This is a genomic window from Pseudomonas sp. AC252 (assembly GCF_979258105.1).
The window spans coordinates 2,800,538-2,915,880 of the sequence record NZ_OZ409837.1 but is presented as its reverse complement, the minus strand read 5'-3'; the positions used below and the strand labels follow the sequence as shown (position 1 = coordinate 2,915,880).

The 115,343-nt window shown below is 60.3% G+C and carries 95 protein-coding genes, 3 tRNA genes and 6 pseudogenes (2 of these 104 running past the window's edge); 42 read left to right on the top strand and 62 right to left on the bottom strand.

Features of this window, described 5'->3' with window-relative positions:
• Together ACZZZ4_RS13245 and ACZZZ4_RS13240 are read left to right on the top strand one after the other, a co-directional pair.
• Positions 1-648 carry the 3' portion of a DUF4198 domain-containing protein gene (locus ACZZZ4_RS13245; RefSeq protein WP_463547994.1) on the top strand. Its footprint begins 72 nt before the window's first position, so 648 of the gene's 720 nt are visible here — the last part of the coding sequence; its start codon lies off the left edge, out of view; it ends in the stop codon at positions 646-648.
• A 377-nt stretch (positions 649-1,025) separates the two neighbouring features.
• Entirely contained in the window at positions 1,026-1,454 is a 429-nt protein-coding gene (locus tag ACZZZ4_RS13240; protein WP_463547993.1) for a hypothetical protein, read from the top strand.
• Positions 1,455-1,526: 72 nt separating this feature from the next.
• Here the strand turns inward: ACZZZ4_RS13240 and hisC are convergent, their stop codons facing one another.
• The 10 genes from hisC to ACZZZ4_RS13190 all read right to left on the bottom strand — a co-directional run bounded on the left by hisC (position 1,527) and on the right by ACZZZ4_RS13190 (position 9,492).
• Positions 1,527-2,579, bottom strand: a complete 1,053-nt coding sequence (gene hisC, locus ACZZZ4_RS13235) for a histidinol-phosphate transaminase (RefSeq protein ID WP_463547992.1) — start codon at positions 2,577-2,579, stop codon at positions 1,527-1,529.
• A gap of 3 nt (positions 2,580-2,582) precedes the next feature.
• Positions 2,583-3,920 (bottom strand): histidinol dehydrogenase, encoded by a 1,338-nt coding sequence (gene hisD / locus ACZZZ4_RS13230; RefSeq protein WP_463547991.1) that lies wholly within the window; start codon positions 3,918-3,920, stop codon positions 2,583-2,585.
• A 125-nt stretch (positions 3,921-4,045) separates the two neighbouring features.
• On the bottom strand, positions 4,046-4,681 hold the full coding sequence (gene hisG, locus ACZZZ4_RS13225; protein WP_016771668.1) for an ATP phosphoribosyltransferase: 636 nt from the start codon (positions 4,679-4,681) through the stop codon (positions 4,046-4,048).
• Between the two features lie 128 nt (positions 4,682-4,809).
• Positions 4,810-6,075, bottom strand: a complete 1,266-nt coding sequence (gene murA / locus ACZZZ4_RS13220) for a UDP-N-acetylglucosamine 1-carboxyvinyltransferase (RefSeq protein WP_016771669.1) — start codon at positions 6,073-6,075, stop codon at positions 4,810-4,812.
• Between the two features lie 22 nt (positions 6,076-6,097).
• On the bottom strand, positions 6,098-6,337 hold the full coding sequence (locus ACZZZ4_RS13215; RefSeq protein ID WP_016771670.1) for a BolA family protein: 240 nt from the start codon (positions 6,335-6,337) through the stop codon (positions 6,098-6,100).
• 114 nt (positions 6,338-6,451) lie between these two features.
• Complete coding sequence (locus ACZZZ4_RS13210) at positions 6,452-6,757, bottom strand: STAS domain-containing protein (protein ID WP_039759362.1); 306 nt, start codon at positions 6,755-6,757, stop codon at positions 6,452-6,454.
• Entirely contained in the window at positions 6,754-7,407 is a 654-nt protein-coding gene (locus ACZZZ4_RS13205) for an MlaC/ttg2D family ABC transporter substrate-binding protein (RefSeq protein ID WP_129999927.1), read from the bottom strand. The genes ACZZZ4_RS13210 and ACZZZ4_RS13205 overlap by 4 nt, the downstream gene beginning before the upstream one ends.
• 11 nt (positions 7,408-7,418) lie before the next feature.
• Positions 7,419-7,886: an outer membrane lipid asymmetry maintenance protein MlaD gene (mlaD, locus tag ACZZZ4_RS13200; protein WP_016771673.1), complete on the bottom strand. Its 468-nt coding sequence runs from the start codon at positions 7,884-7,886 to the stop codon at positions 7,419-7,421.
• On the bottom strand, positions 7,886-8,683 hold the full coding sequence (gene mlaE / locus ACZZZ4_RS13195) for a lipid asymmetry maintenance ABC transporter permease subunit MlaE (protein ID WP_039759366.1): 798 nt from the start codon (positions 8,681-8,683) through the stop codon (positions 7,886-7,888). The genes mlaD and mlaE overlap by 1 nt, the downstream gene beginning before the upstream one ends.
• On the bottom strand, positions 8,683-9,492 hold the full coding sequence (locus ACZZZ4_RS13190) for an ATP-binding cassette domain-containing protein (RefSeq protein WP_039759369.1): 810 nt from the start codon (positions 9,490-9,492) through the stop codon (positions 8,683-8,685). Before ACZZZ4_RS13190 ends, mlaE begins: the two co-directional genes overlap by 1 nt.
• A gap of 272 nt (positions 9,493-9,764) precedes the next feature.
• Between ACZZZ4_RS13190 and ACZZZ4_RS13185 the strand changes: the two genes are divergently transcribed.
• The 10 genes and pseudogenes from ACZZZ4_RS13185 (at position 9,765) to ACZZZ4_RS13140 (ending at position 16,766) form a co-directional block, all read left to right on the top strand.
• A complete protein-coding gene (locus ACZZZ4_RS13185; protein ID WP_463547990.1) occupies positions 9,765-10,739 on the top strand; it encodes a KpsF/GutQ family sugar-phosphate isomerase in 975 nt (324 codons plus the stop codon).
• Positions 10,739-11,263 carry a KdsC family phosphatase gene (locus ACZZZ4_RS13180; RefSeq protein ID WP_016771677.1) on the top strand — a complete coding sequence of 175 codons (525 nt, stop codon included), beginning with the start codon at positions 10,739-10,741 and terminating at the stop codon, positions 11,261-11,263. The genes ACZZZ4_RS13185 and ACZZZ4_RS13180 overlap by 1 nt, the downstream gene beginning before the upstream one ends.
• An 8-nt stretch (positions 11,264-11,271) precedes the next feature.
• Positions 11,272-11,843: pseudogene (lptC, locus tag ACZZZ4_RS13175) on the top strand (LPS export ABC transporter periplasmic protein LptC).
• Entirely contained in the window at positions 11,830-12,375 is a 546-nt protein-coding gene (lptA, locus tag ACZZZ4_RS13170; protein ID WP_016771679.1) for a lipopolysaccharide transport periplasmic protein LptA, read from the top strand. The pseudogene lptC and the gene lptA overlap by 14 nt, the downstream one beginning before the upstream one ends.
• Complete coding sequence (lptB, locus tag ACZZZ4_RS13165; protein WP_024011621.1) at positions 12,375-13,100, top strand: LPS export ABC transporter ATP-binding protein; 726 nt, start codon at positions 12,375-12,377, stop codon at positions 13,098-13,100. The genes lptA and lptB overlap by 1 nt, the downstream gene beginning before the upstream one ends.
• A 166-nt stretch (positions 13,101-13,266) precedes the next feature.
• Entirely contained in the window at positions 13,267-14,757 is a 1,491-nt protein-coding gene (locus tag ACZZZ4_RS13160) for an RNA polymerase factor sigma-54 (protein WP_039759377.1), read from the top strand.
• 73 nt (positions 14,758-14,830) lie between these two features.
• A complete protein-coding gene (hpf, locus tag ACZZZ4_RS13155) occupies positions 14,831-15,139 on the top strand; it encodes a ribosome hibernation-promoting factor, HPF/YfiA family (RefSeq protein ID WP_007912419.1) in 309 nt (102 codons plus the stop codon).
• 12 nt (positions 15,140-15,151) lie between these two features.
• Positions 15,152-15,615 (top strand): annotated as a pseudogene (ptsN, locus tag ACZZZ4_RS13150) (PTS IIA-like nitrogen regulatory protein PtsN).
• Between the two features lie 2 nt (positions 15,616-15,617).
• Entirely contained in the window at positions 15,618-16,475 is an 858-nt protein-coding gene (gene rapZ / locus ACZZZ4_RS13145; protein ID WP_039759382.1) for an RNase adapter RapZ, read from the top strand.
• 15 nt (positions 16,476-16,490) lie between these two features.
• Entirely contained in the window at positions 16,491-16,766 is a 276-nt protein-coding gene (locus tag ACZZZ4_RS13140; protein WP_039759385.1) for an HPr family phosphocarrier protein, read from the top strand.
• A 93-nt stretch (positions 16,767-16,859) separates the two neighbouring features.
• On the opposite strand, the gene ACZZZ4_RS13135 is transcribed toward ACZZZ4_RS13140, so the two are convergent.
• The 6 genes and pseudogenes from ACZZZ4_RS13135 to pmbA form a co-directional block, all read right to left on the bottom strand.
• Positions 16,860-17,759 carry a ZIP family metal transporter gene (locus ACZZZ4_RS13135; RefSeq protein ID WP_463547989.1) on the bottom strand — a complete coding sequence of 300 codons (900 nt, stop codon included), beginning with the start codon at positions 17,757-17,759 and terminating at the stop codon, positions 16,860-16,862.
• 29 nt (positions 17,760-17,788) lie between these two features.
• Positions 17,789-18,399: pseudogene (locus tag ACZZZ4_RS13130) on the bottom strand (superoxide dismutase).
• Position 18,400: 1 nt separating this feature from the next.
• A complete protein-coding gene (locus ACZZZ4_RS13125; protein WP_463547988.1) occupies positions 18,401-18,841 on the bottom strand; it encodes a hypothetical protein in 441 nt (146 codons plus the stop codon).
• Positions 18,842-18,868: 27 nt separating this feature from the next.
• Positions 18,869-20,245: a class II fumarate hydratase gene (locus ACZZZ4_RS13120; protein ID WP_463547987.1), complete on the bottom strand. Its 1,377-nt coding sequence runs from the start codon at positions 20,243-20,245 to the stop codon at positions 18,869-18,871.
• Positions 20,226-20,633, bottom strand: coding sequence for a FagA protein (locus tag ACZZZ4_RS13115; protein ID WP_463547986.1), 408 nt, complete (start codon positions 20,631-20,633; stop codon positions 20,226-20,228). The genes ACZZZ4_RS13120 and ACZZZ4_RS13115 overlap by 20 nt, the downstream gene beginning before the upstream one ends.
• 240 nt (positions 20,634-20,873) lie before the next feature.
• The gene (pmbA, locus tag ACZZZ4_RS13110) at positions 20,874-22,220 is read right to left on the bottom strand and encodes a metalloprotease PmbA (protein WP_129999933.1); all 1,347 of its coding nucleotides are present in this window, start codon (positions 22,218-22,220) and stop codon (positions 20,874-20,876) included.
• Positions 22,221-22,328: 108 nt separating this feature from the next.
• Here pmbA and yjgA point away from each other — a divergent pair, with 108 nt between their 5' ends.
• Positions 22,329-22,853 carry a ribosome biogenesis factor YjgA gene (gene yjgA, locus ACZZZ4_RS13105; RefSeq protein ID WP_016771692.1) on the top strand — a complete coding sequence of 175 codons (525 nt, stop codon included), beginning with the start codon at positions 22,329-22,331 and terminating at the stop codon, positions 22,851-22,853.
• Positions 22,854-22,904: 51 nt separating this feature from the next.
• Here yjgA and tldD read toward each other — a convergent pair.
• From tldD to mreB, 8 genes and pseudogenes are all read right to left on the bottom strand, one after another.
• A pseudogene (gene tldD / locus ACZZZ4_RS13100) lies at positions 22,905-24,348 on the bottom strand (metalloprotease TldD).
• Positions 24,349-24,352: 4 nt separating this feature from the next.
• Positions 24,353-25,213: a carbon-nitrogen hydrolase family protein gene (locus tag ACZZZ4_RS13095; RefSeq protein WP_415763637.1), complete on the bottom strand. Its 861-nt coding sequence runs from the start codon at positions 25,211-25,213 to the stop codon at positions 24,353-24,355.
• A 30-nt stretch (positions 25,214-25,243) separates the two neighbouring features.
• Entirely contained in the window at positions 25,244-29,074 is a 3,831-nt protein-coding gene (locus ACZZZ4_RS13090) for a YhdP family protein (RefSeq protein ID WP_463547985.1), read from the bottom strand.
• 75 nt (positions 29,075-29,149) lie between these two features.
• A complete protein-coding gene (gene rng, locus ACZZZ4_RS13085) occupies positions 29,150-30,607 on the bottom strand; it encodes a ribonuclease G (RefSeq protein WP_016771696.1) in 1,458 nt (485 codons plus the stop codon).
• A 58-nt stretch (positions 30,608-30,665) separates the two neighbouring features.
• On the bottom strand, positions 30,666-31,262 hold the full coding sequence (locus ACZZZ4_RS13080; RefSeq protein ID WP_129999936.1) for a Maf family protein: 597 nt from the start codon (positions 31,260-31,262) through the stop codon (positions 30,666-30,668).
• A gap of 37 nt (positions 31,263-31,299) precedes the next feature.
• Complete coding sequence (gene mreD, locus ACZZZ4_RS13075; protein ID WP_024011608.1) at positions 31,300-31,791, bottom strand: rod shape-determining protein MreD; 492 nt, start codon at positions 31,789-31,791, stop codon at positions 31,300-31,302.
• On the bottom strand, positions 31,791-32,894 hold the full coding sequence (gene mreC / locus ACZZZ4_RS13070; RefSeq protein WP_463538779.1) for a rod shape-determining protein MreC: 1,104 nt from the start codon (positions 32,892-32,894) through the stop codon (positions 31,791-31,793). Before mreC ends, mreD begins: the two co-directional genes overlap by 1 nt.
• Positions 32,895-33,034: 140 nt before the next feature.
• Positions 33,035-34,072 carry a rod shape-determining protein MreB gene (gene mreB, locus ACZZZ4_RS13065; protein WP_002555108.1) on the bottom strand — a complete coding sequence of 346 codons (1,038 nt, stop codon included), beginning with the start codon at positions 34,070-34,072 and terminating at the stop codon, positions 33,035-33,037.
• Between the two features lie 211 nt (positions 34,073-34,283).
• On the opposite strand from mreB, the gene gatC reads away from it, so the two are divergent.
• From gatC to ACZZZ4_RS13035, 6 genes are all read left to right on the top strand, one after another.
• Positions 34,284-34,571: an Asp-tRNA(Asn)/Glu-tRNA(Gln) amidotransferase subunit GatC gene (gene gatC, locus ACZZZ4_RS13060; protein ID WP_463547984.1), complete on the top strand. Its 288-nt coding sequence runs from the start codon at positions 34,284-34,286 to the stop codon at positions 34,569-34,571.
• Between the two features lie 16 nt (positions 34,572-34,587).
• Positions 34,588-36,039: an Asp-tRNA(Asn)/Glu-tRNA(Gln) amidotransferase subunit GatA gene (gatA, locus tag ACZZZ4_RS13055; RefSeq protein WP_024011605.1), complete on the top strand. Its 1,452-nt coding sequence runs from the start codon at positions 34,588-34,590 to the stop codon at positions 36,037-36,039.
• A 10-nt stretch (positions 36,040-36,049) separates the two neighbouring features.
• The gene (gene gatB, locus ACZZZ4_RS13050; protein WP_122601837.1) at positions 36,050-37,495 is read left to right on the top strand and encodes an Asp-tRNA(Asn)/Glu-tRNA(Gln) amidotransferase subunit GatB; all 1,446 of its coding nucleotides are present in this window, start codon (positions 36,050-36,052) and stop codon (positions 37,493-37,495) included.
• Positions 37,496-37,713: 218 nt separating this feature from the next.
• Positions 37,714-38,085 (top strand): septal ring lytic transglycosylase RlpA family protein, encoded by a 372-nt coding sequence (locus ACZZZ4_RS13045; protein ID WP_016771703.1) that lies wholly within the window; start codon positions 37,714-37,716, stop codon positions 38,083-38,085.
• Between the two features lie 97 nt (positions 38,086-38,182).
• The gene (locus tag ACZZZ4_RS13040; protein ID WP_463549274.1) at positions 38,183-39,193 is read left to right on the top strand and encodes a calcium/sodium antiporter; all 1,011 of its coding nucleotides are present in this window, start codon (positions 38,183-38,185) and stop codon (positions 39,191-39,193) included.
• Positions 39,190-39,570, top strand: a complete 381-nt coding sequence (locus ACZZZ4_RS13035) for a carboxymuconolactone decarboxylase family protein (protein ID WP_039759431.1) — start codon at positions 39,190-39,192, stop codon at positions 39,568-39,570. The genes ACZZZ4_RS13040 and ACZZZ4_RS13035 overlap by 4 nt, the downstream gene beginning before the upstream one ends.
• 100 nt (positions 39,571-39,670) lie before the next feature.
• Here ACZZZ4_RS13035 and ACZZZ4_RS13030 read toward each other — a convergent pair whose 3' ends face one another.
• The 5 genes from ACZZZ4_RS13030 to kdgD all read right to left on the bottom strand — a co-directional run bounded on the left by ACZZZ4_RS13030 (position 39,671) and on the right by kdgD (position 46,331).
• Positions 39,671-40,612 carry an AEC family transporter gene (locus ACZZZ4_RS13030; protein WP_039759433.1) on the bottom strand — a complete coding sequence of 314 codons (942 nt, stop codon included), beginning with the start codon at positions 40,610-40,612 and terminating at the stop codon, positions 39,671-39,673.
• A gap of 207 nt (positions 40,613-40,819) precedes the next feature.
• Entirely contained in the window at positions 40,820-42,373 is a 1,554-nt protein-coding gene (gene garD / locus ACZZZ4_RS13025; RefSeq protein ID WP_129999940.1) for a galactarate dehydratase, read from the bottom strand.
• Positions 42,374-42,384: 11 nt separating this feature from the next.
• A complete protein-coding gene (locus ACZZZ4_RS13020; protein ID WP_039759710.1) occupies positions 42,385-43,749 on the bottom strand; it encodes an MFS transporter in 1,365 nt (454 codons plus the stop codon).
• Positions 43,750-43,902: 153 nt separating this feature from the next.
• Positions 43,903-45,348 carry an aldehyde dehydrogenase family protein gene (locus ACZZZ4_RS13015; protein WP_463547983.1) on the bottom strand — a complete coding sequence of 482 codons (1,446 nt, stop codon included), beginning with the start codon at positions 45,346-45,348 and terminating at the stop codon, positions 43,903-43,905.
• A gap of 71 nt (positions 45,349-45,419) precedes the next feature.
• A complete protein-coding gene (gene kdgD, locus ACZZZ4_RS13010; RefSeq protein WP_039759443.1) occupies positions 45,420-46,331 on the bottom strand; it encodes a 5-dehydro-4-deoxyglucarate dehydratase in 912 nt (303 codons plus the stop codon).
• Between the two features lie 298 nt (positions 46,332-46,629).
• Here kdgD and ACZZZ4_RS13005 point away from each other — a divergent pair, with 298 nt between their 5' ends.
• Both ACZZZ4_RS13005 and ACZZZ4_RS13000 read left to right on the top strand, forming a co-directional pair.
• Entirely contained in the window at positions 46,630-47,010 is a 381-nt protein-coding gene (locus ACZZZ4_RS13005; protein ID WP_463547982.1) for a hypothetical protein, read from the top strand.
• Positions 47,011-47,152: 142 nt separating this feature from the next.
• Complete coding sequence (locus ACZZZ4_RS13000; protein WP_129999943.1) at positions 47,153-47,506, top strand: hypothetical protein; 354 nt, start codon at positions 47,153-47,155, stop codon at positions 47,504-47,506.
• A gap of 3 nt (positions 47,507-47,509) precedes the next feature.
• On the opposite strand, the gene ACZZZ4_RS12995 is transcribed toward ACZZZ4_RS13000, so the two are convergent.
• The 4 genes from ACZZZ4_RS12995 to ACZZZ4_RS12980 form a co-directional block, all read right to left on the bottom strand.
• The gene (locus ACZZZ4_RS12995; RefSeq protein ID WP_024011597.1) at positions 47,510-48,256 is read right to left on the bottom strand and encodes a FadR/GntR family transcriptional regulator; all 747 of its coding nucleotides are present in this window, start codon (positions 48,254-48,256) and stop codon (positions 47,510-47,512) included.
• A 186-nt stretch (positions 48,257-48,442) separates the two neighbouring features.
• Positions 48,443-50,170: an ABC transporter ATP-binding protein/permease gene (locus ACZZZ4_RS12990; protein ID WP_463547981.1), complete on the bottom strand. Its 1,728-nt coding sequence runs from the start codon at positions 50,168-50,170 to the stop codon at positions 48,443-48,445.
• Positions 50,171-50,266: 96 nt separating this feature from the next.
• A complete protein-coding gene (locus ACZZZ4_RS12985) occupies positions 50,267-50,827 on the bottom strand; it encodes a response regulator transcription factor (RefSeq protein WP_003221630.1) in 561 nt (186 codons plus the stop codon).
• Positions 50,824-52,083 carry an ATP-binding protein gene (locus ACZZZ4_RS12980; RefSeq protein ID WP_463547980.1) on the bottom strand — a complete coding sequence of 420 codons (1,260 nt, stop codon included), beginning with the start codon at positions 52,081-52,083 and terminating at the stop codon, positions 50,824-50,826. Before ACZZZ4_RS12980 ends, ACZZZ4_RS12985 begins: the two co-directional genes overlap by 4 nt.
• Before the next feature lie 251 nt (positions 52,084-52,334).
• On the opposite strand from ACZZZ4_RS12980, the gene ACZZZ4_RS12975 reads away from it, so the two are divergent.
• On the top strand, positions 52,335-53,051 hold the full coding sequence (locus ACZZZ4_RS12975; protein ID WP_463547979.1) for an SIMPL domain-containing protein: 717 nt from the start codon (positions 52,335-52,337) through the stop codon (positions 53,049-53,051).
• Between the two features lie 197 nt (positions 53,052-53,248).
• On the opposite strand, the pseudogene ACZZZ4_RS12970 reads toward ACZZZ4_RS12975, so the two are convergent.
• A pseudogene (locus tag ACZZZ4_RS12970) lies at positions 53,249-53,610 on the bottom strand (DUF6124 family protein).
• Positions 53,611-54,465: 855 nt separating this feature from the next.
• Here ACZZZ4_RS12970 and ACZZZ4_RS12965 point away from each other — a divergent pair.
• The 9 genes and pseudogenes from ACZZZ4_RS12965 to ACZZZ4_RS12925 all read left to right on the top strand — a co-directional run bounded on the left by ACZZZ4_RS12965 (position 54,466) and on the right by ACZZZ4_RS12925 (position 67,097).
• The gene (locus ACZZZ4_RS12965; protein WP_463547978.1) at positions 54,466-56,067 is read left to right on the top strand and encodes an ABC transporter substrate-binding protein; all 1,602 of its coding nucleotides are present in this window, start codon (positions 54,466-54,468) and stop codon (positions 56,065-56,067) included.
• Positions 56,068-56,327: 260 nt separating this feature from the next.
• Entirely contained in the window at positions 56,328-57,953 is a 1,626-nt protein-coding gene (locus tag ACZZZ4_RS12960; protein ID WP_016771716.1) for an ABC transporter substrate-binding protein, read from the top strand.
• Positions 57,954-58,252: 299 nt separating this feature from the next.
• On the top strand, positions 58,253-59,851 hold the full coding sequence (locus tag ACZZZ4_RS12955) for an ABC transporter substrate-binding protein (RefSeq protein WP_415763646.1): 1,599 nt from the start codon (positions 58,253-58,255) through the stop codon (positions 59,849-59,851).
• A gap of 175 nt (positions 59,852-60,026) precedes the next feature.
• Positions 60,027-61,442, top strand: a complete 1,416-nt coding sequence (locus ACZZZ4_RS12950; RefSeq protein ID WP_130000134.1) for an OprD family porin — start codon at positions 60,027-60,029, stop codon at positions 61,440-61,442.
• A 77-nt stretch (positions 61,443-61,519) separates the two neighbouring features.
• On the top strand, positions 61,520-63,115 hold the full coding sequence (locus tag ACZZZ4_RS12945; RefSeq protein ID WP_463547977.1) for an ABC transporter substrate-binding protein: 1,596 nt from the start codon (positions 61,520-61,522) through the stop codon (positions 63,113-63,115).
• A gap of 73 nt (positions 63,116-63,188) precedes the next feature.
• Complete coding sequence (locus tag ACZZZ4_RS12940) at positions 63,189-64,199, top strand: ABC transporter permease subunit (protein ID WP_016771720.1); 1,011 nt, start codon at positions 63,189-63,191, stop codon at positions 64,197-64,199.
• Positions 64,200-64,210: 11 nt separating this feature from the next.
• A pseudogene (locus tag ACZZZ4_RS12935) lies at positions 64,211-65,138 on the top strand (ABC transporter permease subunit).
• A gap of 10 nt (positions 65,139-65,148) precedes the next feature.
• Positions 65,149-66,117 carry an ABC transporter ATP-binding protein gene (locus tag ACZZZ4_RS12930; RefSeq protein WP_016771722.1) on the top strand — a complete coding sequence of 323 codons (969 nt, stop codon included), beginning with the start codon at positions 65,149-65,151 and terminating at the stop codon, positions 66,115-66,117.
• A complete protein-coding gene (locus tag ACZZZ4_RS12925; RefSeq protein WP_039759476.1) occupies positions 66,117-67,097 on the top strand; it encodes a peptide ABC transporter ATP-binding protein in 981 nt (326 codons plus the stop codon). Before ACZZZ4_RS12930 ends, ACZZZ4_RS12925 begins: the two co-directional genes overlap by 1 nt.
• Before the next feature lie 219 nt (positions 67,098-67,316).
• Here the strand turns inward: ACZZZ4_RS12925 and ACZZZ4_RS12920 are convergent, their stop codons facing one another.
• Both ACZZZ4_RS12920 and ACZZZ4_RS12915 read right to left on the bottom strand, forming a co-directional pair.
• The gene (locus ACZZZ4_RS12920) at positions 67,317-67,580 is read right to left on the bottom strand and encodes a hypothetical protein (RefSeq protein ID WP_039759479.1); all 264 of its coding nucleotides are present in this window, start codon (positions 67,578-67,580) and stop codon (positions 67,317-67,319) included.
• 757 nt (positions 67,581-68,337) lie between these two features.
• On the bottom strand, positions 68,338-69,921 hold the full coding sequence (locus tag ACZZZ4_RS12915; protein ID WP_039759481.1) for a peptide chain release factor 3: 1,584 nt from the start codon (positions 69,919-69,921) through the stop codon (positions 68,338-68,340).
• Positions 69,922-70,277: 356 nt separating this feature from the next.
• Here ACZZZ4_RS12915 and ACZZZ4_RS12910 point away from each other — a divergent pair, with 356 nt between their 5' ends.
• The 5 genes from ACZZZ4_RS12910 (at position 70,278) to ACZZZ4_RS12890 (ending at position 75,640) form a co-directional block, all read left to right on the top strand.
• Positions 70,278-70,967 carry an ABC transporter permease gene (locus tag ACZZZ4_RS12910; RefSeq protein ID WP_166554532.1) on the top strand — a complete coding sequence of 230 codons (690 nt, stop codon included), beginning with the start codon at positions 70,278-70,280 and terminating at the stop codon, positions 70,965-70,967.
• 20 nt (positions 70,968-70,987) lie between these two features.
• Entirely contained in the window at positions 70,988-71,881 is an 894-nt protein-coding gene (locus ACZZZ4_RS12905) for a glycine betaine ABC transporter substrate-binding protein (RefSeq protein WP_463547976.1), read from the top strand.
• A 13-nt stretch (positions 71,882-71,894) separates the two neighbouring features.
• Positions 71,895-72,548, top strand: coding sequence for an ABC transporter permease (locus ACZZZ4_RS12900; RefSeq protein ID WP_123443381.1), 654 nt, complete (start codon positions 71,895-71,897; stop codon positions 72,546-72,548).
• Positions 72,545-73,702: an osmoprotectant ABC transporter ATP-binding protein OsmV gene (locus ACZZZ4_RS12895; protein WP_122843126.1), complete on the top strand. Its 1,158-nt coding sequence runs from the start codon at positions 72,545-72,547 to the stop codon at positions 73,700-73,702. The genes ACZZZ4_RS12900 and ACZZZ4_RS12895 overlap by 4 nt, the downstream gene beginning before the upstream one ends.
• 774 nt (positions 73,703-74,476) lie before the next feature.
• Positions 74,477-75,640, top strand: a complete 1,164-nt coding sequence (locus ACZZZ4_RS12890; protein ID WP_073473833.1) for a type III PLP-dependent enzyme — start codon at positions 74,477-74,479, stop codon at positions 75,638-75,640.
• A 186-nt stretch (positions 75,641-75,826) separates the two neighbouring features.
• On the opposite strand, the gene ACZZZ4_RS12885 is transcribed toward ACZZZ4_RS12890, so the two are convergent.
• On the bottom strand, positions 75,827-76,585 hold the full coding sequence (locus ACZZZ4_RS12885; protein ID WP_463547975.1) for a tetratricopeptide repeat protein: 759 nt from the start codon (positions 76,583-76,585) through the stop codon (positions 75,827-75,829).
• The gene (locus ACZZZ4_RS12880; RefSeq protein WP_434767689.1) at positions 76,582-77,262 is read right to left on the bottom strand and encodes a Fe2+-dependent dioxygenase; all 681 of its coding nucleotides are present in this window, start codon (positions 77,260-77,262) and stop codon (positions 76,582-76,584) included. Before ACZZZ4_RS12880 ends, ACZZZ4_RS12885 begins: the two co-directional genes overlap by 4 nt.
• Positions 77,263-77,469: 207 nt before the next feature.
• On the opposite strand from ACZZZ4_RS12880, the gene ACZZZ4_RS12875 reads away from it, so the two are divergent.
• The gene (locus ACZZZ4_RS12875) at positions 77,470-79,785 is read left to right on the top strand and encodes a TonB-dependent receptor (protein WP_463547974.1); all 2,316 of its coding nucleotides are present in this window, start codon (positions 77,470-77,472) and stop codon (positions 79,783-79,785) included.
• 236 nt (positions 79,786-80,021) lie between these two features.
• Positions 80,022-82,550 (top strand): PepSY domain-containing protein, encoded by a 2,529-nt coding sequence (locus tag ACZZZ4_RS12870; RefSeq protein WP_039759714.1) that lies wholly within the window; start codon positions 80,022-80,024, stop codon positions 82,548-82,550.
• 119 nt (positions 82,551-82,669) lie between these two features.
• Here ACZZZ4_RS12870 and ACZZZ4_RS12865 read toward each other — a convergent pair whose 3' ends face one another.
• The 4 genes from ACZZZ4_RS12865 to ptsP form a co-directional block, all read right to left on the bottom strand.
• Positions 82,670-84,211 carry an alkaline phosphatase D family protein gene (locus ACZZZ4_RS12865; protein WP_415763651.1) on the bottom strand — a complete coding sequence of 514 codons (1,542 nt, stop codon included), beginning with the start codon at positions 84,209-84,211 and terminating at the stop codon, positions 82,670-82,672.
• A 171-nt stretch (positions 84,212-84,382) separates the two neighbouring features.
• The gene (locus ACZZZ4_RS12860) at positions 84,383-86,116 is read right to left on the bottom strand and encodes a PTS fructose-like transporter subunit IIB (RefSeq protein WP_415763652.1); all 1,734 of its coding nucleotides are present in this window, start codon (positions 86,114-86,116) and stop codon (positions 84,383-84,385) included.
• Between the two features lie 11 nt (positions 86,117-86,127).
• Positions 86,128-87,069, bottom strand: a complete 942-nt coding sequence (gene pfkB, locus ACZZZ4_RS12855) for a 1-phosphofructokinase (protein ID WP_160767825.1) — start codon at positions 87,067-87,069, stop codon at positions 86,128-86,130.
• Positions 87,070-89,931, bottom strand: a complete 2,862-nt coding sequence (ptsP, locus tag ACZZZ4_RS12850; protein ID WP_463547973.1) for a phosphoenolpyruvate--protein phosphotransferase — start codon at positions 89,929-89,931, stop codon at positions 87,070-87,072.
• Positions 89,932-90,236: 305 nt separating this feature from the next.
• Between ptsP and cra the strand changes: the two genes are divergently transcribed.
• Both cra and ACZZZ4_RS12840 read left to right on the top strand, forming a co-directional pair.
• Positions 90,237-91,232 (top strand): catabolite repressor/activator, encoded by a 996-nt coding sequence (gene cra, locus ACZZZ4_RS12845; RefSeq protein WP_463547972.1) that lies wholly within the window; start codon positions 90,237-90,239, stop codon positions 91,230-91,232.
• Positions 91,233-91,235: 3 nt separating this feature from the next.
• Positions 91,236-92,012 (top strand): TatD family hydrolase, encoded by a 777-nt coding sequence (locus tag ACZZZ4_RS12840; protein WP_463547971.1) that lies wholly within the window; start codon positions 91,236-91,238, stop codon positions 92,010-92,012.
• Positions 92,013-92,137: 125 nt separating this feature from the next.
• On the opposite strand, the gene ACZZZ4_RS12835 is transcribed toward ACZZZ4_RS12840, so the two are convergent.
• The gene (locus ACZZZ4_RS12835; protein WP_463547970.1) at positions 92,138-94,168 is read right to left on the bottom strand and encodes a methyl-accepting chemotaxis protein; all 2,031 of its coding nucleotides are present in this window, start codon (positions 94,166-94,168) and stop codon (positions 92,138-92,140) included.
• 434 nt (positions 94,169-94,602) lie between these two features.
• On the opposite strand from ACZZZ4_RS12835, the gene ACZZZ4_RS12830 reads away from it, so the two are divergent.
• Positions 94,603-95,574 carry an IS110 family RNA-guided transposase gene (locus tag ACZZZ4_RS12830; RefSeq protein ID WP_056786210.1) on the top strand — a complete coding sequence of 324 codons (972 nt, stop codon included), beginning with the start codon at positions 94,603-94,605 and terminating at the stop codon, positions 95,572-95,574.
• 78 nt (positions 95,575-95,652) lie between these two features.
• Here ACZZZ4_RS12830 and ampE read toward each other — a convergent pair whose 3' ends face one another.
• From ampE to ACZZZ4_RS12815, 3 genes are all read right to left on the bottom strand, one after another.
• Positions 95,653-96,492: a regulatory signaling modulator protein AmpE gene (gene ampE / locus ACZZZ4_RS12825; RefSeq protein WP_463547969.1), complete on the bottom strand. Its 840-nt coding sequence runs from the start codon at positions 96,490-96,492 to the stop codon at positions 95,653-95,655.
• On the bottom strand, positions 96,489-97,049 hold the full coding sequence (ampD, locus tag ACZZZ4_RS12820) for a 1,6-anhydro-N-acetylmuramyl-L-alanine amidase AmpD (RefSeq protein ID WP_463547968.1): 561 nt from the start codon (positions 97,047-97,049) through the stop codon (positions 96,489-96,491). Before ampD ends, ampE begins: the two co-directional genes overlap by 4 nt.
• Before the next feature lie 64 nt (positions 97,050-97,113).
• Positions 97,114-99,291, bottom strand: coding sequence for a DUF1631 domain-containing protein (locus tag ACZZZ4_RS12815; RefSeq protein WP_463547967.1), 2,178 nt, complete (start codon positions 99,289-99,291; stop codon positions 97,114-97,116).
• Positions 99,292-99,557: 266 nt separating this feature from the next.
• On the opposite strand from ACZZZ4_RS12815, the gene nadC reads away from it, so the two are divergent.
• The gene (nadC, locus tag ACZZZ4_RS12810; protein WP_463547966.1) at positions 99,558-100,406 is read left to right on the top strand and encodes a carboxylating nicotinate-nucleotide diphosphorylase; all 849 of its coding nucleotides are present in this window, start codon (positions 99,558-99,560) and stop codon (positions 100,404-100,406) included.
• A 75-nt stretch (positions 100,407-100,481) separates the two neighbouring features.
• Here the strand turns inward: nadC and ACZZZ4_RS12805 are convergent, their stop codons facing one another.
• The 16 genes from ACZZZ4_RS12805 to ftsH form a co-directional block, all read right to left on the bottom strand.
• The gene (locus ACZZZ4_RS12805) at positions 100,482-100,781 is read right to left on the bottom strand and encodes a DUF6388 family protein (protein WP_024011573.1); all 300 of its coding nucleotides are present in this window, start codon (positions 100,779-100,781) and stop codon (positions 100,482-100,484) included.
• Between the two features lie 229 nt (positions 100,782-101,010).
• Positions 101,011-101,086: transfer RNA gene (locus ACZZZ4_RS12800), tRNA-Thr, on the bottom strand.
• A 157-nt stretch (positions 101,087-101,243) separates the two neighbouring features.
• Entirely contained in the window at positions 101,244-103,349 is a 2,106-nt protein-coding gene (gene pnp / locus ACZZZ4_RS12795) for a polyribonucleotide nucleotidyltransferase (protein ID WP_016771750.1), read from the bottom strand.
• A 204-nt stretch (positions 103,350-103,553) separates the two neighbouring features.
• Positions 103,554-103,823, bottom strand: a complete 270-nt coding sequence (gene rpsO / locus ACZZZ4_RS12790; RefSeq protein WP_016771751.1) for a 30S ribosomal protein S15 — start codon at positions 103,821-103,823, stop codon at positions 103,554-103,556.
• A 142-nt stretch (positions 103,824-103,965) separates the two neighbouring features.
• On the bottom strand, positions 103,966-104,883 hold the full coding sequence (gene truB / locus ACZZZ4_RS12785; RefSeq protein ID WP_024011571.1) for a tRNA pseudouridine(55) synthase TruB: 918 nt from the start codon (positions 104,881-104,883) through the stop codon (positions 103,966-103,968).
• A 4-nt stretch (positions 104,884-104,887) separates the two neighbouring features.
• Positions 104,888-105,289, bottom strand: coding sequence for a 30S ribosome-binding factor RbfA (gene rbfA / locus ACZZZ4_RS12780; RefSeq protein WP_016771753.1), 402 nt, complete (start codon positions 105,287-105,289; stop codon positions 104,888-104,890).
• Between the two features lie 159 nt (positions 105,290-105,448).
• Positions 105,449-107,977: a translation initiation factor IF-2 gene (gene infB / locus ACZZZ4_RS12775; RefSeq protein ID WP_415763661.1), complete on the bottom strand. Its 2,529-nt coding sequence runs from the start codon at positions 107,975-107,977 to the stop codon at positions 105,449-105,451.
• 27 nt (positions 107,978-108,004) lie between these two features.
• Entirely contained in the window at positions 108,005-109,486 is a 1,482-nt protein-coding gene (nusA, locus tag ACZZZ4_RS12770; RefSeq protein ID WP_024011569.1) for a transcription termination factor NusA, read from the bottom strand.
• Between the two features lie 47 nt (positions 109,487-109,533).
• Positions 109,534-109,992: a ribosome maturation factor RimP gene (rimP, locus tag ACZZZ4_RS12765; protein ID WP_007973115.1), complete on the bottom strand. Its 459-nt coding sequence runs from the start codon at positions 109,990-109,992 to the stop codon at positions 109,534-109,536.
• Between the two features lie 139 nt (positions 109,993-110,131).
• Positions 110,132-110,208 (bottom strand) — tRNA-Met (locus ACZZZ4_RS12760).
• A 97-nt stretch (positions 110,209-110,305) separates the two neighbouring features.
• Positions 110,306-110,391: transfer RNA gene (locus ACZZZ4_RS12755), tRNA-Leu, on the bottom strand.
• 22 nt (positions 110,392-110,413) lie between these two features.
• A complete protein-coding gene (gene secG, locus ACZZZ4_RS12750) occupies positions 110,414-110,797 on the bottom strand; it encodes a preprotein translocase subunit SecG (protein ID WP_016771756.1) in 384 nt (127 codons plus the stop codon).
• 4 nt (positions 110,798-110,801) lie between these two features.
• On the bottom strand, positions 110,802-111,557 hold the full coding sequence (tpiA, locus tag ACZZZ4_RS12745; protein WP_310408104.1) for a triose-phosphate isomerase: 756 nt from the start codon (positions 111,555-111,557) through the stop codon (positions 110,802-110,804).
• A gap of 65 nt (positions 111,558-111,622) precedes the next feature.
• A complete protein-coding gene (gene glmM, locus ACZZZ4_RS12740; RefSeq protein WP_130000120.1) occupies positions 111,623-112,960 on the bottom strand; it encodes a phosphoglucosamine mutase in 1,338 nt (445 codons plus the stop codon).
• A 16-nt stretch (positions 112,961-112,976) separates the two neighbouring features.
• Positions 112,977-113,828, bottom strand: coding sequence for a dihydropteroate synthase (gene folP / locus ACZZZ4_RS12735; protein ID WP_415763662.1), 852 nt, complete (start codon positions 113,826-113,828; stop codon positions 112,977-112,979).
• 8 nt (positions 113,829-113,836) lie between these two features.
• A protein-coding gene (gene ftsH / locus ACZZZ4_RS12730) for an ATP-dependent zinc metalloprotease FtsH (protein ID WP_016771759.1) crosses the window boundary here: on the bottom strand, positions 113,837-115,343 show its 3' portion. Its footprint extends 401 nt past the window's final position; 1,507 of the gene's 1,908 nt are visible here — the last part of the coding sequence; its start codon lies off the right edge, out of view; the stop codon is at positions 113,837-113,839.

Genomic DNA, 115,343 nt, shown 5'->3' with positions numbered 1-115,343 from the left:
ACAGAAGAACGACGCGGCAACATCGAAGTGGTCTACGGCCATGGCGCAGAAGACAACGCGTTCAAGGCGCGGAAGATCAGCGGCGCCTGGGCTTATGACGCCGGCGGCAAGATGATTCCGGTCAGCGTTGAGCGGCTCACCGATCACGCACGCTTGAAACCGCTGAAGTCGCCTGCGGTGATGGCCGTGGCGCTGAACAATGGCATGTGGTCGCAGACGGCGGACAAGAAGTGGGTCAACGAAGGACGCAGCAAAGTACCCGGCGCCACCGAGGCCACGCAGACGTTCAAGTACAGCCTGGCGATCTATCAGCCGGGGGCGAAGTTGCCGAAGCTCGATCAGATCAAGTTGCTGATTGTGCCCGAGATTGATCCGCTGACGGTCGGACCGGGGAATTCGCTGCCGGTGCGCGTATTGCTCGATGGCAAACCGGCGGCGGGGGTGAAGTTGTATGGCGATTACCGCAGCGCGCCGAACACGCTGAGCACCGAAACTGACAAGGATGGTCGGGCGCAGGTGTTGGTGAGGAATGAAGGGTTGAATGTGATTGCCGCGCAGGTAGAAGTGCCGGTGAAAGGTAGCGCAGATGTGGATAGTCGAGGTTTGTTTACCTCACTGACCTTCCTCGGTGAACCACACCACGAATAAAGCGCAGCCCTCTCCCGTAGGAAGAGGGGGCAGACCGAGTTGTCTTGCAGGATACAGCGACCTGAAAAAAGACTGAGTCGACTATGGATTCAATACAAATCGATCAAGTCGGTGAACCTCTGCAATATTCCCCATTCAGTCCCTCTCCCTCCGGGAGAGGGTTAGGCTGAGGGGCTTTTTGCTTTAGAGGTCTCCCAGGCCATCAATCTCAATCGTCTGGCCCGTAAGTTACTCACGAGCGGCTTTCATTATTACATCGCGCTATAAACCACAGAGCAAACTCGCATAAAAGACTGTCAACAATGACAGTTACCCCATCTCTTGAAAGCCGCTAGTGTAACTTTTATCACTGGGCGGGACTTTTCAAGGAGACAATTATGGGCGACATATCAAGAGCAAAGCTCGATAAACACACCGGAATATATGGGTACATTACCTATCAATTAAACGATGAACAGGAGCACACGCTCGCAAAATGGCCCACCTTCCATATTATCCCTAGTGGCGCGGGATTGTTATCAGCAACAAATGCTGAAACCGGGACAGATAGAATTACAATACATCTTACTTTTCCGAAGCACCTGAAACCAGGAAACGAATACACGCTGGATTTTGATGATTTCAGTCAAGTACCTTATCGATGGGCATTTCACACAAATGAAAAAGCTTACGAAGCCGGATCCGGCAAAACGACTATCCGGATAAAAAACGACGGAAAAATTGTGGAGGGCAATTACAGTTTCATTACGCAAACCAAGATATATAGTTTAAAAGGGACATTCTGGTTCGAAATAACTTTTCAATAAACTGTGTGGCGCACTCCTGTTTCGCCATAAATGGAAAAACAGGAATGCGCTATCGACAAGTAAGGCGAAGTCCTATAAACCACCAAGCCCATCAATCAACGCCTGATTCTGCTCCGGCGTACCCACCGATATCCGCAAGAACTGCGCTATCCGCTGCTGCTTGAAGTGCCGCACGATCACGCCCTGCTCGCGCAGCTTGGCCGCCAGGCCCGCCGCGTCATGCTGCGGGTGCCGCGCGAAGATGAAGTTGGCCGCCGACGGCAGCACTTCAAAGCCCTTGGCCTGCAACTGCGCGACCACCCACTCGCGACTCTCGATCACCTGACGACAGGTCTTGTCGAAATACTCGCGGTCTGCAAACGCCGCCGCCGCGCCGACAATCGCCAGACGATCCAGTGGATAGGAGTTGAAGCTGTTCTTGATCCGCTCCAGCGCCTCGATCAGATCCGGGTGCCCTACCGCCAGACCGACACGCAGGCCGGCCAGCGAGCGTGACTTGGACAGCGTCTGCGTCACCAGCAGGTTCGGGTAGCGATCCACCAGGCTGATCGCCGTCTCGCCACCGAAGTCGATGTAGGCCTCATCCACGACTACCACCGAATCCGGGCTGGCCTTGAGAATCTGCTCGACCGCGTCCAGCGCCAGCAGGCACCCGGTCGGGGCGTTCGGGTTGGGGAAAATGATCCCGCCGTTCGGTTTGGCGTAGTCGGCCGGGTTGATCTGGAATTGCGCATCCAGCGGCACCGCGTCGAATTCAATGCCGTACAGACCGCAGTAGACCGGATAAAAGCTGTAGCTGATGTCCGGAAACAGCAGCGGCTGATCGTGTTGCAGCAAGCCGTGAAAGATGTGCGCGAGCACTTCGTCCGAACCGTTGCCAAGGAACACCTGACTGGTTTGCACGCCGTAGTATTCGGCGACGGCGTTTTTCAGCAGGTCACTGTTCGGATCCGGGTACAGGCGCAGGTTGTCGTTGAGCTCGGCCTGCATCGCCGCCAGCGCTTTTGGCGACGGGCCATACGGATTTTCGTTGGTATTGAGCTTGACCAGTTTGGTCAGCTTCGGCTGTTCGCCTGGCACGTAGGGCACCAGATCCTTGACGAACGGGCTCCAGAATTTACTCATCGCTCAGTTCCCCTGCCCTTTCAGAAAGTCTTGGTCTTTGATGCGGTATTCAGCGCTGCGCGCGTGGGCGCTCAGTGATTCGCCACGGGCCAGTACCGATGCAGTTTTGCCCAGCTCGGAAGCGCCGGCCTCGGAGCAGAAGATGATCGATGAGCGTTTCTGGAAGTCGTAGACGCCCAGCGGCGAGGAGAAGCGCGCGGTGCCCGAAGTCGGCAATACGTGGTTCGGGCCGGCACAGTAATCGCCCAACGCTTCGGACGTGTGGCGACCCATGAAGATCGCGCCAGCGTGGCGAATTTGCGGCAGCCAGGCTTGTGGATCAGCGACCGACAATTCCAGGTGTTCCGGGGCGATGCGGTTGGCGACTTCGATCGCCTGCGCCATGTCGCTCACTTGAATCAACGCACCGCGGCCATTGATCGAAGTTTCGATGATGGTCGCGCGGTCCATGGTCGGCAGCAATTTATTGATGCTTGCGGCCACCTTGTCGAGAAACTCGGCGTCGGGGCTGACCAGAATCGCTTGCGCGTCTTCGTCGTGCTCGGCCTGGGAGAACAAGTCCATGGCGATCCAGTCCGGATCGGTCTGGCCGTCGCAGACCACAAGAATTTCCGAAGGACCGGCGATCATGTCGATACCGACCTGGCCGAACACATGGCGCTTCGCAGTGGCGACATAGATATTGCCCGGGCCGACAACCTTGTCGACACGCGGAACGCTTTCGGTGCCGTAAGCCAGTGCGGCAACCGCTTGCGCACCACCGATGGTGAACACGCGGTCGACCCCGGCGATGCAGGCAGCGGCCAGCACCAGCTCGTTGATTTCACCGCGCGGGGTTGGCACGACCATGACTACTTCGGTGACGCCGGCCACCTTAGCCGGAATCGCATTCATCAACACCGACGACGGATACGAAGCCTTGCCGCCCGGCACGTACAGACCTGCACGATCCAGTGGCGTGACTTTCTGGCCGAGCACCGTGCCGTCAGCTTCGGTGTAGCTCCAGGAGTCCTGCTTCTGTTTTTCGTGATAGCTGCGTACCCGCGCGGCGGCGTTTTCCAGGGCCTCGCGCTGCGGCACGGTGATGCGGGTCAGGGCCAATTCGAGGCGCTCGCGCGGCAGGATCAGGTCGGCCATCGAGGCGACTTCGAGGCCGTCGAACTTCTGGGTGAACTCGACCAGCGCCGCGTCACCGCGCTCGCGCACAGCCTTGATGATGTCCAGCACGCGCTGATTGACCGAGTCGTCAGACACACTTTCCCAGCTCAGCAGATGACCCAGATGATGCGCGAAATCCGGGTCAGCAGCGTTGAGTCGGCGAATTGCAGTGGTTGCGGTCATAGCGAGAGCCTCATAGGAATTGGCAAAAACTCAGGCGCCCGAAACTAGCATTCGATCCGCTTGGGCACCTGAGAATTCTGGCTATGAGGCGGATAGACGGCGCGGCCTCGGGCCGCGCTGGTAGATCAGCCGCGGTGTCGCGATTCCACTGCGTTGCGCAGGGTGTCGATCAACGCCTGGATTCGAGCGTGCTGCATTTTCATTGAAGCCTTGTTGACCACCAGGCGCGAGCTGATCGTGGCGATCAATTCTTGTGGCTCCAGGCCGTTGGCGCGCAGGGTATTGCCGGTGTCGACCACGTCGATGATCTTGTCGGCCAGCCCGATCAGCGGCGCCAGTTCCATCGAGCCGTACAGCTTGATGATGTCGACCTGACGGCCCTGCTCGGCGTAATAACGCTTGGCAACGTTGACGAACTTGGTCGCCACGCGCAGACGGCCCTTGGGCTCGGCGGCGCCGATCTTGCCGGCGGTCATCAACTTGCACTGGGCGATCTGCAGGTCCAGCGGCTCGTACAGGCCCTGGCCGCTGTATTCCATCAGCACGTCCTTACCGGCGACGCCGAGGTCGGCCGCGCCATGCTCGACATAGGTCGGCACGTCGGTGGCACGCACGATCAGCAGACGCACGTCGTCCTGGGTCGTGGGAATGATCAGCTTGCGGCTCTTGTCCGGATTCTCGGTCGGCACGATGCCCGCTTCAGCGAGAAGCGGCAGGGTGTCGTCAAGGATGCGGCCCTTGGACAGTGCGATGGTCAACATGGGAAACGTCAGTCCTTATCAAGGTACTCATGCCCGGTCGCAATCGGCGCCGGACACACATCGAGGGTGCGTACACCCTCGACTCGAAACGAATTCAACGGACACGTCCCTGTGTCCCGATGCAGCGATCAGCCCGGAACCCGACGGATCTTGGCACCCAGCATTTGCAGTTTTTCTTCGATGCACTCGTAACCACGGTCGATGTGGTAGATGCGGTCGATCAGCGTGTCGCCTTCCGCCACCAATGCCGAGATCACCAGACTGGCCGATGCGCGCAGGTCGGTGGCCATGACTGGCGCGCCCTTGAGCTTCTCGATACCGGTGACGATCGCGGTGTTGCCCTCAACCTGGATATGCGCGCCCATGCGGTGCAGTTCGTACACGTGCATGAAACGGTTTTCGAAGATCGTCTCGATCACTGCACCGGTGCCTTCGGCAATGGCGTTGAGCGAAATGAACTGGGCCTGCATGTCGGTCGGGAACGCCGGGTACGGCGCGGTGCGCACGTTGACCGCTTTCGGGCGCTTGCCGTGCATGTTCAGCTCGATCCAGTCTTCACCGCAGGTGATTTCCGCGCCGGCTTCACGCAGCTTTTCCAGCACTGCTTCGAGAATGGTCGGATCGGTGTCCTTGACCTTGACGCGGCCACCGGTCACGGCAGCAGCGACCAGGTAGGTGCCGGTTTCGATACGGTCAGGCATGACCTTGTAGAAAGCCGAACCCAGACGCTCGACGCCATCGATGGTGATGGTGTCGGTGCCGGCGCCGGAAACCTTGGCGCCCATGGCGTTGAGGAAGTTCGCCAGATCGACCACTTCAGGCTCACGCGCGGCGTTCTGCAACACGCTGCGGCCTTTGGCCAGTGCAGCGGCCATCATGATGTTTTCGGTACCGGTCACGCTGACGGTGTCGAAGAAGAAATGCGCGCCGCGCAGGCCGCCTTCAGGCGCCTTGGCCTTGATGTAGCCGCCTTCGACGTCGATGACCGCGCCCATGGCTTCCAGACCGCGGATGTGCAGGTCAACCGGACGCGAACCGATGGCGCAACCGCCAGGCAGTGCGACTTCGGCTTCACCGAAACGGGCAACCATAGGGCCTAGTACCAGAATCGACGCACGCATGGTTTTCACCAGTTCGTACGGGGCGATCAGGGTCTTGATGGTGCGCGGGTCGATTTCGACGCTGAGCTTCTCGTCGATCACCGGCTCGATGCCCATGCGCCCGAACAGCTCGATCATGGTGGTGATGTCGTGCAGGTGCGGCAGGTTGCCAACGGTGACCGGGCCATCGCACAGCAAGGTCGCGGCCAGAATCGGCAGGGCGGAGTTCTTCGCGCCGGAAATGCGGATCTCGCCATCAAGACGAGCGCCACCGGTAATAATCAATTTATCCATTAGTATCTCGACGCCCTAGGGCTCAGGTGCGCTCGGCCCAGGCCGCGCGGCTGAAAAATTTCATAGTGACCGCATGGATGCTGCCATCGGTGATCCATGGGTTCAAATGGGCATAGACCTGCTGCTGACGCTTCACCGGGCTCAACGCCGCCAGTTCATCGCTAATCACGTTCAGCTGGAAGTTGCAGCCTTCGCCTTCAACTTCTACCAGCGTTCCTGGCAGCTTTCCTTCAAGGAAGCTCTTCACTTCTACGGCCTGCATGCTCAACCTCAATCGGCGCCCTGTGCGCACGGGTCGGACATCATACAAAAAGCCCCGCGCCTGCGAACCCCGCAACGCAGGACTCTGACGGGGGGCTTCTTTATAGATGTCGGTTCAGGGATGCGCCAACAGCTCGGTCAGTTCACTGACCTGAGCGATTTCGCGCATGTCTTCGGGCATCGCGCGAATGCTGACAGCCTTGCCGGCCGCCTGCGCATCGCGCATGAAGCACAGCAGCAATGACAGGCCGACGCTGCTGGACTTCTGCACCGCCGAACAATCGATGACCAGCGCCGATGCCTTGCTCGATTTGATCAGCGCCTGCCCTTCCTTGCGCAGGTCGGGCCCGGTGCGGTAATCCAGCACGCCGCTGAGCACCAGCTCGTCGACATCACTCATGCGAACTGCCGCCTCACTCATTGCGCTGGCTTCGCGGCGGCTTTGTCGGTTTCCTGCTTGGCCTTGGCCACTTCACCGGCCCAGCCATCGATGGTCTTGTCCAGATCGTTGCCATTGCGCTGCATGGCGTCGGCGAACTGATCACGGAACAGCTTGCCGATGTTGATGCCGTTGATGATCACGTTGCGCAGTTTCCACTCGCCACCGATCTTCTCAAGGGTGTACTGCACCGGATAAATCGCGCCGTTGCTGCCCTTGACGGTCATGTTGACGCTGGTGCGGTCGCCAGATTCGTCCTTGGCCGGGTCAACCGTGATGCCCTGGTTGTTGTATTCCAGCAGCGCGTTGCCGTAGAACTGGAACAGGCCGCGCTTGAAGTTTTCCTGAAAGCGTTGCATCTGCTCAGGCGTGGCCTTGCGCGAATACTTCACGGTCATGATGCTTTTGGAGATGCCCTCGGCATCCACCACCGGACCGACAATGCTGTTGAGCGCCGCATAGAAATCCTGCGGATCCTGCTTGTACTTTTCTTTATTGGCCTGCAAATCGGCAAGCATCCGGTTCGTGGTGTCCTGAATCAGGTCATGAGCCGATTGCCCCGGTGCGGCGTTAGCCATCAACGGCAGGGCCGCGAGCAACACCAACAGGCCACGTCGCAAGATAGAGATCATTCAAAAGCTCCTCATTTGGCGTCTTTGCTAACGGTATTGAGCAGGAATTTACCGATCAGGTCTTCCAGTACCAGTGACGACTGCGTGTCATGGATGGTTCCACCGTCTTTCAACTGGGTGTCTTCACCGCCGACGCTGATACCGATGTATTTCTCTCCCAGCAGACCCGCGGTGAGGATAGACGCTGTCGAGTCGACCGGCAGGTTGTCGACCTTTTTATCCACCTGCAGCGTGACTCGACCGGTGAAGCTGTCGCGATCCAGATCGATAGCAGTGACCTTACCGATGGTCACACCGGCCATGGTCACTTTGGCTCTGACCGTCAGACCGGCGATATTGTCGAAGTAGGCATATAGCTTGTAGGTATCGGTGGACGAAGTCGGAGACAGGCCGCTGACGCGCAAGGCGAGCAGCAGCAAAGCCAGGATCCCTGCCAGCAGGAACAGGCCGACACCGATTTCCAGGGTGCGGTTTTGCATCAGAAATCTCCAAACATCAAAGCGGTCAGAATAAAGTCCAGGCCGAGCACTGCCAGCGAGGCAAACACCACGGTCTTGGTGGTGGCACGACTGATTCCCTCGGAAGTGGGTTCACAGTCATAGCCTTGAAATACGGCGATCCAGGTCACGACGAAGGCGAAAACGACACTTTTGATCACGCCATTGAGCACGTCACTGGTGAAGGTCACGCTGTTCTGCATGTTCGCCCAGTACGAGCCTTCGTAGACACCCAGCCAGTCGACCGCGACCCACGAACCACCCCAGATGCCGACGACGCTGAAGATCATCGCCAGCACCGGCAGGGAAATGAAGCCGGCCCACAGGCGCGGGGCGATGATGTACTTGAGCGGATCGACACCGATCATTTCCAGGCTGGACAGCTGCTCGGTCGATTTCATGTTGCCGATCTCGGCGGTCAATGCCGAACCGGCGCGCCCCGCGAACAACAGTGCGGTCACCACCGGCCCGAGTTCACGCAGCAGGGTCAGGGCGACCATCTGCCCCACCGCCTGCTCTGAACCATAGCTGGAAAGAATGCTGAAGCCCTGCAGCGCGAGGACCATGCCGATGAAAATGCCGGAGACCACAATGATCACCAGCGACATGACGCCGACCGAATGCAGCTGCTTGATCAACAGGCCGAAACCACCGCTGATACCGCCACGGCCCAGCAGGGCGTGAAACAGGAACAGGGTCGCTCGACCAAACACCGCGACCGCGTCGATCGCCGATTCGCCGAACCGACGCACGCGTTCCATCAATGAAATTCTGCGCATCAGCGCTTCCCCAGAAGATCTGCGCGGTAATCCGTCGCTGGAAAGTGATACGGCACCGGGCCATCGGGATCGCCGGTCATGAACTGGCGGATACGCGGCTCATCCGAATTCATCAGCTCATCCGGCGTGCCCTGCCCCAGCACCTGACCATCGCCCACTACATAGATGTAGTCGGCAATGCTCGCGGTTTCCGCCAGATCGTGAGACACCACGATGCTGGTAATGCCCAACGCATCGTTGAGCAGACGGATCAGGCGCACCAGCACGCCCATGGCGATCGGGTCCTGGCCCACGAAGGGCTCGTCGTACATGAGAATCTGCGGATCGAGGGCTATCGCCCGGGCCAGCGCCACGCGGCGCTTCATGCCGCCGGACAGTTCGTCCGGCATCAGCTCGATGGCGCCACGCAGCCCCACGGCCTGCAGTTTGAGCAGGACGATGTCGCGGATCATGTCTTCCGGCAGCTGGGTGTGCACCCGCAGCGGAAAGGCCACGTTCTCGAACACATCGAGGTCGGTGAACAGCGCACCGCTCTGAAACAGCACGCCCATGTGCTTGCGCGCATCGAACAGATCACTGCGCGACAGCGTCGGCAGGTTCTGCCCATTGACCCAGACTTCGCCGCTGGACGGCCGCAACTGCGCGCCCATCAGGCGCAACAGCGTGGTCTTGCCGCAGCCGGAAGGCCCCATGATGCCGGTGACCTTGCCGCGCGGGATGCGGATATCGACGTTATTGAAAATGCTCCGCGCACCGCGCTTGAAGGAGACTCCCTTCAGCTCGACCGCGTAGGCGTTATCGGCACTCATCTAAACTCCTTGCGATGCAGCCTCTCACTGGGATGCCAGACTTTCCTCGGAAACACCTGCATCCCGGGCAGGCCGAACTGGCGGCGAACTATATCACTGCAAAGGCTGAGCGCCCAAGCGAGAACCCGGCCAAGATCGCCGACTGAAGAGGGCCTGAGCGAGTTTCAGAGGGTTTTGGTAACCAGTAATGACAAAGCACGTCGAACTTGCGTGAGGCTTTGCCACATAACCGCTATAATCGCCGCCTTTTCATCGGCCCATACGATTCTGACATGAGCAAAACCCGCGACCTGATTCAATCGGCACAACGCACCATCCGCCTCGAAGTGGAAGCCGTCCAAGGCTTGATGGCCCATATCGACGCCGATTTCGTACGCGCTTGCGAGATGATTCTGGCCAGCAAGGGCCGTGTGGTCGTGGTCGGCATGGGCAAATCCGGGCACATCGGCAACAAGATCGCCGCCACCCTGGCCAGCACCGGCACTCCGGCGTTTTTCGTGCATCCGGCCGAAGCCAGCCATGGCGACATGGGCATGATTACCCGCGACGACGTGATTCTGGCCCTGTCGAACTCTGGTTCGACCAATGAAATCGTGACGCTGCTGCCACTGATCAAGCGCTTGGGCATTCAACTGATCAGCGTCACCGGCAATCCGCAGTCGCCCTTGGCGAAGGCTGCCGAGGTCAATCTCAATGTGCATGTCGAGCACGAAGCCTGCCCGTTGAATCTGGCACCGACTTCTTCTACTACTGCTGCGCTGGTCATGGGCGATGCCCTGGCTGTGGCGTTGCTGGAAGCGCGTGGCTTTACCGCTGAAGATTTTGCGTTCTCGCATCCGGGCGGCGCCCTTGGCCGTCGCCTGCTGCTGAAAGTGGAAAACGTCATGCACGCCGGGCAAGAGCTGCCGCAGGTACAACGCGGCACCCTGCTCAAGGACGCACTGATGGAAATGACCCGCAAAGGCCTGGGCATGACCGCTGTCCTTGAAGCCGACGGCAAGCTCGCCGGGATATTCACTGACGGTGATTTGCGCCGCACCCTGGATCGCGCCATCGACATCCGCAGCGCCACCATCGATCAGGTGATGACCGCCCACGGCAAGACCGCCCGGCCCGACATGCTCGCCGCCGAAGCCCTGAAAATCATGGAAGACCATCGAATCAACGCCCTGGTAGTCGTCGACGAGGAGGATCGCCCGATCGGCGCCTTCAACCTCTCCGATCTGCTGCGCGCAGGAGTCATGTAATGAGCAACGATCTGCTGCAACGCGGCAAAGCGATCAAACTGGCAGTCTTCGATGTCGACGGTGTGCTCACCGACGGCCGCCTGTACTTTCTTGAAGACGGCAGCGAGTTCAAGACCTTCAACACCCTCGACGGCCAGGGCATCAAGATGCTGATGAATGCCGGCGTACAAACCGCAATCATCAGCGGTCGCAAGACCCCGGTGGTCGAGCGCCGCGCGAAGAACCTCGGCATCCCGCATCTGTTTCAGGGGCGTGAAGACAAACTGGTGGTGCTCGACGGCCTGCTCGCGCAACTGGGCCTAAGCTATGAAGAAGTCGCCTATCTGGGTGACGATCTGCCAGACTTGCCGGTAATCCGCCGTGTAGGGCTGGGCATGGCGGTGGCCAACGCTGCCGATTTCGTCCGCGAACACGCCCACGGCGTTACCCGCGCCCGTGGCGGCGAAGGTGCCGCCCGCGAATTCTGCGAATTGATCCTGCGCGCCCAGGGCCGCCTCGAAGCGGCCAACGCCGCGTACCTGTGAGCCTGACCATGTTTAGCAAAAAGTTTCGCAACTTCCTGCTGTTCGGCTGCATCGCGGCGATTTTCGCTGCGGTCGGCTACTGGAACATCAGCCCGGAACGCTTCCTCGACAAGCCACCGGTTTCGGCTGCCGAGAATCCGATCGACTGGTACGCGACCAACACGCATACCATTCAGTACCTGCCCGACGGTAAGGTGCAGTACGAGATGACTTCCGACAAGGCCGAGCACGTCAAGGCTACCGATATCACCCTGGTGACCAAGCCTGACTTGAACATGTATCGCGGCACCGACTTCCCTGGCACGTGACCAGCGAACGCGGCGAAGTGAACTCGGGCGGTACCGAAGTGGAATTGATCGATTCGGTCCGTGTGCAGCGCACCGATGAGAAAAAGCGCGGCACGCTGATCACCAGCACGCGCATGACCGTGTTCCCGCAGCAGGAATATGCGCAGACTGCGCAACCCGTTAGAATCGAGGGCGCTGGTGGCGTATCGACTGGCGTCGGAATGAAAGCGTACCTGAAGGACAGCAGGATACACCTGCAATCGAACGTAAGAGGACAGTATGAGGCTCGTTAAAACCCTCCCTATTTTGCTCAGTCTGGGCGCAGCACTGGGAAGCGCGAGCGCCTGGTCCCTGCCGAACGATCAGCAGCAGCCTATCCGCATTCAGGCCGACGACGCCCAACTCGACGACAAGAATGGCATCGCCACCTATAAAGGTGACGTGATCATTACCCAGGGCTCGATGATCGTTAAAGGCAACACCGTGACCATGACTCGCGCGCCCAACGGCGACATCGATGTGGTGACCTCGGTGGGCAACCTGGCTTACTTCGAGCAGCTGCAGACCCAGGGCGACGCCAATCCGGTCAAGGGCTACGGCGTGACGATTCAATACCACGCCCAGCAGAACCGGGTGGTGCTGATCGACAAGGCCAAGGTTATCGACAAGGATAACAACGTCACCCAGGGCGAAAAAATCGTCTACGACACCGTGAAGAAACTGGCCAGCGCAGGTCGCGCCACGGGCAGCAAGGTCACCGAATCGCGTCCGCGCATCGACATGGTGATCCAGCCGAAGAAGAAAACCGAAGAGAAATCCCAGTAATGGCAACTCTGAAAGCTCAGCACCTGGCCAAGGCCTATAAAAGCCGCCAGGTCGTGCGTGACGTCAGCCTGTCGATCGACAGCGGGCAGATCGTCGGCTTGCTCGGCCCGAATGGCGCCGGCAAAACGACGTGCTTCTACATGATCGTCGGCCTGGTGCAGGCGGATCAGGGCCGTGTGCTGATCGATGATCTGGACGTCAGCCATCAGCCGATGCACGGCCGCGCCAAGGCCGGTATCGGCTATCTGCCGCAAGAAGCGTCGATCTTCCGCAAACTGTCGGTTGCTGACAACATCATGGCGATCCTCGAGACTCGCCCGGAGCTCGACAAGGCCGGTCGTCGCAAGGAGCTGGAAAGCCTGCTGCAGGAATTCCACATCAGCCACATCCGCGACAACCTCGGCATGAGCCTGTCCGGTGGTGAGCGTCGCCGGGTGGAAATCGCTCGTGCGTTGGCGACTGCGCCGAAATTCATCCTGCTCGACGAACCGTTCGCCGGTGTCGACCCGATCTCGGTGGGCGACATCAAGCAGATCATCCACCACCTCAAGGCCAAGGGCATCGGTGTGCTGATCACCGACCACAACGTCCGTGAGACCCTGGATATTTGCGAAACCGCTTACATCGTCAACGACGGTCAATTGATCGCCGAAGGTGATGCCGAGACCATCCTGGCCAACGATCTGGTCAAGGAAGTGTATCTGGGTCACGAGTTCCGCCTGTAAGCGCGACAGCGCTGTATCGATTCAAGGCGCATTTATCCGCTTTAATTGTTACAGCGCTCTAGGCAAACACTTCAGTTTCAGGCATATAATTTGCTTAAGTTTGGCGCTTCGGCGCCCTGTAGTGGATGGCGCAAAGCGCCGGCGAATAAGGTGTTAAGCCCCTGCCATGAAACCATCGCTAGTCTTGAGAATGGGCCAGCAGCTGACGATGACGCCGCAGCTGCAACAGGCCATCCGTCTGCTCCAATTGTCGACCCTGGACCTGCAACAGGAGATCCAGGAGGCTCTGGAATCCAACCCGATGCTCGAACGCCAGGAAGAAGGCGACGACTTCGACAACGCCGATCCTCTGGCCGACAACGCCGAACAGAAGCCCGCCGAGATTCAGGAACCCTCCTATCAGGAAACCGCCCCGACGGTGGATAACCTCGAGGATGGCGAATGGAACGAGCGCATCCCCAACGAATTGCCGGTGGATACCGCCTGGGAAGACGTCTACCAGACCAGCGCCAGCAGCCTGCCCAGCAGCGATGACGACGAATGGGATTTCACCACCCGCACGTCCGCCGGCGAGAGCCTGCAGAGCCATCTGCTCTGGCAACTGAACCTGGCACCGATGTCCGACACCGATCGCCTGATCGCCGTGACCCTGATCGACTGCATCAACAATCAGGGCTACCTGGACGAAACGCTCGAAGAGATTCTCGAAGCATTCGATCCGGAACTGGACATCGAGCTCGATGAAATCGAAGCCGTTCTGCATCGCATCCAGCAATTCGAACCCGCCGGGATCGGCGCACGCAACCTCAGCGAATGCCTGCTTCTGCAACTGCGCCAACTGCCAGCCAAGACGCCGTGGCTGAGCGAAGCCAAGCGTCTGGTTACCGATTACATCGACTTGCTCGGCAGCCGCGATTACAGCCAGTTGATGCGCCGCATGAAGCTCAAGGAAGACGAGTTGCGCCAGGTCATCGAGCTGGTGCAGAGCCTCAATCCGCGTCCGGGCTCACAGATCGAATCGACCGAAGCCGAATACGTTATTCCCGATGTGATCGTGCGCAAGGACAACGAGCGCTGGCTGGTCGAGCTGAACCAGGAATCGGTGCCACGTCTGCGCGTCAACGCCCAGTACGCCGGGTTTGTGAAGCGTGCCGACACCAGCGCCGACAACACTTTCATGCGCAATCAGTTGCAGGAAGCCCGCTGGTTCATCAAGAGCCTGCAAAGCCGTAACGAAACCCTGATGAAAGTCGCCACGCAGATCGTCGAACATCAGCGCGGCTTCCTCGAATACGGCGACGAAGCGATGAAGCCGCTGGTATTGCATGACATCGCCGAAGCGGTCGGCATGCACGAATCAACGATTTCCCGGGTAACCACGCAAAAATTCATGCATACCCCGCGCGGTATTTATGAGCTGAAATACTTTTTCTCCAGCCACGTCAGCACCTCCGAAGGCGGCGAATGCTCGTCCACAGCGATCCGCGCGATCATCAAGAAATTGGTCGCCGCGGAAAATCAGAAAAAGCCGTTGAGTGACAGCAAGATCGCTGGTTTACTGGAGGCACAAGGCATTCAGGTGGCTCGCCGCACCGTCGCCAAGTACCGCGAATCCCTCGGAATCGCGCCTTCGAGCGAACGCAAGCGGTTGATGTAAGCCACGTTACAGCGTTCCAGTGGCAGGCTTTTCGGCCTGCCGCTTTATGCACTGGCAACGAAGGAGAAGCTGTATGCAAGTCAACATCAGTGGACACCAACTGGAAGTGACCCAACCTCTGCGTTCCTACATCGAGGAAAAACTCCAACGACTGGAGCGACATTTCGACAAGATCACCAACGTGCAGGTCACGATGTGCGTCGAAAAGCTGAAGCAGAAGATCGAAGCCACCTTGCATATCCCCGGCAGCGAAGTGGTCGCCAACGCAGAAGATACTGACATGTACGCTGCGATCGACTCACTCACCGACAAGCTGGATCGCCAACTCAAAAAGCATAAGGAAAAGACCCAGAGCCTCCTCCAGGGCGCGACCGGTCGTTAACACCCCTATCCCATGATCCGACTTGAAACCATCCTGACCCCCGGCCGTTCCCAGGTGAACGCGCCGGGCGGCAGCAAGAAAAAGCCCTCGAACAAATTGCCAACCTGATCCACCGCGAAGTGCCGGATCTGGCGATGCAGGATGTTTTCGAGGCGTTGATCGCCCGTGAAAAACTCGGCTCCACCGGTTTTGGTAACGGCATCGCCATTCCCCACTGCCGCCTCAAGGGCTGCACGGCGCCAGTCAGTGCCCTGCTGCACCTTGAAGCTCCAATCGATTTCGACGCCATCGACGGCGCCCCGGTCGACCTGCTCTTCGTGCTGCTGGTCCCGGAGGCCGCGACTGATGCGCATCTGGAGTTGCTGCGCCAGATCGCCAGCATGCTCGACCGCAAGGAAGTGCGCGAAAAACTGCGCAGCGCCGCGAGCAACGAAGCCTTGTACCAGGTTGTGCTGGACGAGCAGAACGGGCACTAATCATGCGCTTGATCATCGTCAGTGGCCGTTCGGGCTCGGGCAAAAGTACCGCCCTGAATGTCCTTGAGGACAACGGCTACTACTGCATCGACAATCTGCCGGCCGGTTTGCTACCGGAACTGGCCGAGCGGGCGCTGATCCACACGGAGCTGGCGCAGCCGCTGGTCGCCGTGTCGATCGATGCACGCAACTTGCCCAGCCATCTGTCACGCTTTCCTGAATTGCTCGAAGACGTCCGTGCCAAACATATCAAGTGCGATGTGCTGTATCTGGACGCCGACGAAGAAACCCTGCTCAAGCGTTTTTCCGAGACCCGTCGTCGTCACCCGTTGAGTAACGCCAATCGCTCACTGGCTGAAGCGATTCACGATGAAAGCGCCCTGCTCGGCCCGATCGCCGATCTGGCCGACCTGAAAATCAACACCACCCATCTCAATCTGTACCAGCTGCGCGACACCCTGAAGTTGCGCCTGTTGAATCAGCCTGAGCCCGGCACGGCGTTCCTGGTTGAATCGTTCGGCTTCAAGCGCGGCATGCCGGTCGATGCCGATCTGGTCTTCGATGTGCGTTGCCTGCCCAATCCGTACTGGAAACCGGAGCTGCGCGCGCAGTCGGGCCTCGATGCACCGGTGGCAGAGTATTTGGCCCAGCAGCCCGATGTCGAAGAAATGTATCAGGACATCTACGCTTATCTGAACAAATGGCTGCCACGTTTCGCCGCGAGCAACCGCGCCTACGTCACCGTTGCCATTGGCTGCACCGGCGGGCATCACCGCTCCGTCTACCTGACCGAACGCCTGGGTCAGGCTCTGCAGAAAACCTTGAAGAACGTCCAGGTTCGCCACCGCGACCTCACCTAAAGGATCCACACCGCGATGCCTGCTCGTGAAATCGAAATCATCAATAAGCTGGGCCTGCATGCCCGGGCATCGGCCAAGTTCGTCGGCGTGGCCGGTCAGTATCCAGACTGCACGATCAGAGTGGGACGCACACCTGAAACGACTGTCGACGGCAAGAGCATCATGGCAATGATGATGCTCGCGGCGGGCAAGGGCACCAAAATTTATTTGAGTACTGAAGGGCATCAAGAGCAGGAAGCCATGGATGCGCTGGTAGCGTTGATCAACAACTACTTCGACGAAGGTGGCTGATAGCCAAAGTCAAAAGATCGCAGCCTGCGGAGCTCCTACAGGAAACGCATTCCAAGGTGGGAGCTGCCGCAGGCTGCGACCTTTGATCTTCTTTCAACCCAACGCCGTATCCATCACCATCATCAGACAAAACCCGATCAACAAGCCAAGACTCGCCAGTTTGTCATGTCCGTGACGGCGCGACTCCGGGATCACTTCGTGGGTCACTACCAGCAACATCGCCCCGGCCGCCAGTGCCAGTCCCAGTCCCAGCGGCAACAGTACCTGAGCCAGACTCACTAGCCACGCACACAACAGCGCAAACACCGGCTCAACCAACCCCGACGCCGCGCCGATCAGAAACGCCCTGACCCGTGACATTCCTGCCCCGGCCAGCACCAAAGCAATCACCAGTCCTTCCGGCACATCCTGCAGAGCGATGCCCATCGCCAGGCTGTCGGCGTCCGGCATGCCGCCGCCGGCAGATACGCCGACCGCCATACCTTCGGGAATGTTGTGCGCAATGATGGCGAACACGAACAGCCAGATTCGCGGTGGAATCACCGGATGCTCCAGCGTGCCGACGAGCATCTCCGGCGAGGCACCGGAAACCCTGCGATCAACCAGATACAGGCCAAACGCGCCGAGCAGGATGCCGAAACAGATCAGGCCACTGGCAGCCCACGGCGTCAGACCAAGACTTTCGGCCGCAGCAATCCCCGGCACGATCAACGAAAATGCGGTCGCCGCCAGCATCACCCCGGCACCAAATCCCAGCAAGGTGTCGCTGAGTGCCTGCGGCATGCGCCGGATCACCAGCACCGGCACCGCGCCAAGCGCCGTACCCAATGCGCAGATGGCACCGCCCTGCAAGGCGCGCAACAGCCTCGGTTCCAGATTCAGCCATTGCAAACCGTGGGCGACCAGTAAAGTCATCCCCGCCAACAGCAACAGTGAACCCACCGCGTAACGAAACATGCGCCCGCTGCCAATCGCCAGTGTTTGCGTGCCCATACTCAGCCCTGATTGTTTTTATGGAAGGCTTAAACCAGCGCGGCCTGATAGCGCGCAGCAACTTCCGGCCAGTTGATCACGTTGTAGAACGCGCTGATGTATTCCGGGCGACGGTTCTGGTAGCGCAAGTAGTAGGCGTGCTCCCAGACGTCGAGACCGAGGATTGGGGTATTGCCGTTCATCAACGGGCTGTCCTGATTGCCGCTGCTTTCCACGACCAGTTTTTTTCCGGTGTCACGCTGAGCCACGCCCAACCGCTGCCGAAACGGGTGAGCGCGGCTTTGGTGAAGGCTTCCTTGAAGCTGTCGAGTCCGCCCAGTTGCTCATCAATAGCCGTGGCCAGCGCGCCGTCGGGCTTGCCGCCACCGTTGGGCACCATGACTTCCCAGAACAGCGAATGGTTGGCGTGGCCGCCGCCCTGATTGATCACCGCCGCGCGAAGCTTTTCCGGCAGTTGCTGGACACTGGCGACGAGTTTTTCCACCGGCCATTCAGCAAACTCGGTCCCTTCTACGGCGGCGTTGAGGTTGTTGATATAGGTCTGGTGATGCTTGGTGTAATGGATCTCCATGGTCTGCGCATCGATGTGCGGCTCGAGGGCATCGTAGGCGTAAGGCAAGGCAGGCAAGGTAAAAGCCATTTCAATGGACTCCATACTGATGAGAATTTGAGGCGCGGCGAGCATTGCCGGTGTCCGGATGCAGCAGGCGCTGGGTGCGCGGGTATTCGCCGTGCTCGCTGATGAAATTCAGCAGTTCGACGTAAGTCTTGCTGCTCTGGCGCAATGCCGCTTCACGCAGGGCCGGACGCAGCCGTTCGTCCTGCATGGTCTGCAACAGGCGTTGGTGGATGGCGCAGAGGTATTCGGCGCTCTCCTCCGGTTGATTCAGGCGCAGATGCAGGTCGGCGAGGTTGTGGTGAGAGACGACGCAGGCCGCCACCGCTTCGTCGGCATCCGCCCAGCGATCGAACAACACTTGCGCCAAGGCCAGGGCTTGCAGGTAAGCCTCACGGGCGTCGATCAGCTCGCCCAGCATGAAGCAGCGATTGGCCCGTTCGATCGTGCGTTTCCAGTGCTCCATGGTGAGCCTCCAAAGCGGTTGCGGGGTTTACACGCCGCCGGCGGTGAGTTTCTCGGGGTTGAGCAACTCTGCCAGTTGGCTGCGCGACAGGTCGGTGTATTCCAGAGCGACGTCGATCACCGCGCGGCCTTCCTTGTAGGCCTGCTTGGCGATTTCAGCGGCTTTCTGATAACCGATGATGGGGTTGAGCGCGGTGACCAGAATCGGGTTGCGCGACAACGCTTCTTGCAGGCGCGATTCGTTGACCTTGAAAGTAGCGATTGCCTTGTCAGCGAGCAGGCGACTGGAGTTGGCCAGCAGTTCGATGCTGCTCAGCAGGTTCTGCGCGATGATCGGCAGCATCACGTTCAGTTCGAAATTGCCGGATTGACCGGCGACGGTGATCACCGAGTCGTTGCCAATCACTTGCGCAGCGACCATCGCGGTGGCTTCCGGGATCACCGGGTTGACTTTGCCGGGCATGATCGACGACCCCGGTTGCAGCGCTTCGAGTTCAATTTCGCCGAGACCGGCCAAGGGACCTGAGTTCATCCAGCGCAGGTCGTTGGCGATTTTCATCAGTGATACGGCGGTGGCCTTGAGCTGCCCGGAGACGGCGACGGCGGTGTCCTGCGAGCCAATCAACGCGAACAGATTTTTGCCCGGAGTGAATTGCACGTCGGTCAGTTGGCTCAGGTGCCGACTGAATCGAGCGGCGAATTCCGGATGCGCATTGATCCCGGTACCCACCGCCGTGCCGCCCTGCGCCAGTGCTTGCAGACTCGGCAGCAAATCCTGCAGATGCGCAATGTTGGCCTTGAGCTGCTGCGCCCAGCCGTTGAGCACTTGGCTCATGCGTACCGGCATCGCGTCCATCAGATGGGTGCGCCCGGTTTTGACGTGGTGATGCACCTGCTCGGCCTTGCGCTCGATGACCTGGACCAGATGCAACAGCGCCGGCAGCAGTTGTTCATGCAGCGCTAGCGCGGCGCTGACGTGGATGGTGGTCGGGATGATGTCGTTGCTGCTTTGCCCGCAATTGACGTGATCGTTGGCGTTGACCGGTTCATCGAGCATGCGGCTGGCCAGCGTGGCAATCACTTCGTTGGCGTTCATGTTCGAGCTGGTGCCAGACCCGGTCTGGAAGATGTCCACCGGGAAGTGCTGCATGAAATCACCTTCGAGCAGACCCTGCGCGGCATCACTGATGGCTTTGCCCTGGGCCGCGCTGATCTGGTTCAGCTCGACATTGGCGCGGGCGGCGGCGGCTTTGGCGAGGATCAATGCGCGAATGAACTGCGTCGGCATCGGTTTTCCGCTGATCGGGAAGTTGTCCACGGCGCGCTGGGTCTGCGCGCCATAGAGCGCATCGACCGGCACCTGCAGTTCGCCCATGCTGTCGCGTTCAATACGTGTCTTGGTCATGCGAATGTCCTTGCAGCAAATCAATGAGAGGAATCGACGGTTGCAACTCGCAAGTGGCGAGCTGCCAGGTGTAGCGTTGCCAGCGCCGCACGCGGCATTGGCATAGCGACAGGCGTTCCATTTCACGCAAGGGACGCCAGGCTTGATCGACGCAGAGGCTGCGCCAATGCCACGGCAACGCGACATCGGTGGCAGTGTCGAGCAGCAGACGAAAAGACGTTTCGGCGACAGTCCAGGGCGAAGTGGCTGTGCAACAGGACAGATAGCGCCCTTCGGCGAGGTAGTGTTCGATCAGGCGCGGTTCGTCGGGATCCAGCGCGCAACGGATCTGGCGGCTCATCCAGCGCCAGCTTTCGAGGTAGGGCTGCTCGTGCAAGGCAGAACTCATGATCCGGGACTCGTTCGGAGATGAGATTTATTATTAGATGATAATGAGAACCAACACAAGCAGACATGCACGCAATCCGTGGGAGCGGGCTTGCTCGCGAATGCGGTGTGTCCAGCCAGAGATGTTCTGACTGAAAGACCGCATTCGCGAGCAAGCCCGCTCCCACAGGGGATTTATGCAATCATAAAAAAGGCGCACCACCCGATGAGGTGGCGCGCCTTTTTTGTGTAACGGCCGGGGTTAGCTACCGGCGACAGTCATCCGCTCGATCAACACCGACCCGGTGCGAATGTTGCTGCGCAGCTCCAGATCATTACCGACGGCAACGATCTGCTTGAACATGTCGCGCATGTTGCCGGCGATGGTCACTTCCTGCACAGCGAACTGGATCTCGCCATTCTCGACCCAGAACCCCGCCGCGCCACGCGAATAGTCGCCGGTGACCATGTTCAGGCCATGGCCCATCAACTCGGTGACCAGCAGACCTCGGCCCATGCGCTTCAACAGCGCTGCCTGATCCTCGTCGCCATGGGTGACGAACAGGTTGTGCACCCCACCTGCGTTGGCGGTGCTCGGCATGCCCAGTTTGCGCCCGGAGTAGGTGCCGAGGATGTAGGAGACCAACTCGCCTTTTTCGACGAACGGTTTTGCGTAGGTCGCCAGGCCATCACCGTCGTAGGAAGCACTGCCCATGGCACGCATCAGATGCGGACGCTCATCGATGGTCAGCCATTCCGGGAACAACTTCTGCCCCAGCGTGCCTTCGAGAAACGACGATTTGCGATACAGGCTGCCGCCCGACACGGCCGAGAGGAAGCTGCCGAACAGGCCACCCGCAAGCTCAGCGGAAAACAGCACCGGCACCTCGCAAGTCGGTACCGGACGCGCGCCCAGACGGCTCGCTGCCCGTTGCGCGGCACGCTGGCCGATGCTCACCGGATCGGCGAGCAGACTGCCCTGGCGATTGACGTCATACCAGTAATCGCGCTGCATCTGGCCTTCGGCTTCAGCGATCATCACGCAACTCAGGCTGTGCCGGGTCGATGCGTAACCGCCGATGAAACCATGGCTGTTGCCATAAACCCGGCAGCCCTGATGGGTGCTGAGGGTGGTGCCGTCGGCGTTCTTGATCCGCGCATCGGCGTCAAACGCCGCTGCCTCACAGAGCAACGCCTTCTCGATAGCTTGCTCCGGGGTGATGTCCCACTCGTGAAACAGGTCGAAATCCTGCACATCCCTGGCCATCAATGCGGCGTCGGCGAGACCCGAGGCTTCATCTTCGGAAGTGTGCTTGGCGATGGCCAGTGCTGCTGCGACCGTTTCACGAATCGCCTCCGGCCCGGTGGCCGAGGTGCTGGCCGAGCCCTTGCGCTGGCCGACGTACAGGGTGATACCAAAACCCTGATCACGATTGAATTCAACGGTTTCGACCTCGCGCTGACGCACCGATGTCGACAGCCCCTGCTCCAGCGACACCGCGACTTCACAGGCGCTGGCGCCCTGGCGCTTGGCTTCGGCGATGATCTGCTCGACCTGTTCTTGCAGTGCCGGCAATGCCTGCGGGCCGACGCTTTGAACTGCACTCATGCTCATCTCCACTCAAATTCTGCTTTCGGCTGGGGTCATCGAGCGACCGGGCCGGACAAGCGGCCCCCGACTGGTTATCATGGCGGCGTTTCTTTGCGGACTGCCACCATGGTTGATTCTTACGACGACTCCCTCGATACGGGAGAAAAAAGCAAATCTCAGGTCAAACGCGAGCTGCATGCGCTGGTTGACCTCGGCGAGCGCCTGACCACACTCAAGCCTGATCTGGTCGCCAAACTGCCGTTGACCGACGCTTTGCGCCGGGCATTGGCCGATGCGCCCAAGCACACCGCGAACATCGCGCGTAAACGGCATTTGCAGTTCATCGGCAAACTGATGCGCGACCAGGACACGGACGCGATTCTGACTCTGCTCGATCAACTCGATGCCTCCACTCGCCAGTACAACGAGCGTTTCCATAATCTGGAACGCTGGCGTGACCGCCTGATCGCGGGCGATGACGCCGTGCTGGAGAAATTCGTCATCGAGTACCCGGACGCCGATCGCCAGCAATTGCGTTCCCTGATCCGTCAGGCCCAGCATGAGGTTGCGCAAAACAAACCACCTGCTTCGAGCCGCAAGATCTTCAAATACATTCGGGAGCTGGACGAGACTCAACGCGGCCTGCGTTGATAATCGCCACCGGGTGGCCGTCCTGCGCGCCACCCGAAAGCCCCTCCTCTCTTATGCGCCCGTGCCACCCACGGTAATCGCATCGATTTTCAGCGTTGGCTGGCCGACACCCACCGGCACCGACTGCCCATCCTTGCCACACGTACCCACACCGCTGTCCAGCGCCAGATCGTTACCGACCATCGACACCCGGCTCATCGCCTCGGGACCGTTGCCGATCAACGTCGCGCCTTTGACCGGTGCGGTGATCTTGCCGTCCTCGATCAAATAGGCCTCGCTGGTGGAGAATACGAACTTGCCGCTGGTGATATCGACCTGACCGCCGCCGAGGTTGGCGCAGTAGATGCCCTTCTTCACCGAAGCGATGATTTCCGCTGGATCACTTTCGCCACCGAGCATGTAGGTGTTGGTCATCCGTGGCATCGGCAGGTGCGCGTAGGATTCGCGGCGACCGTTACCGGTGCGCGCCACGCCCATCAGCCGCGCGTTGAGCTTGTCTTGCATGTAGCCCTTGAGTACGCCGTTTTCGATCAGCGTAGTGCACTCGGTGGGCGTGCCTTCGTCATCGACGCTCAGCGAACCGCGACGGCCGCTCAAGGTGCCGTCATCGACGATGGTGCAAAGTTTGGAGGCAACCATTTCACCCATGCGCCCGCTGTAGGCCGAGCTGCCCTTGCGGTTGAAATCGCCTTCCAGACCGTGACCGACCGCTTCGTGCAGCAGCACGCCGGACCAGCCGGAACCCAGCACCACCGGCAAGGTACCGGCCGGCGCCGGAATCGCTTCCAGATTCACCAGCGCCTGGCGCAGCGCTTCGCGGGCATAACCCATGGCGCGGTCTTCGGCGAGGAAGTAGCGGTAATCGGTACGCCCACCGCCGCCGTGCCCGCCGCGTTCGCGACGGCCATTCTGTTCGACGATAACGCTAACGTTGAAGCGCACCAGCGGTCGCACGTCGGCGGCCAGGCCACCGTCGGTGGACGCGACCAGAATCCGCTCCCAAACCCCGGCCATGCTCACGCTGACCTGCTGAATCCGTGGGTCGAGTGCGCGCGTAGCGACGTCGATGCGTTTGAGCAACTCGACTTTTTCCGCGCGGCTGAGCACTTCCAGCGGGTTATCGGGCGCGTACAGTTGCGCGACGTCCTGGCTGGTGAATGCCTGCACGGTGCCGTTCTGCCCGGCACGTGAGATCGAACGCGCGGCGCGGGCCGCTGCACCGAGGGCTTCAAGGGTGATCGCGTTGCTGTAGGCAAAACCGGTTTTCTCACCGGACTGCGCACGCACGCCGACACCTTGGTCGAGATTGAAGCTGCCTTCCTTGACGATGCCGTCTTCCAGCGCCCACGACTCGGAGATCTGGCCCTCGGAAATACAGGTCGGCGGCATCGATGCCCGGCCCGGCCAGATCGCCGAGTACGCCTTGCAGGCTCTCGATCGTGACACCGCCGGGTGCCAACAGGTGATCACTGACTGAGGACAACAACTCGCTCATAGGTTTACGCCTTAAATTCGTGTTCTGAAGCAGGCCGCTGGGCGCCCTGCGAGAAAAACCGCCGATGACGCGTCACCGGCATGCGCGCCCGGATGGACGCTTGTTCATCGCTGTCGCGGGCGGCCAGCAACACCGCCTCGCCTTGATCCTGCTGGGCCAGCACACGCCCCCACGGGTCCACAATCGCCGCATGCCCGAAAGTCTCGCGTGGCCCCGGATGGCTGCCGCCCTGTGCCGCCGCCAAGATATAACACTGTGTTTCGATGGCCCGCGCGCGGATCAGTACATCCCAATGCGCGGCGCCGGTCACGGCAGTAAAGGCCGACGGTGCGGTAATCAACTCGGCACCGGCGGCACGCAATTCGCTGTACAGCTCCGGGAAGCGCAAGTCGTAACACACGCTCAGACCAACGCGCCCCACCGGCGTGTCCGCCACCACTACATTACCGCCATAAGCATAGTCATCTGATTCACGGTACCGGCCGCGATTGTCGGCGACATCGACATCGAACAGATGCAGCTTGTCATAGCGCGCGACAATCTCGCCGTGATCGTTGATCAACAACGAGCAGGCATTGGCTTTGGCCGTGGGTTGACCCAATGGTGGCAACGGCAATGTGCCGGCGACTATCCATAAGGTGAGGTCGCGGGCGGCCTGTTTCAACCAGGGCAGGATCGGCCCTTCGCCCAAGGCCTCGGCGCGACCGATATCGGCGACATCACGACGGCCCATGGCGGCGAAGTTTTCCGGCAGCACCGCGAGTTTCGCTCCGCTGGCGGCAGCCTGTTCAAGCAGGCGTCGGGCCTGGGCCAGATTGGCCGGCACGTCGCTCTGGCTGACCATTTGAATCACCGCTAAAGACATGGCGAACTCCCAAAGAGGTATTTGGCCATGCTACTCCATCGCTTCAACGCCGGGCCGCTCAAAAGGCTTGTCGAAGGTGATTTTCGGCTCTTTCCATGGCCCTTTGACGGTGTACTTGACGCTGGCGAAGCGCGCGACGCGGTCACCGATCAGCTTGTCGATGAGGAACAGCGCGCCGCCTACGGCCGGTGCGCCGACGAGCAGCGCGGCGATCGGCAGGTTGTTGGTCACCGGCAGTGTCACCAGCAATTTCGCATCGACCTTGTCGTCGACCAGATCCAGCGTGCCGTCCAATTCCAGATTGCTTGAAGGCCCGGTCAGGCGAATCGGCTCTCGGGTGACGTAGACGCCATTGTTCGCCACCAGCAGGCCTTTGACCCGATCGTAGCTCAAGCCCTTGCCGAACAGGTCGGAGAAGTCCAGACGCAGGCGCCGGCCGATGGAGTTGAAGTTGAGCAGGCCGAACACCCGCAGCGCCTGCGCGCCGCCCTCCACTTCAACGAACTGGCCCTTGTTCAGCGAGGCGTCAAGGGTGCCGGAGAAGCGCTTGGTCGCCAGCCACGCCGGCGAGCCTGGCCAACGTCCATCGACATCCATATGGAATTCTTCACTGGTGACGCTCGGCGCAAAGCCCCAGCCCTTGAGCACGTCAGCCAGATTCTTGCCACCGATCCGCCCCTTGTACCAACTGCTGGTCGCACCCGGCGTGCCTTCCCAGCCGCCATTGCCTTGCAGCAGGATGCCCTTGAGGCCCATATCGAGATTGTTCAGGGCGATGCCTTTGGGGGTCGGTCGCACTTTCAGCGACCAGCCACCGACCAGATCGGGCCCCAGGAACAACTGGTTGAGGGTGATATCCAGCGCCGGGATTTTCGTCGGATCGACCGACGCCAATGGATCGGGCGCATTCTCGTCGGCCTGCACCGCCGGGTCCGGCGCCGGCAGTTTCACGTATTGCAGATTCACCGCGATCGGCACGCCCTTGGCGTCCGGCAGGCTGGCCGTGCCCTTGGCCTGCTGGCTGTCGAGGGCCAGATTCCATGCGCCGGGCTTGCGATTGATCTGCACCGAGGCCTGATCCAGTGTGGTGCCGAGCGCGGTCAATTTGCCGACCTTGATGTCAGCGCTGCTGAGCAATTGCTTGGCACTGCCGCCCGGATCCTGCCCGGCGTATTTATTCGCCAGTTCCTGCCACGGCGCCACGTCAAGCTCCGACAGCACACCACGAATGCGCAGGCCTTTGGCACCCGGCAGCACCGCTTCGCCCGTGCCGAGAAACAGTTCGCCACGGCCATCGGCGAAATTGCTCGGCGGCGCGGCAAAGGTGAAATTGGCCAGTTGATCGTAATTGACCCAGTACCGCCGCTCCTGCCCTTGCAAGGTCATGCGGAACACCGTGTCCCGCCCGACATCGGCGGCCATGCCGAAGGGCGCCGGCAGATCCACCGCCACGCCTTTGAGGCTGGAGCTGACCAGCAACTGGCTGTCTGCCCCGGAAAGATTCAGCTGCAACTGATACGGAATCGTCCCGGACACCGGCAACGGCTGGGTCACGCCCAGCCAGTCGGTGAGCTTTTTCACTTCGACCTGCCCCGACGCCGCCACCCGGGTCTTGATCTGGTTGGCGCTGCCATCGGCGAAGATCTGCGAAGTGACCGGTTTGTCGAAGGCCCGTGCAGAGATGTTCTGGCCGCTGAGGCCTTTGTTACTGTCGAAGCGGAAATCGCCCTTGAGCTGGCTCAGTTCCAGTTTCGGCTCAGCCAGTTTCAGCCGCGCATTGGCGGTCTTGAAATCAACGAGGATTTTCGGCTGTTCGCCCTTGGCCAACGGAATATCCAGTTTGAGCTTGCCGTTCAGATCACCAGCGCCTTCCCAACCGGCGAAGGTTTCGCCAGTGCCGATCGGCGCGTCCTGAAGAATCTTCAAGCCATCGCCCAGGCCACCGGCAAACGCGCCATCGAGCAACAGATGGCTGTTCTGCCCGGCCGGTACGTGAGGAATATTGACGAAGACATCGCTGACTTGGGTATCGAGCAACTGGCCTTTGCTGGCCCAGATGCGCACGCCGCTGTCTTCGATGAACACATCGCCGCTGACCTTGCTCACGTGCGGCCAGCCCGGCTGAAAGGCCAATTCGGCATCATGTACCTTGAAGAACAGGCTGATACTGCGATCAGCCTCGCCGGCATTCTTGCTCAGCGAGCCCTGATACTGGAAGAAACCCTGATCCACCGCGCCTTTGAGGATCGCTGTGCGCAGCCACTCATCAAGCGCCGGGCTCAACACCGCCGGCAGATATTTCGCGGTATAGCGGCCGTCGCCATCGACCAGACCAACGCGCAGGTCCATGTAGTCTTCCTGGCTATGGTCGAAGTGCAGGCGGATGAGGAAGTCACCGGCAATCTTGCCCTCCTCGCCCAGCACCTTCAGGTACGGCGCAATCAGGGTGAAGCCATCCTTGTCGAGCTTCCACGTCAGCCGCGCATTGGCCTGCAGGTATTGCCATGGCTTGGCGAAAATCGGATCGAGGTGCAGGACGAAATCCTTGCTGTCGAGGCGCAATTCGCCGCCGTCGAGATTGCCGCTAAGGCTGCCGCTGACATTTCGCGCCGCCGGAGCGCCGTGATAGGCATCGAAACCGACGTTGTCGAGGTTGGCGGCAAAGCCGAATTTGTTGCCGTCGGCGGCGGTCGGACGGAAGTCCAGCAGGACATTGCGCAGTCCGCCGGTGACCTTCAAACGCTCGACCACCGTGGCGAAACTCTGCGGCAGCGGCCCCAGCGCATTGATCAGCGGCGTGATCGGGGTCAGATCGAGGCGATCGGCCTGCAAGTGCCAGAGCTCTTCCGCCTTGGCGCTGGCCCGGGTCTGCTGTACCTGCACGCGGGATTCCCAGCGGGTTTCGCCAAAACTCATCGCCAGCGAATCAAGAGTGACCTTCACCCCCTCGGCGGTGTTGCGGTAATAGGCGTTGAGCGCCAGATTATTGATCTGGATCGGCTTGCGCTCGGCGTAGGCACCAGTCACTTGCGGTGCATTCAGGCGCAACGCAGCGCTCTGCAATGCGCCTTCGGCCCAATCGACCCAGAGTTCGCCGCCGGCCTTGATCTCGGAAAAATTCCATTGCTGGGTCAGGCGTTCGGGGAGCCATTTCGACCAGTCGCTTTGCGGCAGGCTGGCATAACCCTCGATGGCGCTGTTCTGCCATTGATCAGGACGCAATTGGGTCTTCAGGCTCAGCGCCACTGGCTGGCCATCGGGCAGCGTCAGACGCGCGTCGAGACGCTGGCGGCTCGCGCCGGTACGCAGATTGAGGCCGACATAGGTGAGCGTCATGGGCGGGTGGTCGAGCGGTTGCAGGGTCACCTGACTATCGAGCACCGACAGTTGCTTGATCATCTGCGAGCGCTGGAACAGTTGTGCCGCATCGAACGGCTGATCCTTCTGCACCGGCAGACCTTCCAGCGCCCAGGTGCCGTCTTCGGCTTCCTTGAGGCTGATCTTCAAACCATTGAGTTCGATATGTGCGAGGCGCACCTCGCGGGCGAGCACACTGGCCCAGAGGTCCGGTACCACCCGCACACGATCGAGGCGCAGCGCATTGGCGCCGTCGCCGACCATCACGTCGTGGGCCAGCAGAATCGGTGCGAAACCGCTCCAGTTGCCTTCCAGCTCACCGATCTGCAAGGGCATGCCGAGGGCGGCGCTGGCCTTGTCTTCGATGTCGGCGCGGTATTCCGCTACCAGCGGCGTCAGCTCGCGGCCGAGGCTGACGTACAGCGCCATCAACACCAGAACCAACGCGCACAGGCCCAGCCCCCAACGGGTGAGTGCGGCCAATATGCGTGTCAGACGTTCCATGTCAGTTGGCTCCCATGGCAAAAATACTGCGAAAAGCTGAGGCCAGCCGCGTTGAATGAAGGGTGATGCAGGGCTTCAGAGCAGCACCACGTCATATTGTTCCTGGGAATACATGGTTTCCACCTGGAAGCGTATGGTGCGGCCGATAAAGCCTTCAAGCTCGGCGACGTTACCGGATTCTTCGTCAAGCAGGCGATCCACCACTTTCTGGTTGGCCAGTACCCGATAACCCTCGGCCTGATAGGCCCGCGCCTCGCGCAGGATCTCGCGGAAGATCTCGTAACAGATGGTTTCGGCAGTCTTCAGTTTGCCGCGTCCCTGACAACTGCTGCACGGCTCGCACAGCACCTGTTCAAGACTTTCACGGGTGCGCTTGCGGGTCATCTGCACCAGGCCCAACTCGGTGATGCCGATGATGTTGGTCTTGGCGTGATCGCGCTCCAGCTGTTTCTCCAGAGTGCGCAGGACCTGCCGCTGATGCTCCTCATCTTCCATGTCGATGAAGTCGATGATGATGATCCCGCCGAGGTTGCGCAGGCGCATTTGCCGGGCAATCGCCGTGGCCGCTTCGAGATTGGTCTTGAAAATGGTTTCTTCGAGATTGCGATGGCCGACGAACGCCCCGGTGTTGACGTCGATGGTGGTCATGGCTTCCGCCGGATCGATCACCAGATAACCGCCGGACTTGAGCGGCACCTTGCGCTCCAGCGCACGCTGGATTTCGTCTTCGACACCGTAGAGGTCGAAGATCGGTCGCTCACCCGGATAGTGTTCCAGACGATCGGCGATTTCCGGCATCAGTTCGGCGACGAATTGCGTGGTTTTCTGGAAGGTTTCCCGCGAGTCAATGCGAATTTTCTCGATCTTCGGATTGACCAGGTCACGCAGAGTACGCAGGGCCAGGCCTAGGTCTTCATAGATCACGCTGGGCGCAGCGATGGTCTTGATCTGCTCGTTGATCTGGTCCCAGAGACGCCGCAGGTAGCGGATGTCCATGAGGATTTCATCAGCGCCCGCGCCTTCAGCGGCCGTGCGCAGAATGAAGCCGCCGGCCTCCTTGATACCTTCTTTGGCCACGCAATCGCTGACCACCTGCTTGAGGCGCTCGCGCTCGGCTTCGTCTTCGATCTTCAGGGAAATGCCGACGTGGGCGGTGCGCGGCATGTACACCAGATAACGCGAAGGGATCGACAGTTGCGTGGTCAGACGTGCGCCTTTGGAGCCGATCGGATCCTTGGTGACTTGTACCACCAGGCTCTGGCCCTCGTGCACCAGCGAACTGATGCTTTCCACGGCCGGGCCTTCACGCAGGGAAATTTCGGCGGCATGAATGAAAGCCGCGCGATCGAGGCCAATGTCGACAAATGCTGCCTGCATGCCCGGCAGGACGCGCACGATCTTGCCTTTATAGATGTTGCCGACGATCCCGCGTTTCTGCGTGCGCTCAACGTGGACTTCTTGCAGCACACCGTTTTCGACCACCGCCACGCGCGACTCCATCGGCGTGATGTTGATCAGAATCTCTTCACTCATGGCAGGATCTCGTTCAGGCATGTTCACGATAGTGGCCGCATCTGGATTCGTACGACGCTCAGGGCGTGTTCAGGTTTTGCCAACAGGGTATGCCGAAATGGCCCAACGCCTCGCAGGTTTCGCACAGCGGCAGGCCGACCACCGCCGAATAGCTGCCTTCGAGCCCGGCGACAAACACCGCGCCCAGGCCCTGAATGCCATAGCCGCCGGCCTTGTCGCGCGGTTCGCCACTGGCCCAGTAGGCGCCGGCCTCTTCGCGACTGATGGTGCGGAAACGCACGCGGCTGCGCACCACCCGCGACTCGCAGCGCTCACCTTCAAGCACGGCGATGGCGGTCAGCACCTCGTGTTCGTTGCCGGACAACATCATCAGCATGGCGCATGCGTCGGCTTCGTCCACCGGTTTGCCAAGTATTTTGCCGTCGAGCACCACAGCGGTGTCGGCGCCAAGCACGCAGAACGGCTGGCCAGAGACGACCGAGCGGCGCCCGGCCTCAGCCTTGCCACGCGCGAGGCGCTCGACATAGGCCGAAGGGGATTCTTCAGGAAGCGGGGTTTCGTCGATGTCTGCACTGATTGCGGAAAAGCGCACGCCGATCTGCGTGAGCAATTCACGGCGACGCGGTGAGCCGGAGGCGAGGTAAAGCAGTTTCATCAAAACATCTCCCTGTTCAGTGCCCTGCTTCACCGGCTCAATAGATTCTGTAGCGTCGGCACATCCCGCGCAGGGCGAAGCTGACCCACGGCCAGAGCAAGGCACTGACCAGCGCCGGCAAGACCAGCGCCAGGGTTGGCTGACGGTTGCCGGTCAGAGCGCTCAGCCACAGTTGCGCCAATTGTGCGAGGCCGAAGATCACCAGGATCACCAGGCACTGCTGCCACATCGGGAACATGCGCAGGCGCTGCTGCAACGACAACACGAGGAAAGTAATCAGGGTCAGGATCAGCGCGTTCTGCCCGAGCAGGTCGCCCTGCAGGACATCTTCGGCCAGCCCCAGACAGAACGCCGTCACCATGCCGACCGTGTGCGGCATGTACAGCGCCCAAAACGTCACGAGCAAGGCCAGCCACAGCGGGCGAAGGATTTCCATGAAGATCGGCAACGGTGAAACGCTGAGCAGGATGCCGACGAAGAACGTCAGCCAGATCATCCAGCCGTTTCCGGATTTTTTCGCGCCGACCATTATTCTCGTCCCCCGGTAGTCGCTGGCGGTTTCGCCGGTGGTTTGCTGGTGGCCGGTGGTTTGGCAGCGGCCGGAGCGGCAGCGGGCGGCTTGCTCGCGGCGGGCTTGGCTGGCGTGGCGGCAGGCGATGCGGCTTCAGTGGCCGGCGCTGCGGTAGCGGTCGATGGCGTGGCAGGCATGATCAACGGTTTCGGCACGCTGGCCGGCAACATCGGGCCACCGCCGTGGGCATCGAGCTGTTCTTGGGCTTGGGCCGCGTCATTGGCGCGTTCCTCGGCAGTGCGGCTGTCGCTGAACACCAGCAGCAGGTAGCGACTGCGGTTCAGGGCGGCTGTGGGCACGGCGCGAACGATAGCGAACGGTTGGCCGGAATCGTGGATGACCTCTTTTACCGTCGCCACCGGATAACCGGCCGGGAATCGCTGGCCGAGGCCGGAGCTGACCAGCAGATCGCCTTCCTTGATGTCCGCCGTGTCGGCGACATGACGCAATTCCAGGCGCTCCGGGTTGCCGGTGCCACTGGCAATCGCGCGCAGACCGTTACGGTTCACCTGTACGGGAATGCTGTGGGTGGTGTCGGTCAGCAGTAGGACACGCGAGGTGTACGGCATCAATTCAACCACCTGGCCCATCAACCCGCGGGCATCGAGCACCGGTTGGCCGAGCACCACGCCGTCGCGCTCACCTTTGTTGATGATGATGCGATGGGTGAAGGGGTTGGGGTCCATGCCGATCAGCTCGGCCACTTCGACCTTTTCATTGACCAGTGCGGAGGAATTGAGCAACTCGCGCAGCCGAACGTTCTGCTCGGTCAGGGCCGCGAGCTTTTGCATGCGTCCCTGCAACAGCAGGTTTTCGGTCTTGAGTTTTTCGTTTTCGGCGACGAGCTCGGTGCGGCTGCCGAACTGACTGGCGACCCCTTCCCACAAGCGGCCGGGCAGGTCCGTAATCCAGTAGGCATCCATGAGCACCAGCGACGCTTGCTTGCGCGCGGGTTTGAGCAGGTCGAAACGTGCATCGACCACCATCAGTGCGACCGCGAGCACGGCCAGCACCAACAGGCGCACGCCCAACGAAGGGCCTTTGGTGAAAAGCGGTTTAATAAGCCGCTCCTCCCAGGCAAATGTTCTGTTTATTCATACGGCATCAAACCGGCCTGGATGAAGACTGACAGAAGATAAACGCCAACAGGCAGCACTGCAAAGTGCTGCCTGTGCGTTCACCCACGTATTGCATTCGAAGCTTATTCGCTCGAAAGCAGATCCATGGTGTGCTTATCCATCATTTCCAGCGCACGGCCACCGCCGCGAGCAACGCAAGTCAGCGGGTCTTCGGCAACGATCACCGGCAGACCGGTTTCCTGGGCCAGCAACTTGTCGAGGTCACGCAGCAGCGCGCCACCACCGGTCAGCACCAGGCCACGCTCGGCGATGTCGGAGGCCAGTTCCGGCGGCGATTGCTCCAGCGCGCTTTTCACCGCCTGAACGATGGTTGCCAGCGACTCTTGCAGAGCCTCGAGCACTTCGTTGGAGTTCAGGGTGAATGCGCGTGGAACGCCTTCGGCCAGGTTGCGACCGCGAACATCGACTTCGCGTACTTCGCCGCCCGGGTAGGCGGTACCGATTTCCTGCTTGATGCGCTCAGCGGTGGATTCACCGATCAGGCTGCCGTAGTTGCGGCGCACATAAGTGATGATCGCTTCGTCGAAACGGTCGCCGCCGACACGTACGGATTCGGCGTAAACCACACCGTTCAGGGAGATCAGGGCGATTTCGGTGGTACCACCACCGATGTCCACGACCATCGAACCGCGCGCTTCTTCAACCGGCAGACCGGCACCGATCGCAGCAGCCATCGGCTCTTCGATCAGGAACACTTCACGGGCACCGGCGCCAAGGGCCGATTCACGGATGGCACGACGCTCAACCTGGGTGGACTTGCATGGAACGCAGATCAGCACACGAGGGCTGGGCTGCAGGAAACTGTTTTCGTGAACCTTGTTGATAAAGTACTGCAGCATCTTTTCGCAGACGCTGAAGTCGGCGATCACGCCGTCCTTCATCGGACGAATGGCAGCAATGTTGCCCGGCGTACGGCCAAGCATGCGCTTGGCCTCGGTGCCGACAGCGACGACACTTTTCTGGTTACCGTGTGTCCGAATGGCCACAACCGATGGCTCATTCAGGACGATACCGCGCTCGCGCACGTAAATAAGGGTGTTGGCAGTGCCCAGGTCAATGGAAAGATCGCTGGAAAACATGCCACGCAGTTTCTTGAACATGGGAAAGGGACCCTAGGCAACGCGTGGGTAAAAAAGTGCGGCAAACTCTAACAACGACAGGGATTTTGGGCAAGGCGCCAATATGTTAAATTGGCCGCTTTTCTGTGCACCAAGCCCCACAATCGCGGCCTTATGACCGTAGAAGTGCGGTAGTGTTCCGACAATCTAACACACGGACGCCGTCCGTTCTGTTTTCCACTGGAGAATCCCGATGGCGCTAGAACGCTCCGACGTGGAAAAAATCGCGCATCTGGCCTGCCTTGGCCTCAACGATGCCGATGTTCCGCACATTACTTCCGCCCTCAACAGCATTCTCGGGCTGGTCGACGAAATGCAGGCCGTTGATACCGACGGTATCGAGCCGCTGGCCCACCCTTTGGAAGCCAGTCAGCGCCTGCGCGCCGACGTGGTAACCGAGACGAATAATCGCGAGGCCTACCAGTCCATCGCACCAGCGGTCGAAAACGGCCTGTACCTGGTTCCGAAAGTCATCGACTAAAGGGAAAGAGCCTGCAATGCATCAAATGACTCTGGCCGAGATCGCCCGCGGTCTCGCCGATAAAAAGTTTTCCTCCGAAGAGCTGACCAAAGTCCTGCTGGCGCGTATTACCCAGCTCGATCCGCAGCTCAACAGTTTCATCAGCCTCACCGAGGATCTGGCCATCGAGCAGGCGAAAGCCGCCGATGCGCGCCGGGCCAATGGTGAGAGCGGCGCCCTGCTCGGCGCGCCGATCGCCCACAAGGATCTGTTCTGCACCCAGGGCATCCGCACCAGCTGCGGCTCGAAGATGCTCGACAATTTCAAGGCTCCCTACGACGCCACCGTAGTCGCGAAACTGGCCGCTGCCGGCGCGGTGACTCTGGGCAAGACCAACATGGACGAATTCGCCATGGGTTCGGCCAACGAGTCGAGCTGGTACGGCGCCGTGAAAAACCCGTGGAACCTGGAACACGTGCCGGGCGGTTCGTCCGGTGGCTCGGCCGCCGCCGTGGCCGCTCGCCTGCTGCCTGCCGCCACCGCAACCGACACCGGCGGTTCGATCCGCCAGCCGGCAGCATTCACCAACCTCACCGGTTTGAAGCCGACCTACGGTCGCGTTTCGCGCTGGGGCATGATTGCCTACGCGTCCAGCCTTGATCAGGGCGGCCCGTTGGCGCGCACGGCCGAAGATTGCGCGATTCTGCTGCAAGGCATGGCCGGCTTCGACCCGAACGACTCCACCAGCATCGATGAGCCAGTCCCGGATTACTCCGCCAGCCTCGGCGAGTCGCTGCAAGGCCTGCGCATCGGCGTGCCGAAGGAATACTTCAGCGCCGGTCTCGACCCGCGCATTGCCGAGCTGATCCAGAACAGCATCCAGCAGTTGCAGAAGCTCGGTGCGGTGATCAAGGAAATCAGCCTGCCGAACATGCAGCACGCCATTCCGGCCTACTACGTGATCGCCCCGGCAGAAGCGTCTTCCAACCTGTCGCGTTTCGACGGCGTGCGTTTCGGCCATCGCTGCGAGAACCCGGAAAACCTCATCGACCTGTACAAGCGCTCCCGTGGCGAAGGCTTCGGCGCCGAAGTACAGCGCCGGATCATGGTCGGTGCCTACGCGCTGTCCGCCGGTTACTACGATGCCTACTACCTGAAAGCGCAGAAGATCCGTCGCCTGGTGAAGAACGATTTCATGGCTGCGTTCAATGAAGTCGACATCATCCTCGGCCCGACCACGCCGAACCCGGCCTGGAAGCTTGGCGCGAAGAACAGCGACCCAGTCGCTGCATACCTGGAAGACGTCTACACCATCACCGCCAACCTCGCCGGCCTGCCGGGCCTGTCGATGCCGGCCGGTTTTGTCGACGGTCTGCCGGTGGGCGTGCAGTTGCTCGCGCCGTATTTCCAGGAAGGCCGCCTGTTGAACGTTGCCCACCAGTATCAGCTCAACACTGACTGGCACACCCGCACCCCAACCGGCTTCTGAGGAGACACACATGCAATGGGAAGTCGTGATCGGGCTGGAGATTCACACTCAGCTCACCACCCGGTCGAAAATCTTTTCCGGTAGTTCCACCACGTTCGGTTCCGAGCCGAACACCCAGGCCAGCCTGATCGATCTGGGCATGCCCGGTGTGCTGCCGGTGCTCAACCAGGAAGCGGTGCGCATGGCGGTGATGTTCGGTCTGGCGATTGACGCCGAGATCGGCCAGCACAACGTGTTCGCCCGCAAGAACTACTTCTACCCGGACCTGCCGAAGGGCTATCAGATCAGCCAGATGGAATTGCCGATCGTTGGCAAAGGCCACCTGGACATCGCCCTGGAAGACGGCACGGTCAAACGCGTCGGCATTACCCGCGCGCACCTGGAAGAAGATGCCGGCAAGAGCCTGCACGAAGAATTCAACGGTGCCACCGGCATCGACCTGAACCGTGCCGGCACGCCGCTGCTGGAAATCGTTTCCGAGCCGGACATGCGCAGCGCCAAGGAAGCCGTGGCTTACGTCAAGGCGATCCACGCGCTGGTGCGCTACTTGGGCATTTGCGACGGCAACATGGCCGAAGGCTCGCTGCGTTGCGACTGCAACGTCTCGGTACGGCCGAAAGGCCAGGTCGAGTTCGGTACCCGCTGCGAGATCAAGAACGTCAACTCGTTCCGCTTCATCGAGAAGGCGATCAACTCGGAAATCCAGCGTCAGATCGAGCTGATCGAAGACGGCGGCAAGGTCATCCAGCAGACCCGCCTGTACGACCCGAACAAGGACGAAACCCGTCCGATGCGTTCGAAAGAGGAAGCCAACGACTACCGTTACTTCCCCGATCCGGACCTGCTACCGGTGGTCATCGAAGAGTCGTTCCTGGGTGAAGTGCGTGCCACCCTGCCGGAACTGCCACCGCAAAAGCGCGAGCGCTTCCAGAGCCAGTTCGGTCTGTCGGCCTACGACGCTAACGTGCTGGCCACCAGCCGTGAACAGGCGGATTACTTCGAGAAGGTCGCAGCCATCGGTGGCGACGCGAAACTGGCGGCGAACTGGGTGATGGTCGAGTTGGGCAGCCTGCTCAACAAGCAGGGCATGGACATCGAAGACTCGCCAGTCTCCGCCGAGCAATTGGGCGGCATGCTGCAGCGCATCAAGGACAACACCATCTCCGGCAAGATCGCCAAGGTGGTGTTCGAAGCGATGGCCAACGGCGAAGGCAGTGCTGACGAGATCATCGAGAAGCGCGGCCTCAAGCAAGTCACCGACACCGGCGCGATCTCGGCTGTGCTCGACGAAATGCTCGCGGCCAACGCCGAACAGGTCGAACAGTACCGCGCGGCAGACGAAGCCAAACGCGGCAAGATGTTCGGCTTCTTCGTCGGCCAGGCCATGAAAGCCTCGAAAGGCAAGGCCAACCCGCAGCAGGTGAACGAACTGCTGAAAAGCAAGCTCGAAGGCTGACCACCAATGGAGCCAGATCCAAAGCCTGGCTCCATTCCCTGTGGAAGGGACCTGTGGCGAGGGGATTTATCCCCGTTGGGCCGAGAAGCGGCCCCAATTGCTGAGCTTGATTTGCACCAGATAAATCGAGTTCTCAGTTTTGGGACTGCTGCGCAGTCCAACGGGGATAAATCCCCTCGCCACAGGTCACTCCTACATTTGATCCGGGATACCTTTGAATGAAGCGTCTGTTTTTGAGCAGCGCCCTGCTCTCTCTGCTGGCCGGTTGCGCCAGTACCGACACCATCGACCCGCACGGTTACGACCAGACCGGCGTCGCCTCCTACTATGGAGCCAAACATCACGGTAAACGCACCGCCAGCGGCGAAGCGTTCAACCAGCATTCCCTGACCGCCGCCCACCGCCAGTTGCCGTTCGGCACGCGAGTGAAGGTCACCAACCTGAAAAACGATGAATCAGTCGTGGTCCGCATCAATGACCGTGGCCCGCACACCCGTGGCCGGCTGATCGATCTGTCACGCGAGGCCGCCGACGAAATCGGCATGCTGCGCAGCGGCACCGCCCGGGTACGCGTGCAGGCCCTCGACTGATGGAGCGCCGACCATTTTCGGACTAGCTGATCTGCCGCTGATCAACGTCATCGAATTGCTCAGTGGCCTGTGTCTTTTGCTCATCGGCGCCGAGCTGATGGTGCGCGCCGCCGTGCGTCTGGCCGAGCGTCTGCATGTGCGCCCGCTGATCATTGGCCTGACCATCGTCGCTCTCGGGAGCAGCGCCCCGCAAATGGCGGTGAGCCTGCAAGCGGCGCTGTCCGACAACCCCGACATCGCCGTCGGCAGCGTGGTCGGCAGCGGCATCTTCAACATCCTTGTAACCCTTGGCCTGTCGGCACTGATCATCCCGCTGCGCGTGTCGCGGCAACTGGTGCGCCTGGACATCCCGCTGATGATCGGCGCCAGCCTGCTGGTATTCATCCTCGCCTGGAATAAAGACCTCGGGCGTTTCGACGGCGTTCTGCTGCTCGGCGCTTTGGCGTTGTACCTCGGCTTGCTGTTTCGCCAGTCGCGCCACTCGACGCGACCGCATACAGAACCACCCACCGAGACGCAGCACTCCTGGCTGATCAGTGGGCTGATGATTCTCGCTGGCCTGACCATGCTGGTGTTCGCCGGGCGTCTGCTGCTTGGCGCCGCCGTGGTCGTGGCCACCGACTTGGGCCTGTCGGAACGGGTCATCGGTCTGACCGTGGTCGCGGTCGGCACTTCGCTACCCGAACTGGCGACTTCGCTGATCGCTGCGTTGCGCGGACAGCGCGACATTGCCGTGGGCAACGTGATCGGCGCCAACCTGTTCAACCTGCTCGGGGTGCTCGGGCTGACCGCCCTCCTCGCACCGACGCCGCTTTCCGTTTCCCCGAATGCGCTGGATTTCGACTTGCCGGTGATGCTCGGCGTCGCGGCGCTGTGCCTGCCGGTGTTCTATTCCGGCTACCGCGTGACCCGGGCCGAAGGCTTGCTGCTGCTTGGTTTGTATCTGGTCTACGGGCTGCATGTGGTGTCGTTCACCACCGGCATGCCGCTGGCCGGCAGACTCGAGCGCTTGATGCTGTTTTATGTCCTGCCGGCGCTGCTGACGTTTCTGTTGTTCACGTCGATCCGCGCCTGGCGTCGCCAACACCACAAAAGAGATGTGCCATGAACGAGTCGAAGCAGTCCGGGGTTGAAATCCGTCGTCAGGTCATGGGCGATGCCTTCGTTGATCGCGCCTTGGGCAACGCCACCGAGTTCACCCAGCCGTTGCAGGATTTCGTCAATGAACACGCCTGGGGCGGGGTGTGGAACCGCGAAGGTCTGTCGCTGAAAACCCGCAGCCTGATTACCCTCGCCGCGCTGACCGCGTTGAAGTGTCCGCAGGAGTTGAAGGGCCACGTACGCGGCGCGTTGAACAATGGCTGCACGGTGGAGGAGATTCGCGAAGCCCTGCTGCATTGCGCGGTGTATGCCGGCGTACCTGCGGCGATCGATGCGTTTCGCGCGGCGCAGGAAGTGATCGACAGCTACCAGAAACCGCAGTGACCGCCTTCGCGAGCAGGCTCGCTCCCACATTTGCAATGCGTTTCCCTGTGGGAGCGAGCCTGCTCGCGAAGAGGCCCTGCCAGACACCGCAAATCCTTGATCAGATCCACCCACCCCACTGCAACACAAAGATCCCGACGTTGGTGGTAATCGCCGCCATCAACGTGGTCAGCACAATGATCGCCGCCGCCAGCTCATGATTGCCCTGTGCCGCCCGGGCCATGACGAAACTTGCCGCCGCCGTCGGGCTGCCAAAGTAGAGAAAGAGAATCCCCAACTCCGCCCCGCGAAAGCCCCACAACCACGCGCCCACGGTTGCCAGTAACGGCAGACCGACCATTTTCACCAGGCTGGAACTGAGCGCCATCTTGCCGCTCTTGCGCAACGCCGCCAGTGACAGCGTGCCACCGATACAAATCAGTGCCAACGGCAAAGTGGTCTGCGCCAGATACTGGCCGGAGGTTTCCAGCCAACCCGGCAAACCGATCTTGAAATAGGCGAACGGGGCCGCCGCAATCACGCTGATGATCAGCGGGTTGCTGAACACGCTTTTGCAGATGCTCCACGGATCGGACTTGATCACCGGGCTGTATACGGCCAGCACAATGGTCGACAGCGTGTTGTAGAACAGGATCACCAGCGCCGCCAGAATCGCCCCGAGCGAAATGCCGTAATCGCCGTACATGCTTGCAGCGAGCGCCAGGCCGATCACGCCGTTGTTGCCGCGAAACGCGCCCTGGGTGTAGATGCCGCGATCTTCACGCGGACACTTGAAAATTGCCCAGCCCCAGGCCACGGCGAAACTCACCAGGGTGGCGAGGGAAAAGTAGATCAGTAGCGAAGGTTGCAGCGCGGCGTGCAGGTCAGCGTGGAGGATGCCGAGAAACAGCAATGCCGGCATCGTGACGTTGAACACCAGCGATGAGGCGGTGTGGATGAAGTTGTCGTTGATCCAGTCGATGCGCTTGAGCAGCACACCGAGAAACAGCATGGCAAACACCGGCGCGGTGATGTTCAGGGTTTCGAGAAAGATTGCCAGCATGCCGGGGAGCCTTGGGTGAGCGTCGATAGGGGGCTAATGATAAGCCACTTTCACCCTGATCGTTCCCATGCTCTGCGTGGGAACGATCACAGGCACCGCAAGTCCTTCGGCGTCTGGCAGATCGCTTTCGCGAGCAGGCTAGCTCCCACATTTGCAATGCATTTCCCTGTGGGAGCGAGCCTGCTCGCGAAGAACGATGACGCGGTCTCAGGTAATCGGCGCCGGGTTGAACAAGGTGATGTCGTTATGCAGCTTGTGTTTCTCCGCCCAGGTCTGTTGCTTGCCACTGGCAACATCCAGGTAATAGTGAAACAACTCCCAGCCCAGCTCCTCGATGGTCGCGCGCCCGGTTGCAATGCGCCCGGCATCGATGTCAATCAGGTCCGGCCAGCGCTGTGCCAGTTCAGTCCGCGTCGATACCTTGACCACCGGCGCCATGGCCAGCCCATAAGGCGTACCGCGCCCCGTGGTGAACACGTGCAGGTTCATCCCCGCCGCCAGTTGCAACGTACCGCAGACAAAATCGCTGGCTGGCGTCGCGCAGAAAATCAGCCCCTTCTGCTTGAAACGCTCGCCTGGTCCGAGCACGCCGTTGATCGCGCTGCTGCCGGACTTGACGATCGAGCCCAGCGACTTCTCGACAATGTTCGACAACCCGCCTTTCTTGTTGCCCGGCGTGGTGTTGGCGCTGCGATCGGCTTCGCCCTTGGCCAAGTAACGGTCGTACCAGTCCATCTCGCGGACTAGCTCTTCGGCGACGGTTTGCGTCTGCGCCCGCGAGGTCAGCAGGTAGATCGCATCGCGCACTTCGGTGACTTCGGAAAACATCACCGTCGCCCCCGCGCGCAACAGCAAGTCCGAGGCATAACCCAGCGCCGGGTTGGCGGTGATGCCGGAGAACGCGTCGCTGCCGCCGCACTGCATACCGAGAATCAGCTCGGACGCCGGCACCGTTTCGCGGCGGCGCTGGTCGAGTTTCTTCAAACGCACTTCGGCCAGTTCCATGATCTGCTCGATCATTTCGGTAAAGCCGTGGCTGGAATCCTGCAAGCGGTACAGCCAAGGATCGCTGAGATCCACCGAGGCATCGTCTTCGTGCATCACCTGCGCGGCCTGCAATTTCTCGCAGCCCAGACTGATTACCAGCGCCTCGCCCCCCAGGTTCGGGTTGCGGGCCAGATTGCGCACGGTACGAATCGGGATGTAGGCATCGGTGGCGGTAATCGCCACACCGCAGCCATAACTGTGGGTCAGCGCCACCACGTCATCGACATGCGGGTACTTCGGCAGCAGCTCTTCCTTGATGCGCTTGACCGCGTGATCGAGCACGCCGGTGACGCACTGCACGGTGGTGGTGATGCCGAGAATGTTGCGCGTGCCGACGGTGCCGTCGGCGTTGCGATAACCCTCGAATGTGAAGCCTTCCAGCGGTGCCTGCGCATCCGGCACATCGGTGGACAGCGGCAAGCTGTCCAGCGGCGGCGCGGTCGGCATGCGCAGTTGATCTTCCTTGACCCAACTGCCGCGACGGATCGGCTGCAACGCGTAACCAATGATCTGCCCGTAACGAATCACCGGGCCGCCCTCGGGAATATCCTCCAGGGTGACCTTGTGGCTCTGCGGTACGAAATCCAAGGTAACCAGGCCGTCGGCGAACTCGGTACCGGCCGGTACGCCCTGATCGTTGACCACCACTACAACGTTGTCCCGCTCGTGCAGGCGGATGTAGCGCGGCGAGTCGGAATGTTCAATCAACTGCATGACGCCGCTCCTCAGGAATGCGCTTGAGACAAATTGCCGGTGGCTTCATTACCGCCCTTGGCTGGCGGCTCTTTCAAGACCACACGCTTGATCGGGCCGACGATCACCAGGTAGCTGAACACCGCGACCAGTGCGTTGGCACCGACAAACACCAGCGCCCATTTGAACGAACCGGTAGAGCTGATGATGTAGCCAATCACGATCGGCGTGGTGATCGAAGCGATGTTGCCGAAGGTGTTGAACAGGCCACCGCTCAGACCGGCGATCTGTTTCGGCGAAGTGTCGGAAACCACCGCCCAGCCCAGTGCACCCACGCCTTTGCCAAAGAATGCCAGCGCCATGAAGCCCACGACCATCCATTCCACGTCAACATAGTTGCACGCAACGATGCTGCTCGACACCAGCAGACCAGCGATGATCGGCGCCTTGCGGGCGAAAGTCAGCGAGTGGCCCTTGCGCAGCAGGTAATCGGAAATCACCCCGCCGAGCACACCGCCGATAAAGCCGCAGATCGCCGGCAACGAAGCGATGAAACCGGCCTTGAGAATGGTCATGCCACGCTCTTGCACCAGGTACACCGGGAACCAGGTCAGGAAGAAGTAGGTGATGCCGTTGATGCAGTACTGGCCCAGATACACGCCAAGCATCATGCGGTTGGTCAGCAACTGACGGATGTAGTCCCACTTCGGCCCATCGGCTTTTTTGCCTTTGTTCTGGTCCATGTCGACCATGCCGCCGTTGTCAGCGATGAAGTTGACTTCAGCTTCGTTGGCCATCGGGTGTTGGCGCGGGCTGTGGATAACCTTCAGCCACACCAGCGAGAAGATGATGCCCAGAATCCCCATGACGATGAACACGTGCTCCCAGCCGAAGCTGTAGACGATCCAGCCCATCAGCGGCGCGAACAACACGGTGGCAAAGTATTGCGCCGAGTTGAATATCGCCGAAGCGGTGCCGCGTTCAGCGGTCGGGAACCACGCCGCCACGATGCGCGCATTGCCGGGGAACGATGGCGCTTCGGCCAGGCCCACAAGGAAACGCAGCATGAACAGCGCAACCACTGCCGTGGACATGCCGAATTCACCGACGAAGCCTTGCAGCACGGTGAACAGCGACCAGGTGAAAATGCTCAGGGCATAGACTTTTTTCGAGCCGAAGCGATCGAGCAGCCAGCCACCGGGAATTTGCCCGGCGACGTAGGCCCAACCGAATGCGGAGAAGATGTAGCCGAGGGTAACGGCGTCAATGCCAAGGTCCTTTTGCAGGCTGGAGCCGGCAATGGCGATCGTGGCACGGTCGGCGTAATTGATCGTGGTCACCAGAAACAGCATGAGCAGGATCAAATAGCGGACATGAGTCGGCTTGGAGGATTGCATGCAGATGTACTCCCACTGATTATTTTTATGCGGGTAAAACATTCTTTGGTCTTTGTGGGAGCTGGCTTGCCAGCGATGGCATCAGCGCGGCGTGCCTGAAGCACCGCGTTGCCCGAATCGCTGGCAAGCCAGCTCCCACAGGTATTGCGTGTATCAGGAACCGATGTAGGCAGTCTTCACGACCGTGTAGAACTCTTGTGCATAGCGGCCCTGCTCACGCGAGCCGTAGGACGAGCCTTTACGGCCACCGAACGGGACGTGGTAATCCACACCGGCGGTCGGCAGGTTGACCATCACCATCCCGGCCTGGGAGTGGCGCTTGAAGTGGTTGGCGTACTTCAGCGAAGTGGTCGCGATGCCGGCCGACAAGCCGAATTCGGTGTCGTTGGCCATCGCCAGCGCGGTTTCGTAATCGGCCACGCGAACGATGTTGGCCACTGGGCCGAAGATCTCTTCGCGGCTGATACGCATTGACGCTTCACTGTCGGCGAACAGGGTCGGCGCGAGGAAGTAGCCCTCGGTGTCGCATGTCACCACACCACCGCCGCTGACCAGACGCGCACCTTCGGACTGGCCGATGTCGATGTACTTCATGTCCTGCTCAAGCTGCGCCCGGGAGACCACCGGACCGATGTCGGTGCCGGCCTTCAGCGCGTGGCCGACCTTGATCGACTTCATGCGCTCGGCCATGGCTTCGACGAATTTGTCGTGGATCCCGGCAGTCACGATCAAGCGGCTCGACGCTGTGCAACGCTGGCCGGTGGAGTAGAACGCGCTCTGCACCGACAGCTCGACCGCTTGCTTGAGGTCGGCGTCGTCGAGAATGATTTGCGGGTTCTTGCCGCCCATTTCCAGTTGCACTTTGGCCTGGCGCGAAACGCAGTTCACGGCGATCTGACGACCAACGCCCACCGAACCGGTGAAGCTGATGCCGTCGACTTTCGGGCTGTTGACCAACGCCTCGCCAACCACGCGACCGCTGCCCATCACCAGGTTGAACACACCGGCCGGGAAACCTGCGCGGGAGATGATTTCCGCCAGGGCCCAGGCGCAGCCCGGCACCAGATCGGCAGGCTTGAGCACTACGCAGTTGCCGTAGGCCAGGGCCGGAGCAATTTTCCATGCCGGGATGGCGATCGGGAAGTTCCACGGGGTGATCAGACCGACCACGCCCAGTGCTTCGCGAGTGACTTCAACGTTGACGCCCGGGCGTACCGACGGCACGTAGTCACCGGACAGACGCAGGCACTCACCGGCGAAGAACTTGAAAATGTTGCCGGCGCGGGTCACTTCACCGATCGCTTCCGGCAGGGTCTTGCCCTCCTCACGGGCCAACAGCGTGCCGAGCTCTTCGCGACGGGCGAGGATCTCGCTGCCGACCTTATCCAGCGAATCGTGACGGGCCTGAATGCCCGAAGTGGAGTACGCCGGGAACGCAGCGCGCGCAGCGTCGATGGCGGCGTTGACCTGGCTCAGGTCGGCCTTGGCGTAGTCGCCGATGGTGTCGCTGAGTTCGGACGGGTTGATGTTGGCCGAGTAATCGGCACCGGCGACCCATTCGCCATTGATGTAGTTGTCGTAGCGTTTTGCAGTTGTCACAGGGCAGCCCTCAACTCTAAAAGCCTTCACGCAAAAAGCCGCTGATTGCTCAGCGGCCTCGCTTTTCTCGTTTATTGCGCGCCTTGCTTGTCGATCAGCGCGGCGAGCATTTCGTACTCTTCGCCGGTCAGGTCGGTCAGCGGCGCACGCACCGGACCTGCGTCATAGCCGGCGATTTTTGCACCTGCCTTGACGATGCTCACGGCGTAACCGGCCTTGCGGTTGCGGATGTCCAGGTACGGCAGGAAGAAGTCGTCGATGATCTTGCCGACGGTGGCGTGATCTTCGCGAGCGATCGCGTGGTAGAAGTCCATCGCGGTTTTCGGGATGAAGTTGAACACCGCCGAGGAGTACACCGGCACGCCCAACGCCTTGTAGGCAGCGGCGTAGACTTCGGCAGTCGGCAGACCACCCAGGTAGCTGAAGCGATCACCGAGGCGGCGACGGATCGACACCATCAACTCGATATCGCCCAGGCCATCCTTGTAGCCGATCAGGTTCGGGCAGCGCTCGGCCAGACGCTCCAGCAGCGGCGCGGTGAGGCGGCAGACGTTGCGGTTGTAGACGACCACGCCAATCTTCACCGACTTGCACACGGCTTCTACGTGCGCGGCAACACCGTCCTGGCTTGCTTCGGTCAGGTAGTGCGGCAGCAGCAGCAGGCCTTTGGCGCCCAGACGCTCGGCTTCCTGAGCGTACTCGATGGCCTGGCGGGTCGAACCACCGACGCCGGCGAGGATTGGAACGCTGGTCGCGCAGGTGTCGACGGCGGTCTTGATGATTTCCGAATATTCGCTGGCGGCCAGGGAGAAGAACTCACCGGTGCCGCCGGCAGCGAACAGAGCCGAAGCGCCATACGGAGCCAGCCATTCCAGGCGTTTGATGTAGCCCGCGCGGTTGAAATCGCCTTGCGCGTTGAAATCGGTCACCGGGAAAGACAGCAGGCCGGCAGAGAGGATGGACTTCAGTTCTTGTGGATTCATTATTCGAACACCCTGGTAGCAACGTTTTATTGTGAGTGGACCGTTCAGCCTTCGCCGAAGTTGTAGGTCATCGTACAACTTAAAAGATAACCGTCAACTGCATTTCATCGTTGCCAGCGATTTTTTGTCGGACAAAATCGCTTTTTGCGCTTGCTGAAATCGCTGGAAGGCCCGTCCTTGAAGCCTTCGCTGGCGGAAATATCTGGTCTGGATTCGTTTAATTGCGAGGGGACGAGCCGCTCCTAAAATACGTCGACTGCCACGAAGGATCGTGGCGGACCACTCAAAGGAAGCTGTTATGTCGATGCATTTTGCCGCCCCTACCCTCTCCCACACCGCCCCTGCTAAAGACGATTGCGTGACGCTTCAGCTCTCGCAGATGCCGGATATCCTCACCGTGCAGGTGCCGGATTCCAGCGATTTCGCAGCAAACTGGAGCGTCTACGCGATTCTCGGCAGTGATGCTGACGAGCCTGAATGGGAAGGTGATGAAGTGGACACCGGCGCTTGGGACGATGCCGAGGATGAAATGGAAAAGCTGCTCGACATCGAGGTGCAGTTGCCGAAAGAGGCGCTGCAACCGTACCTGAACCGCGAGGTGGAGCTGCGCTACAAGTTTCGTGATGAGTCGAGTATGGAGCCGTATTCGCTGCCGCTGAGGCTGCGGGTCGAGGCGTAATGGGTTGCGGATTTGACGCTCTGACCGTTGGTCGGGACTGGTATTTCTTACAGGTGCGAGCGCAGGTTCAGCGGTCCTTTAATGAATGCGCGCGACTAATACGCGCATTTAGCCGACTGATACTGACAAAAGGACCTTGAACATGACTAATGCAACGCTTCCCCCTCTGCCTGCACCAATACTCACAGAAGCGTCAAAAGGCACCCTTTACGTGAGCACAATCAAAGACCCGACCGAAGCAGTGGTACCTCCATATGCTGAAGCCTCGGCAGGAGACCGAGTAAAACTGATGCTCGTCGTCGGCGATAAGCAATGGGAATACCTGAAAGCGCTGACTTCCGCCGATCTGGGCAAGGACATTCCTTTCGCAATTGAAAAGGCTCATTTTGAGAAAGGTCTCAGTCCGGCAGCAGATGCCCGATTGCGTTACAGCGTCTCGAAGCAAGGTCAAGTTCCCGCAATGTCTGAAGAACTCAAAGTCGCCATAGTGCGTTGAGCGCTACCCCTGCGCCTGCGCCTCTTCATGGGCCTGGCGCAGTCTTTCGCGGCTGTTGGTCAGGTGCAATCTCATCGCCGCACGCGCTGCATCGGAATCCTGTCGGGCAATTGCGTCGTAGATTTCTTCGTGCTCACGGCTCAGACGGCCCATGTAGTGCTGTTGATCGTCGTGGGCCAGGCGCGCCGAGTTCAGCCGCGTACGCGGAATGATGCTGGTGCCCAGGTGGGTCATGATGTCGGTAAAATAGCGGTTGCCGGTGGACAGGGCGATTTCCAGGTGGAAAGCGAAGTCCGACGACACCGCATCGCTGGCATGGGAGGCGCTTTCGTTCAGAGCGTCGAGGGCGGCGCGCATGGTTGCCAGTTGTTCGGGGCTGCGGCGTTGCGCGGCGAGGCCGGCGGATTCGACTTCGAGGCTGATGCGCAATTCGAGAATTGCCAGCACGTCACGCAGAGTGACGACGGTGGCCGGGTCGATGCGGAAACCGCTCGGGCTCGGCGTGTCGAGGACAAAGGTGCCGATGCCGTGGCGGGTTTCCACCTGGCCGGCGGCCTGCAGACGGGAAATCGCCTCACGGACCACGGTGCGGCTGACGCCATGGGCTTCCATGATCGCCGACTCGGTGGGCAATTTGTCGCCACGTTTGAGCAGGCCATCACGGATCTGCTCGCTCAACACCGTCACCAATTCCTGGGCGAGGCTACGGCGCTTGCGGGGGAGGCGCGGGGTGTCGATCAGCTTTTCCATGATTTGTATCTTGTCTCGAAAGTTCGGCTTGGCGCCATCATAGCTCAAGCGGGTTGTACGATCACCGGGCAGATCACATTACCCCGCTGTGGGAGCGAGCCTGCTCGCGAAAGCAGTGGTTCAGACGAAAGATTCGTCGACCGATATGGCCCCTTCGCGAGCAGGCTCGCTCCCACAGGTGAGTGTTCAGACAGTTATGGCCTGTTCGACCAGACGCCCGCTGTCGATCCGCACATGCCGTGGATGGAATCGTTTCAAACTGCTTCGATGACCGACGCTGACAATGCTCAACCCTGGAATCTCATCGATCAGCGCTTGGTACAAGGTCGCTTCGTCTTCTTCATCCATCGCCGAAGTCGCTTCGTCCATGTACAGCCATTGCGGTGCATAGAGAAGTGCACGGGCGAAAGCCAAGCGTTGCTGCTCACCCGGCGAGAGCATGCGCTGCCAGTGATTGGCCTCATCGAGCCGCCCGAGCAGATGTGGCAAACGGCAGGTTTCCAGCACCAGTGCATAACGCTCCGGCGCATAGGTGTCACCGGGTTGTGGATAACTCAGCGCCTCACGCAATGTACCGATGGGCAGATAAGGCTTCTGCGGCAGGAACAGATAACGCGCTGCCGGCAAACGAATATTGCCGTGGCCCGCCGGCCACAAATGCCCCATCGCCCGCAGCAGTGTCGACTTGCCGCTGCCGGAACGGCCGCTGAGCATCACGCGCTCACCCGGCTCCACAGTCATGTCGGCGTCGGTCAGCAAATGACGTCCATCGGCCAGATCCAGGCCGAGGCTGTGCACCTGCAATTCGCTGCCCTGGTTCTGCACATCGATGGCGGGCACGCGCTCCTCGTTGTTGCTCATGGCATTGCGGAAACTCAGCAGACGATCGCAAGTGGCGCGCCACTCGGCCAGATCCTGGTAAGCGCTGATGAACCAACTGAAGTTCTCCTGCACATTGCCGAACGCCGAGTTGATTTGCATCAGCTCACCCAGCTCGATCTTGCCGCTGAAATAACGTGGCGCGGCAACAATGAACGGGAAAATGATCGCGATCTGCCCATAGCCCGAAGTAAAGAACGTCAGGCGCTTGGACACGCGCATGATGTCCCAGAAGTTATGCCAGACCAGCCCGAAACGATTGCTCAAGCGCCGATTTTCATTCGGCTCGCCGTTGTACAACGCGATGCTTTCAGCATTTTCGCGCACCCGCACCATTGAGAAACGCAGGTCGGCTTCGAAACGCTGCTGGTTGTTGTTCAAGTCGATCAGACGTCGGCCGATCAAATGCGTCAGCCAACTGCCGACCGCCGCATAGACCAGTGCACACCAGAACATGTAGCCGGGAACAGTGAAACCGAACACCTCGATGCTGCCGGAGACGCCCCACAGAATGATCGAGAACGACACCAGACTGACGACCGTACGGATCAAGCCCAAGCCAAGCGCCAGTGTGTTCGCAGTGAATTTATTAAGGTCTTCGGAGATTCGCTGGTCCGGGTTATCGGTGTAACCGCCCTGCTCCAGCTGGTAGTAATTCTTGTGTTCAAGCCACCGGGTGAAGTGCTTTTCGGTCAGCCACGCCCGCCAGCGAATGGTCAGCATCTGCGTCAGATACTGGCGATACACCGCAGCAAGAATCGCCACAGCGGCAATACCGCAGAAATACAGGATCAACTGCCAGAACGCCGCCTCATCCTTTTTCTGCAGGGCGTTATAGAAATCCTTGTACCAACTGTTCAACCACACCGCGATCCATACGCTGAACAGCGTCAGCGCGATCACGGCAATCAGCAACGTCCAGGCCTTGCCCTTCTCTTCGCTGCGCCAGTAAGGCGTGGTCATCGCCCAGACTTTGCGAAAAAACTGCCCGCGCACAGCATCGTTGACCGCGGAATATTCAGCGTTCTGATTCATGGATAAGGCTCGATATAGTAAACAACAGACACGCGCCGATCATAGAGGATCGGCGCGATTTATCGCGAGGGCTGGCGATAGTCGTTCAGCGCAGGTTCAGCGACGGACCGGACGCTTCTGCAGTTTGCGCTGCAGGGTGCGGCGGTGCATGCCTAGGGCGCGCGCCGTGGCGGAGATGTTGCCTTCGTGCTCGGTGAGCACGCGCTGGATGTGTTCCCACTGCAAACGATCGACCGACATCGGGTTTTCCGGCACCAGACTGTCGAGGTCGGCGTGCTCGGACAGCAGCGCGGCCAGCACGTCGTCGGCATCGGCGGGTTTGCACAGGTAGTTGCAGGCGCCACGCTTGATCGCCTCGACTGCCGTGGCAATGCTCGAATAACCGGTGAGGATCACCACGCGCATTTCCGGATCGAGTTCCAGCAGCTTGGGCAGCAACACCAGTCCGGAGTCGCCGTCCATTTTCAGGTCGAGCGCGGCGTAATCCGGCAGATCGGCCTGAGCGATGGTCAAGCCTTCTTCGGCGGAACCGGCGGTGCTGACGCGAAAGCCACGGCGGGCCATGGCACGCGCCATCACGCGCGTGAAGGTCGCGTCGTCATCGACCAGCAGCAAATGCGGCAGTTCTTCGCCTTCGACTTGGATTTCGTCACTCATGTTAGGTCTCCTCGGGCGCCGTGGGGCAGGCGCAGCTCGGTGAGCGTGCCGCCTTCCTCATGACTATAGAGTTTCACTGAGCCGCCGGCGCGTGTCACGCTGGCCTTGCTCAAAAACAGGCCCAGGCCGAAACCTTTGCCCTTGGTGGTAAAAAACGGTTTGCCGATCTGCTCGGCGATGGCCAGCGGCACACCGGCGCCATGGTCGCGAATGCTGATGGTCAGCGTTTCCGCATCCCAATCCAGGGTGACCTGGAGATTTTCCGGGCAAGCGTCGGCGGCGTTGTTGAGCAGATTCAGCAGGGCCTGCGTCAGGTCCGGCGGCGGCGCCATGCGTGGCACTGCGCCTTGGCCGAGACGCTGGAAGCGATAACTGGCTTCCGGGCGCATCAGGTGCCAGCGGTTCAGCGCCTCGTCGAGCCAGTCGGTGACGTCCTGCATCTCGACCGCCAGACGCCGATTGGCCTCGGCGGCGCGGACCAGTTGCTGCAAGGTTTCCTTGCACAGTTTGACTTGATCCTGCAGCACCTTCAGATCGTCCTGCAACATCGGGTCGGGATGGTCCTGCTGCATTTCCTTGAGCAACACGCTCATGGTCGCCAGCGGCGTACCCAGCTCATGCGCCGCACCCGCGGCCTGGGTCGCCACGGCAAGCAATTGCTGATCACGCAGCCCCTCTTCACGGCGGATTGCGCGCAATTCTTCCTGCCGCCGCAACTCTTCAGCCATGCGCGCGGCGAAGAAGGTAATCACCGCTGCAGCCAGCGCAAAGCTCAGCCACATGCCGTAGATCTGCAGATTCTCACGGGCGACCGGCAGCGTTTCCAGCGGATAGAAACGCGTCAGCATCACCGTGTACAGCGCCAGCGCAATGCCGGACAGAATCACCGAATAACGCCACGGCAGCGTCACCGCCGCAATGGTCAGCGGCACCAGATAATAGGAAACGAACGGGTTGGTCGAACCGCCGGAGAAATACAGCAGCGCACTGTGGATGACCAGATCGCAGGCCAGTTGCAGCGCGTATTCAAGCTCGGTCACCGGCCACGATGTGCGCAGGCGCACGGCAGTGAACATGCAGAGCAGAATCGAACAGCCCAGGGTCATCGCCAATTGCACCCACGGCAACGGCAACAATTGCAGCCAGTAGGCCAGGCCCACGGACCCGGCCTGCGCGGCGAGCACCAGGGTGCGGATGAAAGTCAGCCGCCAGAGGTTCTGGCGAGTGGCGGAAGTCAGTTGTACGGGGGCGAGCATGAGCTCTCCTGATGAGCGCTCCAGGCGGATCGCACGGAGTATAACCAAGGCGCGGGGCTCAGAGGCGAAAGTGCGGCAAACGACCACAGGAGAGCAGCTGCAAGTTGCAAGCTTCAAGCGGCAAGCAAGATCAAAAGCGCCGCAGTTCTTGCTCTTGCATTTACTTGCAGCTTGAAGCTTGCAACTTGCAGCTGCTTTATAGAGTCTGATGGCTCACGCAGCGCCCTCTGCGCCTCATTCAAGGAGCCTTCATGCACAAATTTCGCCGCAGCGCCGCCCTCCTCGCCCTGACCGTCGGCAGCGTCGTCAGCCTCCCGGCGCTGGCCGCCGATGAGCTGCATTACAACCAGATTTCCCTGCGCGCCGAAGTCAGCCAGGAAGTGGCTCGCGACCAGATGATCGTGACGCTCTACACCGAAGAGCAGAACACCGACCCGGCCAAACTCGCCGCGGCCATCAGCACCACCATGAACAAGGCCACCGCCCAGGCCAAGGAAGTCAAAGACATCACCCTGCGCACGAGCAGCCGCAACAGTTATCCGATCTACGACACCAAAGGCCAGAAGATCACCGGCTGGCGCGAGCGCGCCGAACTGCGCCTGGAAAGCACCGACTTCGCCGCCCTGTCGAAACTCACCGGCGAGTTGCTGACCGAGCTGAAAATGGGCGGCATGGACTTCGCCATCGCCGACCCGACCCGCAAGGCCAGTGAAGACCAATTGCTCAAAGAAGCCGTCACCGCCTTCAAGACCCGCGCCCAACTGGCCACCGATGCGCTGGGCGGCAAGGGTTACAAAATCGTCAACCTGAACCTCAACAGCAACGGTTACCCACAACCGTACCTGCGCGCTCCGATGATGATGAAAGCAGCGGCCATGGATTCCGCCCCGGTGACACCGGAAGTTGAAGCCGGCACCAGCCAGGTCAGCATGACCGCGGATGGCTCGATTGAAGTGTTGATGCAGTGATTTGAGCCTGGCTGAATGAAGGACCGGCAATCAGTAAATGGTTGCCGGTTTTTTTGTGTCCGGGTTTTGTAGTGAATGATCCACCGCTATCGCTGGCAAGCCAGCTCCCACAGGTTTTGTAGTGTTTTGAAAATCGCATATAACACTGTGGGAGCGGGCTTGCCCGCGAAAAACGATAAAGCGGTGGCCCTCCCTGATTACGTACGCGGATCAACTCGATCCAGCGCCCGATTCACCGCCAGCTCCGCCAGCATGATGATCTGCTGGATCGCCAGCGCGGTATTGCGCTGCGGCCGACCGAGCTGATCGGCGAAATCGCTGGCCAGCGTATTGGCTGAAGCGAGAGATTCACAGGCGTGAGCCAGCAGGCTTTCGGTGTCGATGTCGGGCCGGATCGAAAACATCGTGCTCGGTGGGTGCGGTTTGCCGGGTGGCGGGCAGAGATAGAAATCGAGGGCACGCTTGATGGCTTCGCGGTTCTTCGCGAGATCGTCGGCACGCAGCGCGGCTTCGAGGGGGTTGGGGTTTCTTCGGGTGGGTCGGGGACTGGTTTGCTCATGCGCTTCACCTATGAGGTTGAGCCATCTCGATGCCGTTTCTCACACGGCGAAGAGGTGGCAGCTTTGTGCGGGGTGAGAAAACCGGTCATAGGCACCCGGCCGGACATAAGCCCGCCCGCACAGAGCCGCCATAACGCACTTTGCAGGCAGCAGACTTGCTGGCGGCAATTATGCGGATCTGGGCACTGAATGACTATGAATGTCGGGTTCTCACACCCGATCGCTGAACAACCAGCGACGACCCAAGCCTAGAGAGCGGACGTCCGACGGACAACCTGAAAACCTTGTGGGAAGGTTCGGGTTATTGGGCATCGGAATTAAACAAACTCAAGCCCTCGGGTGCCTGGACGTGCCTCATCGCGAGCAGGCTCACTCCCACAGAAAAGCAAAATCAAGATCAAAAGATCGCAGCCTTCGGCAGCTCCTACACGATGAGCGTTAGCTCGAGTATCGCTTTTGATCTTGATCCACCGGCGACGTCGGAAGGCTGAGTGGAGGGATTGATCCGGGCGTGGGAGCGCAGCGACCGTCTGGCGCAGCCAGACACAGCGGAAGGAGGTGCAGCGCAGCAAACCGGAGCCGCTGCGCCCGGATCAGTCCCGCAGCGAAGGAACCCGAGCCTGCGAGGGCCGAACGCAGGAGCTAGCGTTTTTTGCTTACTTTTTTGGCGCTTGTAAAAAAGTAAGTCGCCGTCAGGCGAAACCGTCAGCCGCAGCACCCGAAGCAACGGATATACCCCCAAACCAAGCCGCTATATACCGAGACAGACACCCCAACACAAAAAACGATATTTCCGAAGCCCCCCAAATCCCCGCTACCCTGAAAGCATAACCAGCAAATCCCCCGGGGACTCCATGCCAAGATTCACCCTCAAACCACTGTTGATCACCCTCGCACTAACAGCAATAGCCCCGATCGCCAACGCCGCCACGACTCTGGTCTACTGCTCCGAAGCCAGCCCCGCCGGCTTCGACCCCAGCCAATACACCAGCGGCACCGACTTCGACGCCTCCGCCGAAACCGTCTTCAACCGGCTCACCCAATTCCAGCGCGGCGGCACCGACATCGAACCCGGCCTGGCGACAAAATGGGACATCTCCAGCGACGGCCTGCACTACACTTTCCACCTGCGCGAAGGCGTGAAGTTCCACACCACCGACTATTTCACCCCGAGCCGCGACTTCAACGCCGACGACGTCCTGTTTACATTCCAGCGTCTGCTCGACCCGGAGAGCGCCTTCCGCAAGGCCTACCCCGCCGAATCCCCGTACTTCACCGACATGGGCCTGAACACCACGATCAAGTCGGTGGAAAAACTCGACGACCACACCGTGCGCTTCAACCTCAACAACGTCGACGCCGCCTTCGTGCAAAATCTCGCCATGAGCTTCGCCTCGGTGCAGTCAGCCGAATACGCCGCACAACTGTTGAAGGACGGCAAAGCCGCCGACCTCAATCAGAAGCCGGTCGGCACCGGCCCGTTTGTGTTCAAGCGCTATCAGAAGGATTCGCAGATCCGCTACGCGGCCAACAAGGCCTACTGGAAACCCGAAGACGTGAAAATCGATAACCTGATTTTCTCGATCACACCCGACGCCGCCGTGCGCCTGCAGAAGCTCAAGGCCGGCGAATGCCAGGTCAGCGGTTATCCACGCCCCGCCGATATCGAGGTCATGGAAAAAGACCCGAACCTGCGCGTGCTGAAACAGGCCGGATTCAACCTTGGCTTCCTCGCCTACAACACCACCCACCCGCCTCTTGATCAGCTCAAGGTCCGTCAGGCGCTGGACATGGCCATCGACAAACCGGCAATTATCAAGGCGGTTTACCAAGGCGCCGGTCAGTTGGCACAGAACGCTTTGCCACCCGCGCAATGGTCGTTCGACCCGAACATCAAAGACGCGCCTTACGACCCGGTGAAAGCCAAAGCGCTACTCAAGGAAGCCGGGGTTGCACCCGGTACAACCATCAACCTTTGGGCGATGACAGTGCAGCGCGCGTCGAATCCGAATGCACGTATGTCGGCGCAAATGATCCAGCAGGATTGGGACAAAATCGGCATCAAGGCCAACATCGTCAGCTATGAATGGGGCGAGTACATCAAGCGCGCCAAGAATGGCGAACATGACGCGATGATCTATGGCTGGACCGGCGACAACGGCGACCCGGACAACTGGCTGGGCGTGCTGTACAGCTGCGCGGCAGTCAAAGGCAGCAACTATGCGAAATGGTGCGACCCGGCTTACGACAAACTGGTGCAGCAGGCCAAAGTGGCCACGGATAAAGCGCAACGGGTAAAACTGTATCAACAGGCGCAACTGATCCTTAAACAGCAGGTGCCGATCACCCCGATCGCCAACTCCACAGTGTTCCAGCCGTTGCGCAAGGAAGTCAGCGACTTCCGCATCAGCCCTTTCGGTCTGACCCCCTTCTATGGGGTGGGTATAAATAAGTAACACCCGGCCCCAAGGCGGCGCGCAGCAGGTGACTGCCGCACCGTTTTGGGGCTGCATTTGCACCTTAAAAACCACTCGCAAACGGTCAAATGCGTCAAAAGTTATACGGATGCGACATTAAGGTACGTTCGTGCCACGGTTTAACGCCGCCGACCGCTCTGGATCTTGCATTGGGTATGGGCCCTGCATAAGTATCCGCAGGCACGACTCACGAGGTCGTACCTCACAACTAAAAAATGACAACAAATCATGAGGCCAACATGCTTAAACACGCGGTCATTCCGTTTCTAGTCGGCGCAGGCTTGTTAGCCTCCGCACCTTTCGCCACCGCTGCGACTAACCTGGTGTTCTGCTCCGAAGGGAGCCCGGCCGGTTTTGATCCAGGCCAGTACACCACCGGAACCGACTTCGACGCCTCAGCCGAAACCATGTTCAACCGTCTGACCCAGTTCGAGCGCGGCGGCACCGCCGTGATTCCTGGTCTGGCGACCAAGTGGGACATTTCCGATGATGGCCTGACTTACACCTTCCACCTGCGTGAAGGCGTCAAGTTCCACACCACCCCGTATTTCAAGCCGACTCGTGAATTCAACGCCGACGACGTGCTGTTTACTTTCAACCGCATGATCAACAAGGACGACCCGTTCCGTAAGGCGTACCCGACCGAATTCCCGTACTTCACCGACATGGGGATGGACACCAACATCACCAAGATCGATAAAGTCGACGACCACACCGTCAAGTTCACCCTGAAAGAAGTCGACGCCGCGTTCATTCAGAACATGGCCATGAGCTTCGCGTCCGTGCAGTCCGCCGAATACGCGGCCCAACTGCTCAAGGATGGCAAAGCCGCCGACATCAACCAGAAGCCGATCGGCACCGGCCCGTTCGTGTTCAAGAGCTACCAGAAAGACTCGAACATCCGTTACACCGGCAACAAGGATTACTGGAAACCTGAAGACGTAAAGATCGACAACCTGATCTTCGCCATCACCACCGACCCGTCGGTGCGTATCCAGAAGTTGAAGAAGAACGAGTGCCAGGTCACCCTGTTCCCGCGTCCGGCGGATCTGAAAGCGCTGAAAGAAGACAAGTCGCTGAAGATGCCGGATCAGGCCGGCTTCAACCTGGGCTACATCGCCTACAACGTGATGGACAAGGTCAAGGGCAGCAACGAGGCCAACCCATTGGCTGACCTGCGCGTGCGTCAGGCGCTGGACATGGCCGTGAACAAGCCACAGATCATCGATTCGGTTTACCAGGGTGCGGGCCAACTGGCGGTCAACGCCATGCCGCCGACCCAGTGGTCCTACGACACCACCATCAAGGATGCCAAGTACGACCCTGAGAAAGCCAAACAGCTGCTCAAGGAAGCCGGTGTCAAGGAAGGTACCGAGATTGTCCTGTGGGCAATGCCGGTGCAGCGTCCGTACAACCCGAACGCCAAACTGATGGCTGAAATGCTCCAGTCCGACTGGGCCAAGATCGGCTTGAAAGTGAAGATCACCAGCTACGAATGGGGCGAGTACATCAAGCGCTCCAAAGGTGGCGAAAACCAGGCCATGATCATTGGCTGGAGCGGTGACAATGGTGATCCGGACAACTGGCTCAACGTTCTGTTTGGCTGCGACTCGCTGAGCGGCAACAACTTCTCCAAGTGGTGCGACAAGAAGTTCGACGGCCTGGTGAAAGAAGCCAAACGCACTACCGACCAGGGCAAGCGCACCGAGCTGTACAAACAGGCGCAACACGTCCTCAAAGATGCAGTTCCAATGACACCTATCGCTCACTCGACGGTGTATCAACCCATGCGCGCCAACGTGCAGGATTTCAAGATCAGCCCATTTGGCCTGAATTCCTTCTACGGCGTCAGCGTCAGCAAGTAAGACATCGCGACGGCGGCGTTTCTGACGTCGCCGTTGCTTTATCTACCGGGAAAAAGGAAAAGGCCTACACCCAAATCCGCCGCAGATGATTGCTTCGGTATAGGCGCGTCGACTTTTCCTACGAGCATTAAGGCAATTACGTATTTACTGCCAGAGGCACGGTGCCTACCGTCGCGTACTGACCAGTGTCTGCGTGGGCCACCGGTTTTGCCGTACGTATTGGATTGAGCTCAATGCGACCAGAAAGTCCCGGGATAGGGACCCTGACGCATTGCACAACACTAAAAAGAGGGAGCGTCATGCGCCATACCTTGGTTTTTTCCGCTCTGTTGGGCGCCGGCCTGTTGGCCGCCACGTCTGCAAGCTACGCCGCCAGCGACAGCCTGGTGTTTTGCTCGGAAGGCAGCCCGGCGGGTTTCGATACCGCGCAGTACACGACGGCCACCGACAACGACGCCGCCGAGCCGCTGTACAACCGCCTGGTCGAGTTTGAAAAAGGCGCGACCAATGTCGTACCGGGCCTGGCGACCAAGTGGGACATTTCCGAAGATGGCCTGAAATACACCTTTCACCTGCGTGAAGGCGTGAAATTTCATACAACTCCTTACTTCAAGCCGAGCCGCGATTTCAACGCTGACGATGTCGTGTTCACGTTTAACCGCATGCTCGATGCGCAGCAGCCGTTTCGTAAGGCCTATCCCACCGAGTTTCCGTATTTCAACGGGATGAGCCTGAACAAGAACATCGCCAAGGTCGAGAAGACCGGGCCGCTGACCGTGGAGTTCACGCTCAACAGCGTCGATGCCGCGTTCATCCAGAACATCGCCATGAGCTTCGCTTCGATTCTGTCAGCCGAATACGCCGACAAGCTGCTGGCCGACGGCAAGCCGAGCGATATCAACCAGAAGCCGATCGGCACCGGGCCGTTCGTATTCAAGAGCTACCAGAAAGACTCCAACATCCGCTACACCGGCAACCCGCAGTACTGGGATCCGAGCCGGGTCAAGCTGAAGAACCTGATTTTCGCGATCAACACCGATGCCTCGGTGCGCGTGCAGAAGCTCAAGGCTGGCGAATGCCAGATCACCCTGCACCCGCGTCCGGCCGATGTTGAAGCGCTGAAGGCCGACCCGAAGCTGCAACTGATTTCCAAGCCGGGGTTCAACCTCGGCTACATCGCCTACAACGTGCGCCACAAGCCCTTCGATCAACTGGAAGTGCGTCAGGCGCTGGACATGGCGGTGAATAAACAGGGCATTCTCAACGCTGTTTATCAAGGCGCCGGGCAACTGGCCGTCAACGCCATGCCACCGACCCAGTGGTCCTACGACGACACCATCAAGGACGCCGCCTACAACCCGGAAAAAGCCAAGGAACTGCTCAAGGCTGCCGGCGTGAAAGAAGGCACCGAGATCACCCTGTGGGCAATGCCGGTGCAGCGTCCATACAACCCGAACGCCAAACTGATGGCCGAAATGCTCCAGTCCGACTGGGCCAAGATCGGCCTGAAAGTGAAGATTGTCAGCTACGAATGGGGCGAGTACATCAAGCGCACCAAGAACGGCGAGCACGACGTCAGCCTGATCGGCTGGACCGGTGACAACGGGGACCCGGACAACTGGCTGGGCACGCTGTACAGCTGCGACGCGATCGGCGGCAACAACTACTCCATGTGGTGCGATCCGGCGTATGACAAGCTGATCAAACAGGCCAAGGTCGTCACCGACCGCGACCAGCGCACCGAGCTTTATAAACAGGCCCAGCAATTGCTTAAACAGCAAGTGCCGATCACGCCTGTCGCCCACTCGACGGTCAACCAGCCGTTAAGCACCCGCGTCGAAGGGTTCAAAGTCAGCCCGTTCGGCCGCAACGTGTTCTCGGGTGTCAGTATCGATTAAACCCACCGATTAGCCGCAATGCTGAGGGGAGCCGTCTACTCCCCTCACGCAAGCGCTTTGCCGAAATTCGCCAATCCGGCGTTTTGCAAACGTTTGCGATGTGTGAACGAGTTCTAAACCAATAACCGGCATACCAAAAAAGCCGGGATAAAAAGAAAGTAAAGGAGCTTCACCCATGAAACTGAGCAGCACCGCGATACTGGCCCTGGCCATCAGCAGCATCACCGCTACGGCTTATGCGGAAACCCAAAGCCAGGCGTTCACCCCGGTGACCGTCAACGAGAAGAGCGCCCAGGCCGAAGCCACTGGCTTCCTCGAAGGGCAATCGATCAGCGGTTCGACCCGTAACTGGTACGCCAACGAACAACTCAAACGTGGCGGCAAGTTCGCGTATCGCAAGAACGGCCAGTCCACCGAAACCGATCGCCGGATCAACTGGGTCCAAGGCACGATCATCAAGTACAACTCGGGCTTTACCGAAGGTACCGTCGGTTTCAGCACCGAAGTGGCTGCTTACAACGCGATCGCCCTTGAGCGCGACCGCGAGAACCTTGCCGCCAACAATGGCGGCGCTCCGGGCACCCGCCCAGGCGCAGGCAACAACCGTACCCTGACCCGCGAAGGCGGTGACGCTGTCGGCCAGTGGAGCAAGCTGGGCCTGGCCAACGTCAAGGCGCGCATCTCCAATACCACTCTGACCGCCGGCCGCATGAACTTCAGCAGCCCGCAAGTCGATGTGATCGGCAACCGTCCGCTGCCATCGAGCTTCGAAGGCATCGCGATCCACAGCGAAGAGCTGAACAACCTGGCATTCGACGTCGCGACCTTCGACCGCGTTTCGCCACGTACCGAAGAAAGCCTGAGCAAGTTCCGCTCCGAATACGGTGACATCAACGCTGAAGCCGATCACGTCAACACCGCCGGTATTTCCTACCAGCCGTTCGCCAGCCTGACCACCAGCCTGTGGGGCACCCAGGCCGAAGACCTGTGGAACCAGTACTACTTCGGCGCCACCCACGTGTTGGGCGACAGCTCGGTGCTGAGCCTGACCACCGGCCTGAACTACTACAAGACCGTCGACGAAGGCAAAAAACTGCTCGGTGACATCGACAACGACACCTACTCGCTGTCGTTCGGCCTGACGCACCAGGCCCACACCGTGACCTTCTCCTATCAGGAAGTGAACGGTAACGAGTACTTCGACTACCTGCACGAAACCAACGGTATCTACCTGGCCAACTCCCTGCTCTCGGACTTCAACGGCCCGAACGAGAAATCCTTCCAGGTTTCCTATGGCATCAACATGGCCGAGTACGGTGTGCCAGGCCTGAAATTCAACATCTACCAGGCACGCGGCTGGGGCATCGACGGCACTCACTACAAGGGTGGCGGCTACGATGGCGTGCAGGCAATGGACGGCGAGCACCACTATGAATACGGCGTCGGTGCAACCTACGCAGTACAGAGCGGCCCGCTCAAGGCTACAACGATTCGCGGCACCTACACCGCGCACCGTGCCAGCGAAAACCAGGCTGACGGCAGCATCAACGAATTCCGTCTCGTAACCACCATCCCGTTCAACATTCTGTAAAAACGCCAACTGACGGCTGACTCATGATGAGTCGGCCGTTCGGTTTTCTGTCTTCAACCGATTGCAGAGGGTTATCGATGAAAATGCTTCCCCTACGTGCGGCCATCGCGGCTGCGTTGCTGAGTGTCGCTGTCGGCGCCTCGGCCAAACCCTTGGTGGTCTGCACCGAAGCCAGCCCGGAAGGCTTCGATATGGTCCAGTACACAACTGCAGTCACGGCGGACGCTGTGGCCGAAACCATCTTCAATCGCCTGGCCGATTTCAAACCCGGCACCACTGAAGTGATCCCGGCACTCGCCGAGTCCTGGGACATCAGCGAAGACGGCCTGAGCTACACGTTCCACCTGCGCAAAGGCGTCAAGTTCCACACCACCGAATACTTCAAGCCGACCCGCGACATGAACGCCGACGACGTGGTCTGGAGCTTCCAGCGTCAACTGGACCCGAATCACCCGTGGCACAAACTGTCGAGCGTGGGCTTCCCGTACTTTGAAAGCATGGGCTTCAAGGAACTGCTGAAAAGCGTCGAGAAAGTCGACGACAACACGGTCAAGTTCACCCTGACCCGTCGCGAAGCGCCGTTCCTGGCCGACATCGCCATGGCGTTCTCGTCGATCTACCCGGCCGAATACGCCGACCAGTTGCTCAAGGCCAACAAGACCGGCGACCTGAACAACAAGCCGATCGGCACCGGCCCGTTCATCTTCCAGCGCTACGCCAAGGATGCGCAGGTGCGCTTCAAGGCCAACCCGGATTATTTCCGTGGCAAGCCGCCGGCCGACGCGTTGATTCTGGCCATCGCCACCGACAACAACGTGCGCCTGCAAAAGCTCAAGGCCAACGAGTGCCAGGTCGCGCTGTATCCGAAACCGGATGACATCCCGAGCATCAAGAAAGACAGCAACCTGAAAGTCGACGAGCTGGACGCGATGACCGTCTCGTACGTCGCGATGAACACCCAGCACAAGTACATGAGCGATGTGCGCGTGCGCAAAGCCATCGACATCGCCTTCGACAAGGAGGCCTACGTCAACGCGCTGTTCGGCAAGGGCAACGCGTCGGTGGCGGTCAACCCGTACCCGCCGACTTTGCTCGGCTACAACCATGACTTGAAGAACCCACCACGCGACCTCGATGCAGCGCGCAAGCTGCTCAAGGAAGCCGGGGTTCCGGAAGGCACCACGTTCACCTTGTTCACCCGTAACGGCGGCGGTCCGACCAACCCCAACCCGATGCTCGGCGCGCAGATGATGCAGGCTGACCTGGCGAAAGTCGGGATCAAGATCGACATCCGCGTGATGGAATGGGGCGAGATGCTCAAGCGCGCCAAGGCCGGCGAGCACGACATGGTCTCGGCCGGATGGGCGGGCGACAACGGCGACCCGGATAACTTCCTGACGCCTATGCTCAGTTGCGAGGCCGCCAAGAACGGCGAAAACTACGCACGCTGGTGCAACGAGAAATTCCAGGCACTGCTGGATGAAGCGCGGGCTAAAGTAGATCCGGCCGAACGCGCCGCGCTCTACGAACAGGCTCAAGTGCTGTTTAATCAGGACCAGCCATGGATCAGCATGGCCCATACTCGGATGTTCACTGCAATGCGCAACAATGTAGAGGGCTACCACATCAGCCCTCTCACCACTAATAACTTCGCCACCACCCAGGTGAAGTAGATAAGAAACGCCCGGCGTCCCTGACCTGAGGGACGCCGGACACGCCTAACCGGCTGATGAGGTACCACACAAGATGTTTAGTTTTATTGCCCGCCGACTGGGGTTGTTGATCCCCACGTTTTTCGGCATCACCTTGCTGACTTTCGCGTTGATTCGCATGATTCCGGGCGACCCCGTGGAAGTGATGATGGGCGAACGTCGGGTCGACCCCGAAATGCACGCTCAGGCAATGGAACGCCTGGGGCTGAACAAGCCGCTGTATGCCCAGTATCTGGACTACATCGGCAAACTGGCCCAGGGCGATCTCGGTGAGTCGTTGCGTACCCGTGAAAGCGTGTGGACCGAGTTCACCTCTCTTTTCCCGGCGACCCTGGAACTGTCCATGGCCGCCCTGCTGTTCGCTGGCATCCTCGGGCTTCTGGCCGGGGTGATCGCGGCACTCAAACGAGGATCGCTGTTCGACCACGGGGTGATGGGCATCTCCCTCGCGGGCTATTCGATGCCGATCTTCTGGTGGGGCCTGATCCTGATCATGTTCTTCTCGGTGAGCCTGGGCTGGACCCCGGTGTCCGGGCGCATCGACCTGCTGTATGACATCGAGCCGAAGACCGGCTTCATGCTGATCGACACGCTGCTGGCCGATGACGTCGGCGCGTTCTTCGACGCCCTGCATCACCTGATCCTGCCGGCCATCGTGCTCGGCACCATTCCGCTGGCGGTGATCGCGCGGATGACCCGTTCGTCGATGCTCGAAGTGCTGCGCGAAGACTACATCCGCACCGCCAAGGCCAAAGGCCTGTCGCCGTCGCGCGTGGTGTTCGTGCACGGCCTGCGCAACGCACTGATTCCGGTGCTGACCGTGGTCGGCCTGCAGGTCGGCACGCTGCTGGCCGGTGCGGTCCTGACCGAAACCATCTTCTCCTGGCCCGGCATCGGTAAATGGCTGATCGAAGCCATCGGCGCCCGGGACTATCCGGTGGTGCAAAACGGCATCCTGTTAATCGCCTGCCTGGTGATTCTGGTCAACTTCGTGGTGGACATCCTCTACGGCTTTGCCAACCCACGCATCCGTCATCAGCGCTGAGGTCAATACCCATGAGCACTCCAACATCCTCAGTAGCCGCCGCCACGTCCGCCGTGGATCAAAGCCTGCTGTACCCGTCGCCGTACAAAGAATTCTGGCAAGCGTTCTCGAAGAACAAGGGCGCCGTTGCCGGCCTGCTGTTCATGCTGCTGATCATCTTCTGCGCGATCTTCGCGCCTTGGGTCGCGCCGCATAACCCGAGCGAGCAATACCGTGACTTCCTGCTGACGCCGCCGGCGTGGCTCGAAGGCGGGCAGATGCAGTTCCTGCTCGGCACCGACGAACTCGGCCGTGACCTGCTGTCGCGTCTGATCCAGGGCTCGCGCCTGTCGCTGCTGATCGGCTTGTCGTCGGTGGTGATGTCGTTGATTCCGGGGATCCTGCTGGGTCTGTTCGCCGGTTTCTTCCCGAAAGTGGTCGGCCCGACCATCATGCGCCTGATGGACATCATGCTGGCCCTGCCGTCGCTGCTGCTGGCCGTGGCGATCGTCGCCATCCTCGGCCACTGGCCTGATCAACACTGTGATCGCCATCGCTGTGGTTTCCCTGCCGTCCTACGTGCGTCTGACCCGTGCCGCCGTCATGGGCGAACTGAACCGCGACTACGTCACCGCCGCGCGGCTGGCCGGTGCCGGCCTGCCGCGTCTGATGTTCATCACCGTGCTGCCCAACTGCATGGCGCCGCTGATCGTGCAGGCGACCCTGAGCTTTTCTTCGGCGATTCTCGATGCCGCCGCACTGGGCTTCCTCGGCCTCGGCGTACAACCGCCAACCCCTGAGTGGGGCACCATGCTGGCCTCGGCCCGCGACTACATCGAACGCGCCTGGTGGGTGGTAAGTCTGCCTGGTCTGACCATTTTGCTCAGCGTGCTGGCAATCAACTTGATGGGCGACGGCCTGCGCGATGCGCTGGACCCGAAACTCAAGAACGCCGCCTGAGGAGATTCACATGTCACTGTTGGAAATCAAGAATCTCAACGTCCGCTTCGGCGACAAGACCGCGACCCCGGTGGTCGACGGCCTCGACCTCAAGGTCGACAAAGGCGAAGTGCTGGCCATCGTTGGCGAGTCGGGTTCGGGTAAATCCGTGACCATGATGGCGCTGATGGGTCTGATCGAGCATCCCGGCATCGTCACCGCTGACTCGCTCAGCTTCGACGGCAAGGACATGCTCAAACTGAGCAACCGTCAACGTCGGCAGATCGTCGGCAAAGACCTGTCGATGGTCTTCCAGGACCCGATGACCGCACTGAACCCGAGTTACACCGTCGGTTTCCAGATTGAGGAAGTGCTGCGCCTGCACCTGAAAATGTCCGGCAAGCAAGCGCGCAAGCGTGCCATCGAACTGCTGGAAAAAGTGGAAATTCCGGGCGCCGCCAGCCGCATGGACGCCTATCCGCATCAACTGTCTGGCGGTATGAGCCAGCGTGTCGCGATCGCCATGGCGATTGCCGGCGAGCCGAAACTGCTGATCGCCGACGAGCCGACCACCGCGCTGGACGTGACGATTCAGGCGCAGATCATGGATCTGCTGCTGGCGTTGCAGAAAGAACAGAACATGGGCCTGGTGCTGATCACCCACGACCTGGCGGTCGTCGCGGAAACCGCCCAGCGCGTCTGCGTGATGTACGCAGGTCAGGCCGTTGAAGTCGGTCAGGTGCCGCAACTGTTCGACATCCCGGCGCACCCGTACAGCGAAGCACTGCTCAAGGCGATTCCCGAACACAGCCTCGGCGCCTCGCGTCTGTCGACCTTGCCGGGCATCGTCCCGGGCCGCTATGACCGTCCGCAGGGTTGCCTGCTGTCGCCGCGCTGCCCGTATGTGCAGGACAACTGCCGCACCCAGCGTCCGGGCCTTGATCCAAAAGCCAACAGCCTCGCCCGCTGCTTCTACCCGCTGAACCAGGAGGTGGCGTAATGGCCGTCGTACTCACCGCCCGCGACCTGACCCGTCACTACGAAGTCTCCCGTGGCCTGTTCAAGGGCCACGCCACCGTGCGCGCGCTCAACGGCGTGTCGTTCGAACTGGAAGCCGGCAAGACCCTCGCCGTGGTAGGTGAATCGGGTTGCGGCAAATCCACCCTCGCCCGCGCTTTGACGCTGATCGAAGAACCGTCGTCGGGCTCGCTGCAGATCGCCGGCCAGGAAGTCGCCGGCGCCGACAAGGCCGAGCGCAAGCAACTGCGCAAAGACGTGCAGATGGTCTTTCAGAGCCCATATGCGTCGTTGAACCCACGGCAGAAAATCGGTGATCAACTGGCCGAGCCGCTGCTGATCAACACCAAGCTGTCGGCCAGCGAACGTCGCGAGAAAGTCCAGGCGATGATGAAGCAGGTCGGCTTGCGTCCCGAGCATTACCAGCGCTATCCGCACATGTTCTCCGGTGGTCAGCGCCAGCGTATCGCGCTTGCCCGGGCAATGATGCTGCAACCGAAAGTGCTGGTCGCGGACGAACCGACTTCAGCGCTGGACGTGTCGATTCAAGCCCAGGTGCTCAACCTGTTCATGGACCTGCAGCAGGAGTTCAACACCGCCTACGTGTTCATCTCGCACAACCTCGCGGTGGTGCAGCACGTAGCCGATGACGTGATGGTGATGTATCTCGGTCGCCCGGTTGAACTGGGCCCGAAGAACGACATCTACGAGCGCCCGTTGCACCCATACACCCAGGCGCTGCTGTCAGCGACCCCGACCATTCACCCGGACCCGAACAAGCCGAAAATCAAGATCGTCGGCGAACTGCCCAACCCGCTGAACCCGCCATCGGGCTGCGCCTTCCACAAGCGCTGCCCGTACGCGACCGAGCGTTGCACCACGGAAGAACCGCTGTTGCGTGAACTGGATAACCGGCAGGTGGCTTGTCACTACGCCGAGCAGTTTCTCGACGGCGCGGCGTAAGCAGATCCGGAGGCCAACACAAAACCCCATGTGGGAGCGAGCCTGCTCGCGAAGGCGTCATCTCGGTCAACATCATCGGTGACTGATTAACCGCTTTCGCGAGCAGGCTCGCTCCCACAGGGAGTTCGTGTTGATTCAAGAATTCATGCGTTAACAAAACCCCTTCCACCTCGATTGCGCATCAGTCGAGGCAGAAGGGGTTTTTCTTTGCCCGGCGATCTACGTCTGGCTGTCGCCTTCGTCATCCGGATCATCGCTGTCCGGCTCGTCAGTGGTCGAGTCGTCATCATCGGCGCTGCCGCCCTGATTCATATCCCCGGGCTCCGACTCGGACTTGGCCAGCATCAGCCCGCTATGCCCGACCTGGCCGTTGAACGCCTGCGAATCGTGATCCTCACACTCAGCCCACGCCGTTGCAGTACCGAGGGACAGCATCACCATCACTTTCAACAACATCAAAATCCGTAGCAATCTGCTTTTCATGGCCGACTCCATCCTGTTGCGCTAAGACATGCTTGCCGGACTGGCTCGATGTGAATCTAGTTGCGATCCGCCCGGCTCACCACTTAGGACGCGACCGCGCAGGCAGAAATGCCATCGGTGGACAGATTGGTTTCTAATAACAGCAATAACAGAAACAGCTAAGCCCACGCGTGGCCTGAATGGGTTTCAAAGGACGTATAGCTTTCACTCAGCACTCACTCCCCTAAATGGATTCGCAGGCAGTCTGCTAAATATCGGCCGGCTGTCAGGCGGCCTTCGCGAGCAGGCTCGCTCCCACAGAAAAGCTAAATCAAAAGATCGCAGCCTTCGGCAGCTCCACGATGAGCGCAAGCTCGAGTACCGCTTTTGATCTTGATCCACCGGCGACGTCGGAAGGCTGAGTGGAGGGATTGATCCGGGCGTGGGAGCGCAGCGACCGTCTGGCGCAGCCAGACACAGCGGAAGGAGGTGCAGCGAAGCAAACCGTAGCCGCTGCGCCAGGATCGATCCCGGAGCGAAGGAACCCGAGCCTGCGAGGGCCGAACGTAGGAGCAAGCCTTTTGGTTCCTTTTGGCGTCTGAAAAAGGGACTCGCCGTAAGGGCGAAACCGCCAGCTGCAGCACAGCAAAAAACGGATATTCACCCAAATCAACCAACGCCTGATCGGCCCAAAGGCCGCCAAGACCAAAACCGGCAGCCCATAAAAAAGCCCCCAAGGCCTACACCTCAGGGGCTTTCGAACAACTCAGCTCAGCGCTTAATGATGCTCCCGCGTCGCGCGGAATTTCACGTCCGGCCAGCGCTCTTCCATCAGCGCCAGATTCACCCGCGTCGGCGCCAGATAGGTCAGATGCCCACCGCCATCCAGCGCGAGGTTCTCCACCGCTTTGTTGGAGAATTCCTCAAGCTTCTTCTTGTCGTCGCACTCGATCCAGCGCGCGGAATACACAGTGATCGGCTCATACGAGCATTCGACCTTGTATTCCTCTTTCAAACGGCTGGCGACCACATCGAACTGCAGCACACCGACGGCGCCAAGAATGATGTCGTTGCTGCGCTCGGGGAAGAACACCTGCGTCGCGCCCTCTTCCGCCAACTGCTGCAGGCCCTGACGCAGCTGCTTGGATTTCAGCGGATCACGCAGACGCACCCGACGGAACAGTTCCGGGGCGAAGTGCGGAATACCGGTGAAACCGAGGACTTCGCCTTCGCTGAAGGTGTCGCCGATCTGGATCGTGCCATGGTTGTGCAGACCGATGATGTCGCCGGCGTACGCCTCTTCCAGCTGTTCACGCTCGGAGGAGAAGAACGTCAGCGCATCGCCGATGCGCACGTCCTTGCCGGTACGCACGTGGCGCATCTTCATGCCTTTTTCGTACTTGCCCGAGCAGATACGCATGAAGGCGATGCGGTCGCGGTGTTTCGGGTCCATGTTCGCCTGGATTTTGAAGATGAAGCCCGAGAACTTCTCTTCCACCGGCTCGACGGTGCGCTCGTTGGCCACACGGGCCAGCGGACGCGGCGCCCAATCGACGACAGCATCGAGCACGTGGTCGACACCAAAATTGCCCAGCGCCGTACCGAAGAACACCGGGGTCAGTTGACCGTCGAGGAATTCCTGCTGGTTGAATTCGTGGCAGGCGCCCTGTACCAGTTCCAGCTGCTCGATGAAACGATCGTACTCGTCGCCCAAGTGCGCGCGCGCCTCGTCGGAGTCGAGTTTCTCGATGATCTTGGTTTCGGTGCGCTCGTGACCGTGACCGGCGGTGTAGACGATGATGTAGTCGTCGGCCAGGTGATACACGCCCTTGAAGTCGCGGTAGCAACCGATCGGCCAGGTGATCGGCGCAGCCTTGATTTTCAGAACGGCTTCGATTTCGTCGAGCAGTTCGATCGGGTCGCGAATGTCACGGTCGAGTTTGTTGATGAAGCTGACGATCGGCGTGTCACGCAGACGGCAGACGTCCATCAGCGCAATGGTCCGTGGCTCTACACCCTTACCGCCGTCGAGCACCATCAGGGCCGAGTCCACCGCCGTCAGGGTGCGGTAGGTATCTTCGGAGAAGTCTTCGTGGCCCGGAGTGTCGAGCAGGTTGATCATGTGTTCGCGATAGGGGAACTGCATGACCGATGTGGTAATGGAAATACCCCGCTGCTTCTCCATCTCCATCCAGTCGGATGTCGCATGGCGATCAGATTTACGGGATTTCACCGTACCGGCCACTGCAATCGCCTTGCCCATCAACAGGAGCTTTTCGGTGATCGTGGTTTTACCGGCATCGGGGTGGGAAATAATGGCGAAAGTGCGGCGTTTCGCGACTTCGGCGGCCTGTTGGGTCATGGGAAATCGCCTGGCGGTGATTCAAAAAAGGGCCGCGATTATAGCCCAACTCAGGACAATAACCGAACCGTTGAGCACATTAAGGGTGGCCAAATGCTGCCTCAGATGGGAACCTTTTAAAGCACGGAGACGTCCATCCCCTGTTACGAATCTTCGTCAGGGGCTGAAAAATCAGCAAGTTAGCCTGACGAGGCTGCGCTCATGGCTCGCTTTCGCACCGCTTGGCCGGTGCTGGAAAACGGCTACTTTTCGCGAACGCTGACTTCGGCAGCCAGGAATGGCTTGCCACGCGGAGCAGCGCTCGCCGACTACAAAAAAGGAGTCCGCCTGTGGCTATCCGCTATGGCAAAGGGCTGATGGGAGGTGCGGTGGTGATCGCGCTCCTGGCCCTGCTGGTCCACTGGATCGGCATCAACACGATCGAACACTACCGCGACGATTTGTTGTTTTACCTGCAAGCTCATCTGATTCTCGTCCTCGCTTCCATGCTGGCCGCCCTGGTCGTGGGCATCCCCGCCGGTATCTTCCTCAGCCGCCCGAGCATGGTCGGCCGCGCCGAACGCTTCATGCAGATCTTCAATATCGGCAACACCGTGCCACCGCTGGCCGTGCTCGCGATTGCGCTGGGTATCCTCGGCATCGGCAGTGGGCCGGCGATCTTCGCGCTGTTCCTCGCCTCGCTGTTGCCGATCGTGCGCAACACCTATGAAGGCCTGAAAAATGTCCAGGGCTCGCTGAAGGAAGCCGCTGTCGGCATCGGCATGACCCCGCGCCAAGTGCTGTGGAAAGTCGAATTGCCCAACGCCGTGCCGATCATCGTCGGTGGCGTGCGGGTCGCACTGGCGATCAACGTCGGCACCGCGCCGCTGGCCTTCCTGATCGGCGCCAACAGCCTCGGCAGCCTGATCTTCCCCGGCATCGCCCTGAACAATCAGCCGCAACTGCTGCTCGGCGCCGCGTGCACCGCGCTGTTGGCGCTGTTGCTCGATGGCGTGGTCACCCTCGCCAGCCGTCTCTGGCTGGAACGCGGTTTGCGCCCGTCTTAAGGCTTTGCGAAGGAATATTTATGAAACGACTTAGCTTGATCTTAGGCTGCGTCCTGCTGTTCGCAGGAGTCGCGCAAGCCGCTGAAAAACCGGTCATCCGCCTCGGCGCCCGGGTCTTCACCGAGCAGACCCTGCTCGCCGAAATCACCGCGCAATACCTGCGCAGCAAAGGCTACGACGCGCAGATCACCGGCGGTCTGGGCAGCAATCTCGCGCGCAGCGCCCACGAAAGTGGCCAATTGGACCTGCTCTGGGAATACACCGGCGTGTCGCTGGTGGCCTACAACCATGTCACGGAAAAACTCGACAGCGCGCAGTCCTACGCCCGGGTCAAAGAACTCGACGCGAAAAAAGGCCTGGTCTGGCTGACGCCGTCGAAATTCAGCAACACCTATGCCCTCGCCCTGCCGAAAAAGGTCGCCGAGGAGTACCCGCAGATCGGCAATATCAGCCAGCTCAACGAAGTGCTGCGCGCCGAGGCCAAGACCAACCACCTGGTGGCTTTGGACACCGAGTTTGCCAACCGCTCCGACGGCCTCGACGGCATGGTCAAGCTCTACGACATGAACCTGACCCGCAAGAACATCCGGCAGATGGACGCCGGCCTGGTTTACACCGCACTGCGCAACGGCCAGGTGTTTGCCGGTCTGGTCTACACCACCGACGGCCGCCTCAACGCCTTCGGCCTGAAATTGCTGGAAGACGACAAGCATTACTTCCCCGACTACACCGCCGCTCCCGTGGTGCGTCAGGCCACGCTGGACGCCAACCCGAAACTGGCCGAACAACTCAAGCCGCTGGCCGAACTGTTCGACGACGAAACCATGCGCCAACTCAACGCGCGGGTCGATGTCGATCATGAAAGCCCATCGTCCGTTGCCGCCGATTTCCTGCGCCAGCATCCATTGAATTAAGAGAGGAGAAGTCATGGAATTTCTGAACGCCTTTTCCCATCTCGACTGGCAGCAGGTGATGCACCTGACCTGGCAGCACATCACTCTGGTCGGCATCGCCGTAACGCTGGCGATCGTCATCGGCGTGCCGCTGGGCATTCTGATGACGCGTTTCCCCACCCTCGCCGGCCCGTTGCAGGCCAGCGCCACGGTGCTGCTGACCGTGCCGTCGATCGCCCTGTTCGGCCTGCTGCTGCCGTTCTACTCCAAGTTCGGCCAAGGCCTCGGGCCGCTGCCGGCGATCACTGCCGTGTTCCTTTATTCGTTGCTGCCGATCATGCGCAACACCTACCTCGCCCTCACCGGCGTCGAGCCGGGCATCCGCGAAGCCGCGCGCGGCATCGGCATGACCTTCGGCCAGCGCCTGCGCATGGTCGAGTTGCCGATTGCGGTGCCGGTGATCCTCGCCGGCGTACGCACGGCGGTGGTGATGAACATCGGCGTGATGACCATCGCCGCGACCATCGGCGCCGGCGGCCTCGGTGTGTTGATCCTCGCCTCCATCAGCCGCAGTGACATGTCGATGCTTATCGTCGGCGCGCTGCTGGTCAGTCTTCTGGCGATCTTCGCCGACCTCCTCCTGCAGTGGCTGCAACGCACGCTGACTCCAAAAGGACTCCTGAAATGATCGAACTTCAAAACCTCAGCAAAACTTTCCAAAGCAACGGCAAAGACGTCAAAGCCGTGGACTCGGTAAGCCTGACCGTCAATGAAGGCGAGATCTGCGTGTTCCTCGGGCCATCGGGTTGCGGCAAAAGCACCACGTTGAAAATGATCAACCGCCTGATCAAACCGACCTCGGGCAAGATCCTCATCAACGGCGAAGACACCACCGATCTCGACGAAGTAACCCTGCGCCGCAACATCGGCTACGTGATCCAGCAGATCGGTCTGTTCCCGAACATGACCATCGAAGAGAACATCGTCGTGGTGCCGAAACTGCTCGGCTGGGACAAACAGAAATGCCACGACCGCGCCCGCGAACTGATGAGCATGATCAAGCTCGAGCCCAAGCAGTATCTGCATCGTTATCCGCGGGAATTGTCCGGTGGTCAGCAACAGCGTATCGGCGTGATTCGTGCGCTTGCGGCTGACGCCCCACTGCTGTTGATGGACGAGCCGTTCGGCGCGGTCGACCCGATCAACCGCGAGATGATCCAGAACGAATTCTTCGAGATGCAGCGCGCGCTGAACAAGACCGTGATCATGGTCAGCCACGACATCGACGAAGCGATCAAACTGGGCGACAAGATCGCCATTTTCCGCGCCGGCAAACTGCTGCAGATCGACCACCCGGACACCCTGCTCGCGCATCCGGCGGATGACTTCGTCAGCAACTTCGTCGGCCAGGACAGCACCCTCAAGCGCCTGCTGTTGGTGAAGGCCGAAGACGCGGCGGACAACGCGCCGTCGGTCAGCCCGGAAACCCCGGTGGCCGATGCGCTGGAATTGATGGACGAGCACGACCGTCGCTACGTCGTGGTCACCTGCGCCGAGAACAAGGCGCTGGGTTACGTGCGCCGTCGCGACCTGCATCGCCAGACCGGCACCTGCGCGCAATTCCTGCGTGAGTTCAACGCCACCGCAGCGTACGACGAGCACCTGCGTATCCTGCTGTCGCGCATGTACGAGTTCAACCGCGCCTGGCTGCCGGTGATGGATGCCGAACGGGTGTTCCTCGGCGAGGTAACGCAGGAGTCGATTGCGGCGTACCTGAGTTCGGGCCGTTCGCGGGGGATGAAGACCAGTATCGTCTCGCCGGCTGAGGCGGTCGTCGCCTAAAAATACAGGCCCTGTGGGAGCGAGCTTGCTCGCGAAAGCGCAATATCAGTCAACAACGATGTCGACTGTGAAAATGCCTTCGCGAGCAAGCTCGCTCCCACAGGATCCGAGTGATTTTTTCTTCACTCATCAGGCGGAAAAGAATCTCAACATATGATATTCAGAGAGCGTCTGAGAAACTCCGTCTCAAACAGCCAAAATCCCCCTACCGCCCACCTCTCGACGCCAACGTCGCCGATGTTGCCGCCATCACACTTACCTGCGATCTAGCTGACAAAAGCCACGAACGTGCAGATATGTTTAACACTCGAAAATTCGCCGGGAACATCTCCCCGTCATCTCGGTCGGGTAGAAGGAGTGATGAACGCGACGCACGTCAGAACCGTGCAAAAACGCGACATTTTTAGTTGATCTCGCGCCCCTCACGCCCTAAAGTTCGCGCCGAACGTCCATGCTGGAAACGATCCATCCGGCTCAAGTACTGACGACGAGACAGCAAGGCCAAGGGACATTTGGTCCAGATCGTTTGAGAGCGTAGCGAGCGCAGACAAGACAAGGCGGGAAGAGGCGAGGAAGCGGAGTTTACTGGTTGTAAATGAGCATTCCGAGCCTCTTCCCAACGCAGGATTGTCAAGCGCAGTAGCTCTCAAGCGATTTGGATGGCCTTTTTGCTTTCGGCGGCAATGCCTTGGGAAGTAGGCGAACCAAAGTGGGGATACGGAGGGCGTTCATGCACCCATTGTTTTTACGAGTTTGCCCATAGGAGCACCCAGCATGTCGATCCAGGTCGAAGACTATTTCGCGCGCGCTACATTCGACAAAATGAAGGCGTTCGCCGACAAACAGGAAACCCCGTTCGTGGTGATCGACACCGCGATGATCGCCCAGGCCTACGATGACCTGCGCGCCGGTTTCGAATTCGCCAAGGTCTACTACGCGGTCAAGGCCAACCCGGCCGTCGAGATCATCGACCTGCTCAAAGACAAGGGCTCGAGCTTCGACATTGCTTCGATCTACGAGCTGGACAAAGTGATGGATCGCGGCGTCAGCCCGGACCGTATCAGCTACGGCAACACCATCAAGAAATCCAAGGACATCCGCTACTTCTACGACAAGGGCGTGCGTCTGTTCTCCACCGACTCCGAAGCCGACCTGCGCAACATCGCCAAGGCTGCACCGGGTTCGAAAGTCTATGTGCGTATTCTCACTGAAGGCTCGACCACTGCTGACTGGCCGCTGTCGCGCAAATTCGGCTGCCAGACCGACATGGCCATGGACCTGCTGATTCTCGCTCGCGACCTCGGCCTGGTGCCGTACGGCATCTCGTTCCACGTCGGTTCGCAACAGCGCGACATCAGCGTATGGGACGCGGCGATCGCCAAGGTCAAAGTTATTTTTGAGCGTCTGAAAGAAGAAGACGGCATTCACCTGAAGCTGATCAACATGGGCGGCGGCTTCCCGGCCAACTACATCACCCGCACCAACAGCCTGGAAACCTACGCCGAAGAAATCATTCGCTTCCTGAAGGAAGACTTCGGTGATGACCTGCCGGAAATCATCCTCGAACCGGGCCGTTCGCTGATTGCCAACGCCGGTATTCTGGTCAGCGAAGTGGTACTGGTTGCACGCAAGTCGCGCACTGCCGTCGAGCGCTGGGTGTATACCGATGTGGGCAAGTTCTCCGGCCTGATCGAAACCATGGACGAAGCGATCAAGTTCCCGATCTGGACCGAGAAGAAAGGCGAGATGGAAGAAGTGGTGATCGCCGGCCCGACCTGCGACAGCGCCGACATCATGTACGAGAACTACAAGTACGGCCTGCCGCTGAACCTGGCGATTGGTGATCGCCTGTACTGGCTGTCGACCGGTGCGTATACCACCAGTTACAGCGCGGTCGAGTTCAATGGCTTCCCGCCGCTGAAGTCGTTTTACGTTTAAGGAGCAGCTGCAAGTTTTGAGCTGCAAGCTGCAAGTGAAAAGCCCATGACGTGTCATGGGCTTTTTTGTGATCCATGAATAACTGGAGATCCCTTGTGGGAGCGAGCCTGCTCGCGAAAGCGGTGAGTCAGTACAGATGTGGGTGACTGACACGACGACTTCGCGAGCAGGCTCGCTCCCACAGGGTTATGCGGTGCGGGTCAGTTCATCTGCACGCCGCTGGTACCGAGTTGCCAAAGCCTGAATCCGCAAATCTGTCGCATCAGCCAGCGTCTGACTCGCCACCCGCAGAAAATTCAGATTTCCGCCGGCCAAGGCTTTCTCAAGCCAATCGACCGCCTCATCAATCCGCCCCTCATCCGCTAAAACTGCAGCAAAACTGAATTGCCCACGAAAATCCCCACCCTCAGCCGAGCGCCGATACCATTCACGCGCCGCAACTGGATCCGCCGGGCACACCTGCCCTTCCTCCAGATAACGCCCCAGCAGATTCATCGATTTCGCATGGCCCAACTCAGCCGCGCACCGGTACAACGCCAGCGCTTGCTGATGATCTACCGCCACCCCGCGTCCGGTAGCCAGCAGATTGGCGAGGTTGTACATCGCCCAGTCCAGCCCCGCCTCCGCGGCGATTCGATAATGCTGCGCCGCCACCGAGGCATCCGCCGCACAACCCCAACCATGCTCATGACAACGCCCGAGCATGTTGCGCGCCATCAGATGCCCGCGGCCGGCGGCAATAGCGAACCAGCGCAGCGCCAATGGCTGATCCTGGGCGATGCCATGGCCATCCAGCAGGATCTGCCCAAGCAACGCCTGCGCTTCAACCTCGCCCTCGCCCGCCGCGAGCAAAATCGCCTGAGCAGCGCGGGCCGGGCTTTCTTCAAGCATCGCCGCCAGCCCGGCGGCGTCGAGGACTTCCTCGCGGCGCAACTGGAAACTCATACTTCAACCCAACGCCGTAGCAAGTTGTGATACGTGCCGGTGAGGCGGACAAGCGAAGGGTGATCGGGGACGTCCCGAGTCAACTGCTGAATCGCCCCGTCCATTTCGAACAGCAGCGCACGCTGGCTGTCTTCGCGCACCAGGCTTTGCGTCCAGAAAAACGACGCATAGCGCGCACCCCGTGTGACCGCATTGACCTTGTGCAAACTGGTGCCCGGATACAGCACCATGTCACCGGCCGGCAGCTTCACGCGCTGGGTGCCGTAGGTGTCCTGAATCTCCAGTTCGCCGCCGTCGTAATCTTCCGGCTCGCTGAAAAACAGCGTCGCCGACAGATCGGTGCGCACCCGCTCGATGCTGCCCTTGGGCTGGCGCACGGCATTGTCGATGTGAAAGTCGAAACTGCCGCCGGCCGTGTAGCAGTTCACCAACGGTGGAAAGACTTTGTGCGGCAATGCGGCGGACATGAACAGCGGATTCTTCCACAGCCGCTCGAGCATCGCCGCGCCAATTTCCTTGGCCAGCGGGTGGCCTTCGGGCAATTGCAGATTGTGCTTGGCCTTGGCCGACTGGAAGCCGGCGGTGATCTTGCCGTCGGCCCAATCCGCTTGCTCCAGCGCCAGGCGGATGCGCTGCACTTCGTCTTTAGCAAACAGCCCGGGAATGTGCAGCAGCATGGCGATGTCACCTGATGGCAAGAAGGCGGCAATGGTATTGATTCTTATTGACCGTGTAAAACCCGCGAGACGAACGAACAGGCAAAAACCGTAAGGGCAAATTGTAAAGAATGTAAATTCAATGCGAATAACAATGTTTCGCAATTGATACGAATACCTGTTTACCCTATATTCCGCCGCCTCAAATCCTTGGGGAGGGGAATAAAAATGGCACGTCAACACGCACAATTACCGGTCAGTTCACCACGTCTGCTCGCCTCGGCAATCGGTGTCGCAATCACCGCCGGCTCCGCTGGACAGATGGTCTTCGCAGCAGAAAAGACCGACAGCAAAGCGTCCGGCAACGCCATCGCCCTGGACGCCACCGCCATCACCGGCGAAGCCCAGGACTCGACGTCCTATCAGGTCGAAAAAGCCTCCTCGCCCAAGTACACCGCGCCGCTGGTCGACACGCCGCGCTCGGTCACTGTCATCCCGCAACAAGTGCTCAAGGACACCGGCGCGCTGAACATGCAGGACGCCTTGCGTACCGTGCCGGGCATCACTTTCGGCGCCGGTGAAGGCGGCAACCCGCAGGGCGATCGTCCGTTCATTCGCGGCTTCGACGCCCAGGGCGACACCTATCTGGACGGCGTGCGCGACACCGGTTCGCAGAGCCGCGAAATCTTCGCCGTGGAAAACATCGAAGTCAGCAAAGGCCCGAACTCGGCCATCGGCGGTCGCGGCGCGGCCGGCGGCAGCATCAATCTGGTGAGCAAGAAAGCTCATCTGGGCAACTCGTTCGACGGCGGCTTCACCTACGGCTCCGACCAGACCCAGCGCTACACCCTCGACGGCAACTATCAGTTCAGCGACAGCGCTGCCGGCCGTCTCAACCTGATGAGCCACGAGAGCAACGTCGCCGGCCGCGACAAGGTCGATTACGACCGCTGGGGTATCGCGCCGTCGCTGGCCTTCGGCCTGGGCACCGACACCCGTGTCAACCTCGACTACTACCATCTGGAAAGCAACGACACCCCGGACTCGGGCATCCCGTACACCATTCCCACCGGTGGATCGGCCGCGCGCACCAAGTCCAACCCGGACAAGCCGTACGCCGGTGGCGATCACGACAATTTTTATGGTCTGGATCGCGACTTCCGCAAGGGCCGCACCGACTCCGCGACCTTCGCCATCGAGCACGACCTCAATGATGCGCTGACCATCAAGAACACCCTGCGCCACGGCACCAGCATGCAGGATTACATCCTGACCCAGCCGGACGACAGCAAGGGTAACGTCAACAACGGCAGCGTCTGGCGCCGGGCCAACACGCGGGTGAGCAACACCGAAACCACCACCAACCAGACCGATCTGTTCGGCACCTTTTACGTGGCCGGTTTCAAGAACAGCTTCTCCACCGGGGTTGAGTACACCCGCGAGCAGAGCGAGAAATCCTCGTACAACGTCAACACCGACACCACGCCGCGCACCAGCGCTGTCACTACCAACTGCAACCCGGGCCTGATCGGCGCGGCCAGCGGTTACAACTGCACCTCGCTGTCTAACCCGAATCCAAACGACCCGTGGAACGGCGCGATCTCGCGCAACTACGCCGGCACCGACACCCAGGCCGACACCTACGCGCTGTACGTGTTCGACACGCTGGAGTTATCCGAGCAATGGCTGGTGAACATGGGCCTGCGCTACGACCATTTCGACACCGACTACAAGACCTACAACGCCGCCGGTACCACCACCTCCAAGGGTGATGACACCAGCGAGTTCGTCACCGGCCAGTTCGGCGTGGTCTACAAGCCGGCGGAAAACGGCAGCATCTACGCCTCCTATGCAACCTCGGCGACGCCGCCGGGCAACACCCTGGGCGAAGGCCAGGAAGGCAACCCGCTGGGCGGCACACCGGATCGCAGCGGCAATCTGCTGAGCAGCGACATGGAGCCGGAAACCACCAAGAACTACGAAATCGGCACCAAGTGGGACCTGCTCAACGATCGCCTGTCGCTGACCGCCGACATCTTCCGCACCGAGAAGGAAAACGCTCGCGTGCAGGTCGACACCAGTTCCTACGAGAACGCTGGCAAGACCCGCGTTCAAGGCTTCGAACTGTCGGCCAGCGGCAAGATCACCGACAAGTGGCAGGTGTTCGCCGGTTACGCCTTCATGGACAGCGAACAGGTTGATGGTGGCCCGCTGGGTCGCGCCAACGACGGCAACGATCTGCCGAACACACCGAAAAACAGCGCCAGCCTGTGGACCACGTATCAGGTCACGCCGAAGCTGACGATCGGTGGTGGCGCGTTCTACGTCGACGACGTCTACGGCAGTGTGGCGAACACGACGATGGTCGATTCGTACGTGCGTTACGACGCGATGGCGGCCTACAAGCTGACCAAGAACGTCGACCTGCAACTCAACGTGCAGAACCTGACCGACGAAACCTATTACGACAAAGCCTTCTCGACCCACTTCGCCAACCAGGCGGCGGGACGCACGGCGCTGTTGAGCACCAACTTCCACTTCTGACCGATGTGAAAACCTGTGGGAGCGAGCTTGCTCGCGAAAGCGGTGGCTCAGTGAAGTCGATGCTGACTGACACGACGCCTTCGCGAGCAAGCTCGCTCCCACATGAGATCTGCGAAACGGATCAGGCCCCGTTCATTCAGTTGAACGGGGCTTTTGTGTGTTACGCAAAACGCTTCTTGATAACCCACGGCATAATGCGCGCCGTGATGACAATTTCCGAACGGACGGCGAGTGACGTGTTGAAGAAAACCCTGTTCCAGTTGCACTGGTTTTTTGGCATCACCGCAGGGCTGGTGCTGGCCCTGATGGGCATCACCGGCGCGGCCTATTCGTTTCAGGACGAAATCCTGCGCGCGCTGAATCCGTCCGTTCTGCAGGTGGAAAAACAGGTCGCCGGCGTGCTGCCGCCAGTTGAACTGGTGGAACGCATCGAAGCCGCGTCCGGCAAGAAAGTCGCGATGCTCTGGGTCGAGACCGACAGCGGTCACGCCGCACGCGTTTACTTCACCCCACCCAAAGGCGAACGGCGTGGCGAAATGCGCTACTTCGACCCATACACCGCCGAGTTCAAGGGCGACGCCACCGGCCAGGATTTCTTCGGCCTGATGCTGCAGCTGCACCGCTTCCTCGCCATGGGCGACACCGGGCGCAACATTACCGGCGCCTGCACCTTGATGCTGCTGTTCTTCTGTCTCTCTGGCCTGTATTTGCGTTGGCCGCGCCAATGGAACAGCTGGCGCGTGTGGTTGACCCTGGACTGGAAAAAGAAGGGCCGCGCGTTCAATTGGGATCTGCACTCGGTGGCCGGCACCTGGTGCCTTTTGGTCTATCTGCTGCTGGCGTTGACCGGGTTGTCATGGTCGTACGAGTGGTACAACAAAGGCCTGACCCGCCTGCTTTCCGACGCGCCGCAAAACGAACGCGTGCGCGGCGGGCGCGGCCCGGCGCCGGAAGGCCCGGCACCGACCGCCGACTACGCGGCGATGTGGAGCAGCATCTACAGCGCCGCCGGCCCGGGTCTGGCCGCGTACAACATCCGCATGCCAGCAGTGGCCGGCCAACCGGCAACCGTGTTCTACCTGCTCGACAGCTCGCCGCATGATCGCGCGCTGAACCAGATCACCCTCGACCCGGCCACCGGCGTAGTCAAACGCGTCGACCGCTATGCCGACAAAAGCTTCAAGGCACAATTGCTGACCAGCATTTATGCGCTGCACGTGGGCAGCTACTTCGGCCTCGTCGGGCGCATCATCGTGACGATTGCGGCGGTGTGCATGCCGCTGTTTTTCATCACTGGCTGGCTGCTGTATCTGGACCGTCGACGCAAGAAAAAGCAGATCAAGGATGCCCGCCAAGGTCTCGCACAACCGTCCGCCGATGCTTCGGCATGGCTGATCGGTTTCGCCAGCCAGAGCGGATTCGCCGAGCAACTGGCGTGGCAGACCGCCGGGCAATTGCAGGCCGCCGGGCTGCCGGTCAACGTGCAGCCACTGGGCAATCTCAGCGAACAGGATCTGCGTGATTCGAACAACGCGTTGTTCGTGGTCAGCACCTTCGGCGACGGCGAAGCGCCGGACAGCGCCCGTGGTTTCGAGCGCAAAGTGCTGGCCAAGGCCTCGACACTCGACAGCCTCAACTACGCCGTCCTCGGCCTCGGCGATCGGCAGTACGCGCACTTCTGCGGCTTCGCCAAGCGCCTGCATCAATGGCTCGGCGAACACGGCGGCAAGACGTTGTTCGCCCCAGTGGAAGTCGACAGCGGCGATCCCTACGCGCTGCGTCACTGGCAAACGCAACTCGGCCAGCTCACCGGACAGGCGCCGAGCGAAACCTGGCAAGCACCCAGCTACGACAACTGGACACTGGTCCGGCGCGACCTGATGAACCCCGACAGCAGTGGCGCGCCGGTCTACCTGCTCGGCCTCAAAGCCCCGGACACGCGCAGCTGGCTGGCCGGTGACCTGGTCGAAGTGCTGCCGCGCAACTGCCCGTGGGCCATCGAGCATTTCCTCGACGGCCTCGGCATCCGTGGCGAAACTCAGGTGAAGGTCAATGGTATCGACGAACCACTGGAAGTGGCCCTCGCCTCACGGCAACTGCCCGAACACCGCGCGCATCTGGTGGGCCTGCATGCGCAGTCGCTGGTCGACGCGATGGTGCCGCTGGCGATGCGCGAATACTCCATCGCCTCGATTGCCGCTGACGGCGTGCTGGAGCTGATCGTGCGTCAGGAACAGCACAACGACGGCAGCCTCGGCATCGGCTCCGGCTGGCTCACCGAACACGCGCCAGTGGGCGGCAGCATCAGCCTGCGCGTGCGGCGCAACAGTGGTTTCCACCTGCCGAACGAGCCGGTGCCGATGATCCTGCTGGGCAACGGCACTGGCCTGGCCGGCCTGCGCAGCTTGCTCAAGGCACGCATTGCCGACGGTCAGCAACGACAGTGGCTGCTGTTCGGCGAGCGTAACCGCGAGCACGACTTCCTCTGCCGCGCTGAGCTGGAAGAGTGGCTGGTCAATGGTGATCTGGCGCGGCTGGACCTGGCGTTTTCACGGGATCAGGCTGAAAAGGTTTATGTGCAGGATCGCTTGCGTGAGTCGGCGGATGAATTGAAGAAATGGTTGGCAGATGGTGCCGTCATCTATATCTGCGGCAGCCTTCAGGGGATGGCCTCAGGCGTCGACCAGGCCCTCAACGATATCCTCGGCAGCGCCGAAGTCGAACGCCTGATCGAACAGGGCCGCTATCGCCGGGATGTTTACTGACCCAACACCATCCCCTTGTGGGAGCGAGCCTGCTCGCGAAGGCGATTTAACAGTCAACATTGGTGTTGGCTGGAAGTCCGCTTTCGCGAGCAGGCTCGCTCCCACAGGGGACGCGGTGCTCAGACCGGTTGGAGTTTCTGTTCGAAAACAGCGATGCCATCCAGATCCCGCAACACCACACTCATCTCACCGCTCTGCCCGTCGATATTCACCTCGCCAAAAAACTGAAACCCGGCAAACGGCGAGGTGTTCTGCGCCGGCGGCGCCTTCTCGAACACCACCTCAGGCCCGAACGTCTTGTCCAACGGATTCGGCCCGAAGCTGCCGGCATTCAACGGCCCGGCGACGAACTCCCAGAACGGTTCGAAATCCTGAAACGCGGCACGGTCCGGGTGGTAGTGATGCGCCGCGCAGTAATGCACGTCCGCCGTCAGAAACACGAAATTGCGCACCTGCTGCGCACGTAGAAATCCGAGCAATTCGGCAATTTCCAGCTCACGCCCCTGCGCCGGGCCAGGGTCTCCGTTGGCCACGGCTTCCCAACGCGCCACGCCTGGGCTTACCTCGCCGTCCGGGACGCCAAGGCCGATGGGCATGTCGGCGGCGATGACTTTCCACTGCGCCTTCGATGCCTTCAATTCGCGCTTGAGCCAATCCAGTTGCTCACGGCCGAGAAACGGTTTTGCCGCGCCAAGGTTGTCGTCATTGGCTTCGCGATAGCTGCGCATATCCAGCACAAATACGTCGAGCATCGGCCCGTAGCTGAGCTTGCGATAAATGCGCCCGCCGCCGTCCGCCGCTTGCAAACGCATCGGCGCGTATTCCAGCCACGCCTGCCGGGCGCGACCGACCAGCTTGTGGATATCTTTCTCCTGATAGCGCTCATCCAGTTGCTTGCCCGGTGACCAGTTGTTGACCACTTCGTGATCGTCCCACTGCCAGATCTGCGGCACTTCGGCGTTGAAGCGGCGGATGTTTTCGTCCATCAGGTTGTAGCGATAGTTGCCACGATAATCGTCGAGGGTCTGCGCGACTTTGCTCTTGGCTTCAGTGGTGATGTTGCGCCAGATGCGCCCGCTTTCGGTGGTCAGTTGCGCGGGCACCGGGCCGTCGGCATAAATGGTGTCGCCGCTGTGGATAAAGAAGTCCGGCAAGCGCAAGCGCATGGCTTCGTAGATGCGCATCCCGCCGATGTCCGGGTTGATCCCGAAGCCCTGGCCGACGGTGTCACCGCTCCAGACAAAACGGATGTCGCGTTTTGTCGTTGGCACGCTGCGCAGATGGCCGAACCACGGTTCGCTGGCGACGCCGCTCTGGGCATCTTCGAAGTGCACGCGATAGAAAATTGCCTGGTTGGCCGGCAGGCCGGTGAGTTCGACGCGGGCGGTGAAATCGCTGCGCGCATCGGCCAGTGGCGAGACGAATTTGCGCGGGTTGCCGAACAGGCTGCCGGTGTCCCACTCCACCACCATGCGCGCCGGCCGATCGCTGCGGCTCCAGATCATCGCGCGGTCGCCGAGCAGGTCGCCGGACTGCACGCCGTCGGTGAGCTGCGGACGATCCTTGACCGAAGCAATCACCGCCGGCGCCAGCCCCGGCAGCAACAGCCCGGCGCCGACCGCTTGCATGACGCGACGCCGGCCGAGATTGAAATCGCTCATGGTGTTCTCCCTGCAAAAGGGAAAACTTAAGCATGCCTATATGAACTCGCCATGACACCCTTAACCATGTGGGAGCGAGCTTGCTCGCGAAGGGTACCTATCAGTCGAAATTTTTTCGCTGACACACCGCTTTCGCGAGCAAGCTCGCTCCCACAGGTTTTGCGACGTCAGCTAAGCCTTGGCGGGTTCCAGCGCTAACTCGACAGCCTCAGGCCTTTTGAGCAGCGCATACACCACCGCCGTAACCAGGCTCCCCGCGACAATCGCCAGCAAGTACAGCAGCGCATGGTTGATCGCATTGGGGATCGCCAGCACAAACAAGCCACCGTGCGGCGCCATCAGTTTGCAGCCGAAATACATCGACAAGGCACCGGTCAGCGCGCCGCCGGCGATGCTCGCCGGAATCACCCGCAGCGGGTCTTTCGCGGCAAACGGAATCGCCCCTTCGGAGATAAAGCACAGGCCCAGCACGAAAGCGGCTTTGCCGGCCTCGCGTTCAGTCTGGGCAAACTTGCGCCGGGCAATGAAGGTGGCGATGCCCAGACCAATCGGCGGCACCATGCCGGCGGCCATGGTCGCGGCCATCGGTGCGTAACTCTGCGAGGCCAGCAGCCCCACCGAAAACGCATAGGCAGCCTTGTTGATCGGCCCACCGAGGTCGACGCACATCATGCCGCCGAGCAACACACCCAGCAGAATTGCGTTGGTGGTGCCCATGCTATCGAGGAACTGCGTAAGCGCCGCGAGCATGCCGGCGACCGGTTTGCCGACCACGTAAATCATCACCAGGCCGGTGACCAGACTGGCCAGTAACGGGATGATGAGAATCGGCTTCAGCGCTTCCAGGCTCTGCGGCAATTTCACATAGCGGGCGATGGCTTTGGCGGCGTAACCAGCGATGAAACCGGCAATGATCCCGCCGATGAATCCAGCGCCCAGAGTGCCTGCGAGCAAGCCGCCGATCATCCCCGGGGCAAGGCCCGGACGGTCGGCAATCGAGTAGGCAATGTAACCGGCGAGCAGCGGCACCATCAGCTTGAACGCGGTTTCGCCGCCGATCTGCATCAGTGCCGCCGCCAGCGTGCCTTCTTCCTTGTACGCGGTGATGCCGAACACGAAGGACAACGCGATCAGCAAACCACCCGCCACCACCATTGGCAGCATGTACGACACACCCGTGAGCAGGTGTTTGTAGACACCGGTTTTCTCGGACTTGGCCGGAGCCTTGCCGTCGCTTGCTGCGCTTTCCACAGCGCCTTCGGCCAGGGCTTTTTTCAGGGTTGCTTCGGACTGCTTCAGCGCAACGCCCGTGCCGCAGCGATAGATTTTCTTGCCGGCGAAACGCTCGGTGGCGACGTCGATATCTGCCGCCAGCAGCACCACGTCTGCCTCGGCGATGGCCGTTGCGCTGAGTGGGGTTTTCGCGCCGACCGAGCCTTGGGTCTCGACCTGCAATTCATAACCCAGGCGCTTGGCCGTCTGCTGCAACGCTTCGGCGGCCATGAAGGTGTGGGCGACGCCGGTCGGGCAGGCCGTGATGGCGACGATGCGCGGCGCACGGGGCGCATCGATCGCCGGTTCGCCCTCGCTGGCCACGTAGACTTCGGCCTCTTCAGCACCGCGACGCAGCACCGCTTCGACATCCTGCAAGGCCTGCGCCGGAGCGATCTGGAACACGCGCTTGCCGACGAAGCGACTCATGTCCACCGCGCCGGTGGTGACCAGCAACACCCACTCCGCAGCTTCGATGGTCGCCGCCGACAATTCGCGTTCCGGGTGCGCCGGATCGACCACTTCAACGCTGGTGCTCCAGCCCTGACGCTGCGCCGCTGCATCGAGCAGACGTGCGCACAGCACACTGGTGACCATGCCGTTCGGGCAAGCCGTAACAATGGCTAACTTCATCACAAACCCTCTTATTGTTCTGTCAGGGGGCGCACGCGCACGCCCTGTTCGAGCTGCGCCAGTTGCGCAGCGTCGTTGATGCCAAAACCGATCTGGGTCACCGCCATCGCCGCAATCGCGGTGGCGGTGCGCAGGGTTTGCTCGGGGGTATCGGCACTGAGCAAACCGTGGAGCATGCCGGCCAGCAAGGAGTCGCCGGCACCAACCGTGCTGGCCACGCTGACCTTCGGCGGCGAGGCATGCAGGGCCGAGCCGACACTGAACCAGTTGACCCCGTCGGCGCCGTGGGAGATCACCACGTGCTCGATGCCTTGGCCGTGCAAGCGTGCAGCGGCTTGTGCTTCGGCGATCGGCGAGACCACTTCGCAGCCGAGGGCGTGGGCCAGTTCTTCGGTGTTCGGCTTGATCAGCCAGGGGCTGGCTTGCAACGCCGCACGCAAGGCTTCGCCGCTGGAATCGAGGGCGACTTTCAAGCCGAGCGCGTTCAACCTTTCAATCAGCTCGCGCAACCACTGCGCAGTGACGCCGCGCGGCAGACTGCCGGCGACTACGACGGCATCGTGCCCCGGTGCGATCTGCTGCAAGCGATCAAGCAAGGCTTGCTGCGCCGTTGCATCAACCACCGGGCCAGGCCCGTTGATGTCGGTGATGCGCCCGTCCTGTTCGGCGACTTTGATGTTGCTGCGCGTCTCGCCCGGCACGCGGATGAAGGCGTCGACGAAACCGCGCTTGGCGAACAGGGTTTCGAACGCTTGCTGATTGTCTTCGCCGAGAAAACCGCTGACGGTGACCTGATGGCCAAGATCCGCCAGGACTTGGGCGACGTTGACGCCTTTGCCCGCAGCGTGGGTGTGCATCTCCTCGCTGCGATTGACCTGACCGGCGTCCAGCCGCGACAGCTCGACGGTGAGGTCGAGAGCCGGGTTGAGGGTCAGGGTGAGAATCTTGGCCATTTACAGGGCCTCCACTAATGCGCGCACTTCATTCGCGCTGCCCACGGCCAGGGCCTGTTGAGCGAGGGTTTGCGCCTGGGTCAGGCTGAGTTCACGGATGCGCGCCTTGACTTCGGCAATGCTGCGCCCGGAGACGCTGAGTTCGTCGACACCGAGGCCGACCAGCACCGGCACCGCCAACGGATCAGCCGCCAGCTCGCCGCAGACACCGACCCATTTGCCATGGGCATGGGCGGCGCGCACGGTGATGTCGATCAGTTGCAATACTGCTGGGTGCAAGCCATCCGCTTGTGCAGACAGCGTCGGGTGACCACGGTCGATGGCCAGAGTGTATTGGGTGAGGTCGTTGGTGCCGACGCTGAAGAAATCGACTTCCTTGGCCAGCACTGGCGCAAGCAGTGCGGCGGACGGCACCTCGATCATGATCCCCAATTGCAGATCAGCGACCGGAATTTCCTCACGCAGGCGTTCGGTCATGTCGCGGGCCTGGCGCCACTCTTCGACGCTGCCGACCATCGGGAACATGATCCGCAGCGGACGGTTGTCAGCCGAGCGCAGCAAGGCACGCAGTTGCGCTTCCATGATCTGCGGCCGCTGCAGGGTCAGGCGAATGCCGCGCACGCCGAGGAACGGGTTTTCTTCCTTGGCGATCGGCCAATACGGCAACGGTTTGTCGCCGCCGACGTCGAGCGTACGCACCACCAGCGGTCGCCCGGCCAGCCCATCGAGGACGCGACGGTACTCGGCTTCCTGGGTCGCCTCGTCCGGTACCTGCGGGTGGGCCATGAAAATCAGTTCGGTGCGCAGCAGACCAATGCCTTCGGCGCCCTGCTCCACCGCGCTGGTCACACCTGCGCTTTCGCCGATGTTGGCGAACACTTCAACGGCGTGACCGTCAGTGGTGTGCGCCGGTTGATGGCGCTGTTCAGCGGCAATCTTCAGGCGTTGCTCGCGGGTGTCGCGCTCTTCAGCGGCACGCTTGAGGGTCGCGGCATCGGCGTCGACATGCAGACGGCCACGCTGACCATCGAGCAATAGCGGCGTGCCCGGCTCGAGCAACAGCACCGCTGCACCCGCGCCGACCAGCGCTGGAATCCCGAGCGCCCGGGCGACGATGGCGCTGTGCGCGGTAGCGCCGCCGCGCGCGGTGAGAATCCCCGCAACCCGCGCAGGATCCAGGCGCGCCACATCGGACGGGCCGACTTCGTCCATCACCAGAATGTACGGTTGCTCAGGTTCGTTCGCGGTTTGCACGCCACACAATTGCGCCAGCACTCGGCGGCCGATGTCGCGCAGATCGGCGGCACGCTCGGCGAGCAACGCGTCCTGCAGCGACTCCTGCTGTTTGGCGGCGGCTTCGATCACCGCCATCCACGCCGCTTCGGCGCTTTCGCCTTGTTTGAGGCGGGTGTCGACTTCGTCGGTCAGATCCGGGTCGTCGAGCATTTCCTGGTGCGTGATGAAAATTTCCCGAATGGCCTTGGCCTTGCTGCGTTCGATCAAGCCCTGAATGTCGCGACGCACGTCGCTCAGCGCTTGCTTGAGGCGCTCGCGCTCGATCGCAGCAGACTCGCCGCGCAACGGGTAATCGATGGCTTGTTGCACCTGAATGTGCGCAGGGCCGATGGCAATGCCCGGTGCGGCGGGAATCGCCTGCAACAGGCTGCCCGACGCCGGAGCGACCAGCACTTCGGCGATGTCGGCGATCACTTCCCGCTGCTGACTTACGGCCGGCAGCGGCTCGACTTCCTCACCGAGGCCTTCTTCAATCGCCGCGAGCAGGGCCGGCAAGGCATCGGCGGCGATGCTCGGCTCGGCGATCAGCTCCAGCACCTGACCGCGCCGGGCGCCGAGGCTCAGCAGTTTGCTCAGGCTTTTCACCGACACGGCGCTGTCCTGGCTGTCGACAATGCGCACGCGAATTTCGCCGTCAAAACTCTTCGCCAATTGCGCAAGAATCTTCGCTGGTCGTGCGTGCAGACCATGGGCGTTGGCCAGGGCAATACGTGCACTCGGCCAATCGGCAGGCAGTTCACCGCCGAGCACTTCGAGGACTTTGCGACTGCTGGTGGCGCGGCCCAATTCGTGGCCGCGACCTTCAATCAGCAACGCGCACAAACGCTCAAGCAATGCCTGATGCGCTTCGCCCAGACTGGCGAGGCAAAACAGACCGCTGAGCGGCTGGCCGAGGTAGCGCATCGGTTTGTCCGGGGTGACGAACGCCAGCCCCGGTCGCTTCACGGTCTGTTCGCTGTGCAACCACCACAGGCCATCGCCCAGTGGCAGCGCTTCGACTTGCTGCAATACACCGGCAAAACCATTGCTGACGCAATCGGCCTGACGCAACAGACGCGCGCCACGCCAGACCAGCTCTTCGAAATCATCGGCCGACACGCCGAGGCCGATCATCTGCGCATCCAGTGCCAGTTCCTGCGGCGCGCCTTGCAGCAGTTTCAGCAACGCTTCGGGCGAACTGGCGCGACGCAGGGCCTGGCCCAGATCGGTCTCGCCGAGGGCGCGGGTCAGCAGTTGCAGCAGGCGCAGGTGTTCATCCGATTTCGCCGCGATGCCGATCGCCAGATAAACGATCTGGCCATCGCCCCAGTCGACGCCGTCGGGAAACTGCATCAGGCGCACGCCGGTGGCGAATACCTGATCGCGGGTTTCCGGGGTGCCGTGGGGAATGGCGATGCCTTGACCGAGAAAGGTCGAGCCCTGGGCTTCCCGAGCCTGCAGGCCGGCGAGGTAACCGTCGGCGACCAGTCCGTCGGCGACCAGATGACTGGCCAGCAATTGCAGGGCAGCGGGTTTATCCACGGCCGACTGGCCCATGGATATCTGCTCTATAGTGAGCTCGAGCATGCGATCTCCTTTTTGGCGCAGTTCAACGCCAGGTATTGTTTTGAATGGTTCACAGCTTAGGCGCTCTGCCGCGCTTTTCAGCGGCAGTTTTGGCGGTTTCACGGCAGGACCGGCCAAAGGCGTCTAAAACGTAGAAAATACGCTTGCTGAAACGTTTAATCTAGATTGATCGGCACGTTACTCGATAATGTCTCATCCTTGAAGTCCAACTGGTCGGATCTGCCCAGGCAATAAGTCGGCTGCCCTTATCGGGTAGGATTGGCGAAAATGTCGCGGCATGCTCGAAAAAACAAGGAAATACCGGGTTGAAACTCAGTGATATCGCGCGGTTGGCCGGCGTCTCCGTCACCACCGCCAGCTACGTCATCAACGGCAAGGCCGAACAGCAACGCATCAGCAACGCGACCGTCGAGCGCGTGCGCGCGGTGGTCGATCTGCACGGCTTCACGCCCAATCCGCAAGCGGCCGGCCTGCGCAGTCGGCACACGCGCACCCTGGGTTTTATCCTGCCGGATCTGGAAAACCCCAGTTACGCGCGGATCGCCAAGTTGCTCGAACAAGGCGCGCGGGCGCGCGGTTATCAATTGCTGATCGCCAGTTCCGACGATGCGCCGGACAGCGAGCGCCAGTTGCTGCAACTGTTCCGCGCGCGTCGCTGCGATGCGCTGATCGTTGCCAGTTGCCTGCCCGCCGATGATGACAGCTACCGCCAGTTGCAGGCCAAAGGTCTGCCGATCATCGCCATCGACCGGGTCATGGAGCCGGAGCATTTCTGTTCGGTGATCAGCGACGACCGCGAGGCCAGTCTGCACCTGACCCAGAGCCTGCTCGATCCGCAGCCCAAACAGATCGTGCTGCTCGGCGCACGCCCGGAGCTGAGCATCAGCCAGGAGCGTGCCGCCGGTTTCCGCGCAGCGCTCAACGACTTCAAAGGCGAAGTGCTGGTCGAGCACGCCGAGTCGTTCAGCCGCGAGTGCGGCAAGCAATTGATGGAAGAACTCCTGCAGCGGCTGGGGCATTTGCCTGATGCGCTGGTGACGACTTCCTACGTGCTGCTACAGGGCGTGTTCGATGCGCTGCATGATTTCCCGTTGAAATCGCGGCCGCTGCGCCTTGGCACCTTCGGCGACACGCAGTTGCTGGATTTCCTGCCGCTGCCGGTCAATGCCATGTCCCAGCAACATCAGTTGATCGCCGACAAGGCCCTGGAACTGGCCCTGGCCGCGGTCGAGCAGGACGACTACCAACCGGGCGTGCAAGCCATTGCGCGGACCTTCAAGCAGCGTATTCATCGGGACTGAATCGTGGAGCTGATCGACAGCCACACCCACCTCGACTTCCCCGACTTCGACGCCGATCGCGCCGAGTTGCTGGCCGAAAGCCGCGCCCTCGGCGTGCGGCGCATCGTTGTGCTGGGCGTGCATCAGGACAACTGGCAACGGGTCTGGGATCTGGTGCAGAGCGATGCCGAGCTGTACGCGGCGTTCGGTCTGCACCCGGTGTTTCTCGATCGCCATCGTCCCGAGGATTTGCATGCGCTGGGGGACTGGCTGACACGGTTGCGTGGGCATCGGCAGCTGTGCGCAGTCGGCGAGATCGGCCTCGATTATTTCATCGAAACCCTGGATCGCGAGCGCCAGCAATCGTTGTTCGAAGCGCAGCTGCAACTGGCGGCGGACTTCGAGTTGCCAGCACTGATCCATGTCCGCCGCAGCCACGCAGCGGTGATCGCCACGCTCAAACGCTTCAAGCTCAAGCGCGCCGGCATCATCCACGCCTTTGCCGGCAGCCGCGAGGAAGCGCGGGAATACATCAAGCTCGGTTTCAAACTGGGTCTTGGCGGTGCACCGACCTGGCCGCAGGCATTGCGCATGCATCGGGTCCTGCCGGAACTGCCGCTGCAATCGGTGGTGCTGGAAACCGATTCACCGGACATGGCCCCCGCGATGTTCCCCGGCCAGCGCAACAGCCCGGCGCATCTGCCGGCGATTTGTGCGGCGCTGGCCGAGCTGATGAATATCACCCCAGAACAACTGGCCAACGTCAGCACCGCCAACTGCCGCGAAGTCTTCGGCTGGTAACACCGCAAATCCCCTGTGGGAGCGAGCCTGCTCGCGAAAGCAATCTGTCAGTGACATCGCCAGTGCCTGACCCACCGCCTTCGCGAGCAGGCTCGCTCCCACATTTTTGATCCGGCTCCAGCCTTTCAGACGCGAAACGCGCTGATCAGTTGTTTGAGTTCTACCACCTGCGCCGACAGCGCGCGGCTGGCATCTTCGGTCTGGTGCGCACCTTGCGCTGTGCGTTCGCCGGCTCGGTTGATCTCGACGATGTTCTGGTCGATGTCATGGGCCACGGCGGTCTGCTGTTCGACGGCGGCGGCGATCTGCTGGTTCTGGTCGACGATCATGCCCACCGCGCCAAGAATATTTTCCAGTGCCTGCTGGACCTTCTCCGACTGCCCGACCGTGCCATTGGCCATCTGATGGCTGACACCCATGGCCTTCACCGCCGCGCCGACGCCGCCGTGCAACTTGGCGATCATCTGTTCGATTTCTTCGGTCGATTGCTGGGTGCGCTTGGCCAAGGTGCGCACTTCGTCGGCGACCACGGCAAAACCGCGCCCCTGCTCACCGGCCCGGGCCGCTTCGATCGCGGCGTTGAGCGCCAGCAGGTTGGTCTGTTCGGCGATGCTTTTGATCACTTCCAGCACCTGGCTGATCGACTGGCTGTCGCTGGCCAGTTGATTGATCACTAGCACCGACTGATCGATTTCGCTGGCCAGCGCGGCAATGCTGCCTTGCTGCGATTCCACCAGACCGCGCCCGCTGAGGGTTTCGTCGTTGACGCTATGGGCGCTGCTCACCGCGGCCGCAGCACTGCGCGCGACTTCCATTGACGTCGCCGACATCTGGTTCATCGCCGTCGCCACTTGTTCGATCTGCGTACGCTGCCCGGCGACGGCCTGATTGCTTTGCGCCGACACGCTTTCGACCTGTCCGGCCTGACGCTCGACCTCGCCGACGGTGTGACCGACACGTTCGATCAAGTCGTGAATCTTCTTCACCGTGCCGTTGAACACCTCGCCCAACTCGCCCAGTTCATCACGGCTGCTGGCCTTGAAGTTGACGGTCATGTCACCGGCCGCGACCTTGTCCATCATCGCGCCAAGGCTTTTCAGGGTGGTGCGGGTCGAGGCGTAGAAACCGCCATAAAGATAGAAAATCAGCACGAACACCACCGACAGCGCCGAGGCTTGCAGAATCATGTGCGTGCGATTCTGCGCCAGACGCTGCTGCAACTGGCTGCCGAGGAATTTCAGCGTGGCCTGATTGAGCTGGTAGGTGTGTTCCATCAGCCCGGTGACCTGATCGTAGAACGCCTGCCACGGCGCATCGAGGGTGTCGGCCATCACCACTTGTTCTTCGAACAGCTCGCTGGCCTGCTTGAGTGAAGCCTTGCTGGTGTCGGCCTGGGCACTGAGGGATTCGCGTGCGGCGCTGCTGGAACCGAGGGCGTCTTGCAGTTTCAGCGCGTACTCGGCCTGGAGCTTTTCGATCTGCACCAGCAACTCGTCAAAACGCGTGCTCGAGGAACTGTTGAGAAAGCCCTGGCCCAACGAATACGAGCCCATCGCTCGGCCCTCGCCGAGGGTCTGCGTGATGCTAGGGGTAATCAGCGTGACCAGTTCGCTGAGCTGGCGAATGTCGCTCTGGTTATCGCGGCTCAACCCGGCCTGACTGGTGATGATCTGGCTGAAAATCTGCGCATTGGCCAGCAACTTGCCAATCAACGCGCTTTTGCTTTGCAGCGAGCTCTCCGCTTGCTGGGCCTTGAACGCGGCGATCATTTCATCGCGTTTCGCCTCGAACTGCTTGATCTGCTCCGGGTCCTCGGTCATCGCCGCCAGCCCTTCCAGGCGCGCGAGCAAAGCCTGCTCCAGCGTCTGGATCTGCGCTTCGACATTGCCCGCCTTGGCGGACTGGCCGAGGGTGACGTCGATCTGCACCAGATTGTTCAGGGTCTCCAGATCGCGACGCAGGCTCAAGCTGCTGCCCAACAGGTCGAGGCTCTGCAGTTCGACGCGGGTGCCCTGAAATTCGCGATAGGAGTCGCGCACCAGATAGAAATTGGTCACCAGCATCGGCACCAGGAACAGCACGCTGATCAGGCTGAACTTCATGCCGAAGCTCAGACGGTTCATCAGCGAGACGGCGGGATAGAGCAAGCTCTTCACTGGAAGTCTCCCTTGGTTTTTCTTGTTTTTATTGGCAGGCGCGGAGCGACAGCAGATAGCCACTATCGGGCGCTATCTCTGTATAGCGCAAATCGGCGGGAGGTTTTGTAACTTAAGGTTAATGGCGATGCAGTGATCGCCACAGTCAAAAGCGAAAAGATCGTCCGATCGCGGCCCGAGCCTTCGGCAGCTCCTTGTATCTCGACTAACGCTCCGTCAGGAGCGATAGTTCTCGACTGATCATCGAGGGAGGGACTTGGAAGCCGCGCAGCTCCTTAGGCTTTTTGCCTGTGACGTAGATCGTGCTCCAGCCCTCCACACTCACTCGTACAGTTCGCACGGTATCTTGGGCCCGCCTGCGGCGAGAGCCCGCATTCGCAAGGTTGGACAGAGTGACGTGATGATCGCAACAGGGAACAAGTGGAGAAACGATCATGTCCGGTTTCGTTGGCGTCGACATCGCAAAGAACACCTTTGATATCGCTACACACCAGCCCAACGGCAAGCACAAAACCAAGGCCAAGCTGGCCAACGATCCAAAGGGCTTTAAAGAGTTTGAGGCGTGGCTAGAAAAAAACGCCGAGCGTTCGGCCCTGATCGTGATGGAAGCCACGAGCGTTTACCACTTGGAACTCGCGGAGTTCGTTTACAACAAAGGCTTCCGGGTCTGCGTCGTGAACCCGGCTACGACCAAAGCGTACGCTGACAGCGAACTGCGCCGCATCAAGACTGATAAAAGTGATGCCAAACTGATCGCCGACTTTGCCCGGGAAAAAGATCAAAAACTTCACCCATGGGCGCCTGAGCCGCTGAAATACCGCCAGTTGAAAGCAATGGTGCGCCGCTTGGATGACCTTCAGGAAATGGAACAAATGGAGCTTAATCGTCTGGACGTTTCCGACGAAAAGGTCAAAGACTCGATCAACTCCGTTCTGCGCCATATTGAAAAAGAGATCGTAGAAACGCACAAGGCGATCAAAAAACACATCGATGACGACCCGGATATGCGTCAGATGCGGGATCTCATCGTCACCATCGACGGCATCGGACAAAAAACGCTTGAACGATTGCTGGCCGAACTGGGTGACTTGCGCAAATACAGTGATCCTCGCCAACTGGTCGCTGCTGCAGGGCTCAATCCAAAGCTGCAGGAATCAGGAAAGCTCAAAGGTCATACCCTGATCTCAAGAGTAGGGTCGGCACGGCTGCGTGCAGGCCTCTACATGCCTGGCATGGTGGCGCTGAAACACAATAAGGCGATCAAGGCGATGAAAGAACGCCTGGAGGCCAACGGCAAGGCCCCCAAGCAGATCATCTGCGCAGCAATGCGCAAGCTGCTGCACTTCGTTTACGGAGTGCTCAAGTCTGGACTGCCATATGACCCGAAACTTGCGCTTGCCCGGTGAGGCTCAAGACGGTATCTACAGGGAAATGCGATCCCATGTAGGAGTTGCCGCAGGCTGCGATCTTTTGATCTTCTCTAATCAGTGAACCAGAACAGTCCACAAGGCAAACCCGGCATACCACAGCACCGCCGCGCGCAGCAGCAGTTCCCACAGGCAGTCGAGGGTGTTGATGCCGTCCGGGCCGACCACTGGCGGTGGAACCTCCCCGGCTGCCAAGCCCACCTTGTTGATCAACTGCGCAGCGCTGATGTTCCAGTTCAGCAGTTCGTGCAGCATCACTCGACTGACCGCGACGAAGTTGCCGACCAGCGCCAGACTCGCCGCCAGCAAACGCACCGGCACCCAATCGAAGGCATGGCGCAGCTGCGCAGCACGCTCGACCAGCGCCGGGTTGGTCCCGTGCTCTTCGGCCAGCGCCAACAGCCGATAGGCCAATGCCGCCACCGGACCGAGGAGGAAGTACCAGAAGATCACCGCGAAAAAACTCTGATAGGCCTGCCACAACAAATGACCTTGCACTTGCTCGAGCAATTGCTCGCCGCTGTCAGCGCAGATGTTCAGGTCGCGCTTGGCCACGTGCGCCGCCGCTTGCAGATCCTCACGACGCCAGGCATCGCGAAACGGCCCGAGGCCGCCGAGCAGATCGCCACGCCCGAGGCTGTAAATCACCACCAACAAGTGCACCGGCAGCGCCAGCAGACCGTAAGCCACCGGTTCCAGTACCAGCAGCAACAGCGCCAGCAACGCCACCGGGCACAGCACCAGAATCGTCAGCACCAGCCACGGCTGCCTGGCCAGTCGATTGCTGTTTTCGAGTTTGTGCAGTTCGCGGATCCATCCGCCGTCGCGTTGAAGCCGATGGCGCAGGGCCGAAAACTTCTCGATCCACACCGCCAGCAGTAACACCAGAAAACTCATTGTCCTTCCTCTTTTGCCAGGGCGGCGCGGTAGCGTGCCCAGTCGAATGCCGGTCCCGGATCGGTCTTGCGCCCCGGCGCGATATCGCTGTGGCCGCAAATGCGCTGAGCGGTGATCGCCGGAAAACGTTTCTGCAACTGCCGGGTCAGCGCAGTCAACGCGCGATATTGCTCGTCGGTGAACGGCAGATCATCGGTGCCTTCCAGCTCGATGCCCACGGAAAAATCGTTACAGGTTTCACGGCCCTCGAACACAGAAATCCCAGCATGCCACGCGCGCTCCAGACAGGAGACAAACTGGGTGACCTTGCCGTCACGTTCGATCAGAAAATGCGCCGAGACACGCAGCTCAGCGATGCCTGCAAAGTACGGGTGTTCGGTGACATCCAGACGATTCTGGAAAAATTCCTGCACCTTGCCCGTGGCGAATTGCGCCGGCGGCAGGCTGATGTTGTGGATGACCAACAGGGACACTTCGCCCGCCGGGCGCTCATTGAAGTTGGGCGACGGGCAGATCTGCACGCCATGACACCACCCGCTCGCGGGATCCAACTGCATACCGATTCCTTCAACGCCGACCATGTGGGCGCCCAGTATGCCGCGATCCGCCCCCACCGCGCGATCACTTGCCGCGATTGAGTCGCCGCAGGTCGCCCAGCACTGATTCCAGTGCGCGGTCGAACAACAAGGTGTCATCCAGCGCACGCGCCACGCCACGGCTGAACGCCAGAGCGAGATCGGTGCGGCTGCGCTCCAGCACTTTCGTCCCGGTGCGGTCGACGAAGACATATTTGCCGGTCTCTTCGATGATCGCGGCGAGTTTGCAACGCAAGCTCTGTTCGTCGTCCTCGTCGAACACCACCCAATTGCCTACGCGCAACGGCTCGACCTGAGACAGCCCGGCAGCGTCTTTCGCCAGGCGCGGCGCCGGGGTGGCTGCTGCTTGGTCGGCGCTGTGCTGCAAGACCTCGGGCGTGACTTCGATCAGCGGCGTAACGCTGTGATCGGCATCGTCGGAACGCTCCAGCACGCGTACGTGCAGAGCCTCCAGCTCGCTGAAGAATTCACTGGTGGCAAACGGATCGAACGCGGTGCTGCTGAGGCCATCGCGCAGCGACTTGAGCAGCCCCGGGACCAGTGCCAGCAGGCGCAGGCTGGATTCGCCGTCGTCATGGCGTTGCACGCTCCAGACCAACTGTTCCATGGTCTGCACGTCGGCGTGCCATTCGGCGGACTGATCGCCGTGCTTGAGACAGGTCAGCAACAGCACTTTGCTCCAGGCCTGCTGGACGAAACCCACCACCGTCGCCGGCAGCACTTTGCCCAGCAATGCCTGCTGTAACGCCTGCGCGACGCGCCGCTGAGCCAGCTCGGCCTTCGCCCGGCCTTCCTCGGCGTCCCGCAAACGTTGTTCAAGCAGTTCGGTGCGGCGACGTGCCTCCTGGGTGAAGGCGAGGAAGTCCGCGAGCAGTTCGGAGAAGATCGCCGGGTCGTCGACAAACTCGCTCAGCAAGCGCTGTACCACTTGCTCGATGCGCACGTAGAGGCTGTCGCGCTCAGCACCGTCGCAATCGCTCCAGCCCATTGCGGCCTCGGCGATTTCGTTGAGCAGGCGCCGCGCCGGGTGCGTGCTACGGCTGAAGAAACTTTTGTCCAGTACAGCGACCTTGAGCATCGGAATCTGTAATCGGCCGATCAGCGTCTTGAGCGCGTCAGGCACGTTGCGATCATCAAGGATGCAGTCGAAGACCATGGCGATCAGGTTGATCACGTCTTCGTCGGCGGTCGCGACGACGCGGGATCTGCCGCTTCTGACGCTGACCCGGGTCAGCAGTTGCTCGAGCTGGTGGCGCAGATCGAAATCCTCCTGAGCCTCGAGCGCAGGGACGTATTGCTGCAAGTGCGACAACAACCGCAGCAGGTCGCGGGTATTGATCGGATGCGCCGGGGCACCGGGCTCCAAGGTAGGTGTGACGCGGCCGCGCACGTGGGCGAGCAATTGCTGCATCGCTGCGAACACTTCCTCGATGCCTTCGTCCGCTGGCGGCTCGTCGAGATCTTCAATGAATGTGTCGCTATCGGCAGGCTCGACCATGCGACGAGCCACGGCGGGTTTCAGATGTGGCAACACGCCGGTGGCGAGCAGCAACTGATTGGCTTCGGCATACAGTTGCTCGGTGTCGGCCAGCACATAGCGTTCGAACAGTTTGAGCAGGATCAGCTTGACCTTGATCTCGACGCCGAGGTTACGCCCGGCCTGCAGGAAGTATTCGCAGAGCATCGCCGGGCTGAGGGGATTGTGCTGATCATCGAGACGCTTGCCGAGCATCGAGCTGAAACGTGCGGTCAGTTGATCGAGAGCGAAGCCGTCGCGCTTGAGCACACGACTGACCATGGTCTGCACGGCTACGGTGCGCTCCATGGCATCGGTGCGCGGCGCCGAATCTTCGACCACCAGCGTGCGTGGCAGGGTAATGGCGGCAGGATCGTATTGAGTTAGCCCGGCAAAGGCTTCGAAAAACAATTCAAGAAAACCGCGCTCGATGTTCTTGCGCTTGAGGCGCAGGTCGCGCATGGCTTCGAAAAAGATGTTCTGATCGACGTCGTTGCGCGCCCGGTCGGCCATTTCGAACAGGGTGTCATCAGCGTTATCGAACAATTCCTGCAAATCGTGGCGCAACTGCTGCGCGGCCTTGTCGCGAACCTGCAGCAGAATCACCGGCAGGCGGGCAAGTGGCGAGTGGTCCGCCAGATCGGCAGTCGCCCGGTGCAAAGGCACCACTTTCCCGTCGTTGCGCATCCAAGCCTCCTGGAACGGTGATTCGGTTCGTCGCTTTGACACTGCTCCCGTGGAGTCGTTCGTCAAAGCCATGACGTCAAATACAAGGCGGATTATCTGGCAAAAGAGGCCGGCGATGCTATAGGCCTCAGGGTTTCCCCTATACACCACGCACCACGCACTCAGCTCAGGAAAATCGACCAGATGCGTCAGGCACGCGCGTTCTCGCCTTGGGTTGGCTCGCGCCCTGCCCCTATAATCGAACCACTTTGTTTGTGGAGTCCGTTATGCCGAATCTACGTCTCGCCGATCTGACCGCCGAAATCGAAAACAACGTGCGCCGTGCGTTGCTCGAAGACGTCGGCAGCGGCGACATCACCGCGCAACTGATCCCGGCCGAACGCCTGGCCAAAGCCACCATCATCACCCGTGACGACGCCGTCATCTGCGGCACCGCGTGGGTCGATGCGGTGTTTCGCCAGCTCGATCCGCGCGTGGCGGTGCATTGGCAAGTGGTCGACGGCCAGCGGGTCCAAGCCAATCAGCCGCTGTTTCACCTGGAAGGTCCGGCTCGCTCACTGCTCACCGGTGAACGCAGCGCGTTGAACTTCCTGCAGTTGCTGTCCGGTGTGGCGACGCGCGCGCAGTACCTGGCAGACTTCGTCGGCGAGACGCAGGTCAAGTTGCTCGACACCCGCAAGACCCTGCCCGGCCTGCGCCTGGCACAGAAATATGCGGTGACCTGCGGCGGCTGCCACAACCATCGCATCGGTCTCTACGACGCTTTCCTGATCAAGGAAAACCACATCGCCGCCAGCGGTGGCATCGCCGAAGCCGTGGCCGCCGCACACAAGATCGCCCCGGGCAAACCGGTGGAGATCGAAGTGGAAAGTCTTGAAGAACTGAAGCAGGCGCTGGAAGCCGGCGCCGACATCATCATGCTCGACGAACTGAGCCTGGACGACATGCGCGAAGCCGTACGCCTGACCGCCGGCAAAGCGAAACTGGAAGCCAGCGGCGGCATCAACGAAAGCACGCTGCTGCCGATCGCCGAAACGGGCGTGGATTACATTTCGATTGGTGCGATGACCAAGGATGTCAAAGCGGTGGATCTGTCGATGAGACTGAGTCTCTGAGCTGCAAGCTGCAAGCTGCAAGCTGAGCGATTCTGCTTTAACTTGTAGCTTGCAGCTTGAAACTTGTAGCTGCTTTTAAACGACTAGATTGTTCATCTCGCAGTACTCTTCCCACTCGACACCCAATACTTCCGCCGCTTCCTTGTGCAGCACGAGGCGCTGCGCCTCGAACTCCTCCGGCGTGCTGGTGTACTTGAGCGTCAGCTCCCACGGCTGCAAGCCCTGCGCTTCGGCTTCGTCTTCGAAGGCCCACTGGATCTGGTCTTTCTGATCATCGGGACTCAGGTCCTTGATCTCTTCCTTCAGGTCCGGCACATCCAGAAGGTATTTTTCCAGCGCTTGTTCGTGGCGTTGCTCTTGGGTCAATTCAGTCATGGGGTTCTCGCTGATCTTAGGAATGGAGGATGGATCTGGATCATCAAGGATCTCTCTGACGCGGACTGGCCGGCCTTCGGAACCATTCGGGATCATCTGAAAACTGCTAAGCGATGCTCATGCAGGCACCGAATATAGGACGTTTGCATGACGAATTACACGGCTCTTTACATCTCTTGCACAAAAAGCTGACCTGCGGAACATGTATCGACGTGGCGCGCTGAGGCGTTGGTGCCCGAGACAGGAATCGAACCTGCGACCTTCGCGTTACGAGTGCGCTGCTCTACCGGCTGAGCTACACGGGCGGTGGGCTAAACCTAGCACCGGACTCGGGCTGCGGCAAATTTGTGGGTTGCCTGATGGTTTTCTTTTGAGAACTACAATTTCTTTATTTCAGATAAAAAAATGCCCCCGCCGTTTACACGGCGGGGGCATTTTCATTGCGCTAAAGCTTTCGGGTAATTAAACGCCCGAAGCCTTGGCAGCTGCCACGTCTTTGATGGACAGCTTGATACGGCCGCGGTTGTCCACGTCCAGTACCAGCACTTCCACTTCCTGACCTTCTTTCAGGATGTCGGTGACTTTCTCTACGCGAGCGTCGCTCAGCATCGAGATGTGCACCAGACCGTCCTTGCCTGGCAGGATGTTGACGAATGCGCCGAAATCGACGATGCGCTCAACCTTGCCGACGTAGATCTTGCCGATCTCGGCTTCTGCAGTGATGCTCAGAACGCGCTGACGAGCAGCTTCTGCAGCATCCTTGGTTTCGCCGAAAATCTTGATCGAACCGTCGTCTTCGATGTCGATCGAAGCCTTGGTTTCTTCGCAGATCGCACGGATGGTCGCGCCACCTTTACCGATAACGTCACGGATCTTGTCGGTGTCGATCTTCATCGCGATCATGGTCGGAGCGTTGGCCGACAGTTCGGTACGCGACTGGCCAATGATCTGGTTCATCTGGCCGAGGATGTTCAGGCGCGCTTCAAGGGCCTGGCCCAGAGCGATTTCCATGATCTCTTCGGTGATGCCCTTGATCTTGATGTCCATCTGCAGTGCGGTAACGCCTTTGGCGGTACCGGCTACCTTGAAGTCCATGTCGCCCAGGTGATCTTCGTCGCCGAGGATGTCGGTCAGAACGGCGAACTTCTCGCCTTCTTTAACCAGACCCATAGCGATACCGGCCACCGGTGCCTTCATCGGTACACCAGCGTCCATCAGCGCGAGGGAAGCACCGCACACGGAAGCCATCGAGCTCGAACCGTTGGATTCGGTGATTTCCGACACCACGCGGATGGTGTACGGGAACACGTCAGCGGCCGGCAGCATGGCCGAAACCGAACGACGGGCCAGACGGCCGTGACCGATTTCGCGACGACCGGCGCCACCCATGCGACCACACTCGCCCACCGAGAACGGCGGGAAGTTGTAGTGCAGCATGAACGGGTCTTTCTTTTCGCCTTCCAGGGTGTCCAGCAGTTGCGCGTCACGGGCGGTGCCCAGTGTTGCCACAACCAGTGCCTGGGTTTCACCACGGGTGAACAGCGCCGAACCGTGAGTCTTCGGCAGAACGCCGACTTCGATGTTCAGCGGACGTACAGTCTTGGTGTCGCGACCGTCGATACGTGGCTTGCCGTTAACAATGTTTTCGCGAACGGTGCGGTATTCGATTTCGCCGAAGGCTGCCTTGACTTCAGCAGCGCTTGGCTGGCCTTCTTCACCGGACAGCTTGGCAACCACTTGGTCCTTCAGCTCACCCAGGCGAGCGTAACGGTCGGCCTTGATGGTGATGGTGTAGGCCTGGGAGATCGCGTCGCCGAACTCGGCACGGATCGCGCCCAGCAGCTCGGTGGCTTCTGGCGCAGGAGCCCAGTTCCAGGTTGGCTTGGCGGCTTCGGCAGCCAGTTCTTTAACAGCGTTGATCACAACCTGGAATTCGTCGTGAGCGAACAGTACTGCGCCCAGCATCTGGTCTTCGGTCAGCTCTTTGGCTTCCGATTCAACCATCAGCACGGCGTCGGAAGTACCGGCAACGACCATGTCCAGGCTCGAAGCGGCTTGCTGTTCGTAAGTCGGGTTCAGCAGGTAGCCGGTGCTTTCGTGGAAAGCCACGCGAGCGGCGCCGATCGGGCCGTCGAACGGAATGCCGGAAATGGCCAGGGCAGCCGAGGTACCGATCATCGCAGCGATGTCCGGATCGGTCTTCTTGCTGGTGGAAACGACGGTGCAGACAACCTGCACTTCGTTCATGAAGCCTTCTGGGAACAGCGGACGGATCGGACGGTCGATCAGTCGGGAAGTCAGGGTTTCTTTCTCGGAAGGACGGCCTTCACGCTTGAAGAAACCGCCAGGGATCTTACCGGCAGCGTAAGTCTTTTCCTGGTAGTGCACGGACAGAGGGAAGAAACCCTTGCCCGGATCGGCTTGCTTTGCACCGACAACAGTCACCAACACGCTGACGTCGTCGTCAACGGTGACCAATACTGCGCCGGAGGCCTGACGGGCGATACGGCCTGTCTCGAGGGTAACGGTCGATTGACCGAACTGGAATTTTTTGATTACCGGGTTCACGGTGTCCTACCTTCTTTGTGGCTCTTGGGGGAAACGGTTTCTTGCGAATTCTTGGGCAATCTCGGGAATCGGCCCGATGGCAATTGTCCGGGTGCTACGGGTAAAGCCATGCTGCAGATAAAACTTGAGGCTGGGAGCCTGCAAGGCGCCAGCGGAAAACCGCTGACGCCCGACAGACCACCAACCTCATAGCGCAATCGCTGATTAGCGACGCAGACCCAGGCGAGCGATCAGCGCGGCGTACCGGCTTACGTCCTTGCCTTTCAGGTAGTCCAGCAGCTTGCGACGCTGGTTAACCATGCGGATCAGACCACGACGGGAGTGGTGATCTTTACCGTTGGCCTTGAAGTGACCTTGCAGTTTGTTGATGTTGGCGGTCAGCAGTGCAACCTGCACTTCTGGCGAACCAGTGTCACCAACAGCTTGCTGGTAGTCAGCAACGATTTGAGCTTTTTCTTGAACGTCGAGAGCCATGAGGCAATCCTTCCTTATCAGGAAACTGTTTCAGGGAAACAGCTTCAACAGGCCAGGGACAAATCCCTGTATCTATAAATGAGTAGTGACCATGCCTGTTAACAGCCACACTCGCCGGCCCGCTTGCGCAGACCGGTTCCGGTCATTCTGACCGAATCAAGCGACGCGGCGCGATACGCCCGTCTTCGCTCACTTCACCGATACCGATGAAGCGACCATTGTGATCCTGTACTCGTACCATGCCGAACTTCGGTGCATCCGGGGCACGTACCGGCTGGCCGTTGAGCCAGTAGAACGCGCTCGCTTCCGAGAAGTGCAGCAACGGCCAATCCTGCAGGCCGCTGTCCGATGGCATCAGGAAGCGATCGACCGCTTCGTTGCCGCCTTCGGCATGTACCGCTTCCAGCTCTTCGAGGGTCACGGTCTGCGCCAGGGTGAAAGGCCCGGCCTGGGTCCGGCGCAGTTCTGCGACGTACGCACCACAACCGAGTTGCTCACCGATATCCTCCACCAAGGTGCGAATATAGGTGCCCTTGCTGCAGTCCACCGCAAGCCGCGCAGTATCGCCTTCGAAGGCCAGCAATTCCAAGCGCGCAATAGTAACAGAACGCGGTTCGCGCTCCACTACTTCGCCTGCACGTGCCAGTTTGTACAGCGGCTGGCCATCACGCTTGAGTGCCGAGTACATCGGCGGTATCTGACTGATTTGCCCACGAAATTTCGGCAGAACCGCTTCGACATCGGCGCGACCAACGGTCACCGGACGCTCCTGCAAAACCTCGCCTTCGGCATCGGCCGTGGTGGTGGTCTTGCCCAGTTGCGCCAGGGTCTCATAGCCCTTGTCGGAATCGAGCAAGTACTGCGAGAACTTGGTCGCCTCGCCGAAGCACAGCGGCAATACGCCGGTGGCCAGCGGGTCGAGGCTGCCGGTGTGCCCGGCCTTCTCGGCATTGAGCAGCCAGCGCACCTTCTGCAAGGCAGCGTTAGAGGTGAACCCCAATGGCTTGTCGAGCAGGATGATGCCGCTGACGTTACGACGGATACGTTTGACCTGAGCCACCGAATTACTCCTTGGTGTCTTCAGGTGCAGGAGCGGCAACGTGCTGATTGTCTTCAGCGACGGCGCGCTCGATCAGCGCCGACAGGTGCGCGCCACGCACGACCGATTCGTCGTAGTGGAAGTGCAATTGCGGCACGCTGCGCAGCTTCATTTCGCGGGCCAATTGCATGCGCAGGAAGCCTGCGGCGGCATTGAGCACCTTGATGCTTTGCGCGATGTCTTCAGCGTTGTCCTGGCCCATCACGGTGATGAAAATCTTCGCGTGACCAACGTCACGGGACACTTCCACAGCGGTGATGGTGACCAGGCCGACGCGCGGGTCTTTGACTTCGCGACGGATCAGTTGCGCCAGCTCGCGCTGCATCTGATCGCCGATACGTTGGGTACGGCTGTATTCTTTTGCCATGATTTGTTACCTGTTACTGCCCAGCGGTGAAACCCGCAAGGTCTGAAAGCGGCAAACGCCCGGCCTGACAAAAGCCAGACCGGGCGTTGCGTTTAGAGTCCGGACGCTGTGCCGTGCATTTGCATGCTACGGCCCATCGTGGCCCTTGAAGTGCGCGAGTCAGAGGCTGCGAGCAACCTGAACCTTCTCGAAGACTTCGATCTTGTCGCCGACTTTGACGTCGTTGTAGCTCTTCACGCCGATACCGCATTCCATGCCGGCACGCACTTCGGAAGCGTCATCCTTGAAGCGGCGCAGGGATTCCAGCTCGCCTTCGAAGATAACGATGTCTTCACGCAGTACACGGATCGGACGGTTACGGTGCACAACACCTTCGATCACCATGCAACCGGCGATCGCGCCAAACTTCGGCGAACGGAACACGTCACGCACTTCGGCCACACCCAGGATGTTCTCGCGAACATCGCTGCCGAGCATGCCGGTCAGGGCTTTCTTGACGTCTTCGATGATGTCGTAGATCACGTTGTAGTAACGCATATCCAGACCTTCCTGCTCGACGATCTTGCGGGCGCCGGCATCGGCACGCACGTTGAAGCCGAACAGTACAGCGTTGGAAGCCAGTGCCAGGTTGGCGTCGGATTCGGTGATACCACCGACACCGCCACCCACGACGCGCACTTGAACTTCGTCGTTGCCCAGGCCATTCAAGGCACCGTTCAACGCTTCCAGCGAACCACGGACGTCGGATTTGAGGACGATGTTGAGCGTCTTCTTCTCGGCCTGACCCATGTTTTCGAAGATGTTTTCCAGCTTGCCGGCGTGAGCACGAGCCAGTTTGACTTCGCGGAACTTGCCTTGACGGAACAGAGCCACTTCACGGGCTTTCTTCTCGTCGGCAACCACGCTCATCTCGTCGCCAGCGTCCGGGGTACCGTCCAGGCCGAGGATCTCGACAGGAATGGATGGACCCGCTTCCTTGATTGGCTTGCCGTTCTCGTCGAGCATGGCACGTACACGGCCGTAGTTCGAACCGACCAGGACCATGTCGCCTTGACGCAGCGTACCGTCCTGAACCAGCACGGTTGCGACTGGGCCGCGACCTTTGTCGAGACGCGATTCAACCACCACACCACGGCCAGGAGCCGACGGAGTAGCTTTCAGTTCGAGAACTTCGGCCTGCAGCAGAACGGCTTCAAGCAGCTCGTCCACGCCAGTACCCATCTTCGCCGAAACCGGAACGAAAGGCGTGTCGCCACCCCAGTCTTCGGAAGTCACGCCGTGAACCGACAGTTCGCTGCGGATGCGATCGAGATCGGCGCCCGGCTTGTCGATCTTGTTCACTGCTACCACCAGCGGTACGCCAGCTGCCTGAGCATGCTGAACCGCTTCGATGGTTTGTGGCATCACGCCGTCGTCCGCTGCAACCACGAGGATCACGATGTCGGTCGCCTTGGCACCACGGGCACGCATTGCGGTAAACGCAGCGTGACCCGGGGTGTCGAGGAAAGTGACCATGCCGCGATCAGTCTCTACGTGGTATGCACCGATGTGCTGGGTGATACCGCCGGCTTCGCCAGCAGCTACCTTGGCACGACGGATGTAGTCGAGCAGGGAAGTCTTACCGTGGTCAACGTGGCCCATTACGGTCACGACTGGTGCACGGGAGAACGACTCGCCTTCAAACTTCAGGGACTCGGCCAGGGAATCTTCCAGAGCGGTGTCGCTGACCAGGGTCACTTTGTGGCCCAGTTCTTCGGCTACCAGTTGAGCAGTTTCCTGATCAAGCACCTGGTTGATGGTCGCTGGGGTACCCAGTTTGAACATGAACTTGATGATTTCAGCCGCTTTGACCGACATCTGGTTGGCCAGGTCGCCAACCGTGATGGTCTCGCCGATCTGCACATCACGCACGACAGGGCCGGTTGGGCTCTGGAAACCGTGGGCGTTGCGCTTCTTCAGCTTGGCCTTGCCGCGACCACCACGACGGAAGCCATCGCTTTCTTCGTCGGTAGTGCGTGGCGCCACACGTGGCGCCGGGGCTTTTTCTTTGACCGATGCGCGATGCGGAGCGTTTTTGCGCTCGCCATCACCGCCACCGCTGCGACGATTGTTATCGTCGGCACGTGGCTTGTCCGGACGGCGCTGTTCGTTCTGCTTGTTGCGAACGTCAGCCGATGGAGCAGGAGCAGCAGCCACTACCGGTGCGCTTTCGCGAACAGGCTCAGCAGCAGCCGGCGCCGCAACGGCGTCGCTGGCAGCGGTTTGCGCAGCAGCAGGCTGGCGACGCGCTTCTTCTTCGGCGCGTTGCTTGGCTTCTTCTTCAGCCTTCTGACGGGCAGCATTTTCTACTGCGCGACGCTCATCCAGTTCACGCTTGCGCTCGGCTTCGATTTCTTCCGGGCTGCGCTGTACGAAAACTTTCTTCTTGCGAACTTCAACGCTGATGCTCTTGCTACCAGCCACACGCAGGGTGCTGGTGGTTTTACGCTGCAGCGTGATCTTGCGTGGTTCTTCCACTTTCGCCTTGTGACTGCTCTTCAAGTGAGTCAGCAGGGATTGCTTCTCACTGTCAGTCACATTTTCGTCGGCGGCGGTGTGCGGCAGACCTGCCTCACGCATCTGCTGCAACAGGCGCTCTACCGGTGTTTTGACCTCATCGGCCAGTTGTTTCACCGTGACTTGCGTCATGCACTTCTCTCCTCAGGCCGCGCCTAATTACTCGAACCAGTGGGCTCGGGCGGCCATGATCAACTTGCCGGCACGATCATCGTCAATGCCGTCGATGTCGAGCAGGTCGTCAATAGACTGCTCGGCCAGGTCTTCGCGGGTAATTACGCCGCGCACCGCCAGTTCCATCGCCAAATCCTTGTCCATACCCTCAAGCGAGAGCAGGTCTTCGGCCGGATGGGCGTCTGCCAGCTTTTCCTCAGTAGCGATGGCTTTGGTCAACAAGCGATCCTTGGCGCGAGCACGAAGCTCGTTGACGATGTCCTCGTCAAAGCCGTCGATGTTGAGCATTTCCTCCACCGGTACGTAGGCAATCTCTTCCAGGCTGGTGAAGCCTTCATCTACCAGCACCTGAGCCAGTTCTTCGTCGACTTCCAGCTCGTCGATGAAGTTGCGCAGGATGTCGCCGGTTTCTGCTTGCTGCTTAGCCTGGATGTCCGATTCGGTCATCACGTTCAGGGTCCAGCCAGTCAACTGGCTGGCCAGACGCACGTTCTGACCACCGCGACCGATGGCCTGAGCCAGATTGTCTGCGCCAACGGCGATGTCCATGGCATGGGCATCTTCGTCAACGATAATTGCCGCAACCTCGGCCGGGGACATGGCGTTGATCACGAACTGGGCCGGGTTGTCGTCCCACAGCACGATATCAACACGCTCACCGCCCAACTCACCCGATACCGCCTGGACGCGCGAACCGCGCATACCGATGCAGGCACCTTGTGGGTCGATGCGCTTGTCCTTGGAGCGGACGGCGATCTTGGCGCGCGAACCCGGATCACGGGAGGCGGCCATGACCTCGATGAGGCCTTCAGCAATTTCCGGCACTTCGATACGGAACAGCTCGATCAGCATTTCCGGCGCGGTACGCGACAGGATCAGCTGCGGGCCGCGGTTCTCAGTGCGGATTTCCTTGAGCAGCGCACGCAGACGCACGCCGACACGGAAGGTTTCGCGAGAAATGATGTCTTCACGGGCCAGCAACGCTTCAGCGTTGTTGCCCAGATCGACGATCACGTTGTCGCGGGTAACTTTTTTCACGGTGCCGGAGATGATTTCTCCCAGGCGCTCGCGATAGGCGTCGACCACTTGAGCGCGCTCGGCTTCGCGAACTTTCTGCACGATGACCTGCTTGGCAGTCTGTGCAGCGATGCGGCCGAACTCGATGGATTCGATTTTCTCTTCGACGACGTCACCGACCTTGGCGCCAGGATGCGTTTCGGCAACCTTGCTTGGCCAGGTCTCGATGGCCGGATCGTCGAGATCATTCTCTTCGACGACCGTCCAGCGACGGAAGGTTTCGTAGGAACCGGTGTGGCGGTTGATTTCCACACGCAGGTCCACTTCGTCTTCGAAACGCTTTTTGGTAGCAGTGGCCAGAGCCAGCTCCAGCGCTTCAAAAATTACGCTTGCCGGTACACCCTTTTCATTGGATACCGACTCAACAACCAGCAGTACTTCTTTGCTCATCGTACGCCTCGCCTTTCGCAAGCCATTGGATCCGCGGGATCCGCGTCTCAGTCAAAACTGGGAATAATGTTGGCCTTGTCGATCATATCGATCGGCAACAGGAACTCATGGTCTTCTACCTGCACCACGACGTCCTGCTCTTCTACACCGCGCAGAAGGCCCTGAAAGTTGCGTCGACCTTCGAAAGGCGAGCGCAGCTTGATCTTCACTTGTTCACCGGCAAATTTGGCAAACTGCTCAAGAGTGAACAGCGGGCGCTCCATGCCAGGCGAGGAAACTTCAAGGGTGTATTCAACGGAGATCGGATCTTCAACATCCAGAACACCGCTGATCTGACGGCTGACAATGGCGCAATCGTCCACCAGCACGCCACCCTCTTTATCGATATAAACGCGCAACATCGAGTGACGACCCTGAGCCGAAAACTCGATACCCCAGCATTCATAGCCCAGGGCCACGACCACCGGGGCCAGCAAGGCCTGCAACTCTTCTAGCTTGCTCGACACCTGAACCCCCTAGTGCATGATATGTGCATGCTTTGCAAAATAAAAAAATGGGCATAACGCCCATCCTTGAAACGCCGTCGAACAGCGGCGTTGAAAGTATCCAGCTAACAAAAAGCCCCTTAAAAGGGGCTCCTTAAACTGGTTGCGGGGGCCGGATTTGAACCGACGACCTTCGGGTTATGAGCCCGACGAGCTACCAGACTGCTCCACCCCGCGACAAAGCTGGGGCGGAAGTATACGACCGATCCCTTTTAGGGTCAATGTAACCTTCCACCTGCAAGAAAGCCCGCAACAGCGGGCTCTCCTGACTAATTGGTACCGAGAAGGGGACTCGAACCCCTACACCCTATGGGCACAACCACCTCAAGGTTGCGTGTCTACCAATTCCACCACCTCGGCAATACTACGTTTGAAACCCTTCTTACTTCTGCTCTTGAGCTGGAGGCACGTCAGTCGCTGGAGTAGCCGACTTTTGCTCTTGAAGCACCGGGACATCATCAGAAGCCGGTTGTTGCTTAGGAACTTCCAACACTGCTGGATCTGGCAAACCTGCTTGAGTCAGCTGATGAGCCTTCTCTTTAGCAAAGTAACCTAACCCCAAGCTGGTTATGAAGAAACCGGCGGCAAGTATAGCAGTAAACTTACTAAGAAAGGTAGAGGAACCTTGGCTTCCGAACACAGTATTTGAAGCACCTGCTCCGAAAGACGCGCCAGCGTCCGCACCCTTACCCTGCTGCAGCAAAACCAGAGCAACTACGCCCAATGCACCCAGCAGATGAAAAACGACTACGACTGTTTCCAGCATTTTTTCAGTTTCCCGCGGCGCGACAGATCGCACCGAACTCATCTGCATTCAGGGAAGCTCCACCAATGAGCCCCCCATCGATATCCGGCATGCCGAACAGTTCGACCGCATTGGCCGCCTTCACGCTGCCGCCGTATAGAAGCCGCACACCTCGTGCGACTTCAGAATTCTCTGCCGCCAACTGCTCGCGAATGGCCTTGTGCACATCCTGAGCCTGTTGCGGCGTTGCAGTCAGCCCGGTACCAATGGCCCAGACCGGCTCGTAAGCAATCACTGCCTTGGCAAACGCACCGACACCCAGCTCCTCGATGATGCTGCCAAGCTGACGCCCGACAACCTCAAGAGTTTTTCCGGCTTCGCGCTGCTCGAGGGTCTCCCCTACACACAACACCGGAATCAAGCCACATGCCTGTGCCGCTGCGAACTTGCGATTCAGCATCCCGTCTCGCTCGCCGAGAATCTGGCGGCGCTCGGAGTGCCCGACAAGCACCAGGGAACAACCTGCATCCACCAGTTGGCTGGGAGCAATCTCACCAGTCAACGCACCTTGCATGGCTTCCACCGCAGAATTCTGCGCACCGATCGAAATCGACTTGCCTTTCAAGCCATCAATCACTTGATTGATATACAAGCAAGGCGGGAACACCGCGACATCAACACCGCTTGGCAAGGCCAGATGACGAAGGCCGTTGATCAGCTCAGCGACGCTGGCGCGGGTACCGTGCATCTTCCAGTTACCAGCTACCATAGGGCGACGCATGCTGTACCTCGTCGGTCAAAGTGGGCGCAGATGTTACCCAACACATTCATGGCTTGCAAGCCGTATCAGGCAGAAACTTCAGTTACCAGTTTTGCCAGCTCTTCGGCATAGCCGCGAACCTGGTTTTCGTCTTCGCCTTCGACCATGACGCGCACCAGAGGCTCTGTACCGGACTTGCGCAGAAGCACGCGGCCGCGCCCCGCCATCGCCTGAGTGACACGGGCACTGGCCTCCTTGACAGCCGGATGGTCCAGCGGGCTTTCACCGCCGCCGAAGCGGACGTTGATCAGCACCTGCGGGCACTTGCGCAACGCCTGCCGGGTTTGTGCAAGACCTTCGTTACGGGATTTCAGGGCCATCAACACCTGCAAGGCGGCGATGATCGCGTCCCCCGTGGTGGTGTGGTTGAAGCAGACCACATGCCCGGAATTTTCCCCGCCAATGAGCCAGTTGCGCTCCTGGAGTTCGGCGATCACGTAGCGGTCACCGACATTGGCGCGAACGAACGGGATCGACAGATCTGCCAATGCCAGCTCGAGGCCGAGGTTGCTCATCAACGTACCGACAACACCGCCCTGCAGTTTTCCGCGCTCGTGCAGATCGCGAGCGATGATAAACAGCAGATCGTCACCATCGACGATGGTGCCGGTGTGATCGACCATCAACACGCGATCGCCATCGCCATCGAAAGCGATGCCGAGGTCGGCATGTTCAGCCAGCACCGCAGCCTGCAACGGCCCCATGTGCGTGGAACCGCAGTTATCGTTGATGTTCAGCCCGTTCGGCTGAGCAGACAGCACGACGACTTCGGCACCCAGCTCACGGAAGACGCTCGGTGCAACCTTATAAGTGGCACCGTGCGCACAATCGATGACGATTTTCAGACCGGCGAAACTGGTCCCGGTAGGCACACTGCTTTTGCAGAACTCGATGTAGCGACCCGATGCATCATTGATTCGCGAGACTTTGCCGATCTTGCTCGACTCGACGACGGTCATCGGCGTATCGAGCAACTCTTCGATCATCAATTCCAATTCATCCGGCAGCTTGGTGCCTTTGCCGGAGAAGAACTTGATGCCGTTGTCATCATGCGGATTGTGCGATGCACTGATCACGATCCCGGCCTCTGCCTGGAAAGTGCGCGACAGATAGGCGATGGCAGGCGTCGGCATCGGGCCGAGCAGCATCACATCGGCACCCGCCGAGGTCAGGCCCGCCTCCAGTGCCGATTCGAACATATAGCCGGAGATCCGCGTGTCCTTGCCGACCAGCACCTTGCAGGCACCCATCTTGCGGAAAGCCATGCCAGCCGCCCAGCCGAGCTTGAGCATGAAGTCAGGCGTGATCGGGTATTCACCTACGCGACCGCGAATGCCGTCGGTACCAAAATATTTCTTGCTCATAAGTGCTCCATCATTCTTATTCGGCTGATTCTACGGCCGCGATCATTCGCACTACATCGACAGTTTCCGCCACATCGTGGACGCGCAATATCCGCGCGCCCTTGACCGACGCCAGCGCTGCCAGCGCCAGGCCGCCATGCAGACGCTCGCCCACGGGACGATTCAAAGCGTGGCCAATCATACTCTTGCGTGAAACACCTACCAGCAAAGGTCGACCCAGCGCATGCAGGGCCTCCATGTGCTTGAACAAGCTTAGATTGTGCTGCAGGGTTTTGGCGAAGCCGAAGCCGGGATCGAGAATGATCCGCTCGGCAGGGATGCCCGCCTGCGCGCATTGATCCATGCGTTCGGCGAGAAACTCACCGACCTCGCGAGTGACATCCTGATACCGCGGATTGTCCTGCATATCCCCCGGTTCGCCGAGCATATGCATGAGACAGACCGGCAACCCTGTCGCGGCCGCCGCGTCCAGCGCACCATCGCGACGCAACGAACGCACATCATTGATCAGGCCAGCACCGAGCCGTGCGGTTTCGCGCATGACTGCCGGGGTGGAAGTATCGACCGAGATGATGACATCCAGCTCGCGATTGATCAGCTCGACAATCGGCGCGACGCGCTCGAGCTCCTCCAGAGGAGAAACCGCACGCGCACCCGGCCGGGTCGATTCGCCGCCAACATCGATCAGCGTCGCGCCAGCCAACACCATGGCTTCGGCGTGGCGCAAAGCCGCATCGAGCTGGCTATAGCGACCACCATCGGAGAAAGAATCAGGAGTGACATTGAGAATGCCCATGACATGCGTCTGGGCCAAATCAAGAACCCGGTTGCCGCAAGGCAACCGGGTCAGGGACTGAACAGAAGTCATTTCAAGCCTTAAACGTCAGCAGCCGGACCGCCAATCGGTTTTTCCGGACGCTCATCCTGCACGACAGGTGGCGGAGGCGTACCGGTGCCACCCGACCAGTCGCGAGGCTCGCGTGGTGTGCGGCCGGCCATGATGTCGTCGATCTGCTCGGCATCGATGGTTTCGTACTTCATCAGCGCATCAGCCATGGCATCCAGCTTGTCACGGTTATCCGTGAGAATCTGCTTGGCGGTGCCGTAGCACTGATCAATGATGCTGCGCACTTCGGAGTCGATCAGCTTGGCGGTCTCACCGGAGAAGCTCGCAGCCTGACCACCACCGCCACGACCGAGGAACACTTCACCCTCTTCTTCGGCATACATCAGCGGACCGAGTTTTTCCGACAAGCCCCACTTGGTCACCATGTTCCGGGCAATCTGACTTGCACGCATGATGTCGTTGGACGCACCGGTGGTCACACCGTCGAAGCCCAGGGTCATTTCTTCAGCGATACGGCCACCGTACAGCGAGCAGATCTGGCTGATCAGGGCACGCTTGGACAGGCTGTAGCGATCTTCTTCCGGCAGGAACATCGTCACACCCAGCGCACGACCGCGCGGGATGATCGACACCTTGTAGACCGGATCATGCTCAGGCACAACGCGACCGACGATGGCGTGGCCAGCTTCGTGGTAAGCAGTGTTCTGCTTTTCTTTCTCGGACATGACCATGGATTTGCGCTCGGCGCCCATCATGATCTTGTCTTTGGCCAGTTCGAACTCTTTCATCTCGACGATGCGTTTGCCGCTACGAGCAGCGAACAACGACGCTTCGTTGACCAGGTTGGCCAGGTCAGCACCGGAGAAGCCCGGAGTGCCACGTGCGATCACTGCCGGAGCAACGTCGTCGCCCATTGGCACTTTGCGCATGTGCACTTTAAGAATCTGCTCGCGACCACGAATATCTGGCAAGCCAACCACCACTTGACGGTCGAAACGGCCCGGACGCAGCAGCGCAGGGTCGAGTACGTCCGGACGGTTGGTTGCAGCAATGACGATGATGCCGTCATTCATTTCGAAGCCGTCCATCTCCACCAGCAACTGGTTGAGAGTCTGCTCACGCTCGTCATGACCGCCACCCATGCCGGCGCCACGATGGCGACCTACGGCATCGATTTCGTCGATGAAGATGATGCAAGGGGCATGTTTTTTGGCTTGTTCGAACATATCGCGGACACGGCTCGCGCCGACACCCACGAACATTTCGACGAAGTCGGAACCGGAAATAGTGAAGAACGGCACTTTCGCTTCGCCAGCGATCGCCTTGGCCAGCAAGGTTTTACCGGTACCCGGCGGGCCGACCATCAGCACACCGCGCGGGATGCGGCCACCCAGACGCTGGAACTTGCCCGGATCACGCAGGAACTCAACCAGCTCGCCGACTTCTTCCTTGGCTTCGTCGCAACCGGCAACGTCAGCCAACGTGGTTTTCACCTGATCTTCGGAGAGCAGGCGCGCCTTGCTCTTGCCGAAGCTC

Excerpts from the sequence above, each read along its gene's own strand:
- ACZZZ4_RS13240 (WP_463547993.1), top strand. The coding sequence starts at position 1,026 with ATGGGCGACATATCAAGAGCAAAGCTCGATAAACACACCGGAATATAT.
- hisC (WP_463547992.1), bottom strand. The coding sequence starts at position 2,579 with ATGAGTAAATTCTGGAGCCCGTTCGTCAAGGATCTGGTGCCCTACGTG.
- hisD (WP_463547991.1), bottom strand. The coding sequence starts at position 3,920 with ATGACCGCAACCACTGCAATTCGCCGACTCAACGCTGCTGACCCGGAT.
- hisG (WP_016771668.1), bottom strand. The coding sequence starts at position 4,681 with ATGTTGACCATCGCACTGTCCAAGGGCCGCATCCTTGACGACACCCTG.
- murA (WP_016771669.1), bottom strand. The coding sequence starts at position 6,075 with ATGGATAAATTGATTATTACCGGTGGCGCTCGTCTTGATGGCGAGATC.
- ACZZZ4_RS13215 (WP_016771670.1), bottom strand. The coding sequence starts at position 6,337 with ATGCAGGCCGTAGAAGTGAAGAGCTTCCTTGAAGGAAAGCTGCCAGGA.
- ACZZZ4_RS13210 (WP_039759362.1), bottom strand. The coding sequence starts at position 6,757 with ATGAGTGAGGCGGCAGTTCGCATGAGTGATGTCGACGAGCTGGTGCTC.
- ACZZZ4_RS13205 (WP_129999927.1), bottom strand. The coding sequence starts at position 7,407 with ATGATCTCTATCTTGCGACGTGGCCTGTTGGTGTTGCTCGCGGCCCTG.
- mlaD (WP_016771673.1), bottom strand. The coding sequence starts at position 7,886 with ATGCAAAACCGCACCCTGGAAATCGGTGTCGGCCTGTTCCTGCTGGCA.
- mlaE (WP_039759366.1), bottom strand. The coding sequence starts at position 8,683 with ATGCGCAGAATTTCATTGATGGAACGCGTGCGTCGGTTCGGCGAATCG.
- ACZZZ4_RS13190 (WP_039759369.1), bottom strand. The coding sequence starts at position 9,492 with ATGAGTGCCGATAACGCCTACGCGGTCGAGCTGAAGGGAGTCTCCTTC.
- ACZZZ4_RS13185 (WP_463547990.1), top strand. The coding sequence starts at position 9,765 with ATGAGCAAAACCCGCGACCTGATTCAATCGGCACAACGCACCATCCGC.
- ACZZZ4_RS13180 (WP_016771677.1), top strand. The coding sequence starts at position 10,739 with ATGAGCAACGATCTGCTGCAACGCGGCAAAGCGATCAAACTGGCAGTC.
- lptA (WP_016771679.1), top strand. The coding sequence starts at position 11,830 with ATGAGGCTCGTTAAAACCCTCCCTATTTTGCTCAGTCTGGGCGCAGCA.
- lptB (WP_024011621.1), top strand. The coding sequence starts at position 12,375 with ATGGCAACTCTGAAAGCTCAGCACCTGGCCAAGGCCTATAAAAGCCGC.
- ACZZZ4_RS13160 (WP_039759377.1), top strand. The coding sequence starts at position 13,267 with ATGAAACCATCGCTAGTCTTGAGAATGGGCCAGCAGCTGACGATGACG.
- hpf (WP_007912419.1), top strand. The coding sequence starts at position 14,831 with ATGCAAGTCAACATCAGTGGACACCAACTGGAAGTGACCCAACCTCTG.
- rapZ (WP_039759382.1), top strand. The coding sequence starts at position 15,618 with ATGCGCTTGATCATCGTCAGTGGCCGTTCGGGCTCGGGCAAAAGTACC.
- ACZZZ4_RS13140 (WP_039759385.1), top strand. The coding sequence starts at position 16,491 with ATGCCTGCTCGTGAAATCGAAATCATCAATAAGCTGGGCCTGCATGCC.
- ACZZZ4_RS13135 (WP_463547989.1), bottom strand. The coding sequence starts at position 17,759 with ATGGGCACGCAAACACTGGCGATTGGCAGCGGGCGCATGTTTCGTTAC.
- ACZZZ4_RS13125 (WP_463547988.1), bottom strand. The coding sequence starts at position 18,841 with ATGGAGCACTGGAAACGCACGATCGAACGGGCCAATCGCTGCTTCATG.
- ACZZZ4_RS13120 (WP_463547987.1), bottom strand. The coding sequence starts at position 20,245 with ATGACCAAGACACGTATTGAACGCGACAGCATGGGCGAACTGCAGGTG.
- ACZZZ4_RS13115 (WP_463547986.1), bottom strand. The coding sequence starts at position 20,633 with ATGAGTTCTGCCTTGCACGAGCAGCCCTACCTCGAAAGCTGGCGCTGG.
- pmbA (WP_129999933.1), bottom strand. The coding sequence starts at position 22,220 with ATGAGTGCAGTTCAAAGCGTCGGCCCGCAGGCATTGCCGGCACTGCAA.
- yjgA (WP_016771692.1), top strand. The coding sequence starts at position 22,329 with ATGGTTGATTCTTACGACGACTCCCTCGATACGGGAGAAAAAAGCAAA.
- ACZZZ4_RS13095 (WP_415763637.1), bottom strand. The coding sequence starts at position 25,213 with ATGTCTTTAGCGGTGATTCAAATGGTCAGCCAGAGCGACGTGCCGGCC.
- ACZZZ4_RS13090 (WP_463547985.1), bottom strand. The coding sequence starts at position 29,074 with ATGGAACGTCTGACACGCATATTGGCCGCACTCACCCGTTGGGGGCTG.
- rng (WP_016771696.1), bottom strand. The coding sequence starts at position 30,607 with ATGAGTGAAGAGATTCTGATCAACATCACGCCGATGGAGTCGCGCGTG.
- ACZZZ4_RS13080 (WP_129999936.1), bottom strand. The coding sequence starts at position 31,262 with ATGAAACTGCTTTACCTCGCCTCCGGCTCACCGCGTCGCCGTGAATTG.
- mreD (WP_024011608.1), bottom strand. The coding sequence starts at position 31,791 with ATGGTCGGCGCGAAAAAATCCGGAAACGGCTGGATGATCTGGCTGACG.
- mreB (WP_002555108.1), bottom strand. The coding sequence starts at position 34,072 with ATGTTCAAGAAACTGCGTGGCATGTTTTCCAGCGATCTTTCCATTGAC.
- gatC (WP_463547984.1), top strand. The coding sequence starts at position 34,284 with ATGGCGCTAGAACGCTCCGACGTGGAAAAAATCGCGCATCTGGCCTGC.
- gatA (WP_024011605.1), top strand. The coding sequence starts at position 34,588 with ATGCATCAAATGACTCTGGCCGAGATCGCCCGCGGTCTCGCCGATAAA.
- gatB (WP_122601837.1), top strand. The coding sequence starts at position 36,050 with ATGCAATGGGAAGTCGTGATCGGGCTGGAGATTCACACTCAGCTCACC.
- ACZZZ4_RS13045 (WP_016771703.1), top strand. The coding sequence starts at position 37,714 with ATGAAGCGTCTGTTTTTGAGCAGCGCCCTGCTCTCTCTGCTGGCCGGT.
- ACZZZ4_RS13040 (WP_463549274.1), top strand. The coding sequence starts at position 38,183 with ATGGTGCGCGCCGCCGTGCGTCTGGCCGAGCGTCTGCATGTGCGCCCG.
- ACZZZ4_RS13035 (WP_039759431.1), top strand. The coding sequence starts at position 39,190 with ATGAACGAGTCGAAGCAGTCCGGGGTTGAAATCCGTCGTCAGGTCATG.
- ACZZZ4_RS13030 (WP_039759433.1), bottom strand. The coding sequence starts at position 40,612 with ATGCTGGCAATCTTTCTCGAAACCCTGAACATCACCGCGCCGGTGTTT.
- garD (WP_129999940.1), bottom strand. The coding sequence starts at position 42,373 with ATGCAGTTGATTGAACATTCCGACTCGCCGCGCTACATCCGCCTGCAC.
- ACZZZ4_RS13020 (WP_039759710.1), bottom strand. The coding sequence starts at position 43,749 with ATGCAATCCTCCAAGCCGACTCATGTCCGCTATTTGATCCTGCTCATG.
- kdgD (WP_039759443.1), bottom strand. The coding sequence starts at position 46,331 with ATGAATCCACAAGAACTGAAGTCCATCCTCTCTGCCGGCCTGCTGTCT.
- ACZZZ4_RS13005 (WP_463547982.1), top strand. The coding sequence starts at position 46,630 with ATGTCGATGCATTTTGCCGCCCCTACCCTCTCCCACACCGCCCCTGCT.
- ACZZZ4_RS13000 (WP_129999943.1), top strand. The coding sequence starts at position 47,153 with ATGACTAATGCAACGCTTCCCCCTCTGCCTGCACCAATACTCACAGAA.
- ACZZZ4_RS12995 (WP_024011597.1), bottom strand. The coding sequence starts at position 48,256 with ATGGAAAAGCTGATCGACACCCCGCGCCTCCCCCGCAAGCGCCGTAGC.
- ACZZZ4_RS12990 (WP_463547981.1), bottom strand. The coding sequence starts at position 50,170 with ATGAATCAGAACGCTGAATATTCCGCGGTCAACGATGCTGTGCGCGGG.
- ACZZZ4_RS12985 (WP_003221630.1), bottom strand. The coding sequence starts at position 50,827 with ATGAGTGACGAAATCCAAGTCGAAGGCGAAGAACTGCCGCATTTGCTG.
- ACZZZ4_RS12980 (WP_463547980.1), bottom strand. The coding sequence starts at position 52,083 with ATGCTCGCCCCCGTACAACTGACTTCCGCCACTCGCCAGAACCTCTGG.
- ACZZZ4_RS12975 (WP_463547979.1), top strand. The coding sequence starts at position 52,335 with ATGCACAAATTTCGCCGCAGCGCCGCCCTCCTCGCCCTGACCGTCGGC.
- ACZZZ4_RS12965 (WP_463547978.1), top strand. The coding sequence starts at position 54,466 with ATGCCAAGATTCACCCTCAAACCACTGTTGATCACCCTCGCACTAACA.
- ACZZZ4_RS12960 (WP_016771716.1), top strand. The coding sequence starts at position 56,328 with ATGCTTAAACACGCGGTCATTCCGTTTCTAGTCGGCGCAGGCTTGTTA.
- ACZZZ4_RS12955 (WP_415763646.1), top strand. The coding sequence starts at position 58,253 with ATGCGCCATACCTTGGTTTTTTCCGCTCTGTTGGGCGCCGGCCTGTTG.
- ACZZZ4_RS12950 (WP_130000134.1), top strand. The coding sequence starts at position 60,027 with ATGAAACTGAGCAGCACCGCGATACTGGCCCTGGCCATCAGCAGCATC.
- ACZZZ4_RS12945 (WP_463547977.1), top strand. The coding sequence starts at position 61,520 with ATGAAAATGCTTCCCCTACGTGCGGCCATCGCGGCTGCGTTGCTGAGT.
- ACZZZ4_RS12940 (WP_016771720.1), top strand. The coding sequence starts at position 63,189 with ATGTTTAGTTTTATTGCCCGCCGACTGGGGTTGTTGATCCCCACGTTT.
- ACZZZ4_RS12930 (WP_016771722.1), top strand. The coding sequence starts at position 65,149 with ATGTCACTGTTGGAAATCAAGAATCTCAACGTCCGCTTCGGCGACAAG.
- ACZZZ4_RS12925 (WP_039759476.1), top strand. The coding sequence starts at position 66,117 with ATGGCCGTCGTACTCACCGCCCGCGACCTGACCCGTCACTACGAAGTC.
- ACZZZ4_RS12920 (WP_039759479.1), bottom strand. The coding sequence starts at position 67,580 with ATGAAAAGCAGATTGCTACGGATTTTGATGTTGTTGAAAGTGATGGTG.
- ACZZZ4_RS12915 (WP_039759481.1), bottom strand. The coding sequence starts at position 69,921 with ATGACCCAACAGGCCGCCGAAGTCGCGAAACGCCGCACTTTCGCCATT.
- ACZZZ4_RS12910 (WP_166554532.1), top strand. The coding sequence starts at position 70,278 with ATGGGAGGTGCGGTGGTGATCGCGCTCCTGGCCCTGCTGGTCCACTGG.
- ACZZZ4_RS12905 (WP_463547976.1), top strand. The coding sequence starts at position 70,988 with ATGAAACGACTTAGCTTGATCTTAGGCTGCGTCCTGCTGTTCGCAGGA.
- ACZZZ4_RS12900 (WP_123443381.1), top strand. The coding sequence starts at position 71,895 with ATGGAATTTCTGAACGCCTTTTCCCATCTCGACTGGCAGCAGGTGATG.
- ACZZZ4_RS12895 (WP_122843126.1), top strand. The coding sequence starts at position 72,545 with ATGATCGAACTTCAAAACCTCAGCAAAACTTTCCAAAGCAACGGCAAA.
- ACZZZ4_RS12890 (WP_073473833.1), top strand. The coding sequence starts at position 74,477 with ATGTCGATCCAGGTCGAAGACTATTTCGCGCGCGCTACATTCGACAAA.
- ACZZZ4_RS12885 (WP_463547975.1), bottom strand. The coding sequence starts at position 76,585 with ATGAGTTTCCAGTTGCGCCGCGAGGAAGTCCTCGACGCCGCCGGGCTG.
- ACZZZ4_RS12880 (WP_434767689.1), bottom strand. The coding sequence starts at position 77,262 with ATGCTGCTGCACATTCCCGGGCTGTTTGCTAAAGACGAAGTGCAGCGC.
- ACZZZ4_RS12875 (WP_463547974.1), top strand. The coding sequence starts at position 77,470 with ATGGCACGTCAACACGCACAATTACCGGTCAGTTCACCACGTCTGCTC.
- ACZZZ4_RS12865 (WP_415763651.1), bottom strand. The coding sequence starts at position 84,211 with ATGAGCGATTTCAATCTCGGCCGGCGTCGCGTCATGCAAGCGGTCGGC.
- ACZZZ4_RS12860 (WP_415763652.1), bottom strand. The coding sequence starts at position 86,116 with ATGAAGTTAGCCATTGTTACGGCTTGCCCGAACGGCATGGTCACCAGT.
- pfkB (WP_160767825.1), bottom strand. The coding sequence starts at position 87,069 with ATGGCCAAGATTCTCACCCTGACCCTCAACCCGGCTCTCGACCTCACC.
- ptsP (WP_463547973.1), bottom strand. The coding sequence starts at position 89,931 with ATGCTCGAGCTCACTATAGAGCAGATATCCATGGGCCAGTCGGCCGTG.
- ACZZZ4_RS12830 (WP_056786210.1), top strand. The coding sequence starts at position 94,603 with ATGTCCGGTTTCGTTGGCGTCGACATCGCAAAGAACACCTTTGATATC.
- ampE (WP_463547969.1), bottom strand. The coding sequence starts at position 96,492 with ATGAGTTTTCTGGTGTTACTGCTGGCGGTGTGGATCGAGAAGTTTTCG.
- ampD (WP_463547968.1), bottom strand. The coding sequence starts at position 97,049 with ATGCAGTTGGATCCCGCGAGCGGGTGGTGTCATGGCGTGCAGATCTGC.
- ACZZZ4_RS12815 (WP_463547967.1), bottom strand. The coding sequence starts at position 99,291 with ATGCGCAACGACGGGAAAGTGGTGCCTTTGCACCGGGCGACTGCCGAT.
- nadC (WP_463547966.1), top strand. The coding sequence starts at position 99,558 with ATGCCGAATCTACGTCTCGCCGATCTGACCGCCGAAATCGAAAACAAC.
- ACZZZ4_RS12805 (WP_024011573.1), bottom strand. The coding sequence starts at position 100,781 with ATGACTGAATTGACCCAAGAGCAACGCCACGAACAAGCGCTGGAAAAA.
- rpsO (WP_016771751.1), bottom strand. The coding sequence starts at position 103,823 with ATGGCTCTCGACGTTCAAGAAAAAGCTCAAATCGTTGCTGACTACCAG.
- rbfA (WP_016771753.1), bottom strand. The coding sequence starts at position 105,289 with ATGGCAAAAGAATACAGCCGTACCCAACGTATCGGCGATCAGATGCAG.
- infB (WP_415763661.1), bottom strand. The coding sequence starts at position 107,977 with ATGACGCAAGTCACGGTGAAACAACTGGCCGATGAGGTCAAAACACCG.
- nusA (WP_024011569.1), bottom strand. The coding sequence starts at position 109,486 with ATGAGCAAAGAAGTACTGCTGGTTGTTGAGTCGGTATCCAATGAAAAG.
- secG (WP_016771756.1), bottom strand. The coding sequence starts at position 110,797 with ATGCTGGAAACAGTCGTAGTCGTTTTTCATCTGCTGGGTGCATTGGGC.
- tpiA (WP_310408104.1), bottom strand. The coding sequence starts at position 111,557 with ATGCGTCGCCCTATGGTAGCTGGTAACTGGAAGATGCACGGTACCCGC.
- glmM (WP_130000120.1), bottom strand. The coding sequence starts at position 112,960 with ATGAGCAAGAAATATTTTGGTACCGACGGCATTCGCGGTCGCGTAGGT.
- folP (WP_415763662.1), bottom strand. The coding sequence starts at position 113,828 with ATGACTTCTGTTCAGTCCCTGACCCGGTTGCCTTGCGGCAACCGGGTT.